123 protein-coding genes and 1 tRNA gene (1 of these 124 only partly in view) are annotated in these 107604 nt (G+C 71.6%); 48 read left to right on the top strand and 76 right to left on the bottom strand.

The window, feature by feature from the left end; all coding sequences use genetic code 11:
• The first annotated feature begins 55 nt into the window (after positions 1-55).
• The gene (locus tag BJ958_RS06460) at positions 56-832 is read left to right on the top strand and encodes a hypothetical protein (protein WP_179726081.1); all 777 of its coding nucleotides are present in this window, start codon (positions 56-58) and stop codon (positions 830-832) included.
• Here the strand turns inward: BJ958_RS06460 and BJ958_RS06465 are convergent.
• On the bottom strand, positions 816-1370 hold the full coding sequence (locus BJ958_RS06465) for a DapH/DapD/GlmU-related protein (protein ID WP_273517426.1): 555 nt from the start codon (positions 1368-1370) through the stop codon (positions 816-818). The two genes, BJ958_RS06460 and BJ958_RS06465, sit on opposite strands and share 17 nt — an antisense overlap.
• A 36-nt stretch (positions 1371-1406) precedes the next feature.
• Positions 1407-1880 carry a hypothetical protein gene (locus BJ958_RS06470; protein WP_179726082.1) on the bottom strand — a complete coding sequence of 158 codons (474 nt, stop codon included), beginning with the start codon at positions 1878-1880 and terminating at the stop codon, positions 1407-1409.
• Positions 1881-1927: 47 nt separating this feature from the next.
• Between BJ958_RS06470 and BJ958_RS06475 the strand changes: the two genes are divergently transcribed.
• Positions 1928-2476, top strand: a complete 549-nt coding sequence (locus BJ958_RS06475; protein ID WP_179726083.1) for an RNA polymerase sigma factor — start codon at positions 1928-1930, stop codon at positions 2474-2476.
• Positions 2476-3231, top strand: coding sequence for a hypothetical protein (locus tag BJ958_RS06480; RefSeq protein ID WP_179726084.1), 756 nt, complete (start codon positions 2476-2478; stop codon positions 3229-3231). The genes BJ958_RS06475 and BJ958_RS06480 overlap by 1 nt, the downstream gene beginning before the upstream one ends.
• A gap of 2 nt (positions 3232-3233) precedes the next feature.
• On the opposite strand, the gene BJ958_RS06485 is transcribed toward BJ958_RS06480, so the two are convergent.
• From BJ958_RS06485 to BJ958_RS06495, 3 genes are read right to left on the bottom strand one after another with little or no spacing between them, the layout of a single operon-like run.
• Positions 3234-3656 (bottom strand): DUF3224 domain-containing protein, encoded by a 423-nt coding sequence (locus tag BJ958_RS06485; RefSeq protein WP_179726085.1) that lies wholly within the window; start codon positions 3654-3656, stop codon positions 3234-3236.
• Between the two features lie 52 nt (positions 3657-3708).
• Complete coding sequence (locus BJ958_RS06490) at positions 3709-4455, bottom strand: SDR family oxidoreductase (RefSeq protein WP_179726086.1); 747 nt, start codon at positions 4453-4455, stop codon at positions 3709-3711.
• A gap of 20 nt (positions 4456-4475) precedes the next feature.
• Complete coding sequence (locus BJ958_RS06495) at positions 4476-4937, bottom strand: VOC family protein (protein ID WP_179726087.1); 462 nt, start codon at positions 4935-4937, stop codon at positions 4476-4478.
• Between the two features lie 135 nt (positions 4938-5072).
• On the opposite strand from BJ958_RS06495, the gene helR reads away from it, so the two are divergent.
• From helR to BJ958_RS06515, 4 genes are read left to right on the top strand one after another with little or no spacing between them, the layout of a single operon-like run.
• The gene (gene helR, locus BJ958_RS06500) at positions 5073-7247 is read left to right on the top strand and encodes an RNA polymerase recycling motor ATPase HelR (protein WP_179726088.1); all 2175 of its coding nucleotides are present in this window, start codon (positions 5073-5075) and stop codon (positions 7245-7247) included.
• Positions 7248-7295: 48 nt separating this feature from the next.
• Entirely contained in the window at positions 7296-8492 is a 1197-nt protein-coding gene (locus tag BJ958_RS06505; protein ID WP_218865627.1) for a hypothetical protein, read from the top strand.
• On the top strand, positions 8489-9280 hold the full coding sequence (locus tag BJ958_RS06510; protein ID WP_179726089.1) for an SDR family oxidoreductase: 792 nt from the start codon (positions 8489-8491) through the stop codon (positions 9278-9280). Before BJ958_RS06505 ends, BJ958_RS06510 begins: the two co-directional genes overlap by 4 nt.
• An 11-nt stretch (positions 9281-9291) precedes the next feature.
• The gene (locus BJ958_RS06515; protein ID WP_179726090.1) at positions 9292-10443 is read left to right on the top strand and encodes a sulfotransferase family protein; all 1152 of its coding nucleotides are present in this window, start codon (positions 9292-9294) and stop codon (positions 10441-10443) included.
• Here BJ958_RS06515 and BJ958_RS06520 read toward each other — a convergent pair.
• The 5 genes from BJ958_RS06520 to BJ958_RS06540 form a co-directional block, all read right to left on the bottom strand.
• Complete coding sequence (locus BJ958_RS06520) at positions 10436-10912, bottom strand: nuclear transport factor 2 family protein (protein ID WP_179726091.1); 477 nt, start codon at positions 10910-10912, stop codon at positions 10436-10438. The genes BJ958_RS06515 and BJ958_RS06520 overlap by 8 nt on opposite strands.
• 82 nt (positions 10913-10994) lie before the next feature.
• Positions 10995-11267, bottom strand: a complete 273-nt coding sequence (locus BJ958_RS06525) for a hypothetical protein (protein WP_179726092.1) — start codon at positions 11265-11267, stop codon at positions 10995-10997.
• Between the two features lie 10 nt (positions 11268-11277).
• Complete coding sequence (locus tag BJ958_RS06530) at positions 11278-11745, bottom strand: pyridoxamine 5'-phosphate oxidase family protein (RefSeq protein ID WP_179726093.1); 468 nt, start codon at positions 11743-11745, stop codon at positions 11278-11280.
• A gap of 12 nt (positions 11746-11757) precedes the next feature.
• Complete coding sequence (locus BJ958_RS06535) at positions 11758-12168, bottom strand: VOC family protein (protein WP_179726094.1); 411 nt, start codon at positions 12166-12168, stop codon at positions 11758-11760.
• Between the two features lie 5 nt (positions 12169-12173).
• On the bottom strand, positions 12174-12671 hold the full coding sequence (locus BJ958_RS06540) for a helix-turn-helix domain-containing protein (RefSeq protein WP_273517444.1): 498 nt from the start codon (positions 12669-12671) through the stop codon (positions 12174-12176).
• A gap of 52 nt (positions 12672-12723) precedes the next feature.
• Here BJ958_RS06540 and BJ958_RS06545 point away from each other — a divergent pair, with 52 nt between their 5' ends.
• The 3 genes from BJ958_RS06545 to BJ958_RS27665 are packed head-to-tail and all read left to right on the top strand — an operon-like array spanning position 12724 to position 15526.
• Entirely contained in the window at positions 12724-13545 is an 822-nt protein-coding gene (locus tag BJ958_RS06545; RefSeq protein WP_179726096.1) for an alpha/beta hydrolase family protein, read from the top strand.
• Entirely contained in the window at positions 13542-13940 is a 399-nt protein-coding gene (locus BJ958_RS27660) for a hypothetical protein (protein WP_246319014.1), read from the top strand. The genes BJ958_RS06545 and BJ958_RS27660 overlap by 4 nt, the downstream gene beginning before the upstream one ends.
• Entirely contained in the window at positions 13937-15526 is a 1590-nt protein-coding gene (locus tag BJ958_RS27665; RefSeq protein ID WP_343052588.1) for an FAD-binding oxidoreductase, read from the top strand. Before BJ958_RS27660 ends, BJ958_RS27665 begins: the two co-directional genes overlap by 4 nt.
• On the opposite strand, the gene BJ958_RS06555 is transcribed toward BJ958_RS27665, so the two are convergent.
• Positions 15504-16364, bottom strand: a complete 861-nt coding sequence (locus BJ958_RS06555) for an SDR family oxidoreductase (protein ID WP_179726098.1) — start codon at positions 16362-16364, stop codon at positions 15504-15506. The genes BJ958_RS27665 and BJ958_RS06555 overlap by 23 nt on opposite strands.
• Positions 16365-16484: 120 nt before the next feature.
• Between BJ958_RS06555 and BJ958_RS06560 the strand changes: the two genes are divergently transcribed.
• Entirely contained in the window at positions 16485-16640 is a 156-nt protein-coding gene (locus tag BJ958_RS06560; protein ID WP_179726099.1) for a hypothetical protein, read from the top strand.
• Here the strand turns inward: BJ958_RS06560 and BJ958_RS06565 are convergent.
• Positions 16625-17425, bottom strand: coding sequence for a maleylpyruvate isomerase family mycothiol-dependent enzyme (locus BJ958_RS06565; protein ID WP_179726100.1), 801 nt, complete (start codon positions 17423-17425; stop codon positions 16625-16627). The two genes, BJ958_RS06560 and BJ958_RS06565, sit on opposite strands and share 16 nt — an antisense overlap.
• Positions 17422-18438 (bottom strand): zinc-dependent alcohol dehydrogenase family protein, encoded by a 1017-nt coding sequence (locus BJ958_RS06570; protein ID WP_179726101.1) that lies wholly within the window; start codon positions 18436-18438, stop codon positions 17422-17424. The genes BJ958_RS06565 and BJ958_RS06570 overlap by 4 nt, the downstream gene beginning before the upstream one ends.
• 64 nt (positions 18439-18502) lie before the next feature.
• Here BJ958_RS06570 and BJ958_RS06575 point away from each other — a divergent pair, with 64 nt between their 5' ends.
• The 4 genes from BJ958_RS06575 (at position 18503) to BJ958_RS06590 (ending at position 22785) form a co-directional block, all read left to right on the top strand.
• Positions 18503-20044 (top strand): helix-turn-helix domain-containing protein, encoded by a 1542-nt coding sequence (locus BJ958_RS06575; RefSeq protein ID WP_179726102.1) that lies wholly within the window; start codon positions 18503-18505, stop codon positions 20042-20044.
• A gap of 116 nt (positions 20045-20160) precedes the next feature.
• Positions 20161-20952 (top strand): glycerophosphodiester phosphodiesterase family protein, encoded by a 792-nt coding sequence (locus tag BJ958_RS06580; protein WP_179726103.1) that lies wholly within the window; start codon positions 20161-20163, stop codon positions 20950-20952.
• Entirely contained in the window at positions 20949-22304 is a 1356-nt protein-coding gene (locus BJ958_RS06585; protein WP_179726104.1) for an MFS transporter, read from the top strand. Before BJ958_RS06580 ends, BJ958_RS06585 begins: the two co-directional genes overlap by 4 nt.
• Before the next feature lie 91 nt (positions 22305-22395).
• Positions 22396-22785 carry an RNA polymerase-binding protein RbpA gene (locus BJ958_RS06590; RefSeq protein WP_179726105.1) on the top strand — a complete coding sequence of 130 codons (390 nt, stop codon included), beginning with the start codon at positions 22396-22398 and terminating at the stop codon, positions 22783-22785.
• Positions 22786-22807: 22 nt separating this feature from the next.
• On the opposite strand, the gene BJ958_RS06595 is transcribed toward BJ958_RS06590, so the two are convergent.
• The 4 genes from BJ958_RS06595 to BJ958_RS06610 all read right to left on the bottom strand — a co-directional run bounded on the left by BJ958_RS06595 (position 22808) and on the right by BJ958_RS06610 (position 26531).
• Positions 22808-23278, bottom strand: coding sequence for an FxsA family protein (locus BJ958_RS06595; protein WP_179726106.1), 471 nt, complete (start codon positions 23276-23278; stop codon positions 22808-22810).
• 13 nt (positions 23279-23291) lie between these two features.
• On the bottom strand, positions 23292-24041 hold the full coding sequence (locus BJ958_RS06600) for a polyprenol monophosphomannose synthase (protein ID WP_246319309.1): 750 nt from the start codon (positions 24039-24041) through the stop codon (positions 23292-23294).
• A gap of 28 nt (positions 24042-24069) precedes the next feature.
• Positions 24070-25653, bottom strand: coding sequence for an apolipoprotein N-acyltransferase (lnt, locus tag BJ958_RS06605; protein WP_179726108.1), 1584 nt, complete (start codon positions 25651-25653; stop codon positions 24070-24072).
• Between the two features lie 404 nt (positions 25654-26057).
• The gene (locus BJ958_RS06610) at positions 26058-26531 is read right to left on the bottom strand and encodes an Lrp/AsnC family transcriptional regulator (RefSeq protein WP_425489751.1); all 474 of its coding nucleotides are present in this window, start codon (positions 26529-26531) and stop codon (positions 26058-26060) included.
• Positions 26532-26550: 19 nt separating this feature from the next.
• On the opposite strand from BJ958_RS06610, the gene BJ958_RS06615 reads away from it, so the two are divergent.
• The 12 genes from BJ958_RS06615 (at position 26551) to BJ958_RS06670 (ending at position 36897) form a co-directional block, all read left to right on the top strand.
• On the top strand, positions 26551-27513 hold the full coding sequence (locus BJ958_RS06615; protein WP_179726109.1) for a 5'-3' exonuclease: 963 nt from the start codon (positions 26551-26553) through the stop codon (positions 27511-27513).
• A 159-nt stretch (positions 27514-27672) separates the two neighbouring features.
• Positions 27673-28920 (top strand): urea ABC transporter substrate-binding protein, encoded by a 1248-nt coding sequence (gene urtA / locus BJ958_RS06620; protein ID WP_246319015.1) that lies wholly within the window; start codon positions 27673-27675, stop codon positions 28918-28920.
• 88 nt (positions 28921-29008) lie between these two features.
• Complete coding sequence (gene urtB, locus BJ958_RS06625) at positions 29009-29893, top strand: urea ABC transporter permease subunit UrtB (protein WP_179726111.1); 885 nt, start codon at positions 29009-29011, stop codon at positions 29891-29893.
• A complete protein-coding gene (urtC, locus tag BJ958_RS06630; RefSeq protein ID WP_179726112.1) occupies positions 29890-31020 on the top strand; it encodes an urea ABC transporter permease subunit UrtC in 1131 nt (376 codons plus the stop codon). Before urtB ends, urtC begins: the two co-directional genes overlap by 4 nt.
• Entirely contained in the window at positions 31017-31769 is a 753-nt protein-coding gene (gene urtD, locus BJ958_RS06635; RefSeq protein ID WP_179726113.1) for an urea ABC transporter ATP-binding protein UrtD, read from the top strand. Before urtC ends, urtD begins: the two co-directional genes overlap by 4 nt.
• A complete protein-coding gene (locus BJ958_RS06640) occupies positions 31762-32442 on the top strand; it encodes an ATP-binding cassette domain-containing protein (RefSeq protein ID WP_179726114.1) in 681 nt (226 codons plus the stop codon). Before urtD ends, BJ958_RS06640 begins: the two co-directional genes overlap by 8 nt.
• A gap of 5 nt (positions 32443-32447) precedes the next feature.
• Positions 32448-32750 carry an urease subunit gamma gene (locus BJ958_RS06645; RefSeq protein WP_179726115.1) on the top strand — a complete coding sequence of 101 codons (303 nt, stop codon included), beginning with the start codon at positions 32448-32450 and terminating at the stop codon, positions 32748-32750.
• A gap of 13 nt (positions 32751-32763) precedes the next feature.
• Positions 32764-33102, top strand: coding sequence for an urease subunit beta (ureB, locus tag BJ958_RS06650; RefSeq protein WP_179726116.1), 339 nt, complete (start codon positions 32764-32766; stop codon positions 33100-33102).
• Positions 33095-34801, top strand: a complete 1707-nt coding sequence (locus tag BJ958_RS06655; RefSeq protein WP_179726117.1) for an urease subunit alpha — start codon at positions 33095-33097, stop codon at positions 34799-34801. Before ureB ends, BJ958_RS06655 begins: the two co-directional genes overlap by 8 nt.
• 9 nt (positions 34802-34810) lie before the next feature.
• Positions 34811-35470 (top strand): urease accessory protein UreF, encoded by a 660-nt coding sequence (locus BJ958_RS06660; RefSeq protein ID WP_179726118.1) that lies wholly within the window; start codon positions 34811-34813, stop codon positions 35468-35470.
• On the top strand, positions 35463-36170 hold the full coding sequence (gene ureG / locus BJ958_RS06665) for an urease accessory protein UreG (protein ID WP_273517468.1): 708 nt from the start codon (positions 35463-35465) through the stop codon (positions 36168-36170). The genes BJ958_RS06660 and ureG overlap by 8 nt, the downstream gene beginning before the upstream one ends.
• Positions 36154-36897, top strand: coding sequence for an urease accessory protein UreD (locus BJ958_RS06670; protein ID WP_179726120.1), 744 nt, complete (start codon positions 36154-36156; stop codon positions 36895-36897). The genes ureG and BJ958_RS06670 overlap by 17 nt, the downstream gene beginning before the upstream one ends.
• On the opposite strand, the gene BJ958_RS06675 is transcribed toward BJ958_RS06670, so the two are convergent.
• Entirely contained in the window at positions 36894-37970 is a 1077-nt protein-coding gene (locus tag BJ958_RS06675; protein ID WP_179726121.1) for an ABC transporter substrate-binding protein, read from the bottom strand. The two genes, BJ958_RS06670 and BJ958_RS06675, sit on opposite strands and share 4 nt — an antisense overlap.
• Before the next feature lie 89 nt (positions 37971-38059).
• Here BJ958_RS06675 and BJ958_RS27675 point away from each other — a divergent pair, with 89 nt between their 5' ends.
• Positions 38060-38419 carry a MarR family transcriptional regulator gene (locus BJ958_RS27675; RefSeq protein ID WP_179726122.1) on the top strand — a complete coding sequence of 120 codons (360 nt, stop codon included), beginning with the start codon at positions 38060-38062 and terminating at the stop codon, positions 38417-38419.
• Positions 38420-38423: 4 nt separating this feature from the next.
• Here BJ958_RS27675 and BJ958_RS06685 read toward each other — a convergent pair whose 3' ends face one another.
• From BJ958_RS06685 to pafA, 8 genes are all read right to left on the bottom strand, one after another.
• Positions 38424-41204 carry a DEAD/DEAH box helicase gene (locus BJ958_RS06685; protein WP_179726123.1) on the bottom strand — a complete coding sequence of 927 codons (2781 nt, stop codon included), beginning with the start codon at positions 41202-41204 and terminating at the stop codon, positions 38424-38426.
• A gap of 67 nt (positions 41205-41271) precedes the next feature.
• The gene (locus BJ958_RS06690; RefSeq protein ID WP_179726124.1) at positions 41272-42141 is read right to left on the bottom strand and encodes a diacylglycerol kinase; all 870 of its coding nucleotides are present in this window, start codon (positions 42139-42141) and stop codon (positions 41272-41274) included.
• A gap of 23 nt (positions 42142-42164) precedes the next feature.
• The gene (tatC, locus tag BJ958_RS06695) at positions 42165-42938 is read right to left on the bottom strand and encodes a twin-arginine translocase subunit TatC (protein ID WP_246319016.1); all 774 of its coding nucleotides are present in this window, start codon (positions 42936-42938) and stop codon (positions 42165-42167) included.
• A 72-nt stretch (positions 42939-43010) separates the two neighbouring features.
• Positions 43011-43256, bottom strand: coding sequence for a twin-arginine translocase TatA/TatE family subunit (tatA, locus tag BJ958_RS28405; protein WP_343052590.1), 246 nt, complete (start codon positions 43254-43256; stop codon positions 43011-43013).
• A gap of 77 nt (positions 43257-43333) precedes the next feature.
• The gene (locus BJ958_RS06705) at positions 43334-44341 is read right to left on the bottom strand and encodes a helix-turn-helix transcriptional regulator (protein WP_179726127.1); all 1008 of its coding nucleotides are present in this window, start codon (positions 44339-44341) and stop codon (positions 43334-43336) included.
• The gene (locus BJ958_RS06710; protein ID WP_179726128.1) at positions 44338-45300 is read right to left on the bottom strand and encodes a helix-turn-helix transcriptional regulator; all 963 of its coding nucleotides are present in this window, start codon (positions 45298-45300) and stop codon (positions 44338-44340) included. The genes BJ958_RS06705 and BJ958_RS06710 overlap by 4 nt, the downstream gene beginning before the upstream one ends.
• Positions 45281-46387 (bottom strand): FKBP-type peptidyl-prolyl cis-trans isomerase, encoded by a 1107-nt coding sequence (locus tag BJ958_RS06715; RefSeq protein WP_246319315.1) that lies wholly within the window; start codon positions 46385-46387, stop codon positions 45281-45283. Before BJ958_RS06715 ends, BJ958_RS06710 begins: the two co-directional genes overlap by 20 nt.
• A gap of 39 nt (positions 46388-46426) precedes the next feature.
• Positions 46427-47788, bottom strand: a complete 1362-nt coding sequence (gene pafA / locus BJ958_RS06720; protein ID WP_179726130.1) for a Pup--protein ligase — start codon at positions 47786-47788, stop codon at positions 46427-46429.
• A gap of 44 nt (positions 47789-47832) precedes the next feature.
• On the opposite strand from pafA, the gene BJ958_RS06725 reads away from it, so the two are divergent.
• Entirely contained in the window at positions 47833-49182 is a 1350-nt protein-coding gene (locus tag BJ958_RS06725; protein ID WP_179726131.1) for an FAD-dependent oxidoreductase, read from the top strand.
• A 45-nt stretch (positions 49183-49227) separates the two neighbouring features.
• On the opposite strand, the gene BJ958_RS06730 is transcribed toward BJ958_RS06725, so the two are convergent.
• From BJ958_RS06730 to dop, 5 genes are all read right to left on the bottom strand, one after another.
• On the bottom strand, positions 49228-50265 hold the full coding sequence (locus BJ958_RS06730) for a hypothetical protein (protein ID WP_179726132.1): 1038 nt from the start codon (positions 50263-50265) through the stop codon (positions 49228-49230).
• A gap of 93 nt (positions 50266-50358) precedes the next feature.
• Positions 50359-51237: a proteasome subunit alpha gene (gene prcA / locus BJ958_RS06735; protein ID WP_179726133.1), complete on the bottom strand. Its 879-nt coding sequence runs from the start codon at positions 51235-51237 to the stop codon at positions 50359-50361.
• Positions 51238-51240: 3 nt separating this feature from the next.
• On the bottom strand, positions 51241-52089 hold the full coding sequence (gene prcB, locus BJ958_RS06740; protein WP_179726134.1) for a proteasome subunit beta: 849 nt from the start codon (positions 52087-52089) through the stop codon (positions 51241-51243).
• A 6-nt stretch (positions 52090-52095) separates the two neighbouring features.
• Positions 52096-52293, bottom strand: coding sequence for a ubiquitin-like protein Pup (locus BJ958_RS06745; protein ID WP_179726135.1), 198 nt, complete (start codon positions 52291-52293; stop codon positions 52096-52098).
• Between the two features lie 17 nt (positions 52294-52310).
• Positions 52311-53819, bottom strand: a complete 1509-nt coding sequence (dop, locus tag BJ958_RS06750) for a depupylase/deamidase Dop (protein WP_179726136.1) — start codon at positions 53817-53819, stop codon at positions 52311-52313.
• Positions 53820-53921: 102 nt separating this feature from the next.
• Here dop and BJ958_RS06755 point away from each other — a divergent pair, with 102 nt between their 5' ends.
• On the top strand, positions 53922-54746 hold the full coding sequence (locus tag BJ958_RS06755) for a DUF1206 domain-containing protein (RefSeq protein WP_179726137.1): 825 nt from the start codon (positions 53922-53924) through the stop codon (positions 54744-54746).
• A 195-nt stretch (positions 54747-54941) separates the two neighbouring features.
• On the opposite strand, the gene arc is transcribed toward BJ958_RS06755, so the two are convergent.
• From arc to BJ958_RS06770, 3 genes are all read right to left on the bottom strand, one after another.
• Positions 54942-56705, bottom strand: coding sequence for a proteasome ATPase (gene arc / locus BJ958_RS06760; protein ID WP_179726138.1), 1764 nt, complete (start codon positions 56703-56705; stop codon positions 54942-54944).
• Between the two features lie 130 nt (positions 56706-56835).
• Positions 56836-57801: a tRNA (adenine-N1)-methyltransferase gene (locus BJ958_RS06765; protein WP_179726139.1), complete on the bottom strand. Its 966-nt coding sequence runs from the start codon at positions 57799-57801 to the stop codon at positions 56836-56838.
• A gap of 17 nt (positions 57802-57818) precedes the next feature.
• Positions 57819-58949 (bottom strand): site-2 protease family protein, encoded by a 1131-nt coding sequence (locus tag BJ958_RS06770; protein WP_273517493.1) that lies wholly within the window; start codon positions 58947-58949, stop codon positions 57819-57821.
• Positions 58950-59024: 75 nt separating this feature from the next.
• Here BJ958_RS06770 and BJ958_RS06775 point away from each other — a divergent pair, with 75 nt between their 5' ends.
• Entirely contained in the window at positions 59025-59939 is a 915-nt protein-coding gene (locus BJ958_RS06775; RefSeq protein ID WP_179726140.1) for a RecB family exonuclease, read from the top strand.
• On the opposite strand, the gene BJ958_RS06780 is transcribed toward BJ958_RS06775, so the two are convergent.
• Positions 59902-60555: an HAD family hydrolase gene (locus BJ958_RS06780; RefSeq protein WP_246319017.1), complete on the bottom strand. Its 654-nt coding sequence runs from the start codon at positions 60553-60555 to the stop codon at positions 59902-59904. The genes BJ958_RS06775 and BJ958_RS06780 overlap by 38 nt on opposite strands.
• Positions 60556-60564: 9 nt before the next feature.
• Positions 60565-62019: an aminotransferase-like domain-containing protein gene (locus BJ958_RS06785; RefSeq protein ID WP_343052591.1), complete on the bottom strand. Its 1455-nt coding sequence runs from the start codon at positions 62017-62019 to the stop codon at positions 60565-60567.
• Between the two features lie 84 nt (positions 62020-62103).
• Between BJ958_RS06785 and BJ958_RS06790 the strand changes: the two genes are divergently transcribed.
• On the top strand, positions 62104-62766 hold the full coding sequence (locus tag BJ958_RS06790) for a LysE family translocator (protein WP_343052592.1): 663 nt from the start codon (positions 62104-62106) through the stop codon (positions 62764-62766).
• Between the two features lie 7 nt (positions 62767-62773).
• On the opposite strand, the gene BJ958_RS06795 is transcribed toward BJ958_RS06790, so the two are convergent.
• A complete protein-coding gene (locus BJ958_RS06795; protein WP_179726142.1) occupies positions 62774-63244 on the bottom strand; it encodes a cupin domain-containing protein in 471 nt (156 codons plus the stop codon).
• Positions 63245-63320: 76 nt separating this feature from the next.
• Between BJ958_RS06795 and BJ958_RS06800 the strand changes: the two genes are divergently transcribed.
• Positions 63321-63947, top strand: a complete 627-nt coding sequence (locus BJ958_RS06800; protein ID WP_179726143.1) for a TetR family transcriptional regulator — start codon at positions 63321-63323, stop codon at positions 63945-63947.
• 27 nt (positions 63948-63974) lie between these two features.
• On the opposite strand, the gene metH is transcribed toward BJ958_RS06800, so the two are convergent.
• On the bottom strand, positions 63975-67757 hold the full coding sequence (gene metH, locus BJ958_RS06805) for a methionine synthase (RefSeq protein WP_179726144.1): 3783 nt from the start codon (positions 67755-67757) through the stop codon (positions 63975-63977).
• Between the two features lie 137 nt (positions 67758-67894).
• On the opposite strand from metH, the gene BJ958_RS06810 reads away from it, so the two are divergent.
• A complete protein-coding gene (locus BJ958_RS06810) occupies positions 67895-68740 on the top strand; it encodes a PAC2 family protein (protein ID WP_218866154.1) in 846 nt (281 codons plus the stop codon).
• 323 nt (positions 68741-69063) lie between these two features.
• Here BJ958_RS06810 and mshC read toward each other — a convergent pair whose 3' ends face one another.
• The 4 genes from mshC to BJ958_RS06830 are packed head-to-tail and all read right to left on the bottom strand — an operon-like array spanning position 69064 to position 72378.
• Positions 69064-70299, bottom strand: a complete 1236-nt coding sequence (gene mshC / locus BJ958_RS06815; RefSeq protein ID WP_179726146.1) for a cysteine--1-D-myo-inosityl 2-amino-2-deoxy-alpha-D-glucopyranoside ligase — start codon at positions 70297-70299, stop codon at positions 69064-69066.
• Between the two features lie 22 nt (positions 70300-70321).
• Positions 70322-71062 (bottom strand): SCO1664 family protein, encoded by a 741-nt coding sequence (locus tag BJ958_RS06820; RefSeq protein ID WP_343052593.1) that lies wholly within the window; start codon positions 71060-71062, stop codon positions 70322-70324.
• Positions 71063-71069: 7 nt separating this feature from the next.
• Positions 71070-71633, bottom strand: a complete 564-nt coding sequence (locus tag BJ958_RS06825; protein ID WP_179726147.1) for a DUF3090 domain-containing protein — start codon at positions 71631-71633, stop codon at positions 71070-71072.
• 31 nt (positions 71634-71664) lie between these two features.
• Positions 71665-72378: a histidine phosphatase family protein gene (locus tag BJ958_RS06830; protein ID WP_179726148.1), complete on the bottom strand. Its 714-nt coding sequence runs from the start codon at positions 72376-72378 to the stop codon at positions 71665-71667.
• Positions 72379-72408: 30 nt separating this feature from the next.
• On the opposite strand from BJ958_RS06830, the gene corA reads away from it, so the two are divergent.
• Positions 72409-73389, top strand: coding sequence for a magnesium/cobalt transporter CorA (gene corA / locus BJ958_RS06835; RefSeq protein WP_179726149.1), 981 nt, complete (start codon positions 72409-72411; stop codon positions 73387-73389).
• Between the two features lie 105 nt (positions 73390-73494).
• Here corA and BJ958_RS06840 read toward each other — a convergent pair whose 3' ends face one another.
• Positions 73495-74337: an undecaprenyl-diphosphate phosphatase gene (locus BJ958_RS06840; protein WP_179726150.1), complete on the bottom strand. Its 843-nt coding sequence runs from the start codon at positions 74335-74337 to the stop codon at positions 73495-73497.
• A gap of 87 nt (positions 74338-74424) precedes the next feature.
• On the opposite strand from BJ958_RS06840, the gene BJ958_RS06845 reads away from it, so the two are divergent.
• Both BJ958_RS06845 and BJ958_RS28410 read left to right on the top strand, forming a co-directional pair.
• Positions 74425-75378: an aldo/keto reductase gene (locus BJ958_RS06845; RefSeq protein ID WP_179726151.1), complete on the top strand. Its 954-nt coding sequence runs from the start codon at positions 74425-74427 to the stop codon at positions 75376-75378.
• A complete protein-coding gene (locus tag BJ958_RS28410; protein ID WP_218866762.1) occupies positions 75375-75608 on the top strand; it encodes a DUF5703 family protein in 234 nt (77 codons plus the stop codon). The genes BJ958_RS06845 and BJ958_RS28410 overlap by 4 nt, the downstream gene beginning before the upstream one ends.
• 11 nt (positions 75609-75619) lie before the next feature.
• On the opposite strand, the gene BJ958_RS06855 is transcribed toward BJ958_RS28410, so the two are convergent.
• The 3 genes from BJ958_RS06855 to BJ958_RS06865 all read right to left on the bottom strand — a co-directional run bounded on the left by BJ958_RS06855 (position 75620) and on the right by BJ958_RS06865 (position 78845).
• Positions 75620-76858 (bottom strand): methyl-accepting chemotaxis protein, encoded by a 1239-nt coding sequence (locus BJ958_RS06855; RefSeq protein WP_179726152.1) that lies wholly within the window; start codon positions 76856-76858, stop codon positions 75620-75622.
• The gene (locus tag BJ958_RS06860) at positions 76855-77409 is read right to left on the bottom strand and encodes a PAS domain-containing protein (protein ID WP_179726153.1); all 555 of its coding nucleotides are present in this window, start codon (positions 77407-77409) and stop codon (positions 76855-76857) included. The genes BJ958_RS06855 and BJ958_RS06860 overlap by 4 nt, the downstream gene beginning before the upstream one ends.
• 92 nt (positions 77410-77501) lie before the next feature.
• Positions 77502-78845, bottom strand: coding sequence for a M20/M25/M40 family metallo-hydrolase (locus BJ958_RS06865; RefSeq protein WP_179726154.1), 1344 nt, complete (start codon positions 78843-78845; stop codon positions 77502-77504).
• A 40-nt stretch (positions 78846-78885) separates the two neighbouring features.
• Between BJ958_RS06865 and BJ958_RS06870 the strand changes: the two genes are divergently transcribed.
• Complete coding sequence (locus BJ958_RS06870; protein ID WP_179726155.1) at positions 78886-79584, top strand: hypothetical protein; 699 nt, start codon at positions 78886-78888, stop codon at positions 79582-79584.
• Between the two features lie 7 nt (positions 79585-79591).
• Here the strand turns inward: BJ958_RS06870 and BJ958_RS06875 are convergent, their stop codons facing one another.
• The 13 genes from BJ958_RS06875 to BJ958_RS06935 all read right to left on the bottom strand — a co-directional run bounded on the left by BJ958_RS06875 (position 79592) and on the right by BJ958_RS06935 (position 86914).
• Positions 79592-80080 (bottom strand): aminoacyl-tRNA deacylase, encoded by a 489-nt coding sequence (locus BJ958_RS06875; RefSeq protein WP_179726156.1) that lies wholly within the window; start codon positions 80078-80080, stop codon positions 79592-79594.
• Positions 80077-80697, bottom strand: a complete 621-nt coding sequence (locus BJ958_RS06880; RefSeq protein ID WP_179726157.1) for a LysE family transporter — start codon at positions 80695-80697, stop codon at positions 80077-80079. Before BJ958_RS06880 ends, BJ958_RS06875 begins: the two co-directional genes overlap by 4 nt.
• A gap of 243 nt (positions 80698-80940) precedes the next feature.
• Complete coding sequence (locus tag BJ958_RS06885) at positions 80941-81270, bottom strand: gas vesicle protein K (protein WP_179726158.1); 330 nt, start codon at positions 81268-81270, stop codon at positions 80941-80943.
• Positions 81267-81473: a gas vesicle protein GvpJ gene (gene gvpJ / locus BJ958_RS06890; protein ID WP_179726159.1), complete on the bottom strand. Its 207-nt coding sequence runs from the start codon at positions 81471-81473 to the stop codon at positions 81267-81269. The genes BJ958_RS06885 and gvpJ (BJ958_RS06890) overlap by 4 nt, the downstream gene beginning before the upstream one ends.
• On the bottom strand, positions 81470-82246 hold the full coding sequence (locus BJ958_RS06895) for a GvpL/GvpF family gas vesicle protein (RefSeq protein WP_179726160.1): 777 nt from the start codon (positions 82244-82246) through the stop codon (positions 81470-81472). Before BJ958_RS06895 ends, gvpJ (BJ958_RS06890) begins: the two co-directional genes overlap by 4 nt.
• The gene (locus tag BJ958_RS06900) at positions 82243-82599 is read right to left on the bottom strand and encodes a gas vesicle protein (protein ID WP_179726161.1); all 357 of its coding nucleotides are present in this window, start codon (positions 82597-82599) and stop codon (positions 82243-82245) included. The genes BJ958_RS06895 and BJ958_RS06900 overlap by 4 nt, the downstream gene beginning before the upstream one ends.
• Positions 82596-82949, bottom strand: a complete 354-nt coding sequence (gvpO, locus tag BJ958_RS28415; RefSeq protein WP_179726162.1) for a gas vesicle protein GvpO — start codon at positions 82947-82949, stop codon at positions 82596-82598. Before gvpO ends, BJ958_RS06900 begins: the two co-directional genes overlap by 4 nt.
• Positions 82942-83187: a gas vesicle protein GvpG gene (locus tag BJ958_RS06910; RefSeq protein ID WP_179726163.1), complete on the bottom strand. Its 246-nt coding sequence runs from the start codon at positions 83185-83187 to the stop codon at positions 82942-82944. Before BJ958_RS06910 ends, gvpO begins: the two co-directional genes overlap by 8 nt.
• Positions 83178-83963 (bottom strand): GvpL/GvpF family gas vesicle protein, encoded by a 786-nt coding sequence (locus BJ958_RS06915; protein ID WP_343052594.1) that lies wholly within the window; start codon positions 83961-83963, stop codon positions 83178-83180. Before BJ958_RS06915 ends, BJ958_RS06910 begins: the two co-directional genes overlap by 10 nt.
• Positions 83960-84376 carry a gas vesicle protein GvpJ gene (gene gvpJ, locus BJ958_RS06920; RefSeq protein WP_179726165.1) on the bottom strand — a complete coding sequence of 139 codons (417 nt, stop codon included), beginning with the start codon at positions 84374-84376 and terminating at the stop codon, positions 83960-83962. The genes BJ958_RS06915 and gvpJ (BJ958_RS06920) overlap by 4 nt, the downstream gene beginning before the upstream one ends.
• A 23-nt stretch (positions 84377-84399) precedes the next feature.
• Positions 84400-85548 (bottom strand): SRPBCC family protein, encoded by a 1149-nt coding sequence (locus BJ958_RS06925; protein WP_179726166.1) that lies wholly within the window; start codon positions 85546-85548, stop codon positions 84400-84402.
• 200 nt (positions 85549-85748) lie between these two features.
• A complete protein-coding gene (locus BJ958_RS06930; RefSeq protein ID WP_179726167.1) occupies positions 85749-86327 on the bottom strand; it encodes a hypothetical protein in 579 nt (192 codons plus the stop codon).
• A 116-nt stretch (positions 86328-86443) separates the two neighbouring features.
• Positions 86444-86914 carry a DUF1269 domain-containing protein gene (locus BJ958_RS06935; RefSeq protein WP_179726168.1) on the bottom strand — a complete coding sequence of 157 codons (471 nt, stop codon included), beginning with the start codon at positions 86912-86914 and terminating at the stop codon, positions 86444-86446.
• Positions 86915-87140: 226 nt separating this feature from the next.
• Between BJ958_RS06935 and BJ958_RS06940 the strand changes: the two genes are divergently transcribed.
• From BJ958_RS06940 to BJ958_RS06950, 3 genes are all read left to right on the top strand, one after another.
• Complete coding sequence (locus BJ958_RS06940) at positions 87141-87371, top strand: hypothetical protein (protein ID WP_179726169.1); 231 nt, start codon at positions 87141-87143, stop codon at positions 87369-87371.
• A 10-nt stretch (positions 87372-87381) separates the two neighbouring features.
• Positions 87382-87714 carry a hypothetical protein gene (locus BJ958_RS06945; RefSeq protein WP_179726170.1) on the top strand — a complete coding sequence of 111 codons (333 nt, stop codon included), beginning with the start codon at positions 87382-87384 and terminating at the stop codon, positions 87712-87714.
• 106 nt (positions 87715-87820) lie between these two features.
• The gene (locus BJ958_RS06950; protein WP_179726171.1) at positions 87821-88102 is read left to right on the top strand and encodes a GlsB/YeaQ/YmgE family stress response membrane protein; all 282 of its coding nucleotides are present in this window, start codon (positions 87821-87823) and stop codon (positions 88100-88102) included.
• 262 nt (positions 88103-88364) lie between these two features.
• Here the strand turns inward: BJ958_RS06950 and BJ958_RS06955 are convergent, their stop codons facing one another.
• The 6 genes from BJ958_RS06955 to BJ958_RS28420 form a co-directional block, all read right to left on the bottom strand.
• Complete coding sequence (locus BJ958_RS06955) at positions 88365-89189, bottom strand: mechanosensitive ion channel family protein (RefSeq protein ID WP_179726172.1); 825 nt, start codon at positions 89187-89189, stop codon at positions 88365-88367.
• A 320-nt stretch (positions 89190-89509) separates the two neighbouring features.
• Complete coding sequence (locus BJ958_RS06960; protein ID WP_246319321.1) at positions 89510-89728, bottom strand: DUF6458 family protein; 219 nt, start codon at positions 89726-89728, stop codon at positions 89510-89512.
• Between the two features lie 265 nt (positions 89729-89993).
• Positions 89994-90079, bottom strand: a tRNA-Leu gene (locus tag BJ958_RS06965).
• 71 nt (positions 90080-90150) lie between these two features.
• The gene (locus BJ958_RS06970) at positions 90151-90780 is read right to left on the bottom strand and encodes a class I SAM-dependent methyltransferase (protein WP_179726174.1); all 630 of its coding nucleotides are present in this window, start codon (positions 90778-90780) and stop codon (positions 90151-90153) included.
• Positions 90781-90783: 3 nt separating this feature from the next.
• The gene (locus BJ958_RS06975) at positions 90784-91032 is read right to left on the bottom strand and encodes a hypothetical protein (protein ID WP_179726175.1); all 249 of its coding nucleotides are present in this window, start codon (positions 91030-91032) and stop codon (positions 90784-90786) included.
• 87 nt (positions 91033-91119) lie between these two features.
• A complete protein-coding gene (locus BJ958_RS28420) occupies positions 91120-92064 on the bottom strand; it encodes a helix-turn-helix domain-containing protein (protein ID WP_218865629.1) in 945 nt (314 codons plus the stop codon).
• Positions 92065-92220: 156 nt separating this feature from the next.
• On the opposite strand from BJ958_RS28420, the gene BJ958_RS06985 reads away from it, so the two are divergent.
• Positions 92221-92496, top strand: a complete 276-nt coding sequence (locus tag BJ958_RS06985) for a Fe-S cluster assembly protein HesB (protein WP_179726177.1) — start codon at positions 92221-92223, stop codon at positions 92494-92496.
• 38 nt (positions 92497-92534) lie between these two features.
• Complete coding sequence (locus BJ958_RS06990; protein WP_179726178.1) at positions 92535-93128, top strand: LysR family transcriptional regulator substrate-binding protein; 594 nt, start codon at positions 92535-92537, stop codon at positions 93126-93128.
• 16 nt (positions 93129-93144) lie between these two features.
• On the opposite strand, the gene BJ958_RS06995 is transcribed toward BJ958_RS06990, so the two are convergent.
• Complete coding sequence (locus BJ958_RS06995; protein WP_273517543.1) at positions 93145-93702, bottom strand: nucleosidase; 558 nt, start codon at positions 93700-93702, stop codon at positions 93145-93147.
• Positions 93703-93745: 43 nt separating this feature from the next.
• Here BJ958_RS06995 and BJ958_RS07000 point away from each other — a divergent pair, with 43 nt between their 5' ends.
• Complete coding sequence (locus BJ958_RS07000) at positions 93746-94759, top strand: galactokinase family protein (protein ID WP_218865630.1); 1014 nt, start codon at positions 93746-93748, stop codon at positions 94757-94759.
• Here the strand turns inward: BJ958_RS07000 and BJ958_RS07005 are convergent.
• The 6 genes from BJ958_RS07005 to BJ958_RS07030 all read right to left on the bottom strand — a co-directional run bounded on the left by BJ958_RS07005 (position 94743) and on the right by BJ958_RS07030 (position 100617).
• A complete protein-coding gene (locus BJ958_RS07005; RefSeq protein ID WP_179726181.1) occupies positions 94743-95279 on the bottom strand; it encodes a carboxymuconolactone decarboxylase family protein in 537 nt (178 codons plus the stop codon). The genes BJ958_RS07000 and BJ958_RS07005 overlap by 17 nt on opposite strands.
• Positions 95276-95833, bottom strand: coding sequence for a hypothetical protein (locus BJ958_RS07010; RefSeq protein WP_179726182.1), 558 nt, complete (start codon positions 95831-95833; stop codon positions 95276-95278). The genes BJ958_RS07005 and BJ958_RS07010 overlap by 4 nt, the downstream gene beginning before the upstream one ends.
• A complete protein-coding gene (locus tag BJ958_RS07015) occupies positions 95826-96335 on the bottom strand; it encodes an RNA polymerase sigma factor (protein WP_179726183.1) in 510 nt (169 codons plus the stop codon). Before BJ958_RS07015 ends, BJ958_RS07010 begins: the two co-directional genes overlap by 8 nt.
• Before the next feature lie 186 nt (positions 96336-96521).
• A complete protein-coding gene (locus tag BJ958_RS07020; RefSeq protein ID WP_179726184.1) occupies positions 96522-97739 on the bottom strand; it encodes an acyl-CoA dehydrogenase family protein in 1218 nt (405 codons plus the stop codon).
• Entirely contained in the window at positions 97739-99109 is a 1371-nt protein-coding gene (locus BJ958_RS07025; RefSeq protein ID WP_179726185.1) for an acyl-CoA dehydrogenase family protein, read from the bottom strand. Before BJ958_RS07025 ends, BJ958_RS07020 begins: the two co-directional genes overlap by 1 nt.
• Positions 99110-99180: 71 nt before the next feature.
• Entirely contained in the window at positions 99181-100617 is a 1437-nt protein-coding gene (locus BJ958_RS07030; protein WP_179726186.1) for a hypothetical protein, read from the bottom strand.
• Positions 100618-100772: 155 nt separating this feature from the next.
• Between BJ958_RS07030 and BJ958_RS07035 the strand changes: the two genes are divergently transcribed.
• Genes BJ958_RS07035 through BJ958_RS07045 form a run of 3 tightly spaced genes read left to right on the top strand, consistent with a single transcriptional unit; the run spans position 100773 to position 103753 of the window.
• Positions 100773-102197, top strand: coding sequence for a hypothetical protein (locus tag BJ958_RS07035; RefSeq protein ID WP_179726187.1), 1425 nt, complete (start codon positions 100773-100775; stop codon positions 102195-102197).
• A 9-nt stretch (positions 102198-102206) separates the two neighbouring features.
• Positions 102207-102812 carry a peptide deformylase gene (def, locus tag BJ958_RS07040; protein WP_179726188.1) on the top strand — a complete coding sequence of 202 codons (606 nt, stop codon included), beginning with the start codon at positions 102207-102209 and terminating at the stop codon, positions 102810-102812.
• Positions 102813-102838: 26 nt separating this feature from the next.
• Complete coding sequence (locus BJ958_RS07045; protein ID WP_179726189.1) at positions 102839-103753, top strand: alpha/beta hydrolase; 915 nt, start codon at positions 102839-102841, stop codon at positions 103751-103753.
• A gap of 3 nt (positions 103754-103756) precedes the next feature.
• On the opposite strand, the gene BJ958_RS07050 is transcribed toward BJ958_RS07045, so the two are convergent.
• From BJ958_RS07050 to cobA, 4 genes are all read right to left on the bottom strand, one after another.
• Positions 103757-104248 (bottom strand): carboxymuconolactone decarboxylase family protein, encoded by a 492-nt coding sequence (locus BJ958_RS07050; RefSeq protein WP_179726190.1) that lies wholly within the window; start codon positions 104246-104248, stop codon positions 103757-103759.
• Entirely contained in the window at positions 104248-105363 is a 1116-nt protein-coding gene (locus BJ958_RS07055) for an NAD(P)H-dependent amine dehydrogenase family protein (protein WP_179726191.1), read from the bottom strand. The genes BJ958_RS07050 and BJ958_RS07055 overlap by 1 nt, the downstream gene beginning before the upstream one ends.
• 66 nt (positions 105364-105429) lie before the next feature.
• Positions 105430-106245, bottom strand: a complete 816-nt coding sequence (locus tag BJ958_RS07060; RefSeq protein ID WP_179726192.1) for a TrmH family RNA methyltransferase — start codon at positions 106243-106245, stop codon at positions 105430-105432.
• Positions 106246-106255: 10 nt separating this feature from the next.
• Positions 106256-107488 (bottom strand): uroporphyrinogen-III C-methyltransferase, encoded by a 1233-nt coding sequence (gene cobA, locus BJ958_RS07065; RefSeq protein ID WP_179726193.1) that lies wholly within the window; start codon positions 107486-107488, stop codon positions 106256-106258.
• 70 nt (positions 107489-107558) lie between these two features.
• On the opposite strand from cobA, the gene BJ958_RS07070 reads away from it, so the two are divergent.
• Positions 107559-107604 carry the start of a YbhB/YbcL family Raf kinase inhibitor-like protein gene (locus BJ958_RS07070; RefSeq protein WP_179726194.1) on the top strand. It continues 482 nt past the right edge of the window, so only the first 46 of its 528 coding nucleotides appear in the window; it begins with the start codon at positions 107559-107561; the stop codon falls past the right edge of the window.

The raw sequence follows: 107604 nt of genomic DNA on the forward strand, positions 1-107604 counted from the left end.
CTACGTGCCTCGCGCGTGGGTTCTCCAGGGGTTCCGGACGAGGCAGACTCGCTGCGTGCTCTGGACCTGGTCGCGCCTGCGGTCGACCGTCGTCGCGCTGGAGCTGCCCGAGGATCAGTTCGTCGTCGGCCTCTCCGGCGCGATGCTCGCCAACGACACGGTCGAGACGACCGCCGAGGTCGAGCTGCTCGCCACGGACGTCCTGTACGACGAGCTGGCACGCGAAGGCTGGCGGCGACGCACGGCGGACGGCGCGCTGTGCTGCCCGGGCGAACCCGGGCTGGTCGTTCGTGGCGGTGAGGTGAGCACCGCCTACCTCGCGCCCGTCGACGCCCTGGTCGCCGAGGCCTGGCGCCAGGACGACATCGCCGTCGTCTCGATGCTGCAGGTCGCGCGGGCCGCCGTCCAGGAGTTCCTGGCACGAGCGGTCGAGTCCGGCGAGCCCCGGCCCGGCAGGTCGACCTGGACGTGGCGTCGGCTCACGGTCGCGCTGGCACGCCTGGAGCTTCCCCGTGACCACCATGTCGTCGGGCTGGCCGGTGCGTTGCTGGCCAACGGGTCGCTGAGCGACGTCGACGACGTCGAGCTGCTGGTGACCGGCGAGCTGTACGACGAGCTCTGCCGGCGCGGGTGGCCCCGCAGCACCGACGGCGTCCTGACATGTCCGACCGAGGACGACCTCGCGGCGCGCACCGACGACGTGAGCGACACCTACCGGGCCGTCGTGGCCGAGCTGGTGGCCGACGCGTGGGTCCGCGACGACGTACCGCTGGTCTCGATGGTCCGGGTGCGCCCCGAGTCCGTGGACGCGCTGCTCAGGCCGGGGCGCTGAGCTCCTTGCGCACGACGACGCTGGTGCCGGTCACGACGCACATCGGCGGTACGTCGGCAGCCACCACGGCACCCGCACCGACCACCGAGCCGCGCCCGATCGTCACGCCCGGCGTGACCGTGGCGCCCGCACCGATCCACACGTCGTCCTCGATCACGATCGGCGCGTGCGTGATGAAGTCGAAGCGCTCACCCGGCTCGATCGGGTGCCCGGCGGTGCTCAGGGTGACCCGCGGGCCGATCAGCACGCGGTCACCGATCGTGATGCCGCCGAGGTCGAGGAAGTAGCAGCCCTGGTTGATGAACACACGCTCACCGAAGGTCGCACCGAGACCGTAGTCGCAGAAGAACGGCGGCAGGATCGACAGCGACCCCGGAAGATCACCGCCGAAGATCCGCGACAGCAGCGAACGGCGCTGGTCGAGGTCGTCGAAGGGCAGCGCGTTCAGCTGAGCGGTCAGGTTCATCACGACCTTCACGCGCTCGGCGAACGCCCGCGACTCTGGGGTACGGGTCGGGATCCGCTGCTCGTGGCGCACATCGTGGATCGTGGCACGACGTCGGGCGCGGCGCCGTCAGGCCAGCAGGACGGGAGCGTGCGTGTCCGCTGCGAACCCGAGCCGCCGCCACAGCGCCGTCGGGACGAGAGCGAGCCCGTCCGGGTCGAGCACGGCAACGCTCCCCCGGGCCGCGATCCGCTTCACGCACTCGCTCAGCAGGTACCGCCCGATGTTGTGGTCGAACCTCGTCTCCTTCACGAAGAACCGTCCGATCACCAGCAGCCGGTCCGGCTCGACGCCGGCCCCCGATGCCGCCGACGACACCCACGCCGCGCCGACGGGCGGCGCGTACACCTGCACGTGCCCGACGACGTTGCGCGTCGGGGCGACGCTGACCGGCGCCTGGTCGAACACCCAGGACACGTCGGCGTCGACCTCCGTCAGCCAGTCGTACGCCGACCGGTCGCCGAGGACGTCCTGCACTGCGCGAACCGACGAGAGCACGTCGACCAGCCGGTCGAGGTCCTGCTCGATGCGCTCGCGGATCATCGAGGCAACACTAGTAACACCAGCAGCGAGCCGGACACTACAAGGACATGAGCACCTCCGAGGACGCCCAGGAAGCAGCGTTCAGCGAGGCGTGGCGCCGTGACGGCCCACGCGTCGCGGCCTACGTACGCCGACACGTCGGGCCGGACGACGTCCAGGACGTGGTCGCCGAGACCTTTGCGCAGGCCTGGCGCCGCTGGGACGTCGTGCCGGAGCCGCCCATCGGCTGGCTGATAGCCACGGCCCGCAAGGTGATCGGCAACAGCCGGCGCTCGGCGCGACGACGTACCGCGCTCCACGACAGGCTCGCGCTGCTCGACCGGGCCGCCCGACCCGGAGCGGATGCCGGGATGGTGGCGACCGAGCGGGTCACGGCCCTCGAAGCGCTCGCCGCCCTGCCCGACGGCCAGCGCGAGGCGCTGCTGCTCGTCGCCTGGGACGGCCTGACTCCCGACGCCGCGGCCGAGGTCCTCGGCATCCGGCCGGGCACCTTCCGGGTGCGTGCCCACCGCGCCCGCGCGGCCCTCGACCGCGAACCGCCGGCGGACCTGCGTGCCGCCTCCCCCAGCCGACCCCTCACCGAAGGTGGACTGTGATGACCACGGACTCCCTCACCTCCCGCATCACCGCGCTCGCCCCCACCCGCCCGCACCTCGACCCGGAGTGGTCCGAGGCGACCCTCGCCCGGATCCTCCGGCAGGAGCACGCGGCCACCGCCGCGGCGCCACGTCGCCGTCGCGCCCGCCGCCGTGCCGCCATCGGGCTCGGCCTCGCCATCTCCGCCGTCGGAACCACGACTGCCGTCGCCCTCGGCGGTCCCACCGAGGTCGTGTCGAGCGTCATCCAGGACTTCGCCCGCCAGCCGAACACCACCGGCAACGGCCTCGGCGAGCTCGACGAGCCCGCACTGGTCGCCCGGTTCGACACCGACCACGGGGTCTTCGCGTTCTGGGTGGCCACGTCGTCGAGCGGCAAGGTCTGCTACGCGATGAGCGACGGCGTCTGGGACGGCACCGGGACGCCGACGAAGAAGGAGCTCGAGTACGGGTGTGGGGGTGTGATCTGGTCCGGCGACGGCGTCCCGCCCCAGGAGCTCACCTCACCGGAACAGCTCGGCGGCTACTTCACCGACAGCGAGCCCCTCGTCTACGGCATCTCGCCGTGGCCCAGCGCCACCCAGGTGCGGGTCGAGGCGCCCGGCGTCGACCGGACGCTGCCGGTCCGGGCGGACTCCCACGGCTACGGCGCCGCACTGCCCGAGGCGGTCGGGGTGCCGCAGGTGACGCTGACCTTCCTCGACGACCGCGGCCAGGTCCTCGGCACCAAGCTCAGCGTCGCGCCCGTCGGCTGACCTCACTCGGGCAGCGTGTAGTCCAGCGCGACCCGGTGGGTGCCGTCCTCGTCGATGCTCAGCGAGCCCTGTCCGCTGATCCCGGCGAGGCCGCCGGTGCCGCTGTCGGGCACGACGGTGAAGTACTCGTCGTACCGGTCGCTGCCGTGCGTCGACGCCGCGTGCACGAACCCGAAGGTGCCGGACCGATCGCCCAGCGTGCCCGCGAAGGACTCGACGGCGACATAGGTCCCGGCGCCGGTCCCGGTGTTCAGCCCGCCGACGAACCACGTGACCGAGCGTCCGGCGAGGTCGCCGGTGAACGTCTTGACCATCGCAGCGACGCCCACAGGTGCGGCTGTCTCGGGCGCCTCGAGACCGCCCACGGCGCTCGGCAGGTCGAGAGGCGTCCAGTCGGAGACGGTGAAGGTGGCGGCAGCTCGCATGGCGCCGAGGTTACGCAGCAGACCGACGCGGCCGCTTGAACAAAGCCGACACTCAGCGTCCGCCGGACACGTCGAGCACCGCACCGGTCGTGTACGACGACGCCTCGTCGAGCAACCAGCAGATGGCGGCCGCGGCCTCGGTGGCCGTGCCGGGGCGCCCCATCGGGATCGATGGCGCCACCCGGTCGAGACGGCCGGGCTCGCCGTTGCGGGCATGGATCTCGGTGTCCATCAGGCCGAGCCGAACGCTGTTGACCCGGATCCCCTGGGCGGCCGTCTCGACCGCCAGGCCGCGGGTGATCGTGTCGACGGCCGCCTTCGACGCGGCGTAGTCGACGTACTCCCCCGGCGATCCGAGCTCGGCTGCCCGCGAGGACACGTTGACGATCGCGCCCCCGGACCCCCTCGGGGGCGCCATCAGCCGCACCGCCTCCCGGGCGCAGAGCAGCACCCCCAGCACGTTGACCTCGAGCACCCGGCGCACACGCTCGGCCGACAGGTCCGCGACCCGCGACGTGGGTGCCACGATGCCCGCGTTGTTGACGAGCGCGCGCAGTGGACCCGCCTCGGCCGGCAGGTTGCCGAACACCCGCTCGACGGCCGCCTCGTCGCTGACGTCGAGCTGGACCGCCCGCGCCCAGGCGCCGTCGCCCGAGCACGCGGCCACCACCGACTCCGCGTCCGAGCGCTCCGACCGGTAGGTGAGCAGCACGCTCCACCCGGACCGCGCGAGCATCTGCGCGGTGGCTGCGCCGATGCCCCGGCTGCCACCGGTCACCACGGCGAGTCGTCGCTCCATGCGGCGACGCTATCGATCGATCAGTCCAGGCAGAACTCGTTTCCCTCGGGGTCGGCCATCACGATGTGCCCACCCGCCATCGGCGGGGCCGGCTCGAACCTCTCGAGGCGCCGGGCGCCCAGCTCCACCAGCCGAGCGCACTCCTCCTCCAGCGCCGCCATCCGCTCGTCCCCCGCCAGCCCGGGCGCGGCCCGGACGTCGAGGTGGACCCGGTTCTTGACCACCTTGTCCTCGGGCACCTGCTGGAAGAACACCCGGGGCCGCGTCCCCTCCGGGTCCTCGATCGCCGAGCGTGCGTTGCGCTCGGACTCCGGGACCCCGATCCGCTCGAGGAAGACGTCCCACGCCGCCAGGGGGTCCTCCCCCGCGGGCAGGGGCACGCCCGGCGGCCCCGGGATGACATAGCCCAGCGCCGCACTCCAGAACGACGAGAGGGCGCGCGGGTCGTGGCAGTCGAACGTGATCTGGAGGTCTCGGCTCATGCTCCGGTTCTACCGGGCTCCGCCGACACAACTCCCTCCGTCATCAACGTATAGCGCACAGGGGGTCTTGCCGCAAGGCCCCCTGGAGCGGGCAGAATCCCGGTCTCCGCCGAGCGGAGACGCCACGAAAACCCCATGGGAGCTGATGATTTGACCCACGCGACGACACGCGCGTTCGACCTGCACGACCACCCCGCGAAGGCCGCACCGGCCCTCATCGCCACCGACGAGGAGCACTTCGCCGCCATCGAGGCCAGCCTCGAGCAGACCGTCGCCGACCTCGAGGAGCGCCTGTCCGACGTACGACGCCAACCCGGCGGCAGCGGCCAGGAGGCGATGGACCGCGACCTCGAGGTGCACCGCCTCGGCGCCAGGCTCCGGATGCTGCGCCGCTACCGGCTCGACCTGTGCCTGGGACGGATGGTCACGACCGGCGGCGAGACCGTGCACGTCGGCCGGTTCGGCCTGACCGACGCCGCGGGCCGTCGCCTGCTGGTGGACTGGCGCTCCCCTGCCGCCGAGCCGTTCTTCGGCGCCACGCACGGCAACCCGATGGGTCTGGCCAGCCGGCGCCGCTACCGCTGGACGAACGGCCGCGTCACCGACTACTGGGACGAGGTCTTCACCGCCGACGCGCTGGCCGCAGCGGGAGCCGCCCTCGACGACCAGTCCGCCTTCGTCGCGAGCCTCGGCAGCAGCCGGTCGGAGCGGATGCGCGACGTGCTCGCCACGATCCAGGCCGACCAGGACGCGATCATCCGCGCCGGCTCCCGCGGCACCCTGGTCGTCGACGGCGGACCGGGCACCGGCAAAACCGTGGTGGCGCTGCACCGCGCCGCCTACCTGCTGTACGCCGACCCGCGGCTCGGCGACCGTCGAGGCGGCGTCCTCTTCGTCGGTCCCCACGAGCCCTACCTCGCCTACGTCGCCGACGTGCTGCCCAGCCTCGGCGAGGAGGGCGTGCGGACCTGCACCGTGCGCAACCTCGTCGGCGAAGGAGCGGCGGCAACCGCGGAGACCGACCCCGAGGTCGCCCGGCTGAAGGCCGACGCGGCCATGGTCGGTGCCGTCGAGCCCGCCGTCCGCCTCTACGAGCAGCCGCCCGCCGAGGGCATGGTCGTCGAGACCGACTGGGCCGACGTGTGGCTCAGCCCGGGCGACTGGGCCGAGGCGTTCGGAGCTCCCGACCCCGGCACGCCCCACAACGAGGCGCGCGACCAGGTGTGGGACGCGTTGCTCGACATCCTCGTCGACAAGCACGAGGCGACCGAGGCGACCGAGGACCAGCTGCGCCGCTCCCTGCGCCGCAACGACGACGTGGTCGACGCCCTCACGAGGGCATGGCCGATGATCGAGGCGACCGACCTGGTCGGCGACCTGTGGGAGGTGCCGGCGTACCTGCGCCACTGCGCGCCCTGGCTCTCGCCCGACGAGGTCCGCGTCCTGCGGCGGCCCGGACCGCAGGTGTGGACGACCGCCGACCTGCCCCTCCTGGACGCCGCCCGTGCCCGGCTCGGCGACCCTGCGGCGGCTCGCGCCCGACGCAGGCAGGAGGCCGCCGCCGCCCGTGAGAAGGAGGAGATGGACCGCGTCGTAGACCACCTGGTCGCCAGCGACGACTCCGACATGATGATCATGTCGATGCTCCGGGGCGCCGACCTGCGCGATGCCCTCACCGGTGACGGCCAGCAGGCGGCCGACCCGGACCGGTACGCCGGCCCCTTCGCCCACGTCGTCGTCGACGAGGCACAGGAGCTGACCGACGCCGAGTGGCAGATGCTGCTGCGCCGCTGCCCGTCGCGCAGCTTCACCGTCGTCGGCGACCGCGCCCAGGCCCGGCACGGCTTCACCGAGTCGTGGACCGAACGGCTCGAGAGGGTCGGCCTGCACGACATCGACCTGGCCTCGCTCACCGTCAACTACCGCACGCCGGCCGAGGTGATGGAGGTCGCGGCGCCCGTGATCCGCGCCGTCCTGCCCGACGCCAACGTGCCGACGTCGGTCCGCAGCACCGGCACCCCTGTCGAGCACGTCCGTCCGGAGGACGTCGCCGAGATCCTCGGGCAGTGGGAGGCAGCCACCGACGAGGGCATCGCCTGCGTCATCGGCGATCCGTCCTTCGAGGCGACGCCGCGGGTCCGCTCGCTGAGTCCCGAGCACGCCAAGGGGCTCGAGTTCGACCTGGTCGTCCTCGTGCGTCCGGATCGCTTCGGCACGGGCGTCGAGGGCGCCGTCGACAGGTACGTCGCGATGACCCGCGCGACCCAGCGCCTGGTGGTGGTCGAGGCCGCGTCCGAGGGGTCCCGATGAGCGAGACCGCACCTCGGCCGGCAACAGCCGCTGCCTAGTTTCCGCCGGGTGACACAAGAGATCGGGATCACAGCCAGTGCCGGCACCGCCCTCCTCGCCGAGGCGATCCAGGAGGCGGAGCGCGTGCTGCTCGCGGCGCCCCACGTGCGCACCGAGCGCGACGTCGCGGAGGGCCTCGACTACCTCGCCGGCCTGGTGCGAGTGGGCCTGGCGAGCGCCTGGGCCAGCGATCCGGCCGACCCGCACTTCGCCCGGCCGTCGACGCAGTGGACGAAGATGGGCCTCGACAACCCCGACACGCTGTACTTCGCCGCGCAGATCGCCGGTGACGCCGAGTACGTCGTCACCGGCAACCGTGGCTCCAGCGCGGACCTCGTCTTCCAGGTGCTCGCCGGCTCCCACGCCGGCAACACCTCACCGGCCAGCCACCTCGCCTTCGACGACCGTGACTTCCCGGTCGCCGACGACGGCAGCTTCGAGATCCGGTTCGGGCCGCGCGAGGACGGCGGGCCGGGCTACTTCACCCTCTCCCCCGACGCCCAGCGGCTCCTGGTCCGCCAGACGTTCAGCGACTGGACCACCGAACGTGCCGGCACCCTGCGGGTGCAGCGGGCCGACCGGATCGGCGTACCCGGCGAGCCGGTCACCCTCGCGACCGTCGAGGGCCGCTACGCCCGTGCCGCGCGCACCCTCCTCGGCTACGCCCGGACCTTCCTGGAGTTCGTCGAGCGGTTCTACCTCGACCAGCCGGTCAACACGATGTACGCCCCGAAGATCACGCCCGGCGGCCTCGCCAGCCAGTACAGCTCCGCCGGGCACTTCGACCTCGCCGACGACCAGGCGCTGATCATCACGGTGCCCGCCTCCGGCATGCCGTACCAGGGGATGCAGCTCGGCACGAAGTGGTACGTCTCCCTCGACTACGTCGACCACCAGACCAGCCTCACCGCCGACCAGGCGCACGTGGACCCCGACGGACGGATCCGGTTCGTCGTCACCCGGCAGGACCCGGGCCTGGCCAACTGGCTGGAGACGACCGGCCTCACCGAGGGCTACCTGCAGATCCGCTGGCAGCGTGTCGACCGGCCGCTGACGGCCGAGGACGGCCCGACCACCGAGGTGGTGCCGTACGCCGAGCTCGCGCAGCGACTGCCCTTCCACGAGCAGCAACGGGTCACCGCGGCCCAGTGGGCGCAGCGGATCGCCGCTCGCCAGGCCGCCGTCGGCGACCGGATGATGGCATGAGCGACCCGGTGACCGGCGTCCTCACCGGCAAGGCCGTCCTCGTCGCCGGCGTCGGTCCCGGTCTCGGCCACGCCCTCGCGGTGCGCAGCGCGCTCGCGGGTGCGGACGTCGTGCTCGCCTCCCGCAGCGCCGGGCGCCTCGAGGCCGTCGCGACCGAGGTCCGCGCCACCGGACGCCGCGCCGTCGTCGTACCGACCGACCTCACCGACCCGGCAGCGGTGCGGTGCCTCGTCGACACCAGCGTCGACGAGCTCGGCCGGCTCGACGCGGTCCTGCACAACGCCTACCTGCCGCCCAGCCGGGAGAACCTGCTCGACTCCGGGCTGGACCGGGTCCGCGAGGAGCTCACCTCGCCGCTGATGGCGCTGGAGATGGTGCGCCGCGCGGCACCTGCGCTCGTCGCCAGCAAGGGCTCGGTGGTCGTCGTCAACTCGATGATCCTGCGCAACCGGCTCCCTCTGTTCGGCGCCTACCGGATGACCAAGGCCAGCCTGCTCGCCCTCGCCCGCGGGCTGTCCATCGAGCTCGGTCCGCAGGGCGTCCGGGTGAACTCGATCGCACCCGGCTACATCATGGGCGAGGCCGTGGAGGCCAGCTTCGCGAAGGCAGCACGAGCGCGCGGCGTCACCCCCGACGTGATCCACGACGAGGTCGCCGCCGAGACCGACCTGCGGCGCCTGCCCCGCCCCGAGGAGATCGCCGACGCCGCGGTCTTCCTCGCCTCCGACCTCGCCCGGGCCATCACCGGGCAGTGCCTCGACGTCACGTCCGGCGCCACCCACCACTGAGAGAGCAGCCGATGAACCTCGCAGACGAGCTCCACGAACGCGCTGCCACCCGCACCGGCCTCACCGACTTCGGCGACCACGACCACGTCGAGGGCCTGCACGCCCTGCTCGACGGGTACGCGAACGAGGCCGGCCTGACCGAGAAGGGGCGCACGAAGGTCGAGGGAGCTCTGGCCAACGCGCTCGCGGGCCGCCTGCGCACCGAGTCCGCCTGGCGCCAGCACCCGGCGCACGCCGAGACCCCCGTGACCCGGCCGATCTTCGTGACCGGTCTCCCCCGGTCCGGTACGACGGCCCTGCACCGCCTGCTGTGCGCCGACCCGCGCCACCAGGGCCTGCAGCTCTGGCTGGCCGCCGCACCGCAGCCGCGCCCCCTGCGCGACCACTGGGCGTCGAACCCGGACTTCCAGGCGATGCAGGCACAGATCGACCGCCGCAACGCAGCCGTGCCCGGACTGAAGGGCATGCACTTCATGGCGCCCGACGTGGTCGAGGAGTGCTGGTGGCTGGAGCACCAGTCGATGCGCTCGCTCGCGTTCCCGAGCGTGGCCCACCTGCCGTCGTACACACGCTGGCTCGGCCAGCAGGACCTCAGCGGCAGCTACCGTCGCCACCGCCGGATCCTCCAGCTGATCGGCATGACCAGCCCCGAGAAGCGCTGGGTCCTCAAGAACCCCGGCCACCTGTTCTCGCTGGACGCGCTGATGGCGGCCTACCCCGACGCGCTCGTGGTGCAGACCCACCGTGACCCGCGCACCGTCGTCGCGTCGGTCAGCAGCCTGACGTCGAAGACCTCCGCGGGGACCTCCAGCGTCTTCCAGGGGGCCACGGTCGGTCGCGACAGCCTCGACCTGTGGGCCACCGCCACCGACCGGTTCCTCGCCGCGCGGGCGACCTACGACCCGGCGCAGTTCGCCGACGTGCGCTACGAGGAGTTCATCGCGGACCCGGTCGGCACCGTCGAGCGCCTCTACGACGCCTTCCGGCTGCCCTTCGACGACGAGGCCCACGCGGCCGTGAGTGCCGCCGACGACGTGAGCCGCCGGGGTGATCGTCGTCCCGACCACGCGTACTCGCTCGAGGAGTTCGGCCTGAGCGCAGGCGAGGTCACGGAACGGTTCGACCGCTACCTGGCCGCCTTCCCGGAGCTCACCGTCAGCTGAGGTCGAGGCCGGTGGCCGGCGTGGCGAGCACCCGGAAGCTCGGCAGGTCCGCGAGCGACACCGACGTCTCGCAGAAGCGCCGGTAGGAGATCTCGCTGATCAGCCAGCCCCGCGCGGGATCGCGGCGGTACCGGTCGGTCGAGAGCGAGGCACCCTCGACGACGTACCCGACGTCGGTGCACACGGTCCGGTCCGACACCGTCCAGGTGCCGGTGGCGTGGTCGCCGTCGACCTCGATGCTCGGGTTGCCGAGCTGGTGCACGGTGATCCGCTCGTCGGTGAGCCGGGCGCGCAGCTCGGCGACCAGCGCATCGGCACCCTCCGTGACCAGGTCGGGGCGGTAGCGCGCGACCATCTCCGGTGCGAGGGTCGCGGCCACGGCGTCCCAGTCGCGCAGGTCGACGCTGCGCATGTAGCGGTGGCGCAGCTCCATGAGCGCCCACCGGTCGGCGGACTGCGGGTCGTGCATGCGGGCTCCTCGGTTCGGTCGGCCGGTGGGGTCGAGGAGCGAGCGTGCCGGGACGGCCGGTTCGGACGAGGACGCCTCCCGGTCAGCGGGACCCGGCCTCCAGCGCCGCCACCAGCTCGTCGAGCAGGGGCTTGGCGTCCTCGGCGATCGAGAGCGCCATGAACGACGACATGGCGACCATGACGTCGTAACGCCCCTCCTTGCCGCGCTTGCCCGGCTTGTGCCTGACCTGCACCTCACGGAAGGTCGACACCGGGTTCCGGGCGGCCTCGTCGAGGCCGTTGTGCCGGAACTTCGCGAGGGTCGCGCCGTCGAAGACCAGCGACTCGCCGTTGAGGCCCTTGAGCTCGATCACGGGCGCGAGCCTAGGGCGCGAGCCACTCCCCTGACCGCAGAATCGTGCGGCCGGTGATCTCGTTCGACTCGCGCCAGGCCTGGATGCGCTCGGCCCGCAGCACGAGGAAGACGTAGCCGGGCAGCCCCCGCGGGTCCCAGTCCGCCTGCCCGGCGTAGGCCTCACCCAGCTCCGGGTCGTCGTCCACGCCGACCGACCGCTCGAGCACCGCGTCGATCATCGCGACGTCGCGCGTCGGGCCGACGCCGAGCCGCGCGACACCGGACGCCAGCAGGTTGCGCGCCGTGATCGACCCGGCCTCGAGCGCCACCACGACCCGCTCCCCCACCCAGGCCAGGGACACCGGGACCAGGTGGGGCACGCCGTCGGCCGAGGCCGTCGCGACCCACACGTCGATCGCGGGGGTCGCCAGCAGGGCGCGGGTGTCGGCCTGCCGCGTCGCGCGGTCGCGGGCCGGGGGCGGGTCGAAGTCGGCCACGGGCGGCTCGGTTCAGCCGGCCTGGTTGATGCGGACGTGGTTGCCGGCCGGGTCGCGGAAGGCGCAGTCGCGCACGCCGTAGGGCTGGTCGATCGGCTCCTGGATGACCTCGGCGCCGGTGGCCTGGATCCGGTCGAAGGTGCCGTCGAGGTCCGGGGTGCTCAGCACGAGCGTGGCGTAGGTGCCCTTCGCCATCATCTCGGCGATGACACGCTTCTCGTCCTCGGTGATGCCGGGATCGGCCGCGGGCGGGCAGAGCACCACGGACGGGGTCGGCTGCCCCTTGGGGGCGACGGTGATCCACCGCATCTCGCCGTAGCCGACGTCGTTGAGGATCTCGAAGCCGAGCACGTCGCGGTAGAAGGCCAGCGACGCCTCGGGGTCGGTCTGCGGGAGGAAGCTGTGCTGAATGCTGATGTCCATGTCGCTCACGCTAGTGGCGCCTCGAAGTGCGGTGCTTCTCGATTCCTGACCGATGCCGGCACGTCCGGACTGGTCTGCGCCCCGCCGCGTCGCACCGGCCGGGTCACCTTCTTGGTCACGCACGACGGCGGCTCGACAGCGCCGTCCTCGGCGGCGGGCGCGTCGTCGCGGTAGGCGCTCGGTGGGACGCCCACCAGCTCGGTGAACCGGGTGCTGAAGGTGCCGAGCGAGGAGAACCCCACCTCGAAGCAGATGTCGGTGACGCTGAGGTCGCCGCGGCGCAGCAGGGCCATCGCCCGCTCGATGCGCCGGGTCATCAGGTAGGAGTACGGCGGCTCGCCGTACGCCTTCTTGAACTCGCGGCTGAGGTGGCCGGCGGACATGTGCACGTCGCGGGCCAGCGCCTCGACGTCGAGCGGACGGGCGTACTCGCGGTCGATCCGGTCGCGCACCCGCCGCAGCAGCGTGAGGGTGCGCAACCGTTCGGGATCGAGGGTGCTCACGCACCCATGATGTACTCCACCGCCGACGGAGGAGGTGAGTAGGGTCGCACGCATGGCCCGCCGGATCGAGCTGTCCACACCCGTCGGCGTCCGCTGGGAGCCGGACGACCCCCTCGGGGTCGGTGCGCTCGTCCTCGCCGGGTCGAGCGGGCGGGTGGACGAGCAGCGGGCCCGGCTGCTGGCCGACCACGGCGTGCTCACCGAGTCGATCCAGTGGTTCGGCGGGCCGGGGCAGCACGACGGACCGTGGGAGATCCCCCTCGAGACCTTCGCCGACCGCGCCGAGGCGCTCGCCGCCGACTGCGACCGCGTGGTGCTGGTCGGCCTCTCCTTCGGTGCCGAGGCCGCGCTCGCGACGGCCTCCCTGACCGACGCGCCGATCGACGGGGTCGCCGCCTTCGCGCCCAGCGACGTGGCGTGGGCCGGGATCACCGACGACGGGCGCCAGACGTCGCACTGGACCCTGGGCGGCGTGCCGGTGCCGTTCGTCCGCTTCGTCCCGTGGGAGCCGCCGACCGAGCCGCCGGCGTACCGCGACCTGTACGCACGCTCGCGCGCCGCGGCGCCCGACGAGGTGGCCGCAGCCTCGCTGCCGGTCGAGCGGATCCCGGAGGTGCTGCTCGTCGCCGGCGAGGACGACCAGGTGTGGCCGGCCCGGGAGCAGGCCGAGGAGATCGTCCTGCGCCGTGCCCGGCACGGGTGCGGCACTGCCCTCGTCGCCGATCCCGAGGCGGGTCATCGCGCCGTGCTGCCGGGCGAGGAGGTCACGACCGGAGGTGTGCAGATGCGCCGCGGCGGCACCGACGATGCGGACCGCAGGCTCGGCTCTGCCGCGTGGCCGGCCCTGCTCGACCTCGTCGGAGCGCGCCGATGACCGCCCAGCCGCCGCCACCGCCGCCCGGGTACCTCCGGATCAACCTCCAGGGCAACCGGATGATCACCATGATCACGCCGAGCGTGCAGGTCAACGGCTACCCCGTGCCTGCCCACTTCGGCCCGAACCTCGTCCCGATGCCGCCGGGCGTGCACACCGTCTCGGCGCACGCCCAGTGGATGTGGCGCTACGGGCAGGCGAGCCAGCAGGTCCAGCTCGCGCCGGGCCAGACCGTCGACGTCTACTACGCAGCGCCCGTGCTGACCTTCATGGGCGGCGCGATGGGCTTCACGAGGCAGAAGGTCCCCGGCCTGGTGCCGTTCGTCGCGCTCATGGCCCTGCTGCTCGCGGTCGTCATCGGCCTCCCGCTGTTCGCGATCCTGGCCACCTCGTGACCCCACGCACCGACCGGTCCTGGTGGGGCTGGGGCAGCGACGCGGCGCAGCTCACCGCCACCGAGACCACCGAGCTGGTGGACCGGGTCGCGCTGCTGCTGCCCGGTCACGACCTCACCGACCACGAGCCGCCCGACCCGCACGCGCTCGCAGTACCCCCGCCGCGGGTCGCCCCGCCGAGCGCCCTCGCGGACCTCTGCTCCAGCGACGTGGTCGACCGCCTCTCCCACGCCCGCGGCAAGGCGTTTCGTGACGTGGTCCGCAACCTGCACGGCGACGTCAGCCACATCCCGGACCTGGTCGTCCGGCCCCGCACCGAGGAGGACGTCGTCGCCGTGCTCGACTGGTGCACCTCCAGCGACCTCCCGGTCGTCCCGTACGGCGGTGGCAGCTCGGTCGTCGGCGGTGTCGAACCCCGCTTCGACGGCCCCGCGGTCACCCTCGACCTCACGGCGCTCGACCGGGTCCTCGAGGTCGACCCGGTCAGCCGCGGCGCCCGGATCCAGGCGGGCGCCTACGGCCCGGCACTCGAGGACCAGCTGCGCCCGCACGACCTGACGCTGCGCCACTTCCCGCAGTCCTTCGAGTTCTCCACCCTCGGCGGCTGGCTCGCCACCCGCGCCGGCGGCCACTTCGCCACCCTCGCCACCCACATCGACGACCTCACCGAGTCGATCCGCGTCGTCTCCCCCGCCGGCACCGGCGAGTCGCGCCGCCTTCCGGGCTCGGGCGCGGGCCCGTCCCCCGACCGCATGTTCCTCGGGTCGGAGGGGACGCTCGGCGTGATCACCGAGGCCTGGATGCGGCTGCAGCAGCGACCCCGGTGGCAGCGCACCGCCACCGTCGCGTTCGGCTCGTACGACGCCGCCGTGTCCGCGACCCGCGCCGTGGCCCAGTCCGGCCTCCACCCCGCGAACTGCCGGCTCCTCGATCCGGCCGAGGCGCTGATCAACGCCGGCACCGCAGTCGACGGCGGCCTGCTCATCCTCGCGTTCGAGTCCGCCGACCACCCCGTGGACGCCTGGCTGGAGCGCGCGCTGGAGCTGGTCGCCGACCACGGGGGCACCGTGCTCGCCACCCGCGACCGGGCGGCCCCCGTCCAGGGCGAGGACGCCTCGCGGTCCTGGCGCTCGGCGTTCATCCGGATGCCCTACCAGCGCGATGCGCTCGCCCGGCGCTCGATGGTCGTCGAGACCTTCGAGACCGCCTGCACCTGGGACGCGTTCCCCTCGTTCCACGCCGCGGTCACCGACGCCGCACGGCGCGCGATCGCCGAGGTGTGCGGCGGCCAGGGCATCGTGACCTGCCGGTTCACGCACGTCTACCCGGACGGCCCGGCGCCCTACTACGGGATCTACGCCGGCGGCCGGTGGGGCAGCACGCTGGCCCAGTGGGACGAGGTCAAGGTCGCCGTCTCCACGGCCATCGCGGACAACGGCGGCACCATCACCCACCACCACGCTGTCGGACGTGACCACCGTCCCTGGTACGACGCCCAGCGCCCCGACCCCTTCGCCGCCGCACTCCGCGCCGCGAAGTCGGCGCTGGACCCGGCCGGCATCCTCAACCCCGGAGTGCTGGTCTGACCCACTCCTCGCTGCGCTCCCACAGCTCGGCAGCGAGCTCGTCGGTGACGACCTTCGAGGGCGCCTTCTCGCGCTCGGCGTCGTAGTAGCGCCCCGTGACGCCGTCGACGGCGGGCGACGTCGCGCAGTACAGCGACGTCCGGGCCCCCTGCTCGGGCGACTTCATGAACAGCTTCATCAGGTGCCGCACCCCGAACGGCACCTCCCGCCACACGTCCGAGGCGACGGCACCGGGGTGCAGCGAGTACGTCGTCACGCCGGTCCCCTCCAGCCGGCGGCCGAGCTCGCGGGCGTGCAGCACGTTGGCCAGCTTGGACACGCAGTACTCGTCGAACGCCGTGCGGGTCACCGACGGCCTGCGCACCGCGTCCCAGTCGATGCCCGGCGCCCGGTAGTGACCCGTGCTGGCGACGTTCACGATCCGCCCCGGCCCGGTCTCGACGATCCGGTCCCGCAGCAGCTCGGTGAGCAGGAACGGCCCGACGTGGTTGGTGCCGAAGGCGAGCTCGAACCCGCTCGCGGTCATCCCGCGCCGGCCGGCCAGGCCGGCGTTGTTGACCAGGACGTCGAGGCGCTCCCCGGAGGCGAGGAAGGCCTGCGCCGCTGCGCGCACCGACCCCAGGTCACCGAGGTCGAGCGGGAGGAAGTCGAGGTCGTCGTTGCCGGTGGCGGCAGCGATCTCGCTGATCGCCGCTCGGGTCCGCTCCTCGGAGCGGCCCGCGACCACCACCCGCGCCCCGCGGCCGGCGAGGCCGCGGAGGGTCTCCTTGCCGATGCCGGTGTTGGCTCCGGTCACGAGGAAGGTCTTGCCGGTCAGGTCAGGCACGAGGTCACCCATGCCGCGATCCTCGTGGCCGACCGGCCAGGATGTCGTCCTCCCGGGGTCGCATTCGGGTGGCACGCCGTGTGACCTGCATCACCCTTGGGTTGTGACGTGCGTCATGCGAGGGTGGGCGCCATGAGTCTCCTCGCCATCGTCGTCGTGCTGGCGCTCGTGCTGCTCCTCGTCCTCGCCGTCGGCGCACTGTTCGGCGTCGTGCTGTTCGCCGGCCGGTCCGGCCGCAGGGCCCAGGCCGCCCAGGTGCAGGACCCGCGAGGTCAGTCGATCGCCTGACCCAGCACCGCGCCGACGTGGGCGCGGACGTCGGCGTCGCCGGTGATCGACACCCGGTCGTCGCCGACGCGGTGCCACAGCCACGCGTCGAGGTCGGCAGCGGTGCCGGTGACCACCATGTCGGCGGGTACGCCGGGGTCGGGCACCACGTGCTGGTCGGGCTCGCCGCTGCGCTCGACGCCCTCGGGCGTGGTGCCGGAGAAGGTGCCCAGCTGCACCCACACGGACGTCGCCGTGTCGGTGGCCCGGAACTCGACGTGCTGCGGGCGCGGGTCGAAGCGACCCCACGGCGGCAGGCCGCCGTACATCACGGCGAGGGCCTCGTCGACGCCGTCGGCGGCCAGCGCGGCCGGCAGCTCGGTGACCCGGCCGGCGGCGAGCTCGGCGTCGAGCCGGTGGATCAGGGCCTCGTGGGCCTGGCGCCGGTAGGTGAACCCGACGTGCTGGTCGCCGGGCACCGACCAGGACCAGGCCGGGTCCGTCGGGTCGGCCGCCTCGAGCGCCGCCACGAACGCCCCGTGGGTCGCGTCGAACGCGGCCAGCACCTCGGCGTACGTCGCCGGCCGCTCGGGCTCGGTGTAGGTCTCCGGCGGCGCGGGCCGGTGGCTGATGACGTGCTCCCAGAAGTGCTGCACCTCGGTGAGGTGCCAGGCCAGGTCGGCGGCGTCCCAGTCCGGACAGGAGGGCACCCGTGCGTCCGGCGGGCAGGTCGCGAGCACCTCGGCGAAGCGGCCCGACTCGGCGCGGATGTGCTCGAGGTAGGTCGCGGGGTCGAGTCGGGTCACGGCTGGAGCAGCACCTTGATCGCCCGGCGCTCGTCCATCGCCCGGTAGCCGTCGGGTGACTCCTCGAGCGGGAGGGTCAGGTCGAAGACCTGGCCGGGGTCGATCCGGCGGTCGAGGACCATCGGCAGCAGCTCGGGGAGGTAGCGGCGCACGGGGGCCATGCCGCCGCGGACGCCGACGTTCTTGTCGAAGAGCCGGCGGGCGGACAGCTCGACGCCGTGCGGTGCCCCGACGAAGCCGACGCCGCCGCCGGGTCGGGTGACCTCGATGGCGGTCGTCATCGCGTCGTTGGTGCCGACGCACTCGAGGGTGGCGTCGACCCCGACGCCGTCGGTCAGGTCCCGGACCTCGGCCACGGCGTCGTCGCCGCGGGCCGAGACGACGTGGGTGGCTCCGAAGGACCGGGCCACGGCCTGCCGCGGCTCGTGGCGCGACATCGCGATGATCCGCTCGGCGCCCATCACGGAGGCGGCGAGGACGCCGGACAGCCCGACCGCTCCGTCGCCGACCACGACGACGGTGTCGCCGGGCTTCACCCCGGCCGACACGGCAGCGTGCCACCCGGTCGGCATCACGTCGGAGAGCGCGAGGACCGAGGGCACCAGGTCCGCGTCGGGGACGCCGCCGGTGCTCACCAGGCTGCCGTCGGCCTGGTTGACCAGGGCGTACTCCGCCTGCCCGCTGGCGGTGAAGCCGAGGTTGGTGCACACCGACTGGGCGCCGTTGAGGCAGTGCGGGCAGGTGTTGTCGCAGTGGCAGAACGGGACGACGACGAAGTCGCCGACCCGCACGTCGCGGACCTCGCTGCCGATCTCCTCCACGACACCGATGCACTCGTGCCCGATCGTGGCGCCGGGCCGGATCGGGTTCTCGCCCCGGTAGGGCCACAGGTCGGAGCCGCAGATGCAGCCGGCGGTCACCCGCACGATGGCGTCGGTGGGCCGGCGCAGGGTGGGGTCGGGAACCTCGTCGACCCGGATGTCCCGGGCGCCGTGGATGGTCGTGGCACGCATGTGAGGATCCTTTCAGATCGCCGTGGCGTCTTGCGTTATCTCATATGTGAGTTACCGTCGTGGCATGACGTTCGAGGCGCCGCACGAGGACTACAAGGGCCGGATCGGCAACCTGATCCGCGACGCCCGCAAGCACCGCGGCCTGACCCAGGCGCAGCTCGCGGAGCGGCTGGGCACCAGCCAGAGCGCGATCAACCGGATCGAGAAGGGACACCAGAACCTGTCCCTGGAGATGCTGGCCCGGATCGGCACCGCCCTCGACTCCGAGATCGTCGCGCTCGGCGCCGGCCCGACCCACCTCCGGGTCAAGGGGCCGACCACCCTGTCGGGCAGCATCGACGTCAAGACGTCCAAGAACGCCGGCGTCGCGCTGCTGTGTGCCTCCCTGCTCAACCGCGGCCGGACCACGCTGCGCAAGGTCGCCCGGATCGAGGAGGTCAACCGCCTGCTCGAGGTGCTCGACAGCATCGGGGTGCAGACCCGGTGGATCAATGCGGACAACGACCTCGAGATCATCCCGCCCAAGGACCTCGACCTGACCCGGATCGACGAGGAGGCGGCTCGCCGTACCCGCTCGGTGATCATGTTCCTGGGCCCGCTGCTGCACCGCGCCGACACCTTCGAGCTGCCCTACGCCGGCGGCTGCAACCTCGGCACCCGCACCGTCGAGCCGCACATGTCGGCGCTGCGTCCCTTCGGTCTCGAGGTGAAGGCCACCGACGGCTGGTACCACGCGCAGCTCAACCGGGCGATCGTCCCGGGCCGCCCGATCGTGCTGACCGAGCGCGGCGACACGGTCACCGAGAACGCGCTGATGGCGGCCGCCCTGCACCCCGGCACCACCGTGATCCGCAACGCCTCGTCCAACTACATGGTCCAGGACCTCTGCTTCTACCTGCAGGCGCTCGGCGTCGAGGTCGAGGGCATCGGTACGACGACCCTCACCGTCACCGGCCGCGAGTCGATCGACGTCGACGTCGACTACTCCCCCAGCGAGGACCCGATCGAGGCGATGTCGCTGCTCGCCGCGGCCATCGTGACCCGCTCCGAGATCACCGTGCAGCGCGCGCCGATCGAGTTCCTCGAGATCGAGCTGGCGGTGCTCGAGGGGATGGGCTTCCGCTACGACCTGTCCGAGGAGTACCTCGCCGCCAACGGCCGGACCCGGCTGGTCGACATCACCACGCACCCCTCCGACCTGGTGGCGCCCGGCGACAAGATCCACCCGATGCCGTTCCCGGGCCTCAACATCGACAACCTGCCCTTCTTCGCGGTGATCGCGGCCGTCGCCGAGGGCACGACCTACCTCCACGACTGGGTCTACGACAACCGCGCGATCTACCTGACCGAGCTCAACAAGCTCGGCGGCCGGGTCGCGCTGCTCGACCCGCACCGGGTCCAGATCGACGGTCCGACGTCGTGGACCGGCACCGAGCTGGTCTGCCCGCCGGCGCTGCGCCCCGCGGTCGTCGTCCTGCTCGCCATGCTGGCCAGCAAGGGCACCTCGGTGCTGCGCAGCACGTACGTCATCCACCGCGGCTACGAGGACCTCGCCGAGCGGCTCAGCTCGCTCGGCGCGGACATCGAGACCTTCCGCGACATCTGAGCTGCCCGCTGCCGAGCTCGCGAGGCAGCCGATCCTGCAGCCAGATCGAGTAGCGCCGCGACCGAGCCTGCGAGGTCGCGACGCGCGTATCGAGATCGACCAGCGAGGCCCACGACATGACCTACCTCCCTCCCGGCAAGGTGCTGGCCTTCGCCCACCGCGGCGGCGCCTACCACCCCGAGATCGAGGGCCTCGAGAACACCCTCGCCGCGTTCCAGCACGCCGCGGCGCTCGGCTACGACTACCTCGAGACCGACGTGCACCTGACCGCCGACGGGGTGCTGCTCGCGTTCCACGACGAGGTCCTGGACCGGGTGACCGACCAGCAGGGCGCGGTGCGCGACCTCACCCTGGCGCAGGTACGCCGGGCACGGATCGGCGGGCACGAGCAGGTGCCGACCCTGGTCGAGCTGCTCGACGCCTTCCCCGCGGCCCGGTTCAACATCGACCTGAAGTCCGACGGCGCGGTCGACGCGCTCGCCGAGCTGGTCCGCGAGCGCGACCTGTGGGACCGGCTCCTGGTCGCGTCCTTCTCGCGCAGGCGGATCCGCCGGTTCCGGGCGCTGACCGAGGGCCGGGTCCCGACGGCCGCGGACCCGTGGCAGATCGTGGTCTTCCGCCTCTCCCCCAGCACCCGGCTCGCCCGGCTGCTCGCAGGTGAGGGCTTCGCCGCCTTCCAGGTCCCCCACCGGCAGCGCGGGCTCACCGTCACGAGCCCCGGCTTCGTCCGGCGGGCGCACGCCGCGGGCCACCAGGTGCACGTGTGGACCATCGACGACCCGGCCGAGATGACCGCGCTGCTCGACCGCGGTGTCGACGGGATCTTCACGGACCGCACCGATCTGCTCAAGGATGTCCTCCAGGGACGCGGCCAGTGGTGGTCCGCGCAGGGAGGGACATCAGCATGAACGCATCGGCGCCCATCGCCGACCTGGGACCGCTCAACCGTGCGCGGGAGCAGCGGGCCTGGTACTTCACCGACTGGGCTGCCTCGGCGTTCCAGACCACGGTCGCGGGTGTGCTGTTCGCCCCCTACCTGATCTCCGTCGCGGAGAACGCCGTCGGTGAGCACGGCCGGATCCACCTGCTCGGCCTGTCGATCGCGCCGGGCTCGCTGCCGTCCTACGTCATCACGCTCTCGACGGTGCTCAGCGTCTTCTTCTACCCGGTGATCGGCGCCTACGCCGACCGGATCGCGCGCAAGCCCGACCTCCTCGTCGCCTTCTCGTGGATCGGCGCGGCCGCGGCCGGCGGGCTGTTCTTCATGAGCGGCGAGAACTGGCTCTACGGCAGCATCGCGTTCATCGTGGCCAACCTCGCCGGGGGTGCCGCGATCGTGGTCAGCGACTCGATCCTGCCGGTGATCTCGACCGAGGACGAGCGCGACCGGGTGTCGTCGAACGGCTGGGCCTACGGGTACGCCGGCGGCGGGCTGCTGCTCGCCGTCAACTTCTTGATGGTCAGCCTCCACGACTCGATCGGCCTCGACAAGGAGATGGCCGTCCGGCTCTCCCTGCTGTCCGCCGCGGTGTGGTGGGCGGCGTTCATGGTCATCCCCTGGCGCGGCATCCGCAGGCACGAGCCGGTCGCCGTGGAGGCCGTCGAGGGCGGCGTGCTGACCCGGTCCTTCGGCCAGCTGTGGGCCACCTTGAAGGACCTGCGCAACTACCCCGTCGCGCTCACCTTCCTGGCGGCGTACCTGTTCTTCAACGACGGCATCCAGACCGTCATCAACTCCGCCTCGACCTTCGGCACCAAGGAGCTCGGGTTCGGCGACGGCTTCGTGCTCGGCACCTACCTGCTGGTCCAGCTGGTCGGCATCGGCGGCGCCATCCTCTTCGCGCGCGTCGCCGGGCGCCACGGCGCCAAGAAGGTCATCCTGGCCGGTCTGGTCGGCTGGATGGCGATCGTGACGGTCGCGCTCGTCGTGCCCGAGAAGAAGATGGTGGCGTTCCTGCTGCTCGGCGTCGCGATCGGCATCGTGCTGGGCGGCACCCAGGCCCTGGCCCGGTCCTACTTCTCCCTGTTCATCCCGCGCGGCAAGGAGGCGGAGTACTTCAGCCTCTACCACGCGATGGATCGCGGCACGTCCTGGTTCGGGACGCTGACCTTCGGCCTCGTCTACCAGTTCGCGGACTCCTACCGGCCCGCGATCTTCGCGCTGATCGCGTTCTTCGTCCTCGGTGCACTGCTGCTGCTCCGTGTCGACACCGAGCGCGGCATCCGCGAGGCGGGCAACGCCCGGCCCGCGGTGATCTAGACCGGGGTCCCGACTCCCGCCGTTCCGGATTGGAACCTTTTCGCGCTGGGTAGCGTTGAGGGGGTAGACGAAACATGGGAGGTGGAGTCTGATGGCTGAGCGCACACTGCGCGGTGCCCGACTGGGAGGCCAGTCCTTCGAGGACGAGCGGGGTATCGAGTTCGCAGCCCGGCAGCAGGTCGGCTACAAGTGTCCGCAGGGACACGAGTTCGAGATCACGATGTCCATCGAGGCCGAGGTCCCCGCGATCTGGGAGTGCCCGCGGTGCGGCCTGGAGGCCGAGTCGACCGCCGGCATCGAGCGCGAGGTGAAGGCCGAGAAGCCCCAGCGCACGCACTGGGACATGCTGCTCGAGCGCCGCTCCGAGAAGGAGCTCGAGGAGATCCTCACCGAGCGCCTGGAGCTTCTGCGCGGCGGCGAGATCGGTCCCGCCCACCTGCACCGCGCCAACGCCCGCAAGAAGAAGCCGGCGAAGGCCTGATCAACGACCGCTCACCGAGCGGTCACTGCTCGTCGACGACCTCGCCCCGGACCACTGTCGGTCCGGGGCGAGTGGCGTCTCCGGGTCCGTAGGCCGCCGTCGTGCGCCGCACGACCTGACGGCCGGCGTACGACACCAGCAGACCGCGGAAGAGCGGGCGGGTGACGGGCAGGATCAGCAGGATGCCGAGGACGTCGGTCACGAAGCCGGGGCTGAGCATGAAGGCACCGCCGAGCACCACGAGCGCGCCGTCGGCGAGCTCCCTGTGTGGCAGTCGTCCGGTCTCGACCCGCTCGCGCAGCGCCTGCCAGGCCTTGCGTCCCTCGCGCTTGATCAGCCAGGCGCCGAGGATGCTGTCGAGGACGAGGAGCAGGATCGTCCACCAGGGTCCGATCACCTGGCCGACCTTGATGAGCACGACGATCTCGAGGATCGGCATCACCACGAAGGCGAGGAACAGCAGCACCGCTGCCCGCCGGCTCCTCCTGCTCATCCCTGACCACCTCTCATCGCGTCTGCTGCAGCTCCCGGGGCGAGGTGACCTGCGCGTGGCCCTTCACGGCGTGCCAGCGCTGCCGCAGGCCCCACCAGGTGATCCGCTTGAGCGACTCCAGGGCGACCTGGCCGCTCATCTTCGACTCGCCGCGGACCCGCTCGACGAACTCGATCGGGACCTCGCGCACCGTCAGCCCCGCCTGCAGGGTCCGGGTGACCAGGTCGGTCTGGAAGACGTAGCCGGTCGAGCGGACCTCGTCGAGGCGGATCCGCTCCAGGGTGGAGCGACGGAACAGCCGGTAGCCGGCGGTCGCGTCACGGACCCCGATCCCGAGGAGCACCCGCACGTAGAGGTTGCCGCCGCGCGAGAGCAGCTCACGCTGCCAGGGCCAGTTGACGACCGAGCCGCCGGGCACCCAGCGCGAGCCGATCACGAGGTCCGCGTCGCGCAGGCCCACGAGCAGTCGCTGGAGCTGCTCGGGCTGGTGCGAGCCGTCGGCGTCCATCTCGCCGATGACGTCGTAGCCCGCCTCGAGGGCCCAGGCGAAGCCGGCGAGGTACGCCGCTCCGAGACCGGCCTTCTCCGTGCGGTGCAGGACGTGGACCTGCGGGTCGGCCCGGGCGATGCCGTCGGCGATCGCACCGGTGCCGTCGGGCGAGCCGTCGTCGACGACGAGCACGTCGACCTGCGGCTGGGCGATGCGGACGCGCTCGACGATCCAGGCGATGTTGCTGGCCTCGTTGTAGGTCGGGATGACCATCACCGTGCGGCCCAGCGTGGAGTGCTGCTCAGACAACAGGTGCCTCACTCGGGGTCGGGGAGAGCGCAGGCGGCTCCTCCTCCGGAGCCTGCTGCGCGGGGTCATCGAACTCTCGCCGTCGACGGTACGCCACGGCACCTGACACGAGAGCGCCGAGCGTCATCAGGGTGAACATCCGGGTCGGCCAGGCGCCCAGCCGCATCGCCGGCGTCAGGGCGGTGCTCAGCCCGACCTTCTCCACGAGCACGGACGTCGTCCGCGGCTGCGCCGAGGCGACCACGCTGCCGTCCGGTGCGATCACGCCGCTCTGGCCGTTCGTCGAGGCCACCGCCAGCCAGCGACCCGCCTCGATGGCACGCAGCCGGGTGATCGCGAACTGCTGCTCGATCTGGTGGGTGAAGATGAAGCTGGCGTTGCTGGTCTGCACGGTCAGCAGCTCGGCCCCGTCACGCACCTGCGGCGGCATCACGTCGTCGTAGGCGACGTCGAAGCAGATCGCATCGCCCACCCGGACCCCGGCGATCCGCAGCGGCTGGGTGCGGGTGCCGCTCTTCATGTCGCGCGAGATGAGGGCGAGCTGGCCGAACTTCGGGTTCCAGATGTCGCGGAAGGGGATGTACTCGCCGTACGGCACCGGGTGGTGCTTCGTGTAGCGGTCCCCCGGTCCGGTCTGCGGGTCCCACACGATGCCCTGGTTGAGCACGTACCTGCGTCCACCGTCGACGATCCCGCCGACGACGACCGGGACCTGGGCCGCGTCGACCGCCTCCTGGATCCCGGCGTTGACCCGACCCGGCTCGAACGGGTCGACGGCGGTCGAGTTCTCCGGCCAGAGCACGAAGTCGGGCTGTGCCACCCGGCCGGCAGCGGCATCGGCGGCGAGCTCCACCGTGGCGTCGACGTGGTTGCGGGTGACCTGCTCGTGGTCCCACAAGATGTCGTTGCCCGGACCGGGCACGTCACCCTGGACGACGGCCACGGTGGTCGAGCCGGTCTCCGGGACGTCGTACGGCAGCACGGCGGGAGTCACCAGGACCGCGAGCACGCCGACGGCGACCGCAGCCCAGACCCGACGCTGCTCCCGGGCCAGGGCCGCCTCCGCGAACCGGGCGAGGCAGAAGCCGGACAGGGCGAGCAGGAAGGACAGCCCGGTCATGCCGACGTACGCGACGGCGGGGGCGGCGGGCGTGTCGATCGCCGCGAACGCGAGCCGGCCCCAGGGCATCCCGCTGAACGGCCAGCCGCTGCGCACCGTCTCCATCGTGGTCCAGGCGGCGGCCAGCCACAGCGGCCAGGCGGGCAGCCGGCGCACGAGCGGGACCGCGAGGCCGAGCAGGCCGTAGAACAGCGCCTCGACGGTGGACAGGGCGAGCCACGCGTCGGCGCCGATCGAGTCCTTCATCCAGGAGATGTGGCTGAAGTAGAAGACGACGCCGAAGACGAGGCCGACCAGACCGGATCGACGCACCGTGAGGTCGCGCGTGGCGAGCGCGTAGCAGGCGACACCGAGCGGCAGCAGCCAGGGCAGTGCGACCGGCTCGTAGGACGCGGTGAGCAGCACGCCACCCACGACGGCGAGGCCGAGAGCCGGGACGAGGGGGCGCTGCACCACGGCGAGAGCCTAGACGAGCGGCGGGCGCACGCTTGCAGGGTGTCGGAAGGACCCGAGCCACCTTCGGACCATCCCGGCTCCCGACTGGCTGCCGACGCACGCGACGTTGTCTAGGGGGACCCGGGCCCTTCCGGCTCGCTCTCGAGGTTGCGAACCGACCTCCGCGAACCGTCCCCGTGCGGAGCTGGTGCTACTCCGCCGACATACGGCCACTCGGACGTCGGTCCGCCGGCCACGACCTGCACGAGCGAACGCCTCCGTACTCTGGTGATCTGCGCCACTCCTGTCAACCGTCCCCTGACCTGCGGTGATACGCGTTCTCGCAGGTCAGCGGGGCCTCTGCGAATCGCAAGATCTCGCAAAAATCTGCCGCTTCCGCGGCGTGTCGTCCGGCGACACGCCGGTCAGTGGCCGACGGGACGGTTCTCGTAGTAGGTCGAGAGCACGATCGTGGTCCGGGTCGAGACGTTCGCCGCAGCACGGATCCGGCCGAGCAGCAGCTCGAGCTCGACCGGGCTCGTCGTACGGACCTTGAGGAGGTAGGACTCCTCCCCCGCGACCGACCAGCAGGACTCGATCTCGGGGATGTCGACCAGTCGCTCGGGACAGTCGTCGGGCTGCGAGGGGTCGATCGGGCGGATCGCGATGAAGGACGTCAGCGGCACGCCGATCTCGGCGTAGTTGACCGTCGCGCCGTACCCGAGGATCAGGCCGCGCTGCTCGAGGCGCTTGACCCGCTGGTGCACCGCGGAGGTGGAGAGGCCGGTGGCCCGACCGAGATCGGTGTAGGACATCCGGCCGTCCTTGGCCAGGAGCTCCAGGATCTGTCGGTCGGTCGCCTCGACCGCTGGATTGCTGCTCTGACTCACGGTGGTCACCCTAATAGGCTGGGCGGTGATGACTGAGCGCCTTCTACTCCTCGATACGGCCAGCCTGTACTTCCGGGCCTACTTCGGCTCCCCGGAGATCCTCGCCCCGGACGGCACCAACGTGAACGCGGTGCGCGGCCTGCTGGGCTACATCTCCCAGCTGGTCGACCAGTACCGGCCCACGCACCTCGTGTGCTGCTGGGACGACGACTGGCGTCCGCAGTGGCGCGTCGACCTGATCCCGACCTACAAGGCGCACCGGGTCGTCGAGGAGGTCACCGGTGCTGCGGTCGCCGGGCCAGGCGGGGTGGGAAGCGGCCGACGCTACGTCGAGGAGGTCCCCGACCCGCTCGAGATCCAGGTCCCGGTGATCCGCGAGGTGCTCGACGCGTTCGGCATCGCCGTCGTCGGCGCGCCCGGCTACGAGGCTGACGACGTGATCGGCACCCTGGCCACCGGCGCCGGCATGCCGGTCGACGTGGTCACCGGCGACCGCGACCTGTTCCAGCTCGTCGACGACGCCGCGTCCGTCCGGGTGCTGTACGTCGGCAAGGGCGTCGGACGTCACGAGCGGGTCGACGAGGCCTGGGTGCTCAGCAAGTACGGCGTGCGCGCGGACCAGTACGCCGACTTCGCCACCCTGCGCGGCGACGCCTCGGACGGTCTGCCCGGCGTCAAGGGCGTCGGGGAGAAGACCGCGGCCTCGATGCTGCAGAAGTACGACGACCTCGCCGGCATCCTGGCTGCCGTGGACGACCCGGCGAGCGACCTCGGGCCGGGGCCGCGCGCCAAGATCCGCGATGCTGGCGCCTACCTGGCCGTCGCTCCACGGGTGGTCGCCGTGGCCCGCGACCTCGACCTGTCCCGCGACCACCACGCGTTGCCGGCCTCACCGGCCGCCCCCGACGAGCTCGCGGCGCTCGTGGAGCGCTGGTCGCTCGCCTCGCCGGTCGAGCGCCTGACGGGGGTGCTGGCGGCTACAGCCGTGTAACGCGGAGTGCGGATCGCGAAACACCGATTTCATTCCATCTGGTAGCAACCGGAAATCAGCCCTCCCTAGGTTCATCGCCACCGGGGCACGGCGTCGTGCCCCCTGGCCCAGCACCCGCCTCCCGAGTCGGCGGGTGCGATGACCGAGAGGGTTGTCCCCTTGTTCCACTCCCGTTCCCGCCTCACCACCGGCACCGTCCTCGCCCTCACCGCCGCACTCAGCCTGAGCGCCTGCGGTGGCTCCAAGGCCGGCGACGAAGGCGCCTCCTCCACGAGCTGCGTCGACTCCTCCGGCGACACCATCAAGCTCGGTTTCCTCAACTCCACCTCCGGCGCGATGGCGATCAGCGAGCAGACCGTCCGCGACTCGCTGTCCCTCGCGGCGGAGCAGATCAACGCCTCCGGCGGCATCCTCGGCAAGAAGATCGAGCCGGTCGTCGAGGACGGAGCCAGCGACCCGGCGGTCTTCGCCGAGAAGATCGAGAAGCTGCTGACCGGGGACTGCGTCGCCGCCGTCTTCGGCGGCTGGACCTCGGCCTCGCGCAAGGCGATGCTGCCGGTCGTCGAGGCCGACCACGGACTGCTCTTCTACCCGGTGCAGTACGAGGGCCTGGAGGCCTCGAAGAACATCTACTACACGGGCGCGACGACCAACCAGCAGATCATCCCGGCCATGGACTTCCTCAAGTCCAAGGGCGTCAAGACACTCTTCCTCGCCGGGTCGGACTACGTCTTCCCGCGCACGGCGAACAAGATCATCAAGCAGTACGCCGCCGAGCTGGGCATCAAGATCGTCGGTGAGGAGTACGTCCCGCTGGACGACGACGACTGGACCACCCAGGTGGCCAAGATCGTCGCCGCCAAGCCCGACTTCGTGTTCAACACGATCAACGGCTCGTCCAACGTCGGCTTCATCAAGGCCTACTACGAGCAGGGCCTGACCGCGAAGACGACGCCGATCATCTCGGTGTCCATCGCGGAGGAGGAGGCGCCCGCGATGGGCAAGGACGTCACCGGCCAGTACGCCGCGTGGAACTACTTCGAGTCCGTCGAGAGCCCCACGAACGACGCGTTCATCAAGGCCTTCCAGGACAAGTACGGCAAGGACCGGCCGACCTCGGACCCGATGGAGGCGGCATACACCTCGCTGTACCTCTACAAGAACCTGGTCGAGAAGGCCGACTCGTTCGACGTCGACAAGATCAACGCCGCGGCCGACGGTGTCAGCTTCGACGCACCCGAGGGCACGGTCACCATCGACGGCGAGAACCACCACATCGCCAAGACCGCACTGATCGGACAGATCAACGCCGACAACCAGTTCGACGTCGTGTGGTCCTCGGAGAAGCCGATCGAGCCGGACCCGTTCCTCAAGGGCTACGCGTGGTGGGACCCGAGCGCGAAGTGACCTGACGGTCCTCGCCCCCGCTACCCCCGCTCCCCGGGGTGCCGTGCCGGCAGGCGCGGCACCCCGGGCCACTCGTCAGGAGTCCTCCGTGGACGCGTTCACCACCCCCCTGCTCGCCGGTACGGCGACCGGCGCCCTCCTGCTCATCGCCGCGCTCGGCCTGGCCCTCACCTTCGGGCAGATGGGCGTCATCAACATGGCCCACGGTGAGTTCCTCATGGCCGGCGCCTACACGACCTACCTCACCCAGCAGGTCGTGACCGACACCGACCTCTCGATCCTGCTCGCCCTGCCCGTCGCGTTCCTGGTCGCCGGCAGCCTCGGCCTGCTGCTCGAGGTCGCGATCATCCAGTGGATGTACCGGCGACCGCTCGACACCCTCCTCGTGACGGTCGGCGTGAGCCTGCTCCTCCAGCAGCTCGCCAAGGACCTCTTCGGGGCGCAGGGCGACCCGGTCCACACGCCGGGCTGGCTCGACGGCAACGTCGACGTCCTCGGCTACCACTGGCCCTACCGCCAGATGTTCACGATCGTGCTGGCCGTGGCGGCACTGGCTGCCCTCGGCGCCCTGCTGAAGTACACGTCGTACGGGCGGCGGATCCGGGCGACGGTGCAGAACCGCGACCTCGCCGAGACGATGGGGGTCTCCACCCGCACCGTCGACCGGGTCACGTTCTTCGTGGGCTCGGGGCTCGCGGGCATCGGCGGTGTCGCGGTCTCGCTCATCTCGGGCACCAACCCGAACCTCGGGACGACGTACATCATCTCCGCGTTCCTCGTGGTCGTCGCCGGCGGTCTGGGCCAGCTGAAGGGCACCGTGATCGCCGCCTTCACCGTCGGGGTCGTGACGGCCTACTTCACCGACTGGTTCAGCTCGAGCATGGCGCAGGTGCTGACGTTCGCCCTGGTCGTCGTGTTCCTCCAGCTCCGGCCGCAGGGGCTGTTCACCGTTCGCACCAGGGGGCTCGCATGAAGCAGCTGCAGACCTGGGGTCGCACCTGGGGGCCACTGCTGGGCATCGCGCTGATCGCGATCGCGCTGCTCGTCGTGGCGCCCGCCGTGCTGAGCCCGTTCCGCCTCAACAACCTCGGCAAGTACGTGTGCTGGGCGATCGCCGGGGTCGGCATCGGCCTCGCCTGGGGCCGTGGCGGGATGCTGGTCATGGGCCAGGGCGTCTTCTTCGGCCTCGGCGGCTACGCGATGGCCATGCACCTCAAGCTCGAGGCCGCGATGGCCACCGGCGGCCCGGACGCGGTGCCCGACTTCATGGTGCTCTACGGCGACGGCACCATGCCCGGCTGGTGGGAGCCGTTCCGGAGCGGCGCCTTCACCCTGACCGCCATCGTCGTGCTGCCGGCGCTCGTGGCGACCGTCCTCGGGTGGGCGATCTTCAAGCGCCGGGTCAGAGGGGCCTACTTCGCGATCCTCACCCAGGCCCTCGCGGTCGCGTTCGCCACACTGCTGGTCGCCACCATCAAGCAGACCGGCGGGTTCAACGGTCTCAACCAGTTCACCCAGTTCTTCGGCTACAACCTCTACGACCCGGCGAACAAGCGGATGATCTACTCGATCGCCGCGACGGTCCTGGTGGTCTGCCTCGTCGTGGTGTGGCAGCTGTACCGCAGCCGGTTCGGCGAGCTGCTCGTCGCGACCCGCGACGCCGAGGAGCGCGTCCGCTTCCTCGGCCACGACCCGGCCAACATCAAGCTGGTCGCCTTCGTGCTGGCAGCGGTGATGGCCAGCATCGGCGGTGCGCTGTTCGCGCCGATCACCGGCATCATCTCCCCGTCCGACGTCGACGCAACCGCATCGATCTTCCTGATCGCGGGCGTCGCCCTCGGTGGACGCGCGCTGCTGCTCGGGCCGGCACTCGGCGCGCTCGCCGTCGGGTTCGGGCGGACCGCGCTGTCCGAGTCCTTCCCCGACCAGTGGACCTACTTCCTGGGGCTGCTCTTCATCGTGGTGATCCTCTTCTTCCCGGCCGGGCTGGGCAGCGTCGGGTCCCAGGTGCGCAGTCGACTGCGAGCGTTGCCGTCGCCGCCCCGGCGCACCCGCACCACGCCGGCTGCACCCGCGGACGAGCTGGAGGTGGTCCGGTGAACGACGACTACCTCGAGGTCCGCGGAGTGTGCGTCGACTTCGACGGGTTCCGCGCGATCGACGACGTCGACCTGACCCTGCTCCAGGGCCGGCTGCACTTCCTGATCGGGCCGAACGGCGCGGGCAAGACCACGCTGGTCGACGCGGTGACCGGACTGGTGCCCGCGAGTGGCCTGATCCGCTACCGCAACCAGGACCTGCTGCGCACCAAGCCGCACCGGATCGTGCGCTCCGGCATCGGACGCACCTTCCAGACGGCCACCGTGTTCGAGGGCCTCTCCGTCCTGCAGAACCTCGACATCGCCGGCGGCATCCACCGCCGGGCCTGGCGGATGGGCCTGGCTCGCCGGGGAACGCCGTCGTACGTCGAGGAGGCGCTCGAGACGATCGGGCTCACCGACCTGCGGGAGCGGCCCGCAGGAGTGCTGGCCCACGGGCAGAAGCAGTGGCTGGAGATCGGCATGCTGCTCGTGCAGGACGCCCGCGTGATGCTGCTCGACGAGCCCGTTGCCGGGATGAGCGCCGAGGAGCGCGAGCAGACGGGCGACCTGCTCCGGCGGATCGGCAGCGAGCGGACCATCGTGGTCATCGAGCACGACATGGAGTTCGTGCGCAGCTATGCGGACGTCGTGACCGTGATGCACGCCGGCAAGGTCCTCGCCGAGGGCACCGTCGCCGAGATCCAGGCCGACCCGAGGGTCCAGGAGGTCTACCTGGGCCGTACTGCCGAGGAGGCGGACCATGCTTGAGCTGCGCGACGTGACGGCCGGCTACGGCCGGACCCGGGTCCTGGAGGGCGTCTCGCTCCACGTGCCCGAGGGCGGCGCCGTGGCCGTGATGGGGCACAACGGGGCCGGCAAGACCACCCTGCTGCGCGTCGCCGTCGGCCTGCTGCCGGTGATGCGGGGCCAGGTCCTCCTCGACGGCGAGGACGTCACCCGGCTGCGCCCCAACAAGCGGGTCGCCCGCGGCCTCGGCTACGTGCCGCAGGGCCAGCTGTCGTTCCCCCACATGACCACCCTGGAGAACCTCCAGCTGGTCTCCACGCAACTCTCCGCCATCGACGGGGTGCTCGACACCTTCCCGGCACTGCGTGACCTGCTCGGGCGCCGCGCCGGCCTGCTGTCCGGCGGCCAGCGCCAGCAGCTGGCCATCGCCCGGACGCTGCTGACGAACCCACGGATGCTGATCCTCGACGAGCCCACGGAGGGCATCCAGCCCAACGTCGTCGCGGAGATCGAGGGCGTCATCGCGGCGCTCACGGCTCGCGGCGACCTGTCCGTCCTGCTGGTCGAGCAGCACGTCGGCTTCGCGCTGCGCAGCACCGACGCCTACTACGTGCTGGAGTCCGGCCGCGTCACCTCGAGCGGCGCGGGGGGCCCCGGAGCCCTGGACGCGGTCCGTACGGCGATGGCGGTCTGAGCGCCATGCACCTGACACCCTCCGACACGGAGAAGCTGCTGCTGAGCGTGGCCGGCATGATCGCCCGGGACCGGCTGGCCCGCGGGGTCCGGCTCAACTATCCGGAGGCCGTCGCGCTGCTCTCCTGCTGGGTCATCGAGGAGGCGCGCGCCGGCGGCACCGTCGTCGACCTGATGGAGCGCGGCCGGGGCGTGCTGGCTCGCGAGCAGGTGATGGCCGGCGTCCCCGAGATGCTGGTCGACGTCCAGGTCGAGGCCACGTTCGACGACGGGCGCAAGCTCGTCACCCTCCACCACCCGATCGCGTGAGGAGCCAGGACCCATGGGCATCGTGAGCGACGGTCCGGGCGCGACCCGGACCGCTCCCGGAACGGTCGTGCTGAACGGGGACCGGTCCCCCGACGAGCGCGGCGTGATCGTGGTGACGAACACCGGCGACCGGCCCGTGCAGATCGGGTCGCACATCCACCTCCCCGACGCCAACGCGGCGCTCGACCTCGACCGCGCCGCCGCGCACGGCTTCCGGCTGGACATCCCCTCCGGGACGTCGCGCCGCTTCGAGCCCGGCGCGTCGCAGGAGGTCGGGATCGTCGCCCTGCGCGGTGCTCGCGTCGTGCCGGGCATCCAGGTCCGCACGGACGGAGGCGCGCTCGATGGTTGAGATCAGCCGCGCGGCGTACGCCGCCCTCTACGGCCCCACCGTCGGCGACCAGGTCCGCCTGGGCGACACGGACCTGTGGATCGAGGTCGAGCAGGACTGGGTGATCGGCGGCGAGGAGGCCGTCTTCGGCGGCGGCAAGTCGATCCGCGAGTCCATGGCACAGTCGACCCGCACCTGCGCGCAAGGCGCGCTCGACACCGTCATCACCAACGCGGTCGTGCTGGACCACTGGGGCGTGGTCCGCGCCGACGTCGGGATCCGCGCCGGCCGGATCGTCGCGCTCGGCCGGTCGGGCAACCCCGACATCGCGGACGGCGTCCACCCGGACCTGGTCATCGGCCCGGGCACGGACGTGATCGCCGGCGAGGGCAAGATCCTCACCGCCGGCGCGATCGACGTGCACGTCCACCTGCTCTCGCGCTCGCAGCTGGTCGAGGCCCTCGCCACCGGCATCACGACGATCGCCGGTGGCGGCACCGGACCCTCGGAGGGCTCGAAGGCGACCACGGTCACGCCGGGCGCCTGGCACCTCACCACCGTCCACCGGGCGCTCGACCCGGTGCCGCTCAACGTGCTCCTGTTCGGCAAGGGCAACACGGTCAGCGCGGGCGGCCTGGCCGAGCAGGCGCTCGCAGGCGCCGCGGGATACAAGGTCCACGAGGACTGGGGTTCGACCCCCGCGGCGATCGACGCCTCGCTCCGCGCAGCCGACGAGTTCGGGCTGCAGGTCGCCCTCCACTCCGACAGCCTCAACGAGGCGGGCTACGTCGAGTCCACCATCGGCGCGATCGCCGGTCGCGGCATCCACGCCTTCCACGCGGAGGGCGCGGGCGGCGGCCACGCGCCCGACATCCTCACGGTCGCCTCGCTCCCGCACGTCGTCCCCGGCTCGACCAACCCGACCCTGCCGCACACGGTCAACACCGTCGCCGAGCACCTGGACATGCTCATGGTCTGCCACCACCTCAACCCGCAGGTGCCCGAGGACCTCGCCTTCGCCGAGTCCCGGATCCGGGCCACGACCATCGCCGCCGAGGACCTGCTCCACGACATCGGCGCGCTGTCGATCACGTCCTCGGACGCGCAGGCGATGGGGCGCATCGGCGAGGTGATCTGCCGGACCTGGCAGGTCGCGCACGTGATGAAGGCCAGGTACGGCGCCCACGGCGACCTCGCCGAGGGGCCGGCCGACAACGCACGGGCACGACGCTACGTCGCCAAGTACACGATCAACCCCGCGGTCGCGCACGGCATCGACCACGAGGTCGGCTCGGTCGAGGTCGGCAAGCTCGCCGACCTGGTGCTGTGGGATCCGCGGTTCTTCGGGATCCGTCCGCAAGTGGTGCTGAAGTCCGGAGCGCTCGTGTGGGGAGCGCTCGGGGACCCCAACGCGTCGATCCCGACACCGCAGCCGGTGCTGATGCGTCCGACCCTGGTGGACGACGGCAGTGCGCACGCCGTCACCTTCGTGTCCCCGGCAGCCCTCGCCGACGGCCTCGCTGATCGGCTCGGCCTGCGCCGCCGGCTGGCGGCCGTGCGACCGACCCGCGCGGTGAGCAAGGCCGACATGGTCAACAACACGGCGCTGCCACGCATCGAGATCGATCCCGAGACGTTCCAGATCGACGTCGACGGCGAGCGGGTCGTCCCGGCACCGGCGACCGAGCTGCCACTGGCACGGCTCTACTCGATGTTCTGAGGCACCGCCATGACCCATCCCGAGCTGGTCCTCCTGCTGCTCGCCGACGCGCGCCTGCCCGTCGGCGGGCACACGCAGTCCGGCACCCTCGAAGGCGCCCTGGCACACGGGCTGAGCGCCGCCGACGTCCCCGGCTACCTCCGCACCCGCCTGCTGAGCAGCACCCGGGTCGAGGCGGGCACCGCCGTCGTGGCCCGTGCCACCGTCGAGCGGCACGGCTCCCTCGACCAGGTGGAGCGGGCATGGGCCGCCCGCACCGTGTCGCCGGCGCTGCGCGAGGCGTCCCGGGTGCAGGGTCACGCGTTGCTGCGACTGGTGCGCCGGACCTGGCCGGACCTGGCGCGCCCGCTGGACGACCTCCCGCGTCCGAGCCGCTCGACGGTCCTCGGTGCCCTCTGCGCCGGCCTCGGCCTGGGCGCGGCCTCGGTCGCCCGCCTGGTCGCCTACGACGACGTGCAGACGGTCTGCGCCGCCGCGCTCAAGCTGATGCCCCTCGACCCGGTCACGGTGGCCGGGTGGGCCGCCGAGTCGCTCACCGGCATCGCCGACCTGGAGGCCGCGGTGTCGTGGGCGGAGCTGCCCACCGACATCCCGGCCTGCTCGGCCCCCCAGATCGAGGCGTGGGCACAGGCCCATGCCGCCAGCACCAGGAGGTTGTTCCGTGCCTGACCACACCCATCCCCACCCAGCGTCGCCGCCTGCGCGACCCCTGCGCCTCGGCGTGTGTGGTCCGGTCGGCACCGGCAAGAGCTCCCTGATCGCGCTGCTGTGCCGGGAGCTGTCCGAGCGCCTGGAGCTCGCGGTCGTCACCAACGACATCTACACCGACGAGGACGCCCGCTTCCTGCGCTCCGCCGGCGTGCTGGCCCCGGAGCGGATCCGCGCGGTCGAGACCGGCGCCTGCCCGCACACCGCGATCCGGGACGACATCAGCGCGAACCTCACGACCGTCGAGGAGCTCGAGGACGCCTTCCCGGGCCTGGACCTGGTGCTGCTCGAGTCCGGCGGCGACAACCTCACCGCGACCTTCTCCCCCGCCCTCGTCGACGCCCAGGTGTTCGTCCTCGACGTCGCCGGCGGCGGCGACGTCGCACGCAAGGGCGGTCCCGGCATCGAGCGCGCCGACCTGCTGATCGTGAACAAGACCGACCTGGCGCCGCACGTCGGCGTGGACGTGCCCCGGATGCTGGCCGACGCCACCGCGGCCCGCGGCGAACGGCCCGTCATCGGGCTCTCCCGCACCGACCGGTCCAGCATCGACGCACTCGTGGCGTGGGTCGAGGAGGTCCGCCGCAGCCAGACAGCAGGGAACCTGGTGCCGGTCGACCCCGGCCCGATGGCGCGGCACGTGCATGCTCACGAGCACTGAGCGCACCGCCCGGACCCGGATCCGCGTGTCCCCCGCGGACACCGGCCGGTGCCTGGTGCGCAGCACGGTCACCCTCTCCGACCCGACCGCGTCCTCGCTGCGGCCGGTGCTCGTCGACCACGACCTCACCGGCGCGCGGATCTCGCTCGTGCCCGAGGGCGCCCTGCTGCTGGCCGGGGACAGGGTGGAGGTCGACATCGCGGTGGACGCGGGTGCCCGGCTCGACGTGGTGGAGCCGGGGGGCACCGTCGCGTTCGACATGCGCGGTGGCCGGGCCCGCTGGGACGTGCGGATCACCCTGGGCCGAGGTGCCGTGCTGACCTGGGCCGGCGAGCCGTTCGTCGTCGCCGCCGGCGCCGCGGTCCAGCGGTCGACGCAGGCCCGGATCCGCGACGGGGCGGTGCTCGCGCTGCGGGAGTCGCTCGTCCTGGGCCGCCACGGCGAGGAGCCGGGCCGGGTCCACCAGACCACGGAGGTGCTCTCCGCGAGCGGCCCGGTCCTGGTCGAGGACCTCACCATCGACGCACTCACCGCTCGCGCGCTCCTGGGTGGCCACCGGGTGATGTCGTCGGTGCTCCTGGTCGGTGCGCCGCCGCCCGAGCACGCCGAGCACCGCTACGACCTCGAGGGTGGGGCCGTGCTGTGGCGCCGGCTCGGGGTCCAGGCCCACGAGGCGGACCTGGGACCTGTGTGGCAGGCCGCCCGACGCGCTGCCGGTGGCGTCTAGTGCACGCGCGCGATCTGCTGCTCGACGCGGAAGCCGAGGCCGTCGGCGACCGCGACGTACACGTCCTGGTCCAGCAGGTTCCCGTCGAGCCGCATCAGGCCGCGCGGGCTGGAGTAGAAGTGGCCGTCGGGCAGCGCCGCGGCCGCCGCCACGCTCAGGGAGCCGCAGACCTCCCCGACCCGGGCGAGGAAGGTGATCGCCTCGTAGCAGGACTCCCCGACCGCGTTGAGCGCGGGCGCCCACCGGCCCCAGCGGGCGTAGTAGTCGCGCGCCAGTGCCGAGCTCTCGGCGGTGCCCATGCCGTCGAAGTACGCCGCCGCGGCGTACATCCCCTCGCTGGCAGCCAGTCCACCGGCGAGCAGGGTGTTCTCCTCGACCGCGGGGCTCAGCCGCGGGAGCGTCGCCGTCAGGCCGGAGCGGGCGAACTGCCGGTTGAAGTGCACGGCGTCCTGGCCCATCAGGAGCATGATCACGCCGTCGACCGGCTGGCGCGTGAGGCCGTCGATCACCGTCGCGAAGTCGGTGGTGCCGAGCGGCACGTAGGTCTCGCTCACGACCTCGGACGGGGTGTCCTCGAGTGCCAGGCGGGCCGTCGTGCCGGTCACCCGTGGGAACACGTAGTCGTTCCCGAGGATCGCCCAGCGGCCCACACCGAGCTCCTCGCGCATCCAGTGCGCCGCCGGCAGCAGCTGGTTGATCGGCCGCTCCCCGATCAGGAACACTCCGGGCGTCGGGTCGCCGCCCTCGTGCATGGCGCCGAACGCGTACACGACACGACCGCCGACCCGTCGGGTGATCGCCTGCCGCACCGCCGACGTGTGCCAGCCCGCGACCGCCTCCACCCGTCCGCCGTCGACCAGGCGACCGACCTCCGCGGCCACGACCTCGGGCTCCCGGCCCCCGTCGACCACCACCAGCTCGACCTGACGGCCGGTGATCCCGGCGCCGGCGTTCAGCTGCTCGACCGCGAGCTCGCCGCACGCCAGGCAGGAGGGGCCGTAGATGCCCGTCGGTCCCTGGAGCGGTACGACGAAGGCCACGCTCAGCCGGTCGTCATGGCGCAGGAGGGGCACGGATGAATAGGTTAGAAGCGGAATGGCCGGGTGCCCCCGGTGTTCACACGCGTTCACACGAACGTCACAAACCGGGCAAGGAGGCCGCGGTGAGCCAGCAGCGGCAGGGCAGCCTGGCCGTGCGGGTGCGGCAGGTCGAGGCCGGCCTGCGCCGGGTGCTCCAGCCCATCCTCGACGAGCAGGGCCTGGCGATGGACCACTGGCGGATCATCGCGGTGATCGGCGACGAGCCCGGGCTCACCATGAGCGAGATCGCGACGGCTGCGGTCGTCCCGGCTGCCAGCCTGACCCGGCACGTCGACCGGCTGGTCGCCCAGGGCATCGTCGTGCGCCGGATCGACCCCGACGACCGCCGCCGCGCCGTGGCCGCCCTGTCACCTCACGGTGCGGCGTACGCCGACCGGTTGCGTGCCGCTGAGCGCTCCGTCGCGCCCGGCGCGCTCGGCTGACCGGTCAGCCCGTCGCGACGATCCCGCGCCGCAGCAGCTTGACCAGCTGCCGGGCCGTGTCGCGGACCGGCGTGCCGGCTGCGGCGTCGGCGATCTGGCCCGCGAAGTCGATGAGCTGCTTCATCTGGCGCACGAAGTCGCCGGCGGTCTGGTCGTTGCGGGTGATGATCTCGTCGAGCTCCTGGCCCTCGGCCCAGCGCCAGGCGGTCCACGCGAAGCCGGCGTCGGGCTTGCGGAGGAAGTCGAGACGGTGCTCGCGCTCGAGCCGCTCCAGCTCGCCCCACAGGCGGGTCATCGCCTCGATGGTGACCGCGATGGCACCGCCCGGGGTGTTCGGCGGGCCGTCCTCGGGGCGGCGGGCCTCGTAGACGAGTGCGGAGAGCACCGCGCCGAGCTGGGAGGGCGTCAGGTCGTCCCACAGGCCCGTGCGCAGCGACTCGGCGGCGACGAGGTCGAGCTCGGAGTAGATCCGCATCAGGCCGCGGCCGCGCTCGGTGACCTCGTCGTCGTGGAGGTAGTCGAGGGCCTCGAGCACCTCGCAGACGCGGTCGAAGGTGCGCGCCACGGTGTTGGTACGACGCTCGATCCGCGCGGAGAGCAGGTCGGTGTCCTTCTGCAGCTTCGCGTAGCGCTCCGCCCACCGGGCATGGTCCTCGCGGTCGGCACAGCCGTGGCAGGGGTGCTCGCGGACCTGGGCGCGCAACGCCTGGATCTGCCGGGCGACGTCCTCGTCGAGCGGGCCGCGCTCGGCGCGCGGACGGGTGAGTGACAGCGGGAGCGTCCGCACCGCCTCGCGCACCTGCTGGGCGATGTCCTTGCGCTGGTGGGGGTTGCGGGCGTCGACCCGCTTGGGCAGCTTGATCCGGGCGACCGGCTCGACCGGCGTCGGGAAGTCCATCATCGCCAGCCGCCGGCCCTGCCGCTCGGCGGTGATGACGAGCGGGCGGTGGCCGTGCTCGGACAGGCCGGGGTCGACGACGACGGCGGGACCGGCGAACTTCCCGACCGGTACGACGATCACGTCGCCGGGCTTGAGCTTCTCGAGCGAGGCGAGGGCGTCGTCGCGCCGGTCCTGCCGACGTACCTTGCTCGACTCCTTCTCCAGCTCGGAGATCCGGCGGCGCAGGCCGGCGTACTCCATGAAGTCGCCGAGGTGGCACTGCGCCGCGTCGGCGTACCCGGCCAGCGCGTCCTCCGCCTTGCGCAGCTGACGGGCCAGCCCGACCACGGCACGGTCGGCCTGGAACTGGGCGAAGGACTGCTCCAGCAGCTCCCGCGCCTGGTGACGGCCGTAGGAGTGCACCAGGTTGACCGCCATGTTGTACGACGGCCGGAAGCTCGAGCGCAGCGGGTAGGTGCGGGTGGAGGCGAGACCGGCGAGCTCGCGCGGGTTCATCCCGGGCTGCCAGAGCACGACCGCGTGCCCCTCGACGTCGAGGCCGCGGCGACCGGCCCGGCCGGTGAGCTGGGTGTACTCCCCCGGCGTGATGTCGGCGTGCGTCTCGCCGTTCCACTTGCTCAGCTTCTCCAGCACCACGGTGCGGGCCGGCATGTTGATGCCGAGCGCGAGGGTCTCGGTCGCGAACACGATCTTGACCAGACCGCGCAGGTAGAGCTCCTCGACGCACTCCTTGAACGCCGGCAGCATCCCGGCGTGGTGCGCGGCGATGCCACGGGACGCGGCGTCGAGGAAGTCGTGGTAGCCGAGCACGTGGAGGTCGGCCGACGGGAGCCCGCCGAGGGTGCTCTCGACGTACGCGATGACCTCGTCACGCTCCTCGGGCGAGGTGAGCCGGAGGTTGGCGTCGAGGCACTGCTGCACGGCGGCGTCGCAGCCGGCGCGGCTGAAGATGAAGTCGATCGCCGGGAGCAGGTTGTCGCGACGCAGCCGCTCGACGACGTCGAGGCGGCCGGGGATCCAGATGCGGCGCCCGTTGCCGACGTTGCGGCTGCCGGGCCCGCCCTGCCGGGACCCGCGTGGCTGGCGGTGGCCCTTGAGCCGGCTGGAGGCCCAGTCGTCGCGGGCCAGCTTCATCAGCTCGTCGTTGACCGGGGCGCCCTCGCGGACGAAGCCGGCGGCCGCGTCGACGTCGGTCGACGCGAACAGGTCGAGCAGCCGGCGCCCGACCATCACGTGCTGGAACAGCGGCACCGGGCGGCGCTCGGCGACGATCGTGCGGGTCGCACCGCGCACGGTCTCGAGCCACTCTCCGAACTCCTCGGCGTTGGAGACCGTCGCCGACAGCGAGATCACCGACACCGACTCGGGCAGGTGGATGATGACCTCCTCCCACACGGCGCCGCGGGAGCGGTCGGCGAGGTAGTGCACCTCGTCCATGACGACGAACCCGAGCCCGACGAGGGTCCGGGAGCGTGCGTAGAGCATGTTGCGCAGCACCTCGGTCGTCATCACCACCACGGGCGCCTCGCCGTTGATGGTGGTGTCGCCGGTCAGCAGGCCGACCTTCTCGGCGCCGTAGCGCTCGACCAGGTCGTGGTACTTCTGGTTGGACAGCGCCTTGATCGGGGTCGTGTAGAAGCACTTGCGGTCGGTCTCGAGCGCGAGGTGGACCGCGAACTCCCCCACCACCGTCTTGCCGGCTCCGGTGGGCGCCGCGACGAGCACGCCGTCGCCGTCCTCGACCGCCTTGCAGCCCTCGACCTGGAAGTCGTCGAGGTCGAACGGGAAGCCGGCGGCGAAGTCGCGGAAGACGGGGTGGCCCTTGTCCTTGCGGTACGACGCGTAGCGCTGCGCCGGGCTGAGGTGGTCGTCGTGCTCGCTCATCGGGGTCCCCGCGAGGTTGTGGGCTGGAGGAGCGAAGCGGGGGAAGCACAGAACCTCGTGGGGTGATTCATGCGATCACCTGCAGGGCTCCCGGGACGGACTCGACAGTCAGGGGCAGCGGACCGAAGCGCTCGCCGTCGGCGTACCCGACGATGCCGGAGCAGGCGACGGTCACCCGGCGCACCCGGTGGCGCTCGTACTGCGGATGGGTCACGTGACTCCCGTCGAACAGCTTCGGATAGGTCCGCACCAGCTCGCGGCGGGTCAGCGGCTTGATCAGCACGACGTCGAGCAGCCCGTCGTCGAGCAGGGCACCCTCGGTGATCCGCAGGCCGCCGCCGAAGGAGGGGCCGTTGCCGACCGCCACCAGCGTCGCCTCGACCTGGCGCTCGACGCCGTCGAGCTCGAGGACGTAGCGCAGCGGCCGGAGCACCGGGAGCTCGGCGAGGGTGGCGAGGTTGTAGCGCATCTGCCCGCGGGGCCAGCGCATCCGGTTGGCGCGCTCGTTGACGACCGCGTCGAAGCCGGCAGCCAGGACACAGCCGAAGTACCGGTCAGCGATCCTGGCCAGGTCGACGGTGCGCGGGGCCCCGTGGAGGATGCGTACGGCGGCCGCGGCACCGTCGCCGCGCGGCAGGTCGAAGTAGCGGGCGAAGTCGTTGCCGGTGCCGGCGGGCAGGATGCCGAGCGGCACGCCGGTGCCGGCGACCGCCTGGATGCCGATGTTGACCATCCCGTCGCCGCCGCACACGACGAGCACGTCGGGCTCCTCGGCCGCGGCCACGCGGGCCAGGTCGAGGGCTTCGTCGGCGTCGCGGCCGGTGAGGGCCGTCGTACGCCATCCGGCGCCGTGGAACCGGGGCAGCGCCTCGTCCCGCATCCGCGCACCCCGCCCCTTGCCCGAGGTCGGGTTGGTCAGGACGATCGCGCGGGGCACGGGTGAAGGCTAGCGCCGCGGTGTCAGAGCTCGAGCGGGCTGGCCTCGTCGGGCGAGAGCCCGGCATTGATGGCCCGGCCCGCGCGACGCCGGTCGTTGAGCCGCGCGATGACCTCGGAGAGGAGGAACAGCACGATCATCGGCACCGCCATGAACGTCATCGTGAACGGATCCGTCGACGGGGTGGCGGCCGCGGCGAAGATGAAGGTCCCGATGACGATCCACGGCCGCGCGGCCCCGAGCGCCTTGCCCTTGACCACGCCGGCCATGTTGAGGAGCACCACGAACACCGGGATCTCGAAGGCGACGCCGAAGACCAGCAGGGTGCGGGTGAAGAAGCTGAGGTACTCGTTGAACTCGACGAGGTTGGTGAGGTCGGCCTGGGTGAACCCGATCAGGATCTCCAGGCCCTTCGGCAGCGTGACGTAGCCGAGCGCGATGCCACCGAGGAAGAGCGGGCCGGCGATCACCGCGAACAGGATCGTCCAGCGCTTCTCGTTGGAGTGCAGGCCAGGGAGGACGAACGCCCAGATCTGGTAGAGCCAGACCGGGCTGGTGCCGACGACGGCAGCGATGCCGCACAGCTTCAGGTAGAGGATGAAGCCGCCGGCGACGCCACTGGTCGTCGCCATCGTGCGTTCGGCACCCAGCGCCTCGCGGGCCTTCTGGTAGGGGTCGTTGATGACCGCGAAGATCGGGTCGAAGAAGAAGAGCGCGACGATGAACCCGACGAGCAGCACGAACGCGGCCTTGAGGATCCGCGCGCGCAGCTCGCGCAGGTGGTCGGACAGCGCCATCCGCCCGTCGTCACCGACGGGATGGACGGGCTTCCCGATGAAGAGCTTGAGAAGTCCCGTGAACGCCAAGGGTCAGGCGTTGTTCTCGCGGCGCTCGTCGACGATCTCGCCCTCGGCGATGTCGTCGGCGGCGTTCAGCTCACCGGTCGAGGTCGTGGGCTTCTTCTCGTCGTCCTCGTCGTCGCGGAGCCCCTTGGTCTCGGCCTTGAAGATCCGCAGTGCCTGGCCCGTGCCGCGGGCGAGGTCGGGAAGCTTGGCGGCGCCGAAGACCAGCACCACGATCGCCAGGATGACGAGCCACTCGGCGCCCTGGGGCATTCCGATCAGGGGAAACATCGGCGGGGACCAACTCTCGATCGTCGGGTTGTGCTGACGTGGATCATCCTACGCCGCTCTCACCGGTACAGACTGAGGGTCTCCTGTGCGCGAGCGGTGAAAGTGTCGGTGAATTCCGAGGGGTGGACCACCGTCGCGTGCGGCGCCAGCCGCAGCAGCAGCCTCGTCAACCACCTGCGGTCCACCACCACCAGGTCGACCTCGGCCGAGCCGTCGTCGTTGGCACGCACGTCGCGCATCGGGTAGTAGTCGGTCGCCCACCGCGCCGGGGGCTCCAGGCGGAGGGTCACGATGGTCGCGTCCGGGGCGGCGTCGTCGGTGAACAGCCCGTCACTGAGGTCCCGCGGCGCGCGGGCCGGGACGGTACGCGACGTCGGGAGGAGCTCGGCCTTGGTGATCCGGTCCAGCCGGAACAGCCGCTCGCCCTCCGCACGGTGGCAGTGGGCGTCGAGGTAGGAGAACACGCCGTGGGTGACCACGCCGTAGGGATCGACGACCCGCTCGGACTCCTCGTCGCGCGAGGGCACGAAGTAGAGCAGCCGCAGCTGCCGGCCGGTGGCCACGGCCTGGTCGACGAGCGCCGTCAGCTGGGCGGCGACCACCTGCTGGGCATCGCGCGGCGAGGGCGTGATCTCGACGTGCGGTGCGCCGGCGGCGGCCTCGAGCTTGGCGAGCACGCGGTCGACGAGCTCGGGATTGGCGCCGGCGGCCGCGGTGTCGCGGAGCATCCGGAGGGCGACGATCATCGCCGAGGCCTCCGTCGCGCTCAGCCGCAGCGGCCGGGCGAGGTAGTCGGCGTTCTCGACCCGGATCACGCCCTCCGTGACCGGGCTGCCCTCCTCGGTGACGATGGCGTCCAGGTCGACGTCGATCAGGTCGTCCGGCAGCCCGCCCGGCAGTCCGCACATGAACAGGACCTTGAGGTCCTGCACGACCTGCTTGGGCGTCGTACCCAACAGCTGGGCGGCCTCCTCCAGCCGGACGCCGTCGCGATGGTGCAGGAACGGGACCAGGGTCAGCAGCCGGGCCACCTGGTCCCGTGCGCCCGGTGCGGGGGTGCGGCTCATCCGGCCACCTGCTCGAGGCGGGCGACGACCTGCTCCCGGATCGCGGCCGGCTCGACGAGGACGACGTCGGGACCGTGCGACAACACCTCGTCGGCCAGGCCCTGGGTGGGGCGGACCAGCACCAGCCGGTCCCAACCGGTCCGGTCGTCGGGTCCCTCGACGCCGACCTCGATCCGCTCCGCGGAGCGACGCAGGCCGTGGCCGGCTCCGTCGCGGACCAGCAGCACGGCGGTCGTGCTCGGCGTCGGCGGCGCCATCCGGCGGGCGATCTCGCGCACGTCGGTCTCCGGCGGGACGTCGTAGGCGCGCGGCGGGCCCACCAGCTCGACCTCGCCCTGCACCCGGGAGAGCCGGAAGACCCGCTCGGCGGCGCGGTCGGCGTCGTACCCGACGAGGTACCAACGCCCCGAGTACCGCACGACTCCCCACGGCTGGACCCGGCGCCGCATCGGGGCGTCCGCGTCCGGGCGCTGGTAGTCGAACTCGATCGCGTTGCGCTCGCACACCGCGACCCAGCACTTCTCGAACGCCGGCTCCTCGGCGGTCAGCAGTGGTCGGGCGATCTCCAGGGCGTCCAGGTCGACGTCGATCCCGGCTGCGGTGAGCTTGCGCACGGCGTCGGTGGTCGCCTGCGCCATCGTCGCGTGCTGCCACACCCGCGAGGCGATGCCGACGACGGCGGCCTCCTCGGGCGTCAGCTCGACGTCGGGCAGCGCGAACGCCTCCGGCGGGACGCGGTAGCCGACCTCGTCCTCGAAGAGCGGGTCGATCGTCGCGACCTCGACGGGCACGCCGAGGCTGCGCAGCTCCTCCTTGTCACGCTCGAACATCTTCTCGAAGGCGTCCGGGCGTGAGTCCGGGTACAGCAGCTCGCGGATCCGCTCCTTGGCGATCGGCCTGCGCTGCACCAGGAGCATGATCAGCAGGTTGAGGAGACGCTCACTCTTCGGTGCTGGCATCCGTGCTCGGCTCGGCGCTGGGGTCGGTGGCGCCGTCGGTCGGAGCCGCGCCGTCGGTCGGCGTGGCCTCGGGGGCCGGCTCCGGCTTCGGCGGGGTGTCGGCGGCGTCGAGGATGTCGACGACGAAGTAGAGCGTCGAGTTGGCGGGGATGTCCTCGCCCTGGGCCTTGTCGCCGTAGCCGAGCTTCGGCGGGATCTGGATCAGCACGCGGCTGCCGACGGGCAGGCCGACGAGGGCCTGCGACCAGCCCTTGACGACGCTGGCGTCCTTGCCGCCGACGACGGCCTCGAGGCCCGTGCCCTTGGAGTAGTTCTCGTCGAAGGGCTTGTCGGCCCCCGGGATCTGGCCGAGGTAGTGGGCCAGGATGGTCTGGCCCTTGGTGACGACCGGGCCGGAGCCCTTGGTCAGCGTGGCGACCTCGAGGTCACCGGACGGCTTCGGCGTGCCCTTGAAGTCGAGGCCGGTCGGCGCGCCGTCGGTCTCGACGATCTTCGGCGCCCACGCCGGTGCAGCCTCCTCGGTGCCCTCCGGGCCGGCGATGCCGGCGATGTCTGCGACGAAGAGGAGCCCGTCCTCGTTGCCGATGTCGAGGCCCGCCAGCAGGCTGGCGGCCTGGCTGCCGAGGTAGCCGCCGAAGGCGACGTCGCTGCCCACGGTGACCGCGATGCGGCTGCCGACCTTCTGGCCCGCCTTGATCTCGTCGGCGAAGCCGAGGGACAGCAGGTCGGTCAGGGACTGCGGCTCCTTGTCGGTGCCGACCGTGACCAGTGTGCTCAGCGACGTCGCGTCGTAGCTGTCGAACGGGACCTTGTGCGTCCAGCCGTCGGCGAGGGTGAACTCCACGCGCACCACGTCGCCCTTCTTCAGCGTCGCGCCGTCGCCCTCGGTGATGACCTTCGCCGCCGGCTTCTTCGCGGTCATCACGGACTTCCAGTCCAGCTTCGGCGCCTCGCCGACCGGGCCGCTGATCGTGACGGCGTCGAGGCCCTTGACCTCGTCGGAGTCCGATCCGCCGCACGCGGCGAGCGCGAGGCTCGCCGGCAGCAGGGTCGACAGGAGGAGCACGGAGGGACGTCGCAGGCGCATCAGCACGCGCAAACCCTACCGAGTGCCCGAAGGCTTGTGTCACATGCCGTCGATCAGGCGTTGCACGCGCTCGTCGTACGCCCGGAACGGGTCCTTGCACAGCACGGTGCGCTGCGCCTGGTCGTTCAGCTTGAGGTGCACCCAGTCGACGGTGAAGTCACGGCGCCGCTCCTGCGCGCGCCGGATGAACTCGCCACGCAGCCGCGCGCGGGTGTTCTGCGGCGGGACGGACTTGGCCTCGAAGATCTTCAGGTCGCTGCTCACCCGGGCGACCGAGCCGCGCTTCTCCAGCAGGTAGTAGAGGCCGCGGCCGCGGTGGATGTCGTGGTAGGCGAGGTCGAGCTGTGCGACCCGGGGGTGGCTGAGCGGGATGCCGTGCTTGGCGCGGTAGCGGTCGATCAGCTTCCACTTGATGACCCAGTCGATCTCGCGGTCGACCAGGCTGAGGTCGTCGGACTCGACGGCCTTGAGCCCGCGCTCCCACAGGTCGAGGGACCGCTCGATGATCGGCGTGGAGATGCCGCGGCGGTCGACGAAGTCGCGGGCCTTGGAGAGGTACTCGCCCTGGATGTCGAGGGCGCTCGCCTCCCGGCCGTTGGCGAGGCGGACCTTGCGGCGGCCGGTGACGTCGTGGGAGATCTCGCGGATCGCCCGGATCGGGTTCTCCATCGTGAGGTCGCGCATCACCACGCCCTCCTCGATCATCCGCAGCACCAGGTCGCACGAGGCCACCTTGAGCATCGTCGTCGTCTCGCTCATGTTCGAGTCTCCGACGATGACGTGGAGGCGGCGGTACTTCTCGGCGTCGGCGTGCGGCTCGTCGCGGGTGTTGATGATCGGGCGGCTGCGCGTCGTCGCGCTGCTCACGCCCTCCCAGATGTGCTCGGCGCGCTGGCTCACCGAGTAGCTCGTGCCGCGTGGCGTCTGGGTCACCTTCCCGGCGCCCACGATGATCTGGCGGGTCACCAGGAACGGGATCAGCACGTCGGCCAGCCGGGAGAACTCCCCGGCCCGGGAGACGAGGTAGTTCTCGTGGCAGCCGTAGGAGTTGCCGGCCGAGTCGGTGTTGTTCTTGAACAGGTAGATCTCGCCCGCGATCCCCTCGTCGTGCAGCCGCTGCTCGGCGTCCAGCAGCAGGCCCTCGAGGACCCGCTCCCCCGCCTTGTCGTGGGTGACCAGCTCGGTGACGTCGTCGCACTCGGGCGTGGCGTACTCCGGGTGGCTGCCGACGTCGAGGTAGAGCCGCGCACCGTTGCGCAGGAAGACGTTGCTGCTGCGGCCCCAGCTGACGACCTTGCGGAACAGGTAGCGCGCGACCTCGTCGGGGCTCAGCCGCCGCTGTCCGCGAAACGTGCACGTGACGCCGTACTCGTTCTCGATCCCGAAGATCCGACGGTCCATGTACGCACATTACTGCTGTGGTGGGCAGCGGGTACCGCACTCGCATGGACGCGCCAGAAGAGTTCTCGGAGTCGTACGACGCAGTGGTGCTCGGGGGCGGTGCAGCCGGCCTCCTCACCGCCCTCCTGCTGGCCCGCGGAGGCTGCTCGGTGGCGGTCCTGGAGGCCCGGCAGGTGGGCGACGGCACCACCGGGCACAGCACCGGCAAGGTGAGCCTCCTGCAGGGCACGAAGCTGCAGCGGGCCCTGCGCACCAACCCGCTCCCGGTGGTCCGGCGCTATGTCGAAGCCGGCGCGGAGGGCCAGGCCTGGCTGCGCCGGTACTGCGAGGGGCACGGACTGCCGGTCGCGGGCCGCGTTGCGACGACCTACGCGACGACGGACAGGGGCGAGGACCGGGTCAGGGCCGAGCTGGACGCTGCGACACGGGCGGGGCTCGCCGTCCGCACGACCACGGACACCGAGCTGCCGTTCCCGGTGCGCGGTGCCGTCGAGCTCGACGACCAGTTCCAGGTCGATCCCTCCCGCCTGCTGAGCCTGCTGGTCGCCGACGTCGAGGCCGAGGGCGGTGAGGTGCACGAGCGGGTGCGGGCCGTGGAGGTGCACCGCTCCGGCGACGGGGTCCGGGTACGGACCGACGGCGGGCGGTACCTGCGGGCCGGTGTCGCCGTGGTCGCCACCAACCAACCCGTGCTGCTGCGGGGACTCTTCTTCGCCCGGATGCAGGCGTCCCGGTCCTACGCCGCGACCTTCGAGAGCCCGTGGGCACCGGACGGGATGCACCTGTCGGCCGACGACGACGTGCGCTCGCTCAGGTCGACGGAGTCCGGCGGGGAGCGGCTGCTGATGGTCGGCGGCGCCGGTCACGTCACCGGACGTGGCTCGGCGTCGGCGCACCGGGACCGGCTGCTGGACTGGGCGCGGGCGAGCTTCCCGGAAGCGAGGCTGCGCACCGTGTGGTCCGCACAGGACCAGTCGCCCGTCGACGGCCTGCCGTACGCCGGCCCCGCCGTCCCCGGTGACCACCGGGTCCAGGTGGTGACCGGGTTCGACAAGTGGGGCCTCAGCACGGCTCCGGCGGCCGCGCTGCTGCTCGCCGCCGACCTCCTGGGCGGTACCCGCCCCGACTGGGCCGACGCCCTGCGCACCTGGGCCCCGCGCCAGGTGCGGGCCGCGCCCCGCGCGGCGCTCACGAACGCCGAGGTGGGCTGGCAGATGGCCTGCGGCCACGCCGGGCGCCTCCTCGCCGGTGACCGGCCTCCCGTGTGCACCCACCTCGGCGGCGTACTGGCGTGGAACGACGCCGAGGACTCCTGGGACTGCCCGCTCCACGGGTCCCGCTTCGCCCCCGACGGGACGGTCCTCGAGGGGCCGGCTGTTCGTCCGCTGCGGTGAGAATTGCTGCGGTTTGGTCCCAAACCGCAGCAATTCCGGCCGATCTCATGCGGTTCCTGCCCAATCGATGGGCGTCGTCGAGCGGTACCAGCGATTCATCACCCGCGCTCGGCCGGTCTCCGAGTACAGGGAGTCCGTGACCAGAGCCCGCCACGCCCGGAGCCGCCGAGGTCTGTGCGGCCGGCCGAGGACACGGTCCAGCTCGTGCATCAGCAAAGCCGAGTGGTTCACGAGGTCGTCGAGCGTGAATCCGCGCCGCACGTAGGGGGTGTTGGCCAAGGCACGCTCCCGGCGGAGGTCACGGCGATGGACGTTCTTGTCCCGATGGACCTCGCCGTCGTACTCGTGGATGTCGAGGCGCCCGCTGACCAACAGGTCAGCACGGCACACGAAGGTGCCCTGGTCGTCGAAGATGTCCACCTGCGGCTGGGTGGGGATCTCCATCACCATGTGGAACCAGTGCAGCAGGGTCTCACCCGCCGATTCCGAGCGGGGGTTCCGGTCTCTCCAGACGCGGCGGAGCCGGCGTACCCCTGGTCTGGTCGACGCCAGCACCTCCTGGAGGTCGGCATCAGTGACGTGGCCCAGCCGAACGGCCGAGTCCACCATGATCGCGAGGTCCAGGTCGGAGAGGTCGCGGGCACTGCGCAGCAGGATCTCCACGGGAGCGTCGACGGGCAGCCCATGCACCGTCAGCACCGTCGACCCGTGCGTCAGGCGCGAGCAGATCAGACCCGGGCGCCGTGGCCGGTTGTCCCCACGTACGGCAGCGAAGTACGGGACCTGCTCCGGGAGCGCCGGCAGGTCCCACCCGAGGACACGGGCCCCCGTCACGTGGGTGAAGACCGCATCGTGCGGCAGCACGAGCCGCAGCGCGCTGAGGTCCCTCAGGAAGTTCTCCCACGGGCTCAGCCCCACTGCTTCCGGCCGGAAGAGACCGTGGGCGACACGTTGGTTGCCCGCGGTCCTCACCTCGCCACGTACGGCGCCGTCCGGCCCGATCTTCATGTCCACAGCGTCGACGGACTGGCAGACAGGTTCAACCGGTCCTGTGCGGCCTGTGGAAAGCCACGCCGGCAGCACCAGTACTCACCCCACGGATTGGGCACAGACCGCACGTTCCGGACCCGAATTCATGCGGTTTGGGACCAAACCGCATGAATGAGACCGGCCGACTCAGAGCGGCGGGGCGACCGGGGGCTCGCCGGAGGGCGGCTCGCCGTTCGTGGGGTTCTCCAGCGGCGCGACGTCACCGGAGACCTGGTCGGTCGGGTCGGCGGGGTCGTCGGTGGCCGGGTCGGAGGAACCGCTCCCGGGAGCGCCGTCCTCGGGGAGCGGGGCTGCGTGCTCGGGAGTGCCCCGCGGGCCGAGGAGCTCGGCGACCCGGGCCGGACGCAGCCGCGAGAACTTCCGCGGCTGGGTGCGGGTCCGGTCGAGGACGGCGACCTCGAGGTCCTCGACGGGGATGACCCGGTCGCCGTCGCCGGTGTGACCGAGCGCGGCGACCGCGACGGTCAGGGCCTCGCCCAGTGACGCGCCGGCGGCGTAGTGCGACGAGAGGTAGGACGACACGGTCTCGCTGTCGCCGCCCATCACCGCGAAGCCGTGCTCGTCGGCGACCCGGCCCTCGTAGGTGAGGCGGTAGATCTGGTCGTCGGCGGCGGTGGCGCCGACCTCGGCGACGAAGATCTCCACCTCGTACGGCTTCTCGCCGCCGGAGGAGAAGATCGTGCCGAGGGTCTGCGCATAGGCGTTGGCCAGGCCCCGGCCGGTGACGTCGCGGCGGTCGTAGGCGTAGCCGCGCATGTCGGCGAGCCGGACACCTGCGATGCGGAGGTTCTCGAACTCGTTGTAGCGACCGACCGCGGCGAACGCGAGCCGGTCGTAGAGCTCGGAGACCTTGTGCAGGGCCTGCGAGGGGTTCTCGGTCACGAGGAGTACGCCGTCGGCGTACTGCACCGCTGCGAGGGACCGGCCGCGGGCGATGCCCTTGCGGGCGAAGTCGGCCCGGTCCTTCATCAGCTGCTCGGGCGAGACGTAGAAGGGGGTGCTCATGTGTCAGGCCTCCTCGCCTGCGCCGGGCAGGGGTGCGAGCGGTCCGTCGGGTCGGTCCATCCGGGCGCCCACGACCTGGTCGGCGAGCGCGCCGATCGCGGCCTCGTCGAGCTGGACGGCGCCGTCGGCGGTCACCACCCACACGATCGGGAAGATCCGGCGGGTCAGGTCGGGGCCTCCGGTCGCGGAGTCGTCGTCGGCGGCGTCGTAGAGCGCCTGGAGGCAGACCCGGACGGCGTCGTCGGACGACAGGCCCTCGTGCCACAGCTTCTTCAGGGCGCCGCGCGCGAACAACGAGCCCGAGCCGACGGTGAAGAAGGAGGCCTCCTCGTGTCGGCCGCCGGTGACGTCGTAGCCGAAGATCCGGCCGGTGCCGCTGTCGAGGTCGAAGCCCGCGAACATCGGGACGACGGCCAGCCCCTGCATCGCCATGCCGAGGTTGGCGCGGATGAGTGCGGAGAGCCGGTTGGCCTTGCCGTCGAGGGAGAGGATCGAGCCCTCGATCTTCTCGTAGTGCTCGAGCTCGACCTGGAAGAGGCGGACCATCTCGACCGCGAGCCCGGCGGTGCCGGCGATGCCGACCACGGAGTACTCGTCGGCCGGGAACACCTTCTGGATGTCGCGCTGGGCGATCACGTTGCCCATCGTGGCGCGCCGGTCGCCGGCCATCACCAGGCCGCCCGGGAAGGTGACGGCGACGATCGTGGTGCCGTGGGGCGCGATCTCGGCGGCGCTGCCGGCCGGCAGCGACCGGCGCGCCGGCAGCAGGTCAGGGGCGTTCTCGGCCAGGAAGTCGCTGAACGAGGAGGTGCCAGGGCGCAGGAAAGCACCCGGGATGCGTGCGTCGCTCATCGGGGGCTACTCGCCGCCCTTCTGGATGAACGACTTCACGAAGTCCTCGGCGTTCGTCTCGAGCACGTCGTCGATCTCGTCGAGGATCGCGTCGACGTCGTCGTCGAGGGCCTCCTTGCGCTCGGCCACGTCGGACTCGGGAGCGACCTCGGTCGTCTCCTCCGCCTCGTCGGACTTGCGCGGCTGCTTCTGCTCCTGGGCCATGACGCCAGCCTAGCCAGTCAGCGGCTGAGTGCGCGGACCAACTCGTCAGCCGTCGCACACCGATCGATCAGCTCGCCGACGTGAGCCTTGCTGCCGCGCAGCGGGTCGATCGTCGGGACCCGCTGGAGCGACTCGCGCCCGGGCAGGTCGAAGATCACCGAGTCCCACGACGCGGCGGCGATGTCAGGGGCGTACTTCTCGAGGCAGCGGCCGCGGAAGTACGCGCGGGTCTGCTCGGGCGGGTTGGTCATCGCCTGCTCGACCTCGTCGTCGGTGAGCAGCCGCTGGATCCGGCCTGCACCGACCAGGCGGTGGTAGAGACCCTTCTCGGGGCGGATGTCGGAGTACTGGTAGTCGATCAGCTGCAGCTTCGCGTCGTCCCAGGCCAGACCGTCGCGGGAGCGGTACTGCTCGATCAGCTTCAGCTTCGCCACCCAGTCGAGCTGGTCGGCCAGCGACATCGGGTCGGACTCGAGGCGGCCCAGCACGTCCTCCCACCGGGTGAGCACGTCGACCGTCTGCGGGTCCGCGTCGGCACCGTAGCGGTCCTCCACGTACTTCTTCGCCAGGTCCAGGAACTCCAGCTGGAGCTGGATGCCCGTCAACCGGCGCCCGTCGGCCATGGTCACCGTCTGTCGCAGCGACGGGTCGTGGGACACCGCGCGCAGTGAGGCGACCGGCATGTCGACGACGAGGTCGCGGCCGATGAACTTGTCCTCGATCATCGCCAGGACCAGCGACGTGGTGCCGACCTTGAGATACGTCGCGATCTCGGACAGGTTCGCGTCACCGATGATGACGTGCAGCCGGCGGTAGCGCTCGGGGTCGGCGTGCGGCTCGTCGCGGGTGTTGATGATCGGTCGCTTGAGCGTGGTCTCGAGACCGACCTCGACCTCGAAGAAGTCGGCACGCTGGCTGATCTGGAAGCCGTGCTCGCGACCGTCCTGGCCCTTCCCGACCCTGCCGGCGCCGCAGAACACCTGCCGGCTGACGAAGAAGGGCGTCAGGTGCCGCACGATGTCGGCGAACGGGGTCGAGCGGCGCATGAGGTAGTTCTCGTGCGCGCCGTACGACGCACCCTTGTTGTCCGTGTTGTTCTTGTAGAGCACGATCTGCGGGTTGCCGGGCAGCTGCTGGGCGCGGCGTGCCGCGTCGAGCATGACCTGCTCCCCCGCCTTGTCCCAGCGGACGACGTCGAGCGGGGTGACCACCTCGGGCGTGGAGTACTCCGGGTGTGCGTGGTCGACGTAGAGCCGGGCACCGTTGGTGAGGATGACGTTCGCGAGGCCCAGGTCCTCGTCGGTGAGCTGGGTGGGATCCGCGATCTGGCGCGACATGTCGAAGCCGCGGGCATCGCGCAGTGGTGACTCCTCCTCGAAGTCCCACCGGGCGCGGCGCGCTCGCACGGTCGCCGACGCGTAGGCGTTGACGACCTGGGACGAGGCCACCATCGGATTCGCGGTCGGCTGGCCCTGGACCGAGATGCCGTACTCCACCTCGGTGCCCATCACGCGGCGCACGCTCATGCCTCCAGCCTACGGCGTCACACCGACCGGGCGGCGGGATGCCGTTGCGCCGTTCGGGTAGCGCACAGGCACGAGGTGTCAGGGGGTGACCCGATGGCGGGCGTGGAGCAGCGCACGGAGCAGGCGGCGCGGGAGGCGAGCGACCACCCGGCGATGACCGGCGTGGCGCGGGCCGGGATGGCGGCGTACGGCGTGGTCTACGTGATCGTCGCCTGGCTGGCGGCGCAGCTGGTCCTGGGCAGTCCCGACGGCTCGGCGTCCGGGCAGGGTGCGCTGGAGCAGGTGCGCGACCGGCCGATGGGCGCGGTGGTGCTGTGGCTGGTCGCGGTGGGGCTGTGCGGCCTGGCGCTCTGGGAGGCCTGCCAGGCGGTCGGTGGCCACCGCGACGAGGAGGGCGCACGCCGATGGGTCGGCCGCGCGGTGTCCGCAGGGCGCGGCGTGGTGTTCGCTGTGCTCGCGGTGCTGGCGATCCGGACGGCCAGCGGCTCCGGCAGCTCCGGCGGCTCCGGCAGCGGCTCGGACGGAGTGACCGGACGGCTGATGGCGTTGCCGGTCGGACCGGCGATCGTGGTGCTCGTCGGTCTCGGCATCGCGGCGGTGGGCGTGTTCAGCATCGTCCATGCGGTCTCGGACCGGTGGCGACGCGGCCTGGAGCCGGAGGCGAGGGCAGGGGCGCTGGGCCGGGTGGTGACCGTGCTGGCCAGGGTCGGATTCGGCGCTCGCGGCCTGGCGTTCCTGGTGCTGGCCGGGATGTTCGTGTGGAGCGCGCTCACCCACGACCCGGCGAAGTCGGGCGGCCTGGACCAGGCGATCGTGCGGTTCCGGGACGAGCCGTTCGGTCCGGCCCTGATGCTCGTGGTCGCGGCGGGGCTCGGGTGCTACGGGGTGTTCCACCTGCTGCGCGCGGCGTTCCTGCGCGGGGACTGAGCCGGTGCTGACGCGACGTGCCGGGCCCCTCAGGGCCCGGCACGTCGAGGAGTCAGCGGCTCTTCGCGACCTTGACGGCGGCGGTGACGCCGAGCGCGACGAGGGCGACGATGATCAGCTTCTTCATGGATGGCTCCTGGGGGATGCGGTGCGGACGGGACGTGGCCCACCCTAGGTGAGCCGGCCAAGACGGACCTACAGGTACTGACCGGTGTCGTTGACGGTGTCGATGGAACGGCCCGGCTCGGTGCCCTGCTTGCCGGTGATGAGGGTGCGGATGAAGACGATCCGCTCGCCCTTCTTGCCCGAGATCCGCGCCCAGTCGTCGGGGTTGGTCGTGTTGGGCAGGTCCTCGTTCTCCTTGAACTCGTCGACGCACGCCTGGAGGAGGTGGGAGACCCGCAGCCCCTTCTGGTCGTGCTCGAGGAAGTCCTTGATCGCCATCTTCTTCGCCCGGTCGACGATGTTCTGGATCATCGCACCGGAGTTGAAGTCCTTGAAGTAGAGGACTTCCTTGTCGCCGTTGGCGTAGGTGACCTCGAGGAAGCGGTTCTCCTCGGTCTCGGAGTACATCCGCTCGACCGTCGCGCGGATCATGCCGCCGACCGTGGCCTTGCGGTCGCCGTGGAACTCGGCGAGGTCGTCGGCGTGCAGCGGCAGGCTCTGGGTGAGGTACTTGCTGAAGATGTCGCGCGCCGACTCGGCGTCGGGCCGCTCGATCTTGATCTTCACGTCGAGACGCCCCGGGCGCAGGATCGCCGGGTCGATCATGTCCTCACGGTTCGAGGCGCCGATGACCAGGACGTTCTCCAGCAGCTCGACCCCGTCGATCTCGCTGAGCAGCTGGGGCACGATCGTGTTCTCGACGTCGGAGGAGACGCCGGAGCCGCGGGTGCGGAACAGCGAGTCCATCTCGTCGAAGAACACGATGACCGGCGTACCGGTGCTCGCCTTCTCCCGCGCCCGCTGGAACACGAGCCGGATGTGGCGCTCCGTCTCACCGACGTACTTGTTGAGCAGCTCGGGGCCCTTGATGTTGAGGAAGTACGACTTCCCCTCCTGGCCGGTCTTCGCGGCGACCTTCTTGGCCAGCGAGTTGGCGACGGCCTTCGCGATCAAGGTCTTGCCGCAGCCGGGAGGGCCGTAGAGCAGGATGCCCTTGGGTGGCTTGAGCTCGTGCTCGGCGAACAGCTCGGGGTACAGGTACGGCAGCTCGACGGCGTCCTGGATCGCCTCGATCTGGTTGCCGAGCCCACCGATCGTGTCGTAGGTGATGTCGGGGACCTCCTCGAGGACGAGCTCCTCGACCTCCGACTTCGGGACCTTCTCGTAGACGTACCCGGCACGGGAGTCGAGCAGCAGCGAGTCACCGGCCCGCAGCGTCTCGGTGAGCAGCGGGTCCGCGAGGCGGACGACGCGCTCCTCGTCGGCGTTGGCGATCACCAGGACCCGCTGGCCGTCGGCGAGCACCTCCTTGAGCATGACCACCTCGCCGACCGTCTCGTAGTCGAACGCGGCGACCACGTTGAGGGACTCGTTGAGCATGACCTCCTGGCCACGCCGCAGGGTCTCGAGGTCGACGTTCGGGCTCGCGGTCACCCGCAGCTTGCGACCACCGGTGAACACGTCGACGGTGTCGTCCTCGTTGCGCTGGAGGAAGGTGCCGAAGCCGGCCGGGGGCTGGGCCAGCCGGTCGACCTCCTCCTTGAGCTTGAGGATCTGGTCGCGTGCGTCGCGCAGCGTCCCGGCGAGACGCTCGTTCTGGGCGGTGACCGCAGCCAGGGAACGCTGGGCCTCGGCGAGCCGGGCCTCGAGCGAACGGGCAGCTCCGGTCGGGGTGTCGACGAGGCGACGGCGCAGGTCGCCGACCTCCTCCTCGAGGTAGCGCACCTGGTCCTCGAGCTCCTCGCGGCTCGGGGAACGGTGTCCGCCTGTCGTGCCTTCTCCCATGCTCGTCATGGCACACCTCCTTGATCCGACATTACTCGGGCGGGTGTTACAAGGAAGTGATTAACGGCCTTTGGGCAGAAACACCATGTTTCGAGGCGGAAATGTTGCGGTTTGGGACCAAACCGCAACCTCCGCGCCGTCAGTCGTCGGCCGGGGTCTCGGGTACGCCGGGCGGCCGGGGGCCGGTGTAGTCGGGACCGTAGGCACCGGGAGCCGGGCGGCGCTTCTTCAGCGGCGCACGCTCACCGGGAGCCATCCGGCGGGCGGTGACGAGGAAGGCGGTGTGGCCGATCATCTTGTGACCGGGACGCACGGCCAGGCCCTCGACGTGCCAGTCGCGGACCAGCGACTCCCACGGCGCGGGCTCGGTGAACCCGCCGTGGACTCGCACCGCCTCGACGAACTTCGACAGCTGGGTGGTCGTGGCGACGTACGCGCACACGATGCCGCCGGGCAGCAGCGCGTCGGCCGCGGCGTCGAGGCAGTCCCAGGGGGCGAGCATGTCGAGGATGATCCGGTCGCACCGCTCCCCGGACGCGGGCAGCGCCTCGGCGAGGTCGCCGAGGGTCAGGTTCCACGCGGGGTGGTCGCCGCCGAAGAACTGGGTCACGTTGCGGCGCGCGACGTCGGCGAACTCCTTGCGGCGCTCGAAGGACGAGACGCGGCCGTAGGGGCCGACGGCGCGCAGGAGCGAGCAGGTCAGCGCACCGGAGCCGACGCCGGCCTCGACGACGTGGGCGCCGGGGAAGATGTCGGCCATCGCCACGATCTGGGCGGAGTCCTTGGGGTAGACGACCGCGGCACCGCGCGGCATCGAGACGACGAACTCGGAGAGCAGCGGTCGGAAGACGAGGTACTCGCCGCCGACCGAGGAGGTGACCGCGAAACCCTCCTCGCGGCCGATCAGGTCGTCGTGCTCGAGGTGGCCCTTGTTGGAGAAGAACCGCTTGCCGGGAACGAGCTCGAAGTTGTGCTTGCGGCCCTTGCCGTCGACCAGCCGGACCCACTCGCCGGCACGCAGGGGGCCGCGGTGGACGCCGGACCAGGCTTCGGGGGCTACGTCGCCGGCAACGTCGCCGGCGGGACTGTGGGGCGCATCGGTCACCGGCGCAATCTACCGGCTCACCTGCGGACGGCGCGGATCAGGTCGGCCGCAGCGAGCACGCCGTACACCCGGCCGTCGTCGTCGAGCAGCACGTACTCCGACGCGGGCGTCGAGCGGACCTTGTCGAGCAGCGCGGCGCCGGTGATCCGCACGGGCAGCGCCAGCCCGGGCTCGAGGGTGCGCGCGACGGTGGAGACGGCGATCCACGGCGCCCGGTCGGCGGGTACGGCGCGCGCGGCGGTCTCGTCCACGACACCGACCGGGCGTCCGTCGGCCGTCGTGGTCACGATGCTGCCCGCGCCGGCCTCGCGGGCCTGGCGCATGGCCTCGGCCAGGGGCAGGTCGTCGGGGACGGTCAGCGCGCGCCGGGCGAGCTCGCTGGCGACCACGTCGTCGAACTGGCGGGTGATCCCGGCCACCGCGAGCGCCTGGCTGGCACCGGTCCACAGGAAGAGCGCCACGATCATCAGGACCAGCGGGTTCACGACGTCGCCGTAGCGGGAGGACCACAGGGCCCAGATGCCGACGAGGACGGCGGTGCCGCGACCGGTCCAGGCGGCCACGGCGGTGCCGGTGTGCACCCGACCGGTGATCGCCCACACGCCCGCCTTGAGGACCCGGCCGCCGTCCAGCGGCAGCCCGGGGACCAGGTTCAGCACGCCGATCATCAAGTTGGCCCCGGCCAGGCCCTCGATCACCAGGCGCAGCAGGCCGTCGGGGGTGACGAACCACGCCGCCAGCGCGGCCGCACCGACGGCGATCGAGGTGATCGGGCCGACCACGGCGATCCAGAACTCCTGGCGCGGCCGGCGCGCCTCCCCCTCGATGGACGTGGCGCCGCCGAGGAAGTGCAGCGTGATGGAGTGCACCGTGAACCCGAACCGGCGGGCCACCACGGCGTGCGACGCCTCGTGGAGCAGCACGGCGAGGTAGAGCGCGATCGCGAAGGCGATGCCGACGACGTAGGTCCACGCGCCGAGGCCCGGCTGCACCTGCTCGACGCGCGGGCTCATCACCACGGCGATCAGTCCTGCGATCAGGAACCAGGAGCTGGAGACGAGCACGTCGCTCCCGGCGATCCGGCCGATCCGGAACATGCCCCGGGGCAGGGGCGCACGCCCCTGGGCGGATCGCTGTCTTCCGGACACACCACGAGGCTATCCGGGACTCGGCTGCCGGACGTCCTCGGCGTGGTGTCGGAGGGCTGCCCTACTGTCGATCGCATGACCAGCACACCAGCAGCCGCCGGCATCGAGCCGGCCGATCCGTCGGAGCGGGGCGGCACCCGGGTCGACGGCGTCGAGGTGCTGGGTGCGCTCTCACCCTCGCGGGTCGGCGACTTCCTCAACTGCCCGCTGCTCTACCGCTTCCGCAGCATCGACCGGCTCCCCGAGCCGGCCTCCCCCGCCGCCGTGCGCGGCACCGTGGTCCACCGGGTCCTCGAGCAGCTCTTCGACCTTCCCGCGACCGAGCGCACGCCCGAGCAGGCCGACCGGATGCTCGCGCCGGCCTGGGAGGAGCTGCAGGAGATCGAGCCCGCGGTGACGTCGATGTTCCCCGAGGACGGCCCGGAGATCGCCGCATGGCTGGCCTCCTGCCAGGAGGTCCTGGCCCGCTACTTCGACCTGGAGGACCCCACCCGGCTGGAGCCCGCCGAGCGGGAGCTGTACGTCGAGACGCTCACCGAGGCCAAGCTGCTGCTGCGGGGGGTGATCGACCGGGTCGACATCGCTGCCGACGGGGCGATCCGCGTGGTGGACTACAAGACGGGCCTGTCCCCCCGCGAGATGTTCGAGGGCAAGGCCCTCTTCCAGCTCAAGTTCTACGCACTCGTGCTGTGGCGGATGCGCGGAGTCGTGCCGAAGATGCTGCAGCTCGTCTACCTCGGCAACAGCGAGGTGCTGCGCTACGAGCCCGACGAGCGCGACCTGCTCGCCACCGAGCGCAAGGTGCTGGCGGTGTGGGACGCGATCCGGGCCGCGACCGAGCGCCGGGAGTTCGAGGCGCGCAAGGGGGCGGGCTGCACGTGGTGCGCCCACCAGGCGCTGTGCCCGGCCTACGGCGGCACCCCGCCGCCGTACCCCATCTCGCGGGAGACCGTCAGGGCCGACGAAGCGAGCCCAGCTCCTGCGGAGTGACCCCCTCGAGGGTCTCGCGGAACACCCGGCCCGGACCCGGCGGGACCGGCACGTGGTTCGGTACGACGAGCACGGTGCACCCCGCTGCCGCGGCCGACGTGGCGCCGGTCGGCGAGTCCTCGACCGCGACGCAGTCGGCCGGGTCGACACCCAGCGCAGCGGCGGCGGTCAGGTAGGCCTCGGGGTGGGGCTTGCCGTTGTCGACCATGTCACCGGTGACGATCACCCGGAAGGTCTCGGGCGGCAGGTGCTCGAGGATCGGGGCGACGAAGCGCTGGTAGGACATGGTGACCAGGCCGCACGGCACCCCGGCGCCGTGCAGGGCCAGCAGCAGCTCGCGGGCGCCCGCGCACCACGGGACGGCATGGCGGACCTGGTCGACGACGCCGTCGAGGAGCATCTCGACGACCTCCTCGGCCGACTGGGTCAGGCCGAGCTTGGACCTGATGTACTCCCCCGACACGAGCAGGTCGTTGCCGACGAGCTGCATCGCGTCCTCGTGGGTCCAGGTGCCACCGTGCTCGGCGGCGATGGCCTCCTCGGTCGCCATCCAGTAGGGCTCGGTGTCGACGAGGGTTCCGTCCATGTCCCACAGGACCGCCGCGGGCAGGTTCATGGCACCAGCCTAGGAGCCGGAGCGCCGGGCGAGCTCATCCGCGGCGGCGGCGAGGCGGCGCACGGCCTCGGTCATCACGGCCGGCTCGAAGGTGAACGGGAGCCGCAGGTGGTCGTCCCAGGCTCCGGTGGGGTCCGTCTCGCGGCCCGGTGTGACCTCCACGCCGTGGCGCAGGGCGACCCGCGCGAACCCGGAGGCGTCGTAGCCGGGCAGCCGGATCCACAGCGCCGTGCCGCCGGCGGGGTCCTGCCAGCTCCAGTCGGGCAGGTGGGTGCGGAGCAGGCCGCTCGCGTGCTCGAGATGCTCGAGCGCGACAGCGGTCCGGTCCGCGCCCAGCGTCGCGAGCTCGGGGACCAGCCGGGCCGCGACCGCCTGGTCGATGAGCGGGGTGCCCATGTCGGCGTTGGCCTTGAGGTGGCCGAGCTGCTCGATCTCGTCGGCGCCCGCGCGGATCCAGCCGATCCGCAGCCCCGCCCACAGCGCCTTGGACAGCGAGCCGAGGGTGAGCACCCGCGCCCCGGCGGTGGCGAACGCGGCTAGCGGAGGCGGCACCGGTCCGGCGTGGGTGAGGGTCGTCGAGTACGCGAGGTCCTCGACGACGGGTACGTCGTGCTCGCCGGCCACGCGGGCGACGTCCCGGCGGCGTACGGCCGACATCAGGGCGCCGGTCGGGTTGTGGAAGGTCGGCATCACGAACAGCGCCGCCACCTGCTCGGTCGCGAGCACCTCACCCAGCCGGTCGGCCCGCAGCCCGTCGTCGTCCATGGGTACGCCGACCAGCCGGGCACCGAGCGCGCTGAACGTGTCGAAGCAGCCCGGCCAGCTCGGTGACTCGACCGCGACCGTGGACCCACGCTCCAGTAGCAGCTGCGTGACGAGGGCGATCGCCTGGTGGGTGCCTGTCGTCACCAGGACCTGGTCCGGGCTCGTGGGGAGGCCGCAGGAGGTGTGGTGGTCGGCGATGGCCGCGCGCAGCGACGGCAGTCCGCGCGGCGCGTAGCCGACCTCCTCGAGCAGCGTGGGGAGGTCGTCCTCGACCACAGCGGCGAGGGCGGACGCGATCCGTGGGTCGCCGGGCTCCAGGGCGTACCGCATCGAGATCAGCCCCTCGGCTGCGGTGTCGAACCGTCGGACGGCGGCCGTGGACAGCCCGCGCTGCAGCCGCCGCGTCACCGCGGCGGGCTCGCGGTCGGCAGGAGCTGCGATCCGGGTACCACTCCCCTGCCGGCTCTCGACCAGGCCACGACCGCGCAGCTCGTCGTACGCCGCCACCACGGTCGCGCGGCTGACGTGCAGCGCGCGGGCCAGGTCGCGCTCGGAGGGCAGGCGGTCGCCCGCGACGAGCAGGCCGGCGCCCGCGGCCGATGCGAGGGCCGTCGCGAGGCGGCGGTAGAGCGCGCCGGGACCTGCAAGGTCGTCGCCGAGAAGGCGCGCGAGCTCGTCGGGGTCGCGAAAACGATCCACTTGCGCCTCCATTGGCCCGGGTCCGGCAGGGCGGTCGGCGCCCACGCTAGGCGAGATCCCCGACCGAACGAACGGAGCATCCCCGTGAGCACCGCCCTCGACCCCGCCCAGCTGCTCGCCTTCGCCGCGGCGTCCGTCGTCCTGGTCGGCATGCCGGGCCCGAACACCATCTACATCACCACGCGCAGCCTCGCCCACGGAACCCGGGCCGGGGTGGTCTCGGTGCTCGGCGTCGAGACCGGGACTGCGGTGTACGCCGCCGCCACCGCGCTCGGCCTGTCCGCACTGATCGCGGCCAGTCCGACCGCGTTCACGGCCATCCGCTACCTCGGCGCGGCGTACCTCGTGCACCTCGCGTTCCGCGAGCTCACCCGTCACCGCGCCAGCGGCCGCGTCACCGACCGGGAGGCACCTGCCCGGCTGGGCCGGGTGTACCGCGACGGGCTGCTGATGAACCTGCTCAACCCGAAGGTCGCGCTGTTCTTCCTGGCCTTCCTGCCCCAGTTCATGACCAGCGGGGCGACAGGCGCCGCGGCCCGGGCCGAGGTGCTCGCCCTCGGGCTCGTGACGGTGCTGGTGGCACTGGCCGTCGACCTGACGTACGCCGTCGTCGCGGGTGCGCTGGGCCAGCGTCTCCGGCGCAGGCCTCGCCGCTCTCCCCGGCACCCCGGCCTCCGACGGTTGCCGGTCGCGGGGGTGTACCTCGCGATCGCGGCGGCCGCGGTGACCGGCGGAGCCACCGCCTGACCCCCACTCATTCAGGCGGCGGCCCCAGGATCTCCTGGCCGCCGGCGATCCCGGCGGCGACCAGCGCCTGCATCGTGACGTCCCAACCGTCGGGCCGGGGCTCGGTGACCGGCCGGCCGGCGCCACGGAAGAAGCTCTCCATCCCGCTCGGCGTGCAGATGGTGAGCAGGTCCACCTCCTCGGAGGTGAACCGGTAGGCGTGCGGGACGTCGCGGGGCAGGAACACCGCGCCGCCCGCACCGACCTCGTGCCTCTCGTCGCCGACCCAGAAGATGCCGTGCCCCGAGAGGAGGATGAACATCTCGTCCTCCTTGCGGTGCAGGTGCAGTGGCGACGCCGAGCCGGCGGTGAGCGTGCTGCGAACGACCGTGACCTGGTTGCCGGTGTGCGAGCCGTCGAGGAGGACCTGCAGCTCGGTGCCGCCGATCCACTCGATCCGGTCGTGGTCGGCGGCCTGGGCGATGTAGGCGAGGATCATCGGGATCTCCCGTCGTGCGGCGACGCCAGTTGACTTACCGGACGTCTAACGAATACACGCACGGTAGGATCTCGTCGTGGCCGAGGTCAAGAGGCGTTACCACTCCCCCCTGCGCACCGGGCAGGCCGAGGCGTCGCGGGCCGCCGTGCTGGCAGCCGCCCGCGAGCTCTTCGTCGAGCAGGGGTACGGCGGCACGACCATCGACCAGGTCGCCGCCCGGGCCGGCGTCAGCAAGCCGACGGTCTTCACGGCCGTCGGCAACAAGGCCACCCTGCTCAAGGTCGTCCGGGACGTGGCGATGGCCGGCGACGACGACCCCCGCAGCGTGACCGATCGTGAGGACGTCGCGAGCATCGCCCGGGCGGGTGACCTCGACCGCGCGATCGTGCTCACGGCCCGGCACGTCCTGGCGGTGAACGAACGCTACGACGACGTGCACGAGGTGATCCGCGGCGCGGCGGGAGCCGACCCGGCGGTCGCGGAGCTGTGGGAGACCAACGAGAAGGAGCGGCACGTGGGTGCCGGACACCTCCTCGCCCGCCTGCAGGCGAGCCCGACCGTCCCCGTGCGGGAGGCACAGGACCGGCTGTGGCTGCTCATGGCGACCGACCACTACCACCGCCTGGTCGTGGCCCGGGGGTGGTCGCGCTCGGCGTACGAGCGATGGCTCACCGACGGGATCCGGGCGCTGTTCGCTTCCTGACGCCCGGTTCCCGTCGGAGACGGTCGATCAGTCCTCCGGGTCGTACCCGAGGTTCGGGGAGAGCCACTTCTCCGCCTCGGCGACGGTCCAGCCCTTGCGCTCGGCGTAGTCGGCGATCTGGTCGCGGCCCAGCCGTCCGACGACGAAGTACTGCGCCTCGGGGTGGCTGTAGTAGATGCCCGAGACCGACGCGCCGGGCCACATCGCCATCGACTCGGTGAGCTCGATGCCGGTGGTGGCCTGGACGTCGAGGAGCTCCCAGATCGTGCGCTTCTCGGTGTGGTCCGGGCAGGCCGGGTAGCCGGGAGCGGGCCGGATGCCGGTGTACTTCTCGGCGATCAGGTCCTCGTTGCTCAGCTGCTCCTCCGGCACGTGTGCCCAGAACTCGGTGCGCACCCGCTGGTGCAGCCGCTCCGCGAACGCCTCGGCGAGGCGGTCGGCGAGCGCCTCGAGGAGGATCGCGGAGTAGTCGTCGAGGTCCTCCTTGAACGCCGCGATCCGCTCGGTCGTGCCGAGGCCGGCCGTGACGGCGAACGCGCCCACCCAGTCGCCCCCGCCGGCCAGGTCGCTCCCGATCGGGGCGACGTAATCGGCGAGCGAGCGGTTCGGGACGCCCTCGCGGTGCTGGCCCTGCTGGCGCAGCTGGTGCAGCGTCGCGCGTACGGCGGCCCGCGACTCGTCCTCGTAGACCACGACGTCCTCGCCGGTGCTCGCGGCCGGGAACAGCCCGTAGACGCCGTTGGCCGTCAGCCACTTCTCGTCGACCAGCCGGTCGAGCATGGCCTGCGCGTCGTCGTACAGCTTGCGCGCGGCCTCGCCCTGCGTGGGGCTGTTGAGGATGTCGGGGAACTTGCCCTTCATCTCCCAGGCGTTGAAGAACGGCTGCCAGTCGATGTAGTCGCGCAGCTCGGTGAGGTCGTAGTCGGCGAGCACGTGCACGCCGGGCGACCTCGGCTGCGGCGGCGCGTAGCCGTCCCAGGCGATCGGCGACTTGTTGTCCTGCGCGTCGGCGAACGACAGCTGCGGCCGCTCGGACTTCTGAGCGTGGCGGGCACGCAGCGAGTCGTAGTCGGCCTGGATCGTCTCGAGCAGCGCGGGACGCTGCTTGTCGTCGAGCAGCGCGGCAGCGGTCGGGACGGAGCGCGAGGCGTCCTTGACCCAGACCACCGGGCCGTCGTACTTCCGGTCGATCTTCACCGCCGTGTGGGCGCGCGAGGTGGTCGCACCACCGATGAGCAGCGGGATCTCGAGCCCGAGGCGCTGCATCTCGGTCGCGAAGCCGACCATCTCGTCGAGGCTCGGCGTGATCAGGCCCGACAGGCCGATGATGTCGGCGCCGACCTCCTTGGCCGTGTCGAGGATCTTCTGCGCGGGCACCATCACGCCGAGGTCGATGACCTCGTAGTTGTTGCACGACAGCACGACGCCGACGATGTTCTTGCCGATGTCGTGGACGTCGCCCTTGACGGTGGCGAGCACGATCGTGCCGTTGGTGTCCTTGCTGTTGGCCAGCTCGGGGTTGTTGGCCTTCTCCTCCTCGATGAAGGGGATCAGGTAGGCCACGGCCTTCTTCATCACGCGGGCCGACTTCACGACCTGCGGGAGGAACATCTTGCCGGCGCCGAACAGGTCTCCGACGACGTTCATGCCGTCCATCAGCGGGCCCTCGATCACCTCGATCGGGCGACCGCCGCGGTCGGCGATCTCCTGGCGCAGCTCCTCGGTGTCAGCCTCGACGAAGCCGTCGATGCCCTTGACCAAGGCATGCGTGATCCGCTCGCCGACGGGCAGCGAACGCCACTCCTCGGCAGCTGCCTCGACCTTCTCGCCGGTGCCGCGGTGGGCCTCGGCCAGCTCCAGCAGCCGCTCGGTGGCGGCCAGCGAGTCGTCGGTGCGGTTGAGGACGACGTCCTCGATCGCGTCGCGCAGCTCGGGGTCGATCTCGCTGTAGGGCACCAGGGCCCCGGCGTTGACGATGCCCATGTCGAGCCCCGCCTCGATGGCGTGGAACAGGAACACCGCGTGGATCGCCTCGCGGACCGGGTTGTTGCCCCGGAAGCTGAACGAGACGTTCGAGATGCCGCCGGACACCTTGGCGCCGGGCAGGTTCTGCTTGATCCAGCGGGTCGCCTCGATGAAGTCGAGACCGTAGGTCGCGTGCTCCTCGATGCCCGTCGCCACGGCGAACACGTTGGGGTCGAAAATGATGTCCTCGGCCGGGAACCCGACCTGGTCCACGAGGATCCGGTAGGCGCGCTCGCAGATCGCCTTGCGGCGCTCGAGGTTGTCGGCCTGACCGTCCTCGTCGAAGGCCATCACGACCGCGGCCGCGCCGTACTTCTTGCACAGGTTGGCCTGCTCGATGAACTTCTTCTCGCCCTCCTTCATGGAGATCGAGTTGACGATCGGCTTGCCCTGGACGCAGCGCAGGCCGGCCTCGATGACCTCCCACTTGGAGGAGTCGATCATCAGTGGGACACGACTGATGTCGGGCTCGCTGGCGATCAGCTTGACGAAGCGGTCCATGGCCGCGACGCCGTCGATCATGCCCTCGTCCATGTTGACGTCGATGACCTGTGCGCCGGCCTCGACCTGCTGCGCGGCGACCGACAGGGCGGTGTCGTAGTCGCCGTCCTTGATCAGGTTGCGGAAGCGCGCCGAGCCGGTGATGTTGGTCCGCTCGCCGACGTTCACGAACAGGCTCTCGTCGGTGATCGTGAACGGCTCCAGGCCGGACAGCCGCATCGCCGGCTCGACGCTCACCGGCTGGCGGACCTCGCGGCCCTCCATCTGGCGGGCGATCTCGGCGATGTGGTCGGGCGTGGTGCCGCAGCAGCCACCGACGATGTTGAGGAAGCCGGCCTCGGCGAACTCGATCAGGACGGCGGCGGTGTCGGCCGGCGCCTCGTCGTACTCACCGAAGGCGTTGGGCAGGCCGGCGTTGGGGTACGCCGAGACGAAGGAGTCGGCGAGCCGCGACAGCTCGGCGATGTAGGGACGCATCTCCTTGGCGCCGAGCGCACAGTTCAGGCCGACGGCCAGCGGCTGGGCGTGCCGGACCGAGTCCCAGAACGCCTCGGTGACCTGACCGGACAGGGTGCGGCCGGACGCGTCGGTGATGGTGCCGGAGATGACGACCGGCCAGCGGCGGCCGGTCTCCTCGAAGAGCGTCTCGACGGCGAAGATCGCGGCCTTCGCGTTGAGGGTGTCGAAGATCGTCTCGATGAACAGCAGGTCGGCGCCGCCGTCGACCAGGCCACGGGCGGCCTCGAGGTAGGCGTCGACGAGCTGCTCGTAGGAGACGTTGCGCGCGCCCGGGTCGTTGACGTCGGGGCTGATGGACGCGGTGCGGGTCGTGGGCCCGAGCGCGCCGGCGACGTACCGCTTGCGGCCGGTGGCCTGCGCCACCTCGTCGGCGATCCCCCGGGCCAGGCGGGCCGACTCGAGGTTGAGCTCGTAGGACAGGGACTCCATGCCGTAGTCGGCCAGCGAGACGGCGTTGGAGTTGAACGTGTTGGTCTCGATGATGTCGGCACCGGCGTCGAGGTACTCGCGGTGGATGCCGCCGATGATGTCCGGCTGCGTGATCGAGAGCAGGTCGTTGTTGCCGATCAGGTCGCTCGGCCACTCCTCGCGGTCGGCGAAGCGCTCACCGCGGTAGCCGGCCTCGTCGGGGCGGTCGCGCTGGATCGCCGTCCCCATCGCACCGTCGAGGATGACGATGCGCTCGCGGAGCAGCGTGGTGAGCTCGTCGGTCGCGTCGGGCCGCCACTGGGGGGTCGTGGCGTCGTGACCCGCGGTCTCGGACATGTCCCATCCTTCCTGTCGGAAGGCGTCCTTGGTTCATCGGCCGAGCGTGGCGGATGGTCCAGGGGGGACGATCCGTTGCAACGCCTCTCGGCTGGTGCCGATGTTACCCATGTTCTCGTGACTAGGCTGGTGGAGTGATGGAGATCGAGACGGTCCCCGAGCTGGTCCGGCCCGTGGTGATCGCTGCCTTCGAGGGCTGGAACGACGCCGCCGAGTCCGCGACCGCGGTCGTGGACCACCTGATGCGTGCCTGGGACGCCAAGGTCGTGGCCGCGATCGACCCGGAGGAGTACTACGACTTCCAGGTCAACCGGCCCACTGTCGGCATCGACGAGAACGGCTTCCGGAAGCTGACCTGGCCCAGCACCCACATCGCCGTCGCCTCGCCCCCGGACCTGGACCGCGACGTGATCCTGGTCCGCGGGATCGAGCCCAACATGCGCTGGCGCCAGTTCACCGCCGAGATCCTGGCCGCCATCGACGACCTCGGCTGCGAGCTGTTCGTGACGCTCGGCGCCCTGCTCTCCGACAGCCCGCACACGCGCCCGATCCCCGTCTCCGGATCGACCACCGAGGCCGACCTGATGGACCGGCTGGTGCTCGAGCAGTCCACCTACGAGGGCCCGACCGGGATCGTCGGCGTGCTCCAGGACGCCTGCGCGCGGGTCGACATCCCCGCGGTGTCGTACTGGGCCGCGGTCCCGCACTACGTCGCCCAGCCGCCCTGCCCGAAGGCGACCCTGGCGCTGCTCGTCCGGCTCGAGGACCTGCTCGAGATCCCGATGCCGCTCGGCGACCTGCCCGACGAGGCGCGGGCCTGGGAGCGCGGCGTCGACGAGCTGGCCGAGGAGGACGAGGACATCGCCGACTACGTCCGCTCGCTCGAGGAGTCGCGCGACACCGCCGACCTGCCCGAGGCGTCCGGTGAGGCGATCGCACGGGAGTTCGAGCGGTACCTCAAGCGGCGGGGCGAGGAGTCCTAGTCGGGTCTCGAGGCGGCCGAGTGGTTGCGGTTTGGTCCCAAACCGCAACGATTCCGGCCCGGCACGTGCAGTCTCTGCCCAATCGGTGACTGGTCAGACCAGTCACCCTGGTGGGCGAGGCCGCGGCTGTCACACGATCTGTACCGGCGCCTGGGGCTCCCAGAACGCGTGATTGTGCTGCGGTTTGGTCCCAAACCGCAGCAATTCGGGCCCGACACGTGCGGTCTGTGCCCAATCGACGACTGGTCGGACCAGCGACGTCACGCTCTCCGCAGCGGCGGCCCGAACATGCCGAGCCACAAGGTCACCAGGTACGACGACCGCTACAGCGCGAGTCCGAGCGCGGCGTCCAGCACCGGCAGCAGGGTCACGGCCGCCTCCGGGTCGCTGGTGTCGGCGAGCCCGTCCGTGCCGAGCGTGGCGGCGACCCAGGCGTCGACGGCAGCGGTCGCGCGGGGGGCGTCGAGGTCGTCGGCGAGGGCGGCGAGGACCTCCTCGACCACGGGTGCGGCGGGCGCGCCGGCACCGAGGGCAAGGGCGCGGCGCCAGGCGGCGACGTCGTCCACGGCCTGCCACAGGTGGGCGTCGGTCCACTCCCAGTCGGTGCGGTAGTGGTGGCGCAGCAGAGCGAGCCGGATCGCCATCGGGTCGATGTCGCTGTTGCGCAGCGCCGAGACGAAGACCAGGTTGCCGAGCGACTTCGACATCTTCTCACCGTCGTAGGCCACCATGCCGGCGTGGCTGTAGACCTTCGCGAAGGGCTCACCGGTCGCCACCTGGACGTGCCCGGCACACATCTCGTGGTGCGGGAACACCAGGTCGCTGCCACCGGCCTGGACCTCGAAGGCGCCGCCGAGGTGCTCGAGCGCGATCGCCGCGCACTCGATGTGCCAGCCCGGCCGGCCGCGCCCGAACGGGCTGTCCCACGACGGCTCGCCCTCACGCTCGCCGCGCCACACGACACAGTCGAGCGGGTCCTTCTTGCCGTCGCGGTCGGGGTCGCCGCCGCGCTCGGCGAAGAAGCGGAGCATGGTGTCGCGGTCGTAGTTCGACTCGCTGCCGAAGGCGGGGTCGGCGGCGACCGAGAAGTAGAGGTCCTGGTCGACCCGGTAGATCGAGCCGGCTGCCTCGAGGCGCTCGATCAGCTCGATCACCAGCGGGATCGACTCGACGGCGCCGACGTACTCGACCGGAGGCAGGACGCGCAGCGCCTCCATGTCCTTGCGGAACAGCTCGGTCTCGCGCTCGGCGAGCTCGACCCAGTCGACGCCGACCTTGTCGGCGCGCTCGAGGAGCGGGTCGTCGACGTCGGTGACGTTCTGGACGTAGCGCACGTCGTGGCCGGCCGTGCGCCACGCGCGGTTGAGCAGGTCGAAGGCGACGTAGGTGTTGGCGTGGCCGATGTGGGTGGCGTCGTAGGGGGTGATGCCACACACGTAGAGGCGCGCGGTGCCGTCAGGGCGACTCTCGACCTTGCCGCCGGTGGCGGTGTCGTGGAGGACGACCTGGGGACCGGTGACCGGGAGCACCGGGAGACCCGGGGCGTTCCATGCGCGCATGCCTTGATGTTAGGGGTTGCCTCTAGAACGGCGGCCACGGGATCGCCGGCCAGCTCCCGGAGGGCCCGGGCAGGACGCCGGCGGCCAGCAGGCGTTCGGTACGACGCTCCAGCGCACGGATCTCGTGCTCGGCGAGGTGGGTGGTCAGTCGCTCCCCCAGCTCGCCCCGCACGGCGGCCAGCACCGCGGTGACGACCTCGGTCTCCTCGGCGGTCAGCGGGAGCCCGGCCCAGCCCCACAGCACGGTGCGGAGCTTGGCCTCGTGGTGGAACGCGACGCCGTGGTCGACGCCGTACCGGTGCCCGCCGGGCATGGCGAGCACGTGGCCACCCTTCCGGTCGGCGTTGTTGACCAGCACGTCGTAGACCGCGAGCCGGCGCAGCGCGAGCGAGTCCTCGTGGACCAGGACGACCGGTCGGTCCCGGTCGTCGAGCCCCTCGACCACCTCGAGCCACCCCTGCGGCGAGGCACCCGACCGGACCAGGGTGACGGCCTCGTCGTCGGGGTCGACCTCCTGCCACTCCTGGACCATGCCCGGGCCGTGCGGGCCCTCGCCCCACCAGGTGCGCGGCACCAGGTCCCAGCCGGTCGCCACGGAGACCTCGTACGCCGCGATCTCGCGGTCGGCGAGGGTGCCGTCGGGGAAGTCCCACAACGGCCGCTCCCCCGCGACCGGCTTGTAGACGACCTCGCGGCCGTCGAGCTCGGCGAGGAAGGTGGCGTTGGAGGCCGGCATGATCCGGCCGCGGATCTCCAGGCTCACCAGCAGGTCACTGCTCGGTGGGCTCGCGCCGCTTGAACCCGTTGGCGCGCACGCACAGGTGCCCGTCGGGGTCGATCGGCTGGCCGCAGAACGGGCAGGTCGGGCGGCCGGCCCCCACGACGTGCTCGGCGCGTCGTACGAACGCCCGGGCCTGGCCCGGCTCGAGGCGCACGAGGAGCAGCTCGGCCGGGTCCTCGCCGTCGGACAGCTCGACCGGCTCCTCGCCGACCGGGAACACCTCGACGACCACCCGCTCGTCCTCAGGATCCCACGACAGGGTCATGGTGCCGGCGCGGAACTCCTCCTCGATCGGCAGCTCGAGCGGTTGGTCGTCGGCGAGCCCGAACGGCGCCATCGCAGGTACGACGCCCTGGGCCCGCCCGTCGGCGATCACCTCGTCGAGGAGCTCGTCGATGCGCTCCGCGAGCGCGATGACCTGCTGCTTCTCCAGGGCGACCGAGACCAGCCGCGAACCCGCGCGGGCCTGCAGGAAGAACGTGCGGCTGCCGGGCTCGCCGACGGTGCCGGCGACGAAGCGCTCGGGCGGGTCGAATCCGTGGACGATCGGCATGTGGCGAGCCTAGTGGTCCCCGGTAGCCGGGTCAGCCGGGGCCCGCGCCGCCACCGACGACCGCGCCGCGCGTGCGCGCACGGCGCTTGCCGGGCTTCGGCGCGAGCCAGGACAGGTCCCCGTCGTGCGTGTTGCTGGCGAGGACGTAGGGCCGGTCGGCGGCGTACCGGATGACCGACACCGACGCCGGGTCGACGCTGATGCGCTGGAACAGGTCGAGGTGCATGCCGAGGGCGTCGGCCAGCAGCGACTTGATGATGTCGCCGTGGCTGACGGCCACCCACACCGCGTCCGGACCGTGCTCCACGGTGACGGCAGCGTCGAGGCGTCGTACGGCGGCCACGGCGCGGTGCTGCATCGCGACCATCGACTCCCCCCCGGGGAACACCGCCGCGGACGGCTGACGCTGGACGGTCGTCCACAGCGGCTCGCGCAGCAGCTCCTTGATCGGCCTGCCCTGCCACTCGCCGTAGTCGCACTCGGCGAGCGCCTTCTCGGTGACCGCCCTCGTCGTGGCGTGCCCGCCCGCACGCTGCGCGTCGGCGATCGCCTTCGCCGTCTGCTTGCAGCGCTCCTGCGGGCTGGTCACCAGCGCGGCGAGCGGCACCGTCCCGATCCGGGCACCGGCCCGGGCCGCCTGCTCGGTGCCGAGCTCGTCGAGCCGGACGCCGGGCGTACGGCCGGCCAGGACGCCGGACGCGTTCGCGGTGGTCCGGCCGTGCCGGACCAGCAGCAGTGTCGCCATGTCGGGGAGCCTAGCCACTAGCGTGGGAGGGTGATCGTCGACAGCGCTGTGTACCGGCACGGGGTCCGCCTCCCGGTGGACTGCCACCTCCACGACTACGCCGCGCTGCGGGCCGCGGCGAGCGCCGAGCACGACTTCGTCTGGGTCGGGCTCTACGAGCCGAGCCACATCGAGCTCGGGGAGATCGCCAAGGCCTTCGACCTGCACCCGCTGGCCGTCGAGGACGCGGTCGTCGCGCACCAGCGACCGAAGCTCGAGCGCTACGAGAACAACCTCTTCCTCGTCCTCAAGACGCTCTGGTACGTCGACGAGGACGACGCCGTCGAGACCGGCGAGATCAACGTGTTCATCGGCGACGACTTCGTGATCACCGTCCGGCACGGCCGCGGGTCGGCGCTCAGTGACGCCCGGCACGACCTCGAGAAGAAGCAGACCGTGCTCGACCACGGTCCGTCGGCGGTGATCTACGCCGTGTGCGACGCGGTCGTCGACGGCTACACCGCGGTCGTCGCCGAGTTGCAGACCGACGTCGACGAGGTCGAGGCCTCGGTCTTCTCCGACAAGCGCACCCAGGACGGCGACCGGATCTACGTGCTCAAGCGCGAGCTGTCCGAGGTACGCCGGGCGGTGCTCCCCCTGCGCGAGCCGATGCGCCGCTTCGCCACCGGCACCGTCGACCTGGTCGAGGCCGAGGCAGCGCCGTTCTTCCGCGACGTCAGCGACCACCTCGCGCAGGCCGCCGAGGAGATCGACACCCTCGACTCGCTGCTGTCGTCGGCCTTCGACGCCCACGTGTCCCGCATCGCCATGCAGCAGAACGACGACATGCGCAAGATCTCCGCAGGCGCCGCACTGGTCGTCGTACCGACCCTGATCGCCGGCGTCTACGGCATGAACTTCAGGCACATGCCCGAGCTGGACTGGACCTTCGGCTACCCGTTCGCCCTGCTGCTGATGGCCTCGACCATGGCCGGGCTGTGGATCTTCTTCAAGAAGGCTGGCTGGTTCTGAGCCCGATCTGAGGCCGGGTTTGTTGCGGTTTGGTCCCAAACCGCAACAAGTACAGCGCCCGGTCTGCGGTCTCTGCCCAATCGCGAACTGGTCAGACCACTCGCATCAGGCGGTCAGCGCGCCCGTTCCGAGCAGCACCAGCACCGCCGCTCCGAGCAGGACGCGGTAGATCACGAACGGCGTGTAGGACTTGGTGCTGACCCAGCGCAGGAGCCACGCGATGGCGGCGTACCCGACCACGAAGGAGATCACCGTGGCCACCGCGGTCGGCCCCCAGCCGTAGTCGGCCTCGCCGGCGTGGGCGACCCCGACGTTGCCGATCTCCTTGAGCTCGAAGACACCGGCGCCGACGACGGCGGGGATGGCGAGCAGGAAGGCGAAGCGGGTGGCGGCCTCGCGCTCGTAGCCGAGGAACCGGCCCATCGAGAGGGTGGCGCCGGAGCGGGAGACGCCGGGGACGAGGGCAAGTGCCTGCGCGCCGCCCATCAGGGCGGCGTCGCGCAGCGACATCTGCTTGATGACCTTCTCGTTGCGGCCGATCCGGTCGGCCAGGCCGAGCACGAGGCCGAGGACGATCAGGGTGCAGCCGATGATCCACAGGTTGCGGAAGTCGCGCTCGATGACGTCCTTGAGGAGGACGCCCAAGATCACGATCGGCAGGGAGCCGACGATGATGTACCAGCCCATCCGGGCGTCGAGGGCGCCGCGGTACTCCGGCTTGAACAACGACAGCAGCCAGGCCCGGGCGATGCGCCAGATGTCCTTGCGGAAGTAGACGAGCACGGCCAGCTCGGTGCCGATCTGGATGACGGCGGTGAACGCCGCGCCGGGGTCGCCCCAGCCGAACAGGTCGGGGAAGATCCGCAGGTGGGCGCTGCTGGAGATCGGGAGGAACTCGGTGAGTCCCTGGAGCACGCCGAGGAACACTGCCTGCAGGTAGTCCGCCACGACGGGTCATCCTAGGCAGTCCTTGGTGAGGTCCATCATCGGCGTGCCCGGCGCGTCGCGGTGGGCTCGCCGGATACGTTGTGCCCCATGCAGCAGCGGTACGTCGGCGCCAGCGGCCTCCAGGTGTCGCGCCTCGCCCTCGGCACGATGACGTGGGGCAAGGACACCGACGAGCACGAGGCGCGCGACCAGCTGGCCGCGTTCGTCGAGGCGGGCGGTACGACGATCGACACCGCCGCCGGCTACACCGACGGTCGCTCGGAGGCCCTGCTGGGGTCGCTGCTGGGCGACGTCGTGCGCCGCGACGAGGTGGTGCTGGCCACGAAGGCCGGCATCTGGCGTCGGGGCAAGGAGCGGGTCACCGACACCTCGCGCGGCGCGATGCTGCGCGGCCTCGACACGTCCCTCAAGCGGCTCGGCACCGACCACGTCGACCTGTGGCAGGTCCACATCTGGAGCGACGAGGTGCCGCTCGAGGAGACGCTGGGCGCACTGGACCTCGCGGTGTCGAGCGGGCGGGCGACGTACGTCGGCATCTCGAACTTCAACGGCTGGCAGACCGCCCGGGCGGTGACCCTGCAGGAGGCCGTGGCGGGGCGGGCGCGGATCGCGTCGACGCAGATGGAGTACTCCCTGGTCAACCGGCGCGTGGAGCGCGAGGTGCTGCCCGCCGTCGAGGCGCTCGGCCTGGGCCTGTTCCCGTGGTCGCCGCTGGGTCGCGGCGTGCTGACCGGCAAGTACCGCACCGGGACGCCGTCCGACTCGCGCGCCGCGTCGCCCGTCTTCGCGGGCTTCGTCGATGCCTACCTCGACGACCACAGCCGCGGCATCGTCGAGGCAGTGGCCCGCGCGGCCGACGGCCTCGGCTGGACCCCGCTCGAGGTCGCCCTGGTGTGGGTGCGCGACTCCCCCGGCGTCACCGCGCCGATCGTCGGCGCCCGGACCGCCGCCCAGCTCGCCGGAGCCCTCGGCTCGGAGGCGAAGACGCTGCCGCCCGAGATCCGGGCCGCCCTCGACGACGTCTCCGGAGGTGCTGCATGAACGTCTCCCTGATCCGTCCCGGCGTGATGCGCGGCCTGGGCCGCGGCGTGGAGTGGGAGTTCGAGCGGATCACCTTCGACCGGGAGTTCTCCCGCAACATGGTCGCGAAGCTGCTCGTCGAGCGTGCCGAGCACGGCGGCTGGGAGCTCGACCGCGTGCAGATCGGCCCGGACGGCCGGCGCCGCGTGGTGCTGCGGCGCAAGATCATCCGGGCCGTCCGCACGGCCTGACCCCCGGCGGGTCAGCGGATCTGCTGCAGGAAGCCCGCCACGTGGGTGCGCAGGTCCGCCGAGAGTCGCGACAGCTCGAGCGAGGCCCCGGTCATCTCGCTCGCCCCCGTGCTGGTGGCGATGGTCGCCTCCTCGATCGCGGTCACGTCCTCGTTGACCCCGGAGACGGCACCGGCGGCCTCGGAGGTGGTCCGGCTGAGCTCGGCGGCCGCGTGCCGCTGCTCACCGACCGCACCGGCGATCGTGGCGACGTTGTCCCCCATCCCGCGCACGGCGGCCCCGATCGTCTCGATCGCGGTCACCGCGGCGTCGGCCGCTGCCTGGATCGCGTGCACCTGCTGCTCGATCAGGCTGGTCGCGTCGGCGGTCTCGGACGCGAGCGTCTTCACCTCGGAGGCGACCACCGCGAAGCCCTTCCCGTACTCGCCGGCACGGGCCGCCTCGATGGTCGCGTTGAGGGCGAGCAGCCGGGTCTGGCTGGCGACCTGGCTGATCACGCCGACCACGTCACCGATCTCCTGCGACGCCGTCGACAGGCTCTGCACGGTCGTCATGACCTGCTCGGTCTCCTCGACGGCCCGCACGCCGGCGACGTTGGACTGGCTGGCCTGCTCCTCGATCGCGCGCACGGTGCTCACGAGCTGCTCGACGGCGGCCGCCGCGACCGTGACGGCGTCGGCGGCGGTGTGGGAGTTCTCCGAGACCTGGGCCGCGCGGACCGCCGTACCCTCGGCGTTGGCAGCCAGCGTGCGCGAGGACGCCTCCATCTCCGCCGCGGCCGCAGCGACCTGGTCGGAGAGCCCGAGCACGGCCTCCTCGAAGCCGTCGGCGAGCTCGAGGCGCTGGCGCTCCTGGTCGGCGAGCCGCTCGTCGGCCTCGACCATCGCCCCGATCGCGGTGTTGATGGTGACGGCGCCGGCCCGGAACGAGCCGAGCATGCCGCGGACCAGGAACCGGCGGTAGAACCTGCCCTCCGCGGCGAACTCCAACGATGCCGACGACTCTCGGACGTAGGCGTCGGTGCGGTCGAGCAGGTCGTTGACCGCGGCCCGGGCTGCCCTCAGGTCGGGGTCGTCGCCGAGGGCGGGCACCCGTGGCTCGAGGTCGCCGGCGGCGGCCGAACGGCAGACCGCGGTCACCTCCACCAGGGCGGCGCGGCAGCGCTCGAGCTCGTCGCGGAGCGCGTCGACCTCCGTCGTAGCGGCGGTCCCGGTGGTCCCGGGGGTCTCGGGGGCGAGGACGGCGCTCATGCGGCCGCCCCCGTCACGGTCGCGTTGTTGAGGGACCAGACGTACTCGTCGTACGACGCGCCCGCCTCGGCGAGCTCCTGCTCGAGGAGCCGGCAGCCGGCCTCGACCGCCTCGCGGGCGTTGGCGTGACGCCGTTCCTCGGTCGCCAGGCGCTGGTAGAGCGCGGTCACGGCGGCGAGCGCGGTGGCGTCCGCCGTACGCCGGTTCGAGTGGTAGCCGACGATGGAGCCGGTCGCGTCGAAGGTCGGGGTCACGTGGGCGAGCACCCAGTAGTGGCTGCCGTCAGCACTGAGGTTCACCACGTAGGCAAAGATCTCCTGCCCGGCTGCGATCCGGTCCCACAGCAGCCAGAACACGCTGCGCGGCATGTCCGGGTGCCGGATGACGTTGTGCGGCTTGCCGATCAGCTCGGCCTCCGGGTACCCGCTGATCTCGACGAACAGGTCGTTGACGTAGGTCAGCCGCCCCTGCCGGTCGGTCTTGGACACGATGATCTGGTCCGGGTGGAAGGTCTTCTCCACGCCGGTCGGCGCGATCGCGGTGCGTGCCACGGTGCCACTCCCCTCTCCCGTCCGCTGCGGACGGCTCACGGAGAGGATCGGCCGGGCGCGGGCCCGGTTGAGGGCGCGGCGGGGTCCTTGCCTCAGGCCTGGTCGAGGAAGCGGTCCATCACCCGCGCGCCGAACTCCAGCGCGTCGACCGGCACCCGCTCGTCGACACCGTGGAACAGCGCGGTGAAGTCCAGGTCGTCGGGCAGCCGCAGCGGCGCGAACCCGAAGGAGCGCATGCCGAGCTTGGTGAAGTGCTTGGCGTCGGTGCCGCCACTCATCAGGTACGGCGCCACCAGCGCCTCGGGGTCCTCCGCCAGCAGGCTGCGGGTCATCGCGTCGACCAGGGCGCCGTCGTACGGCGTCTCCCAGGGCGCCTGCCGCGAGACGAAGTCGATGTCGACGCCCTCGCCGGTCAGCTCGGCCAGGGTCGCGAAGAACTCGTCCTCGAAGCCCGGCAGGAAGCGGCCGTCGACGTGGGCGGTGGCGTCGGTCGGGATGACGTTGACCTTGTAGCCGGCCTCCAGCATGGTCGGGTTGGTCGAGTTGCGCAGCACCGCACCGAGCATCCGGGCGGCGCCGCCGAACTCCTCGACCAGCGCAGGTGCGTTCTCGGGCGTCGCCTCGACGCCGGCGAGCTCGCCGACGGTGGCGAGCAGGGTCTGCATGGTCGGCGTGAGCCGGACCGGCCAGTCGTGGGCGCCGATCCGGGCGACCGCGGAGGCCAGGCGGGTGACCGCGTTGTCGTCGTTCATCATCGAACCGTGGCCGGCACGCCCCCGGGCGCTCAGGCGCATCCAGGCCATGCCCTTCTCGGCCGCCTCGATCAGATAGAGCCGGCGGCCGCGGACCGTCGCGCTGAACCCGCCGACCTCGCCGACCGCCTCGGTGCAGCCCTCGAACCACTCCGCGTGGTTCTCGACGAGCAGCTGGGCGCCCTCGTGGCCCCCGGCCTCCTCGTCGGCGGTGAAGCAGAGGACGACCTCGCGCTCGGGCGCACGTCCGGCGCGCTGCCGGGCCCGGACGACCGAGAGCAGCATCGCGTCGAAGTCCTTCATGTCCACGGCGCCGCGACCCCAGACGTAGCCGTCCTGGACCTCGCCGCTGAACGGGTGGACGGTCCAGTCCTCCGCCGCCGCGGGTACGACGTCCAGGTGGCCGTGCAGCAGCAGCGCACCGCGCTCGGCCGTGGCCGAGGAGCCCGAGCCTCCCCACCGGGCCACGACGTTCGCGCGGCCGGGCTTCGTCTCGATCACCTCTGCGGCGATACCGACCTCGTCGAGCAGGGCCGCGACGTGCTCGGCCGCCTTCCGCTCGCCGGTGCTCTCCCCGCCTCCGTAGTTGGAGGTGTCGATCCGGATCAGGTCACGGCACAGGTCGACGACCTCGGCAGCGACGTCGTGGTCGGGCACCGGCGTGGGGGTCGTCGATTCGGCCATGCGGTCATCGTTGCACGCCCCTCACCACTAGCGTTCTGCCGTGGCCCCTCGCAAGTGGAAGCAGTACCGCCCCGACGACACCCCGGACCCCGACGGGGCACCGTCGCAACCGCCCACCCACAAGCCGTACGCGCCGCCGAGGAAGCCGAAGCCGGTGCGCAGCCTCGAGGAGCGAACGGTCCGTCGTACCGGTGCCGGCGGGGCACCGGTGAAGCTCATCGTCGGCGGCGTGGCGGCCGCCGCCGTCGGCGCGACGCTGATCTTCTCCCTGTCGGGCGGCGGCGACCCGCCCGGTGCGGACCGGCCGCAGACCGACAAGGGGTTCGACGCGCTGGTCGCCGCGTTGAAGGAGGAGCGCGGGTCGACACTGGTGCGTCGTGCGGTGATCTACCCGGAGTACGCGAGCGTGTCCACTCCGTACAAGGTGGACGACCCGGCCGACGAGCGCGAGCTCAACTACTACTGGGACGGCGACCTCAACGAGCCGAGCAAGACCACGAGCGACGACGAGGCGTTCGACCTCGCCACCGTCGACAGTGCGGTCCTCGACGGCCTGTGCCCGCAGGTGAAGAAGCTCGTCGAGGACCCGACCAACTGCTACCTCGTCATCGAGAAGCCGGACCCCGACGACGAGACACCGTCGTGGATCTGGGCGTACGCGAGCAACGAGTTCAACCAGACGGCGTACGTCGAGTACGGCCTCGACGGCACCCAGGTGGAGGTGCACCCGGCGAGCTGATCGCCGATCAGCCGTCGGTCGTGACGTCCGCGACCGTGGCTCCCAGCGCCGCGACGAGCGCGGCGCCGTCGACGGTCAGTGCGACGCCGTACCCACCTCCGCCGATCGACACCGGGCCGCTCACCCGGGTGTCCGCGATCACCGGCAGGGCGGTGAGCGCGCCGAGCGGCGTGATCGTGCCACGGACGTAACCGGTGACCTCCCGGGCAGCCTCGGCCGAGGGCATCGAGAGTCGGTTGACGCCGAGCAGGGCGCGCAGCAGCGGCCAGGAGATCTCGCGGTCGCCGGGCACCAGCACGAACCGGTGGTCGCCCTCCGCGACCCGCACGACCATCGTCTTCACGACCTGCCGCGGCTCGATCCCGCGGACCGCGGCCGCCTCCTCCAGCGACCGCACCGGTCCGTGCCGGGTGACCTCGAATGCGAGACCGAGCGCCTCGGCGGCCGCGATCGCCCGAGCAGACTGGTCGGTCTCGTCGGTGGCCGGCTCGCTCATGCCTCGACCGCCAGCGCGGTCGCGAACCCGAGCATCACGACGCCGGTGGCGCCGTCCACGCTGCGCCGGAACGAGGACCGGCGCAGCGCGGTCGCTGCCTTGCCCGCGATCCACACGACCGTCAGCAGCACGAGCGCGCCGATCACGACGAGCGTGAGTGCGTAGGCCAGCAGTGCCGGGACACCCTGGTCGGTGCCGACGAACTGCGGCAGCACGGCGAGGTTGAACGCGAGCACCTTCGGGTTGGTGATGTTGCAGACGAAGCCCTGCCGGAACGCCGTGCGCGCCCGCACCACGCCCGGCCCCTCGCCCACCGACCACACGCTGCCGTCGCGCCGCAGCGCGTCGCGCAGTGCGGTGACGCCGAGCCAGACGAGGTACGCGACACCGGCCCAGCGGACCGCGAGGAAGACCGGCTCGGCGTGGGCCAGCACGGCCCCGAGACCGGTCGCGGCGAGCACGCCCTGGAGAGCACCCGCGGCGGTGATGCCCGACGCGGTCGCCAGCCCGCGGGCGCGCCCGCCCACGACGGTTGCTCGCAGCGTCAGGAACGTGTCGGGGCCGGGTGCGGTGGCCAGCAGGGCCGCGAACAGCACGAAGGACAGGTACGCACTCACGCAGCGATGCTAAGCCCGTGCCTCCCGCGGTCAGGCTCCCGGTTCTGGCGGTCGCCGGCGGCTGACTGGCTGGAGTCGGCACCTGGTTGGTCCTCCCCTCTCCGGGGACGTCTCGCAAGCGGTCGTCACGTGGGGCCCCGGGCTCCGGTCGACGCTCAGGCGACCTTGGCTCGTCAGACGGTGTGGCGGACCGAACGCGTCGGGTCGCTCGCTCCCGCAGCGTTGAACACGGTGAGCGCGCGCTCAGTCGGGCTCTGGAAGCAGCGTCCCGAGCGGCCCGAGGTCGATGTTGAGGTCCTCGGCACACAGTCCGTACCGGTCCTTGAGGTCTTCCATCGCACGCTCGAGCTGCATCAACCCGAGGCCCAGGCCCTCGACCTCGGCGTCGGTCAGGTCTCCTTCGTCGAGCCGCCGCAGTGCTTGCTTCTCCATCAGCTGACGGATCAGCTCGACGATGGTGAGAACGAGCTTCAGCAGGTCGCGTTCGACCGACTCGGCGTCCGTCTCCAGCCGTTGGGGGACGACGGCCCGGTGTCGACCGGATCCCGGAGGTGGCGGGCCCGACTCGGTCATCCAGCGACTGCCCGTCGACGCTCGGCCATCTCGGCCCGGATGGAAGTGACGAGCAGCTGCAGCCGGATCTCGACGAGGTCGACGCCTGCGAGCGAGACGACGACGTCGCCCGCCACGACGACTCCGGCGCCCAGGAGTCGGTCGAGCAGGTCGACGAGTGCGACAGGAGCGAGGTCGCGAGTCGGTTGTGTGCTGGTGGTCATCGGGTCTCCAGCATGGCGAAGGAGTACGGCGGCCAAGGTCCCCGACTGTCGACGAGCACCCGGTCATCGCAGGCTCCCAACCGGTCCACGAGTGCCGCGAAAGCCTCGTGCTCCGGCTCGGGTACGAGGTAGGCAGCGTTGAGCACCATCGTTCCTCGATGGCCGGAGAGGCGGGGGTCCTGCACCGGAAGGATGCGGCTCGCCCTCGCGAGGAGCGCCAGCGCTTCGTGGATCCGACCGGCCGCCTCCGCGAGAGACGTGTCCTGCGTCTGGCGCTGCTGCGCGAGGCTCCTCTTGCGACGCAGATAGTCAGCTCCGCTGATCGGACCGTCCGACGCCGGTCCATCGGCCCTCGGTCGCGAGGCAGCGCTGAGGACCTTGACACTCCACTCCCCGCAGCCCTCGACCCTGTCGAGAACGTCCGCGAGGTCGACGTACCACTCCCTCAACCTGGACCGGACCCCCGCGTCGTCGAAGTAGACCGTCGCCAGTCGCATCGGCGCGGTCGGTGCGGCGAGAGCCACCTCGCGCACGACCTCGTCATGGATCCGCACCGTCTTCTCGAGCCAGTCGAGGTCCTCGAGGTTGCGTCGCAACGACTCCTCGCCGAAGTCGTCCATCGCCACGGTCGAGACCACCGCCACGAGGTCCTGCTGCCTGACCGCCTCGAGGCGGTGGCCCCCCAGGCCCGGTATGCCCTCCAGCGCAGCGGGATCGAGATTCCGGCACACCGCATACAGGTAGCGCCCGGATGACTGCTCCTCGTCGGTCATGACCGACCCTCCCCTCCCCCGTCGCCTCGGCCCTCCAGCTCGGCGACGCGGGCGCGCAACTGGCGGTTCTCCTCCTCCATCCCCCGTTCGCCGACCGTGAGCATCGGGTCGTGACGCCACCAGTCGATGCCCATCTCCTCAGCCTTGTCGACAGACACCACGAGCAGTCGAAGCTTGATCGTGAGCAGCTCGATCTCGAGCAGGTTGACCCGGATGTCACCGGCGATGATGATCCCCTTGTCGAGGACCCGTTCGAGGATGTCGGCAAGCGACGCCGGCTCAGGACCCTGCCGGCTCATCGACGTCACGTCCTGCACCCGAGCCGCGGACCGGCCGCTGACGGTCTCGCTCATGACCGACCCTCCCCGGCTGAACCCCTCATGTACCTGTCGAGGCGGCGGTACGACACCACCTCGGCCGACCGGTCCACGTCCACCTCGTAGAGGGCCAGGACGTCGGTCGTGTTCGGGATGCGACGCATTTCGAGCACCTCGACCTGGACGGTCCAGCCGGCCTTGTCCTGCTTGAGCCCCACGACGCCCTCGACCTCACGTCCGGTCAGCTCCACCAGTTGCTGCACGGCGTGTGCCGCTGCCTGCGCCCCGGACTGACGTGCGGACCGCGGTGGAGGCGCCTTCCTCGCAGGCGCCTTCTTGGTGGCCGCCTTCGCGGGCCGTTCGTGCGAGCTCCCCGGGTCAGCCATCGTCGTGTCTCGCCTGCCCTGTCATCAGCCGGTCGATGAGGTCTTCTTCCCACTGCGTCGCGGTCGTCTCGTCGATGTGCCCCTGCTGCCGGAGGCGTTCGACCTCGTCGAGCTCCTGCCGGATCAGGGTCGGGTCGTAGTACCGGTCCTGGGCATGTCGCAGGATGTGGTCCGCAACGGCGAGCGTTCCCCGCAGCGGTGCGAGCGGGAAGGCAAGGATGCCGGTGATCAGGCCCATGCCAGGTCTCCTGCGAAGTCGTAGGCAGCCATCGGCCCGACCAGTCGGAGGCGAAGGTCCTCATGGTTCTGCGCGGCCAAGGTCTCCAGCCTGTCGAGCAGGGCAGTCGTCCGGGCGTCCTCGACCAGCATCGCCACGTCGAGAACCTGCATCCCCGAGGACTCGCTCCTCAGGCGAAGGCTTGACACCAGCGGAGCCAGGTCGTCGAGCAGCGCCTGTGCGTCTGCTGCGGCGCGCACCTCCACGGCACCGGCGACGAGCTCTCCCAACCTCATCCGGTCGGCGTACGAGGCGGCTTCGGGCAGGTCCTTGGTGCGCTGTCTCAGGGCGGCGACCTCGGGCTGGGTCATGACGAGGTCCCGAAGGACGCTCTCCTCCACGTAGCTTGCTCGAAGGTTGAACTGCCGCCGCCCTGCCAGGTGTCGAAGGGTTGCCGCGAGCTGGTCGTGCAGCTCGGCGAGCAGCTCGACGAGTGCATCGCGTCCCGGGAGCACGGTGCCGAAGCGAACCGGGACGACCGGCCCACGGGCCGCCAGTGCGTCGAGAACAGCGTGATGGTCGAGCAGCTCCGTACGGCCGGGACGTCCGCGCACAGCAGGCGCCGGCCTCACGGCGGCCGCGACCTCGTCTCTCGCCACGAACCTCACTGTCGGATCGTCGAGGCCATGGGCGTGCGAGGGAGTCGGAGCCGGCACGACGCCGAACAGCGCGAGTGCGGCACCATCCTCGGTGCGCTCCGGCTCCCGAGGACGCTGGGCCCGACCGCCGGGCATCATTCCGACTCGGAGCGCCGCCGGCTGGGAGCCTTCTTGGCCGGCCGGTGCTCCTTCTCGTCGTCATCGTCACCGTGCCCTCGCGTGAGAGCACGTTTGACGCCTTCCACCGCCCCCTGGGCCTTGCCCGCCGCGCCGCTGTGCTGGAGGTCGTGGACCATCTCTCCGAGGTCCTTGCCACCCTTCTCGTAGAGATCGAGACGGTTGGTCGCCTCCGCAAATCGTAGGTAGGTGTCGACACTGGCGATCACGATCCTGGCGTCGATGGTCAGCAGCTCGATCCCCACGAGCGAGACCCGGACGTACGCGTCGATCACGATTCCCTTGTCGAGAATCGCGTCGATCACGTCGGCAAGGCCGCTGGGGGCCGGTCGCTCGAGATAGCCCCCGGAGCGCTGGTGCGTCTGGACGGTCATGAACTGCCTCCTGTAGGTCGTGTTCAGCTGGCTCGACGACGACGCGAACGGGACGGCGGAGGCTCGCTCTCGGCGTCCTCCTCGACCTGGTCGGAGTCTTCTTCGTCGCCGGCCTCATCGGACTCGGACTCGTCCGTGGGCTCTTCGTCGGTCTCGTCCTCGTCCACGGGCTCCTCGTCGGACTCGTCCTCGTAGGCGTCCTCGTCCACGGGCTCCTCGTCCGACTCGTCCTCGTCCACGGGCTCCTCGTCCGACTCGTCCTCGTCCTCGTAGGCGTCCTCCGACTCGTCCTCCGACTCGTCCTCGTACTGGTCCTCGGCCTCACCCTCGTCGCCCTCGGCCTCGTACTCGTCCCCGTCGTAGTCGTCCTCGGGCTCCTGATCGGCCTCGTACTCGTCCTCCGCGTCGTCCTCCGCGTCGTCATCCGCGTCGTCATCCGCGTCGTCATCCGCGTCGTCGACCTCGTCCTCGTCCTCGGTGTCGCCGGCTCCTTCGTCGGTGATGTCCGAGTCCTCGGACTTCTCCTCCGTGTCGTCCTGCTGGTCGGAGTCCGTCGAGGTGTCCTCCTCGGCGGCCAAGGCGTCCTCGTGGGTCTGGACGACCTCGCCGTCCTCGATCGTGCCGCGCCAGCCCTCGACTCCTTCGGGGTCCAGGACCGCCTGGGTCATCACGTGGCGCCGGTAGTTCTTCAGCTCAGCACGCACCCGTCGTCCCTGTGCGCGCCAGAGGTTGCCGGTCCGTTCGAAGAGCCCCTTGGGGTAGTACTCGAGGACGACCAGGATCCGGGTCAGGCTGGGACCGAGCTCGTGGAACGTGACCGCTCCGTCGACGTGCCCCTTGTCCCCACTGGATCGCCAGACGATCCGTTCGTCGGGCACCTGCTCGAGGATCGTCGCTTCCCAGGTTCGGTGCGACCACACGATCTTCGCCCGCCAGGTCAGCTTGTTGTCCTCGTTCGACTGGACCTCCTCGACCTTCTTCATGAAGGTCGGGAAACCACCGAACTCGGTCCACTGGTCGTAGGCCGTCCGTAGGGGCACGCCCACGTCGATGTCCTCGATGATGTTCGTGGCCTTCGTCGCCTTCGGCGACCCCGTGGTGGACCTCGACCTTCCCAGGAGGGGAACCTTGTCCGTCACGGCCGCCGCAGCGCCCTTCAGCTTGTCCCCCATCGAGGGACCGGAATCGGAATCCGAACCATCCGGCGACTCCTCGCGCTGCGACGGGTTGCCACTCACGACGTCCTCGAGCCGATCAGTCAGTCCCGAGACGCGGCGACCGACTGATTCAGCGGCCTTCTCCGCGAGCATCTGCGCCAGGCCGCCGGATGCGGACTTGAGCCTGGTTCGACCGTCGTTCTCCGACATCGCTCTCACCTCCCCGCGCCGGCAGGCGACTTCTTCGCCGTCGAGCGCTGAGCAGAGGTCTTCTTCGCCGACGCCCGCTTCGCGGGTGCCTTCTTCGCCGGCGCCTTCTTCGCGGGTGCCTTCGACGCTGCGCTCTTCCTCGCCGGCGCCTTGTCCGGACTCCGCTCAGCGGCGCCTCTGCGCGGTGCAGACCCGTCGTCCTGGCCGGCGTCGTCCTGAGCCTGCTCCTCCTGCGCCTCCTCTGTGGCGCTGTCCTCGTCCGGAACGTGCTCGTCCTCCTCTGCTCTGCTGTCGGATCCCTTCGACTGCAGGGATTGTGTGAACGACTCGACCCGAGACGCTGCAGCGACCAGTGCGGCCTCACGAGCGACGTCGACGAGACGTCCGGTGAGCTGGCCCTGGAGCTGCTTGAGCTGCGGGTTGTTCTCGACGAGCTTCGCCCCTTGCGTCAGCAACTGGCGATTGGTTGCGACCTTCTTGCCGGCCAGCATCCCGGCGAGCGTCATCGCAAGGCGCAGCTTCTTGGTCCGGCCGAGCATGTAGCCGCCGGCGACGGCCAGGGCGATCTTGGAATTGGCAGACATTTCTCGCAGGCCACGATGCGCTCCCCCCGGGGCGCAAGTCGCGGCCACCTCCCTCTCGGGAGCGATGTACCCGGCGTCTCGAGCACCAGACAACGAAAGCGTGACTGGCGTCACATCTACCCAATCTGGGGGATGAGTGCGTTCCTCAACACGTCGACAGCCGAGGGGATGAGGTCCGCATGCACCATCACGACGCCACGCCGGGAACGGCCGTGCTCGACGATCGGCCTCACGACGTCGAGGTTGACATCGCTGGCCAGCACCAGGAGGGCGGAGGTGCCAGGACCCAGCGCCCGATGCGCGTCGACGAGGAGCTGGTGCTCGATGCCCGTACCGTCCAGCCGGGACGCCAGGGCCGCGACTCGCCGTGCGCCGTCTGGGCCGGGATGCGCCAGCACCGACACCAACGCGCACAGGACCGAGCTACCTGGCTGCGGTGACCGCCGGCGAAGGTGCCCGACGTGTGGACGATGGCTGCCACGCACCCAGCTGACGACGACCGCCTCCGTCACGACAACCGCGCCGCGCCGCACGAGGTCCTTGAACCGAACCTCCCCAGCAGCGGCGCCCAACGGCGAGTCGTACACCCAGATCGTGAGGGACGGCGCCGACCTCCAGCTGTCGGCTGTCGGCGCACCCCTCGTCGCTGCTCGCATCGCGCGCCTCCTTCCGGGCGAACGCCCCAGCAGTACCCCGCTGCACGGAGAGCACGGTTCGTCCTCTCACAAATCCTGCTCCGCGAATCGGGATCCGCCACGAGGCGTCGGGTACCGCCAGTGACTTGGAGGGAGAGCCCACGAGGGGGGAGCTGGGATGGAACAGAAGAACGTCGACACGCGTGCGCGCATCGTCGACCTGCTGATCGACAAGGTGGCCGAGGACCCCTTCCCGTCGATACCCATGATGGCCTTGCTCGAGGAGCTGCTCGAGCCTGACGAGGTTCCGGCGTACGCAGCGGTCCTCATGCAGAAGATCAGCGAAACCACCTACCCGAGCGTCTCGATGCTTGCGCGCCTCGCATCGCTCGCCGGGGCCGACGAGTGAGGCGGTCGCCATGCGCGTGCTGCGATGGACCGCCGCGGCTGTGTTGTGGATCGTGGGCGGATTGCTCGGTCTTGTCGGCGCACTTCTCTGCGTCACGGTGATCCTGCTGCCGCTCGGCCTCCCGGTGTTGGCCTTGACTCGACGTGTCCTGGGACTCGCCGGCCGTCTGGTCGTGCCGCGCGAAGTGCGACACCCCTTGGACGAGCTCACGGACCGGGGCAAGGACGCCGGGAAGAACGCGAGGAAGAACGCGAAGAAGAACGCGGCCAAGGCCAAGGAGAACATCAAGGACCACACGAAGGACGGCGCCCACCGTCTGCGCAAGCGCCTGCACGTGTCCTGAATCGTGCTGCCGCCAGCGCCCCGTCCGGGGCGCCGGAGATGTCGGGCCGACCGGTCCCCGGAGATGTTGGGCCGACCGGTCCCGGGAGATGGAGGAGGAACAAACCATGGAGATCATCGGAGTCATCGTCGCCGGCATCATCATCGGCCTGCTGGGCAAGCTGGTCGCACCGGGCGACAAGGACAACATCCCGATCTGGCTGACGATCCTGTGCGGCATCGGCGGCGTGATCGTCGGATGGTTCGTCTACACCGCATTCGGGGGCAACGGCAGCGACGGCGTCGACTGGGTGCGATGGATCGTCGCGATCGTCTGCTCCGCCGTTCTCGTCGTCATCGCGTCCACCGTGACCGGGCGCAACAGGAAGTCCGGATTCCTGCACCACTGAGGTCCCAGCCGAGGAGTTCGGCACTGCGGGTGCGGTCGCCCCGGCGACCGCACCCGCTCTGCGCGTGCCGCGCGCGACGCGGCGGAACACCCATGGGCAAGGTGACACGTGCCTGGGTCACCCCGCCTTGTCCTGGCCAGCTCCGATCGGTCCTGGCCGCCGTTGCTCTGCGACCGCGGAGCGCCGACACCGCAGCCGACGCACCGCACAGCCGGACCCGACGATCGCGCGAGGCTCGTTGCGTGGATGTGCAGCGGTCAGGTCACAGCGGGTCGCCGCGACCCTCACGAGCACGGGACCCGGCCAGCGGATCGTCGGCGGCCACGTCGAACTGCTGGGTGGCTACACCGCTCGGGTCCACGGAAGGACGTGCGTACGTGCCTGCGGTACCTGTTGACCCTGCGGCACGCCGGCCGGCCCGCGCGCGTACCGCCTCCTCGCGGCCCTTCGCGTAGGCGTCCTCGAGGACGCGCTGTGCGACCGGACGGCCACCCAGACCGAAGGCCAGGGCAAGCCCCAGGGCAAGCGCGCCCATCGTTGCGGCGAAGGCGATCCGCACTATCTCAGGAGCGATCTGCAGCTGCTCCAGGATCATGAACATCGCGATGACCATGACGACTGCAGGCAGCACGGTCGCGACGATCTTCCCGGTCGGCGTGTCGCCCATCATCCGCGAGACGCCCGTAGCGACGCCGCTCGACAACAGAGCAGCGATGACGAAGATGGCGATCGCGACCAGCACGTTCGGCAGGTAGGCCAGAACCTCGTTCATGAAGATCGTCAGCTCGCGGATCTCCAGGGCGGTCACGGCTGCTACCGCGAAGAAGACCAGCACGAACCAGAACACGACCAGCGACACCGCGCGTGACACACCGACTCCAGGCAGCGCACGGGACAGGTAGGCGTGCGCGCTCGAGCGCTCCACGTGGCCGTCGATCCCCGTCATCTCAAGGCCCTTCCGCACGGCGACCTGGATCAGCTTGGCGACGATGAGTCCGATGATCAGCAACACCAGGAACGCGATCAGGTTGGGCAGGAAGCCGATGAATCTGTCCAATGCGTTTTGCAGGCTGTCGTCGATGTTCATTTCTCTCCCCCAGTTGTTGTGGAATCCCCACGACTTCCCTGAGCAGTACCTCGCACGCCGGGCCACACACGTTCGAGAAGCGCGCGCCGGTCGAGGGCTCGTCTCGCGACCGCGCTGACGGCGCACCGGGACGGCCCCATCAGCAAGGATCTCGGTGGATCGCTACTGGAACATCACGGCTGGGCACGCGCTGCACACGTACTCCAGCACCATGCCGCCCGGCTCGTTCTCGACGCTGGCCAGGTGCCATTCGTGCTCGTGAACGACCGGTGGCTGTGCGATGAGTGGAACGCTGGACACGGCAGGCCGGACAGGAGCGGCTAGTAGCGGGGGTCGTCGCGGTGGTGGACGACGGTGTCACGAGCCTCACGGCGCCACGGCGGGGCGTAGAGCAGCGACAGCACGATGGCCAGCGCCCCGGCGACGATCAGGATCGTTCCGAGAGCGCCGTCGTCGACGAAGCTCAGGTCGACGGTGATCACGTCCAAGACGAGAATCAGGCCAAGGACCAACAAGACGATTCCCAATCCGATGTACATGCCGTAACGCTGCCCGCAGCGGGCCGAGCCATACGGTCGCACGCGCACGGACGTCACCAGGCTGCGTTGCTCCCCAGCGCGGACGGGGCCGGACCGGGCGCCGTTGAGGCACCGCACTCCCTGCGCCTCGCGCCCGTCGCGAGCCTGTTGGCGCGTGGCCTCGAACCTGACGATCCGGTCTCCGGCGCTCCCATGGTCCCCCGGGCTTCCCGGCACGACCCGAAATGAAGGAAACCCCAGGGATGATCCCTGGGGTTTCCACCTGTGTCCGAGGGGGGACTTGAACCCCCACGCCCTAATACGGGCACTAGCACCTCAAGCTAGCGCGTCTGCCAATTCCGCCACCCGGACGAGTGCGGTGAAACCGTAGCAAACACGGGCCGTCGACGTGGAATCGGCACCCCCTTTTTCCCCATCACGCGTCACTGGGGTCGCAGGAGCCGCACCACGAGGCCTCGGCCGGGCTCCGCGCGGCTGGACGCGACGCTCAGCGTGCCGGGGAGCTCGGCAGCCAGTGCCTCGGCCTCGGCGTAGGAACCGAGCTGCAGCAGTGCTGCTCCCTCGGGGTGCAGATGGCGGTCGATGAGGCGGACGCACTCGCGGGCGCGGTCCAGGCCGTCGGTGCCGCCGTCGATGGCCAGCACCGGGTCGGCGGGGAAGCAGCCGACGAGGTCGGTACGCACCCAGGGCGGGTCGGCGACGACCAGGGCGAACACCTCGTCGGACCTGAACTCCGACAGCGACACGTTCCGCACGTCGACGAGCTCGGCCCGGCCCGCCGCCGCCGCGTTGTCGACGGCGTAGGCGCAGGCAACGGGATCCACGTCGACGCAGACCAGGCGGCGGTCCGTGCCGTGCACGGCGAGCAGACCGAGGTGGCCCACGCCGCTGCACAGCTCGAGGACGGGGCCGGGAGGTACGACGGCCAGAAGGTCGTTGGCCCACAGCGCCTGCGTCTGGGTCCACTCCCGCGGCGCGAGCACGCGGTCGTCGTACCTGATGGTCAGGGAGCCGAACGGGACGGTCCGGCTGTCCGGGGGACGGCGGGTCATCGCTCAGCCGATCGTCTGGCCGTCGCGGCACTCCCGGCAGGTCCACCACTGCACGAGGATCGCGCCGTCGGGCCCGATGGTGACCGGACCACGGACGTGGTCCGTCCTCCTGCCGCAGCCCAGGCACTCCAGCTGCCGGACCTCGTCGGGTCCGTCGGCGAGCGGGCCGCGTCGACCGATGCGGGCGGCGACCACGCGGGGGTCCGGCGCCTCCGCAGCTCCCCCGCAGCCGCCTGAAGGGTAGTGCTGCATGTCTCCACGCTAGGCAGCGCGGGGTCGCACCGATATCCGTTGCGCGCCAACCTCCGTGGCCGTTGGACGAACGCCGGCGCGATGCGGTCAGCCGCGGCGGCGCGTGGCGCCGGGCGTCTCGTCGTACGCCCGCCGGTAGGCCTGCCCGAAGCGTCCCTGGTGCGTGAATCCCCAGCGCAGCGCGATGTCCGTGACGCTCGCGCCATCACCTGCTCCGGCCGCGGCGAGGTCCCGGCGGGCGCCGGCGAGACGGAGGTCGCGCAGGTAGGTCATCGGCGTGGTGTCGAGGTGGCGCCGGAAGGCGAGCTGCAGCGACCTCACGCTGACGCTCGCCGCCGCCGCGACCTCCGCAGGTGACAGATCGAGGTCGGCGTTCGCGTCCATGAAGGCGATCGCCCGGCGGACGGCCGCCGGGTGGGCGTCGCGGCTGTCCGCCGCACTCGGCCCGGCCGCCGAGGTGTTGGGGAACGCCTCGAGCACCTGGGCGGCCAGGTAGCGCACCGCGGTCCCGAGCACCAAGGGGCTGGCCACGGCGTCCGGGTCGGACAGGACGGCCTGGTCGAGGTGGTCGATCGCGGCCCGGACGCGCCGGGCTGCCGCGGCATCGACCGGCCGGTGCCCGGTCAGCTCGACCGTGTCGTGGCCCGGCGCCGGTGACGCGACGCGCGCCAGGACGGTCGGGTCGAGGAGGGTGATCGTGTACGTCGCCCGGTTGATGGTGCCGGTGTAGGCACGGTCCGGCGGCGAGAAGGAGAAGAGCTCCCCGACACCGAAGCTCTCGGCCGTCGTCCCGTCGGGGGCGTGGTCGTCGATGGTGCCGGAATCGATGTCACACAGGCAGATCATCTGGAGGGGCTCGACGTCGTAGGCCATCTCGAACCCGAGCTCGAGGCGGTCGACGCTGACTCCCGGGGCGACCGCTCGGACGATCCGCGTCGGCGAGCTCGCGGTCGTGCTCCCGATCCGCATCGGTGCGTAGTTCGCGCTCAGGAACTCCTCGGTCTCCTCGAGACCGTCACTTTGGAACAACACGTCGACACACCCCCTCCGAGAGACCTCTCGACTGTAGTACCCGGCGCCGACGTCCATGACCGGTGCGCGGCGCCGACACGCCCGGCGCCCTTGAACGAGGTCCGCGCACCTGCAACGGTGGGAAAGGTCTCTGACCTCGAACCGAGAAGGCAAGCCATGCTCACCCTCACCGAGAACGCCTGCACGATCGTCAAGCAGATGACCGACGCCCCCGACGTCCCGGACTCAGCGGGACTGCGCATCACCCAGGCCGAGGCCGGCTTCGCCGTGACCGCGGCCGACCAGGCCGAACCCGGCGACCAGGTCGTCGAGCAGGACGGCGCGACCGTCTACCTCGACGAGGACTCCGCCACCAAGCTCGACGCGATGGTCCTCGACGCGGGCATCGACGACGCCGGGACCCTGCAGTTCGGACTGCTCGCCCAGGCCTAGATGCAGGTCTGCGGGGCTCGCTCTGGGATCGTGGGCGCATGCAGGACCTGCGGATCGCCTTCGTTCCCGGAGTGACCCCTGACAAGTGGGCGCGGGCCTGGCGGGAGCGCAACCCGCGGATCCGCCTCCACCTCCTCCCCGTCGAGGAGGAGCAGCAACGCGCCGTCATCGATGCCGGCGAGGCGGACATGGCGCTGGTGCGGCTGCCGGTGGACCTCGACCGGCCCGCGCCACTGCACTGCGTGCGCCTGTACGACGAGGTGCCGGTCGTCGTGGCCGCGCGCGAGCACTTCGTGGCAGCGGCGGACCCCGAGACGCCGATCCCGCTCGCCGACCTCGCCGACGAGCAACTGGTCCGTCCGCACCCGTCGGGCTGGACCCCGGCCGTCGAGCAGCTGCCGTTCCCCGAGATGAGCGTCAAGGACGCGATCGAGGTCGCCGCGTCCGGCAGCGGGATCGTGATCGTCCCGATGTCCGTGGCCCGGCTGCACCACCGCAAGGACGTCGTGCAGCGTCCGGTCGAGCTCGACCCGACCACCGTCGCGCTCGTCTGGCTGCGCGAGGCCGACAGCCCTGTCCACCAGGACTTCGTCGGGGTCGTGCGCGGGCGCCGCGCCAGCAGCAGCCGCTAGCCCGCGCGGCGGTGGCTCACCGCAGGTGGGTCGCCACCCAGTCTCCGAGGACCCGGGCACTGCGGTCGACCAGGGAGGCCCACTCCCGCGCGCCCTCGTCGGCGTTGTCGGAGACGTGCTTGACCAGCCGGACCGGTACGCCGAGCTCCTGGGCGACGTACGCGACGGCGTAGCCCTCCATGTCGACCAGCTGCGCCTGCTCGGCCAGCCGAGAGCGGACGAGCGGGTCGGTGACGAAGACGTCGCCGGTCGCGAGCACCGTCTCCCCCGGTCCGACGACGAGCCGCTCGCGCGGGTCGTAGCCGAGCGCCCGGATCGCGTCGGCGTTGATGTCGTGGTTGAGCACGGTGCCGATCTCGTACAGCCCCGACTCGGCGGACAGGCCGTCGTGCAGGCCACCGGCGGTGCCGAGGTTGACGACCTCGAGGTCGCCGAGGTCGCTGCGGACGGCGAGGTGCCGGGTCAACGCGGTGGCCGCTGCGGTCTTGCCCATGCCGGTGACCAGGATGTCGAAGCCGGGCGGGACGTGGGCGACCTCGGCGCGGGTCGCGGCGACGATGAGCGGGCGGGGCACGGCGGTCACCCTAGTCGGGTGCTCGACCCGGCAGGATGACGCCGTGGTCACTGTCGTCGCGCGCGCCCCCGGCCGGGTCAACCTCATCGGTGAGCACACCGACTACAACGCCGGGCTCTGCCTGCCGTTCGCGATCCGGCTCGGGACCGAGGCCGCCGTCGGCGTTCGCCCCGACGGGCGGCTGCGGGTGACCAGCACGGAAGCAGACCCTGCCGACACCACCTGGCAGGAGTACGTCGTCGGCGTGGTCGCCGAGCTGCGCCGGCTCGGCTGGGAGGTACCCGGCCTCGACATCGCGCTGACCTCGACGGTGCCGCTCGGCGGTGGCCTGTCCAGCTCGGCCGCGCTGGAGTGCGCTGTCGCTGCCGCGGTCGCCGGCCTCCTGGAGGTCCCGCTCGACGGCGGCACCCGACGCTCCCTCGCCGAGGCGTGCCGCCGGGCCGAGACCGACCACGTCGGCGCGCCGACCGGCGGGATGGACCAGCTCGCCAGCATGCTCGGCGCCGAGGGCCACGTCCTGCTGATCGACTTCAGCGACCCCGACGGCCCCAGGACGACGCCCGTCCCTCTCCCGGTCGGCGAGGACGGCCTGGCGCTGCTGGTCACCGACACCAGGGTCCGGCACGCACTCGCCGACGGCGACGGCGGCTACGCCCAGCGCCGGCACGAGTGCGCCGCCGGTGACCCGCGTCGGCTGCGTCACGTCGCCACGGAGAACGACCGGGTGCACGCCGCCGTCGCGGCCATCGGCGAGCGCGACTGGGCCGAGCTGGGCGTGCTGATGACCGCCTCCCACGCATCGCTGCGTGAGGACTACGAGGTGTCCGTCCCGCAGCTCGACCTGGCCGTCGACACCGCCCTGTCCACCGGGGCGATGGGCTCGCGGATGACCGGCGGCGGCTTCGGCGGCTGCACGATCACGCTCGTCGCGGCCGACCGGGTGCACGTCGTACGGGAGGCGGTGGACGCCGCCTACGCCGAGCGGGGCTGGGCGAGGCCCGCCCACCACCTCGTCGAGCCCGGACCGGGCGCCGAGGTGCTCAGCCCTGTGCGATGAGGCAGAAGGCACCGTCGGAGAAGCCGGCCGGCCGGATGCCGAGGGCCTGGTTGAGGCGGGCACGCTGGTTCTCCCACGCGACCTCGGCGGCGAGCTCGGTGAGCTGGGCACCGGTGAACCGCGCCTCGAGCCGCGAGCGGAGCTCGTCGGGCACCACGGCCGGGGACGCACTGATCGCGGCCGCGAACGCCACCACCAGCTGCTCGTCGGCGTCCAGCGCGGGGTTGCCGTCCGGCTCGAGCAGGGCGACGAGCTTCTCCTCCGGCACCCCCTCGGTCCGCGCGAGCGCGGCACCGATGTCGAGGCAGAACTCGCAGCTGACGACCATCGCAGCCTTGGCCGTGGCGAGCGTCTTGAGGTGGGCCGGCATCCGGCCCATCAGCAGCAGCGACGTCTCATAGGTGCCCTGTGCGACCAGCAGCTGTGGCCGTCGTACCAGTCGGGCCGCGAGGTCGCCCCGATTGCGCTTGGCCGAGGCGAGCACGCGCAGGTGGACCCAGATCCGCTGGAGGATGCTCATGGCCCTCCTTCGCGCGAGCGGCGCCGGGTGTCACGCCACTGCCACCACCAGACGCCGAGCAGGGTCACTCCGAGCGCTCCCTCGACCGTGTGCAGTGCGGCGCCCGCGGCGAACTGACCGAGCTCCCCCACCCCGTGCAGCCCCAGGCTGAGGGCGAGCGGCGTGCAGGTCAGCACGGAGAGCCCGCCCCACGCCCGGCGTACCGCGGCTGCGGCCGCGCACACGGCGGCGGCGAGGAGGGCCAAGGACATCTCGAACATCGCATGCGGGGCGTACGGCTCCCCGATCCCGTCGGAGATCCACCGACCGGCCACCAGGTTGCCGGTCGCCTGGAACAGGAACGCGCCCGCCAGCGCCAACGCCACCACGGTCATCAGGCGGCCCGGGCGGCCCGGACGGCACGGGAGGCCTGCGCGATCCGGGCGATCGCCGTGGCGCTGAACGCTGGCGTCGATCCGCGCGAGCAGGCCGGGCGGGGGCGTCGACCTGGCCGCGTCGGTCAGCCAGAGCACCGCGTCCACGGTCGGGTCGAGCCCGTCGGCCTCGTCAGGCATCGTCCATCACCTCCCGGAGCCGGCCGATCGCCCGGTGCACCAGCATCCGCGCCCCACTCGGCGTCACGCCGAGCAGCGCTGCGATCTCGGTCGAGCTGAGGTCGCTGCCGAACCGGAGCGCGACCGCCTCCCGTTCCCGGGCGGTCAGGTGGCCGAGCCGGCGCCGGAGGTCGTCGGCGCCGAGCCGGCGCAACGCGTCCCCCTCCGGGTCGTCCTCGGCCGTGCCACCGGCGAAGGCAGGTGCCGCAGGATCGGTCGGCAGCTCCCGGCCGTTGCGGCGCCACCAGTCGGCGACGGTGTGCCGCGCGATGCCCATCAGCCACGCGCCGACGCCGCCCCGGGCGCCGTCGTACCCGTCCCAGGAGCGCATCGCACGTTCGAAGACCTGGCTCGTGACGTCCTCCGCATCGGCGTCGGCGGGCACGCGCAGACGCACGTAGCGCCACACGGGCGTCACGTGCTCGGCGTACACCTCGGCGAACCCGCCGGTTCCTGGTTGCATCCCGACCCTCTTCGCGCGGGGACGTCCCGCCGTCACACGCGCGGGACGTGCGGTTTGGTCCCAAACCGCAACAATTCCGGCCGCTGACCTGCAGTCTGTGCCCAATCGGGACCCGTTTCACCGACGTACGCCGCGGGCCCGCCCCCGCCGACGGCGAGGACGGGCCCGACAGCGAACGAGGTCAGGTCACTTGAGCTCGGCGCTCGAGAGGCCGAGGACCCGGCGGGCCACGATCAGCTGCTGGATCTGCTGGGTGCCCTCGAAGATGTCGAGGATCTTGGAGTCGCGGGCCCACTTCTCGAGCAGCTCCTCCTCGCTGTAGCCGATCGAGGCGCACAGCTCGACGCACGACAAGGTGACGTCGGAGCCGACCCGGCCGGCCTTCGCCTTGGCCATCGAGGCCTCGAGCGAGTTCGGCTTGCGGTTGTCGGCCATCCACGCCGCCTGGAGGGTGAGCAGGCGCCCGGCCTCCCAGTCGGACTCCAGCTGCAGGAACTTGGCCGCGGCCGCGCTCTGCAGGATGGCGGGCTTGTCGTAGTCGACCTCGATCCCCGCCTCCTTGAGCAGGTCGCGGGTCAGGTCGAGCGAGGCGCGGGCGCAGCCCACGGCCATCGCGGCGACCAGCGGCCGGGTGTTGTCGAAGGTCGCCATCGCACCGGCGAAGCCCTGCTCGACGTTGATCTCCGGCGAGCCGAGGAGGTTCTCCTTCGGGACCCGCGCGTCGGTGAAGGTGATCACGGCGGTGTCGGAGGCCCGGATGCCGAGCTTCTCCTCGAGCCGCTCGACCTTCACGCCCGGCGTGCCCTTCTCGACCACGAAGGACTTGATCGCCGCCCGGCCGAGCGACTTGTCGAGCGTCGCCCACACCACGATGCAGTCGGAGCGCTCGCCGGAGGTGACGAAGATCTTCTCGCCGTTGATGACGTACTCGTCGCCGTCGAGGACCGCGGTGGTCGAGATGGCGGCCGAGTCGGAGCCGAACGACGGCTCGGTGATAGCCATCGACGCCCAGCGGCCCTTGAAGCGCTCGAGCTGCTCGTCGTTGGCGACCGAGGCGATCGCCGAGTTGCCGAGGCCCTGGCGGGGCATCGAGAGCAGCAGGCCGGTGTCGCCCCAGCACATCTCGGCGACCGAGGTCACCGAGGCCAGGTTCGCGCCGTTCTTGACGCTCTTCTTGTCGGAGTCGTCGCTGTCACGGCGTACGCCGGTCGCGCCGGCGCCCTCGCTCGCGCCGGACTCGGAGAGCCCGTCGATCATCGCCGCGAGCATGTCGAGCTCCTTGGGGTACTCGTGCTCGGCGATGTCGTACTTGCGGGAGATCGGTCGCAGCATGTTCATCGCGACCTGGTGGGCCTGGTCGACCAGGGCCCGGTGCTTCTTCGGGACTTCCAGGTTGATCGCCATCAGACGAGCACCGTTCCTTCCATGATGCCGATGGCACGCAGGTCGCGGTACCACCGCTCGACCGGGTGCTCCTTGACGAACCCGTGGCCACCGAGCAGCTGGACGCCGTCGAGGCCGATCTGCATGCCCTTGTCGGTGCACGCCTTGCGGGCCAGGGCGACCTCGCGGGAGAAGTCCTTGCCGGCGGCGGCACGCGAGGCGGCCCGGTAGGTCAGCAGCCGCATGCCCTGCAGCTCGATCGCGATGTTGGCGACCATGAACGCCACCGACTGGCGGTTGGCGATCGGCTCGCCGAAGGCCTCGCGTCCCTTGACGTACGGCGTCACGTAGTCGAGCACGGCCTGACCGGTGCCGACGGCGAGCGCACACCAGGCCAGGCGGGAGAGGCGCACGCACTCGGTGTAGGTCGAGCCGTCGGTCTCGCCGAGCACGGCGTCGGCGGGCACCTTGACGTCCTCGAGGACCAGCTTGGTCATCGACGCGGCGCGCACGCCCATCGCCGGGTCGCCCTCGACGGCGAGGCCCTCGGTGGAGGACTCGACGAGGAACAGGACCGGCTTGCCGTCGAGCCGGGCACCGACCACGAACAGCTCGGCGCTGTCGCCGCGGGCGACCAGGCTCTTGGTGCCGTTGAGGACGTAGCCGTCACCGGACCTCGTGGCGGTGGTCGACGGGTTGAGCACGTCGAAGAGCACGGTGGGCTCGTTGAGCGCCAGCGCGGCTGCGGGGACGGTGCCGTCCTCGGCGCTGAACGCGGGCAGGTAGGTCTTCTGCTGGGCGTCGGTGCCCCACAGGCCGATCGCGGTGGCGACCGAGCCCGGCGCGAGGGTGGCGACCGCGAGGCCCATGTCGCCCTTGGCGAGGGCCTCGGCGACGAGGGTGCCGGCCATGGCCGAGCGCTCCTCGGAGACGCCGCCGAGCGCCTCGGGCAGGCCGAGGATGGGCAGGCCGATCTCGAGGCTGCCCTTGAGCACGTCGTCGGGCGCGGCACAGGCCTTGTCGGCCTCGGCCGCGGCGGGGCGGACGACCTCGTCGGCGAACTCGCTGACGACGTCGACGAGCATCTGCTCGTCCTCACCGGGGGTGAGGTCGAAGACGCCGCTCGCGGCAGCGTGGGTCGGCCGGGCACCGGGCTGACCGCCCTTGCCGGCCTTCGCGAACGTGCGGCTCGCGTTGGTCATGGTCTTGAACCCGGTCCGGGTGACGGAGAAGACCGCCTGCTCGGCCGGCTTGCGGAGGCGGACCTTGTCGAGGAGGTCGGTCTGGGCGAGCCGGTTGAGCCCGGCGACGAGGTAGCCGATCGGGTCACGGCTCTCGCTGCTCGGGACCCCGTGCTTGCCGCCCGGCTTGAGGTTGCTGATCAGGGACATGACACTAAATGTAACTGCGAGTTACACATTGCGCTACAGATGACCCGAAAACGTCCGGTGTGATCTGGGCGTCAGTCGAACCGGACTGGGATCGTGGTGCGCGGCAGGGTCAGCAGCACGCTCCCCGTCCCGCCGTCGCTGGTCCGCGTGGTCACCCGGCGCGTCCCCGCGATCACCAGCGTCCCCGACCGGAAGGAGGCCGGTACGACGAACGCCGGGTCGGGCGTCGGGGTGTCGGGCGAGAGGTCGCGCCGCGGGTACGCCGTACCGTCGGCGGCCTCGAGGTGGAGGTCGGCGAGCTCGAAGCCGCGCGGGCTCGGGTCGTCCGGCGTGGTGTAGCTGAGGCCGACGGTGAGGTATGCGCGCCGGGGGTTCGCCAGCCCCGTCGGTCCGTTGAAGAAGAACAGCCGGGCATCGGCGACGTGGACCGCCCGGACGGCCTCCGGCCCGAGCGGGGCGTCCGCGGTCGGGCGCAGCACCAGGTCGGCGTCGATCGCGACCTTCAGCTGCGAACGGACCAGGACCGCGATGTTGCGCCCGGTCGCGGTGCCGTCGACCAGGGAGACCCGCTGGTCGTAGCCGTCGGCGTCCATCCGCAGCTCGACCGTCGCGCCGTCGGGCACCGCGACGACGTACGTCGGCCCGCCCGCCGGCACGGGTACCGACGTACCGGCGACGACGACCTCGAGACCGGCCGCGGACCACGGCGCGCACGGCCGCTCCTGGCACGGCCCGTCGGCGAGCGTGAACGTGCGCAGCCGACTGCCCGGCGCCGCGAGCAGGATGCGGGAGCCGTCGTCGACCTGCTCGGGCGCACCCAGGTCGCCGACCTCGACGCCGGCGGTGCGGCCGGCCAGGGTGGCGGCGGTGACGCCGTCGGCGGTCGGGCTCCCGGTGCCGACGACCATCCCGGCGGGCACGAAGCGCACGTCTGCCGGTCCGGCCCGGCCCGCCGGGTCGGACCGGTCCGTGCCGCCGCCGCGGGACACCAGCACCGCGACCACGGTGAGGGCCGCGACGACCAGCACGGCGACGACCATGAAGATCGCGACCTTCACCCCGGTCCGGGCCCCGGTCGGTACGGCCTCCGGGGACGGGGGCGCCAACGCCAGCGGGAGCAAGGGCCCGGCCAGGACGGTGCGCTCGTCCGGGAGCACCGTGCGGGGAAGCGAGCCGACCACCTCGTCCTCGTCCACCTTGCCGAGCGCGAACAGCAGCGCGGCCAACGCCCAGCGGGCACTCATCACGTCGGCTCCCCCGCGCAGCCGGGCCAGCCGGAACGCCTGGGCGTCGAGGGTGTGCCCCGGCCGGGCGCCCTCGGCCAGCTGGGCGAGCACCCGCGCGAACGTGCCGAGCCGGATGGCGTCGGTGAGCAGGTTGACCTGGCCGTCGCTCGCCCGGTGGTCCGGCGCGTGGTCGTCGAAGGCTGCCCGGAAGTCCGCCGGGTCGTCGAGCACCGCCGGCCCCAGCCGGGCCACCAGAGCGGCCAGCTCGTGGTGGGTCTCCACCCGAGCACCATGGCACCGGCGCGCGCCGTACGAGCGCTCCCACCCGATCTATACCGAGTTCGGGGGACGGCAGCGCCACGGAGGCGACCGTACGTTCGGGGCACGGGACGATCACCGGTCGCGGACACCTGGGGGCGACGATGCGAAGGATCCTCGTGACGGCTGCGGCGGCACTGGCAGTGCTCGGCACCATGCCGGCACCGCCGGCGACCGCGGCCGACCAGACCGTGGTGGTCAACGGCTATGCGTTCCCCTCGGGGCTGCGGTACGTCGCCGGCGCCTGCTCGGGGAACGGCAAGGCGACGCCCTACGCCGCCTATCGACAGGGCAGCATCCTCGGCGACCACGCCATCGGGCTCGCGTTCGGCGGGCAGACGGGTGGCATGGGCGGCGTCGCGGCGTGGGTGCCGGACCCGGGCAACCTGCAGGACGCCTCGCTCGCGACCTACCATCCCGGTCCCCTGCCCGGCGGCTCCGGCGTCGACGGGCACATCGTGATCCAGCTCGACGTGTTCGGCGACGGGTTCCAGTCCGCATGGCTCGAGGGCCGCTACGACGTCTCGAACCTGTCCGGCTGGCACCCGGGTGACGACGTCGCCGACATCGCGACGGACTGGTACTGGTCCGACGACGCGACCCGGGAGTACACCGGATGGACCCTCCCCGAGGTGGCCGACGACTGGGGGCCCGGGTCCGGCGGTGCGTGGCTGAACTTCGAGTTCGGCTGCCGCGGCCGGGACTTCTACTTCGACGACCTCCGCCTGGCGACCGCGGCGGGGGCGACGACCTACGACTTCGAGGGCGTGCCGACCCAGGCCTTCATCTCGGCGGCCCCGACCCACCACAGCAGCGACCTCGAGCGCGGGATCACCCGGCTCGACCTCGTCAACGGCCAGGACCACTACCTGCTGGCCGACGCGAAGACGTCCGGCGACGGCGTCTGGTCGCCCGGCTACGTCCCCGGCACGGCGACGCTGTGGGCCCGTCCGTGGGGCGCTCCCGGCTTCTCCCCCGTGGCGAGCGCGGGCTTCGGGTCCGACACCTACGCACAATTCCACGTCCGGCCGGACCGGCAGACCGAGTACCAGGTCCGCACCGGTGGCGACGACACCTTCGAGGCCAGCACGTCGGCGACCCTGCTGGTCACCGTCGCGCGCCAGGTCAACGCGCGTGCACCCGCCACCCAGGTCCGGCAGGGCCAGCCGATCCGGGTCAAGGGACGGATCGCGCCCGGCGACGCAGGCGTCCGGGTGATGCTCCAGCGCAAGGTGGGCAAGCACTGGCGCACCGTCGACCGCGCGAGGACCAGGACCCACGGCAGGTTCGCACTCCGGGTGACCGCGCGCAGCACCGGCCTCTGGACGGTCCGGGTCGCCGTGGCCGCCGCGAAGGGCAACGGCGCCAGCGCGACGCCGGGCACCCGGATCCGGGTGCTGCCGCGCCCGAAGCCGCAGCCGCAGCCGGCCCCGGCCCCTGTCTACGTCCCGGTGCCCGTCACGCACGTCCCGACCGACGAGCCGAAGGGGACCGTTCCGCCGTCGGCGCACCACCGGCTCAGGGCCTCGCAGCCCCTCTCCTAGCATGGGCGCATGCCCGAGGACCTCGACGACACCACTCCGGAGGCCCCGCTGGCGCCGTACGGACCGCTTCCCCGCAACGGGCGGGTCCGTCCGATGACGAGGTGGGGCACACCGGTGATGCACCGGCCGCAGGCGAAGGTCGAGGTGTACGACGAGGCGCTCACCGCGCTGGCCGCCGACATGGTCGCGAGCATGTACGCCGCCGACGGCGTCGGGCTGGCCGCCTGCCAGATCGGCGAGGACGTCGCGATGTTCGTCTTCGACTGCCCCGACGCCGAGGGCCGGCGCGTGGTCGGAGTCGTCTGCAACCCGGTCCTGGTCGAGCCCGAGGGCGTCTCCCGGCGCCTGGACGACAGCCCCGAGGGCTGCCTGTCGTACCCCGGCGCCTTCGTGGACTGCGCCCGGCCCGACTACGCGGTGGTCGAGGGCACGGGTCTCGACGGCCGGCCGGTGCGCTTCGAGGGCGACGGACTGCTGGCCAAGTGCCTCCAGCACGAGACGGACCACACGCTCGGCACCGTCTTCGGTGACCGCATCTCCGCGAAGGCGATGAAGAAGCTGCGCAAGCAGCACGACGCCGCGGCCGAGGACTACCCGCCGGAGTGGCCCACCTGAGCAGTGGGGTGGGCTAGCGTCGGGCCATGCCCGTCGACCCGTCCCTGGCCGGCCTCCTGGAGGCCATCGCCGCCGGCACGCCCCTGTCCGACCTGTCCCCCGCCGACGCCCGCGTGGTGTTCCGGGCGATGACCGTGGACACCCGCCCGCCCGGGAGCCTGGACCCGGTCGCGTCGGTGGAGGACGACAAGGTGGCCGGTGCCGCCGGTCCGCTGGCCGCGCGGGTCTACCGGCCCGAGGGCGACGGACCGTTCCCGACCGTCGTGCTGCTGCACGGCGGCGGCTGGGTGATCGGCGACCTCGACACCCACGAGCCGATGGCCCGCGCGATCTGCGCCGGCACCGACTCGGTCGTGGTCGCGGTGGACTACCGGCTGGGCCCCGAGGCGCGCTTCCCCGCGGCCGCCGAGGACGCCATCGCCGCGGTCCTCGACGTGCAGTCGCGGCTGGCGTCGTACGGCGGCAGCGAGGTGCTCGCGGTCGCCGGCGACTCCGCGGGTGGCAACCTGTCCGCCGTCGTCACCCAGCACGTGCCCGGCCTGGCCGCGCAGCTGCTGGTGTACCCGGCCACCGACATCCTGGGCGACTTCGCGTCGCGCACCGAGAACGCCCACGGCTACTTCCTCGACGAGCCGACCATGGCCTGGTTCATCGGCTGCTACGCCGACGCCGGGACCGACTTCCTCGACCCGCGGATCTCACCGCTGCGCGGCGACCTCGCGGGCCTGCCGCCCGCCGTGGTGGTCACCGCCGAGTTCGACCCGCTGCGCGACGAGGGCGTGGCGTACGCCGACGCACTGGCCGCGGCCGGCGTGCCGGTCCGGCACACGACGTACCCCGGGCTGATCCACGGCTTCTTCGACATGGGCCCGTGGTCGCCGGCGTGCCAGGAGGCGGTCGACGACACCATCGCGCAGTTCGCCGACCTGCTGCGCCGCTGACCGTCAGGCCTGGGCCGCGTGGCTCGGCAGGACGCAGGCTGCGTCGAGGCCGAGCACCCGGTTGAGGCGACCGAACGCGAGCCACGAGCCCAGGCACATCGACAGCTCCACGATCTCGCGGTCGGTGTAGTGGGTGCGCATCCGCTGCCAGAACCCGTCGTCGATCCCGTGGTGGTCGAGGGCGTAGCGCTCCGCGTACTCCGCGGCGAGCCGGGCCCGATCGTCCAGGTCGCGCGTGGTGCGCCAGTCCTGGACCGCCTGGTCGAAGGTGTCCTCGACCTTCTGCCCGTCGCGCTCGGTGCGCCAGTCCTGGCAGAACAGGCAGCCGTTGACCTGGGCGATCCGCAGCCGGGCGGCCTCGAACTCGCGCAGCCCGAGCGTGCTGTGCTCGTAGACGCTCATCGCGAGCGTCGAGGCGGCGGGGCCGATGCCGGGCACCAGCTCGCCCCACACGTAGGTGATCGGGTCCTTGCCGTCGGGGATCTCGAGGAACATCACGCCTCCTCGGCGACGGTGCGCAGGTACGTCGACGGCACCAGCGGGACGTCGAGACCGTCGTACAGGCCCGGGTTGGCGGTGCGCAGCCACGTGATGGCGTTGACGAGCCGGTTCGCGGCGGTCGCGTTGCCGCCGGCGGCGCGGTTGCCGCCCTCGTCGGTGGCCTCGACGTTGATCTCGATGCGCGGGCGGCCCTCGATGATGACCCGGTGGGCGCCGTCACCGCCGTCGGGAGGCATCGGCCAGTCCGTCGCACAGGCGGCGCTGATCCGGGTGACGTGCTCGATGACGATCCTCGGCTCACCGCCGACGATGCCCTGCACCTCGAAGCGCAGGCCGCCCTGGGTGCCGGCCTCGAAGCCGCCGAGCGCGGTCGTCACGGACGCCTCGAGCGCCCGGCGCTCCACGGTCTCGCGCAGCTCGTCGACCTCGACGCCCAGCGCCCGGGCGATCAGCCGGACCTGCCCGCCCCACACCATCGACGGGATGCCCTCGGCCACCATCGGGGGCTCGTAGTCCATCGGCTGCCCCATGCCGACGATGTAGCGGACCGAGTCCTCGGCGTCGTACGTCGAGTAGTCGAAGATCTCCTGGCAGCGGACCTGCTCGATCTCCGAGGCCAGTCCGCTGACCAGCGCGGGCAGCAGGTCGTTGCCCCAGCCCGGGTCGATGCCGCTGACGAAGAGCGCGCTGCCGCCGTCGGCGCAGGCCTTGGCGAGCGGGTCCCGCATCTCGGCCGGCGCACTGCGGTGGTCGTAGAGCGCGTAGACGGACGGCGTCACGACCACGGCTCCCCCGGCGAGCGCACGGGTGATGTCGACGACCGCGTCGTCGGGGCGCAGCTCGCCGCTGGCCGCGTACGCGACGGCGCCTGCGCCGTCGAGCGTGCCCAGCGCCGAGTCGACGTCGTCCGTCGCCGCCACCCCGATGCTGCGCCCGAGGCCGGCGATGTCGCCCGCGTCGCGGCCGACCTTCGCCGGGTCGTTGACGATCACCGCGGACAGGGTCAGCCCCGGGTGCGCCGCGACCGCCCGGATCGACGCGCGACCCATGTTGCCGGTGCCCCAGACGACGACCGGGACTGCTCGGTAGAACGTGTTCTCATCCGCCATGGACGGGACACTAGGACGCTCGGCGGGCGATGGGTAGTGCGACAGCGTGTCTTTTTTGAGAAACCCTCACCGACGAGCGGTCACGTAGCACGCGACGGCCGTGGCCGCCGCGACGTTGAGGGAGTCGACGCCGTGCTCGATGGTGCGGGCCATGGGGATGATCGCCCGACGGTCGGCCGCCTGCTCCCAGCGTGCGGACAGCCCATGACCCTCCGAGCCGAGGACCAGCGCGACCTTGCCCTGGCCGCTCACCGCGTCCTCGATCGGCACCGCGTCCGGTGCGAGCGTCAGCGCGACGGTGGTGAAGCCGCGCCCGGAGAGGTCGGGCAGCGCGTCGTACCAGTCCGGGAGGCGGGTCCAGGGCAGCGCGAAGACGGCACCCATCGCGACCTTGATCGCGCGCCGGTAGAGCGGGTCGGCGCAGCGCGGCGCGAGCAGCACGGCGTCGAAGCCGAGCGCGGCGCCGCTGCGCACGATGGCGCCGACGTTGGTGTGGTCGACGAGGTCCTCGAGGACCAGCACGGTGCGTGCTCCGGCGAGCACGTCGTCGAGCGACGGGAGCGGCCGGCGCTCGAGCGAGGCGAGCGCGCCACGGTGGACGTGGAAGCCGGTGACCTGCTCGGCAAGGTCCTCGGACAGGACGTAGCAGGGGGCGTCGGAGCGGTCGAGGACGTCGGCGAGGCCGTCGAGCCAGCGCGGCGCCATGAGGAAGGACCGCGGGTGGTAGCCGGCCTCGACCGCCCGGCGCACGACCTTCTCCCCCTCGGCGAGGAAGAGCCCGTGCTCGGCCTCGAGGTGCTTGCGGAGCTCGACGTCGCGCAGGTCGCGGTAGTCGCCCAGCCGCGGGTCGGCGGGGTCGGTGATCTCAACGAGCTCGGCCACGGCGGCGGGCTCAGAAGGCGTCGGGGTGGGCCACCGCGACGACGTCGCCGATCACGATGATCGCCGGCGGCTTGACGTCCTCCTCGGCGAGCCGCTCGGCCAGGGTGCCGAGCGTGGCCAGGACGGTGCGCTGGGTCGGCATGGTGCCGTCGCAGATCACCGCCACCGGCGTGCCGTCGGGACGCCCGCCCGCGACGAGCGCCTTCGCGATGTGCGGGGCGTTCTCGACGCCCATCATCACGACCACGGTCCCCTGCATCTGCGCGAGCGCGTCGTAGTTGACCAGCGACTCGGGATGACCGGGCGGCAGGTGCCCGGAGACGACGGTGAACTCGTGGGTGACGCCGCGGTGGGTGACCGGGATGCCGGCGATGCCCGGGACCGAGACCGGCGAGGTCAGGCCCGGGATCACGGTGACCGGTACGCCTGCCGCACGGCACGCGATGATCTCCTCGAACCCGCGCCCGAAGACGAAGTTGTCGCCACCCTTGAAGCGGACGACCCGCTTCCCGTCGAGTGCCCGCTCGACGATGATCCGGTTGATCTCCTCCTGCTGCGCCGAGCGGCCGCGGGGCAGCTTGGCCACGTCGACGAGCTCGACGTCGCTGGGCAGGTCGCCGAGCAGCTCGCGCGGGGCCAGGCGGTCGGCGACGACGACGTCGGCCGCCATCAGCGCCTTGCGCCCGGCGATCGAGATCAGCTCGGGGTCGCCGGGGCCGCCGCCGACCAGGGTGACGCCGGGGGTGCGCTCGGGCGTGCCGTCGCGGTGGTGCGGCGCAGCGATGGTGCCGTCACGCAGGCCGGCGACGATCTCGTCGCGCACCGACGCCGAGCGGCGCGGGTCGCGGTTGCCGACGACCGCCACGGTGATGCCGGCCTCGCGACCCACGGCCGGCGTCCACGCCGTACCGAGGGTCGCGTCGTCGGAGCGGACGCAGAACACCCGCTGGGCCTCGCACAGCGCCGAGACGTGGTCGTTGACGGCCCGGTCGTCGGTGACGGCGATGACGTACCAGGCGCCGTCCACGTCGGAGTCCACGAACGCGCGCTCGTGCCAGGTGATCTCGCCGGAGCCGACCAGGCCCTCGATCGCCGGGGTGACGTGCGGCGACACGACGTGGACGTCGGCGCCGACGGCGATCAGCTGCGGCACCCGGCGCTGGGCCACGTGCCCGCCACCGACGACGAGCACACGGCGCCCGGCGAGGCGCAGACCGGAGGGGTACGGCGGGAAGTCGCTCACGACACCATTCTCCCGGCATGCACCGTGGCGTCACTGACACGGGACCAGTCCCCGGACTAACTTCGGTGACATGAGTCTCGATCGCCCGGTCACGCCGGACCCGTACCCCCTGCTCC

This window comes from Nocardioides kongjuensis (assembly GCF_013409625.1).
GTDB lineage: Bacteria > Actinomycetota > Actinomycetes > Propionibacteriales > Nocardioidaceae > Nocardioides > Nocardioides kongjuensis.

What these genes read in the sequence shown, in the direction of transcription:
- BJ958_RS27660 (WP_246319014.1), top strand. Translation starts at nt 13,542, where the DNA reads ATGACCGCCCAGCCGCCGCCACCGCCGCCCGGGTACCTCCGGATCAAC.
- BJ958_RS06570 (WP_179726101.1), bottom strand. Translation starts at nt 18,438, where the DNA reads ATGCGTGCCACGACCATCCACGGCGCCCGGGACATCCGGGTCGACGAG.
- BJ958_RS07045 (WP_179726189.1), top strand. Translation starts at nt 102,839, where the DNA reads ATGCCCGTCGACCCGTCCCTGGCCGGCCTCCTGGAGGCCATCGCCGCC.
- tatA (WP_343052590.1), bottom strand. Translation starts at nt 43,256, where the DNA reads ATGCCCCAGGGCGCCGAGTGGCTCGTCATCCTGGCGATCGTGGTGCTG.
- BJ958_RS06485 (WP_179726085.1), bottom strand. Translation starts at nt 3,656, where the DNA reads ATGCGAGCTGCCGCCACCTTCACCGTCTCCGACTGGACGCCTCTCGAC.
- BJ958_RS06615 (WP_179726109.1), top strand. Translation starts at nt 26,551, where the DNA reads ATGACTGAGCGCCTTCTACTCCTCGATACGGCCAGCCTGTACTTCCGG.
- BJ958_RS07055 (WP_179726191.1), bottom strand. Translation starts at nt 105,363, where the DNA reads ATGGCGGATGAGAACACGTTCTACCGAGCAGTCCCGGTCGTCGTCTGG.
- gvpJ (WP_179726159.1), bottom strand. Translation starts at nt 81,473, where the DNA reads ATGACCACCAGCACACAACCGACTCGCGACCTCGCTCCTGTCGCACTC.
- mshC (WP_179726146.1), bottom strand. Translation starts at nt 70,299, where the DNA reads ATGCGCGCATGGAACGCCCCGGGTCTCCCGGTGCTCCCGGTCACCGGT.
- BJ958_RS06490 (WP_179726086.1), bottom strand. Translation starts at nt 4,455, where the DNA reads ATGGAGCGACGACTCGCCGTGGTGACCGGTGGCAGCCGGGGCATCGGC.
- BJ958_RS06655 (WP_179726117.1), top strand. Translation starts at nt 33,095, where the DNA reads ATGGTTGAGATCAGCCGCGCGGCGTACGCCGCCCTCTACGGCCCCACC.
- BJ958_RS06950 (WP_179726171.1), top strand. Translation starts at nt 87,821, where the DNA reads ATGGAGATCATCGGAGTCATCGTCGCCGGCATCATCATCGGCCTGCTG.
- BJ958_RS07025 (WP_179726185.1), bottom strand. Translation starts at nt 99,109, where the DNA reads ATGTCCCTGATCAGCAACCTCAAGCCGGGCGGCAAGCACGGGGTCCCG.
- BJ958_RS06660 (WP_179726118.1), top strand. Translation starts at nt 34,811, where the DNA reads ATGACCCATCCCGAGCTGGTCCTCCTGCTGCTCGCCGACGCGCGCCTG.
- gvpO (WP_179726162.1), bottom strand. Translation starts at nt 82,949, where the DNA reads ATGGCTGACCCGGGGAGCTCGCACGAACGGCCCGCGAAGGCGGCCACC.
- BJ958_RS06830 (WP_179726148.1), bottom strand. Translation starts at nt 72,378, where the DNA reads ATGGCGACACTGCTGCTGGTCCGGCACGGCCGGACCACCGCGAACGCG.
- BJ958_RS06900 (WP_179726161.1), bottom strand. Translation starts at nt 82,599, where the DNA reads ATGAGCGAGACCGTCAGCGGCCGGTCCGCGGCTCGGGTGCAGGACGTG.
- ureB (WP_179726116.1), top strand. Translation starts at nt 32,764, where the DNA reads ATGGGCATCGTGAGCGACGGTCCGGGCGCGACCCGGACCGCTCCCGGA.
- BJ958_RS06915 (WP_343052594.1), bottom strand. Translation starts at nt 83,963, where the DNA reads ATGATGCCCGGCGGTCGGGCCCAGCGTCCTCGGGAGCCGGAGCGCACC.
- BJ958_RS06710 (WP_179726128.1), bottom strand. Translation starts at nt 45,300, where the DNA reads ATGCCAGCACCGAAGAGTGAGCGTCTCCTCAACCTGCTGATCATGCTC.
- arc (WP_179726138.1), bottom strand. Translation starts at nt 56,705, where the DNA reads ATGACGAGCATGGGAGAAGGCACGACAGGCGGACACCGTTCCCCGAGC.
- BJ958_RS06585 (WP_179726104.1), top strand. Translation starts at nt 20,949, where the DNA reads ATGAACGCATCGGCGCCCATCGCCGACCTGGGACCGCTCAACCGTGCG.
- BJ958_RS06580 (WP_179726103.1), top strand. Translation starts at nt 20,161, where the DNA reads ATGACCTACCTCCCTCCCGGCAAGGTGCTGGCCTTCGCCCACCGCGGC.
- BJ958_RS28410 (WP_218866762.1), top strand. Translation starts at nt 75,375, where the DNA reads ATGAACGTCTCCCTGATCCGTCCCGGCGTGATGCGCGGCCTGGGCCGC.
- BJ958_RS06795 (WP_179726142.1), bottom strand. Translation starts at nt 63,244, where the DNA reads ATGATCCTCGCCTACATCGCCCAGGCCGCCGACCACGACCGGATCGAG.
- BJ958_RS06945 (WP_179726170.1), top strand. Translation starts at nt 87,382, where the DNA reads ATGCGCGTGCTGCGATGGACCGCCGCGGCTGTGTTGTGGATCGTGGGC.
- def (WP_179726188.1), top strand. Translation starts at nt 102,207, where the DNA reads ATGCCCGAGGACCTCGACGACACCACTCCGGAGGCCCCGCTGGCGCCG.
- metH (WP_179726144.1), bottom strand. Translation starts at nt 67,757, where the DNA reads ATGTCCGAGACCGCGGGTCACGACGCCACGACCCCCCAGTGGCGGCCC.
- BJ958_RS06975 (WP_179726175.1), bottom strand. Translation starts at nt 91,032, where the DNA reads ATGCAGCACTACCCTTCAGGCGGCTGCGGGGGAGCTGCGGAGGCGCCG.
- BJ958_RS06575 (WP_179726102.1), top strand. Translation starts at nt 18,503, where the DNA reads ATGACGTTCGAGGCGCCGCACGAGGACTACAAGGGCCGGATCGGCAAC.
- BJ958_RS06705 (WP_179726127.1), bottom strand. Translation starts at nt 44,341, where the DNA reads ATGAGCCGCACCCCCGCACCGGGCGCACGGGACCAGGTGGCCCGGCTG.
- BJ958_RS06725 (WP_179726131.1), top strand. Translation starts at nt 47,833, where the DNA reads ATGGACGCGCCAGAAGAGTTCTCGGAGTCGTACGACGCAGTGGTGCTC.
- BJ958_RS06640 (WP_179726114.1), top strand. Translation starts at nt 31,762, where the DNA reads ATGCTTGAGCTGCGCGACGTGACGGCCGGCTACGGCCGGACCCGGGTC.
- BJ958_RS06555 (WP_179726098.1), bottom strand. Translation starts at nt 16,364, where the DNA reads ATGGGTGACCTCGTGCCTGACCTGACCGGCAAGACCTTCCTCGTGACC.
- BJ958_RS06545 (WP_179726096.1), top strand. Translation starts at nt 12,724, where the DNA reads ATGGCCCGCCGGATCGAGCTGTCCACACCCGTCGGCGTCCGCTGGGAG.
- pafA (WP_179726130.1), bottom strand. Translation starts at nt 47,788, where the DNA reads ATGGACCGTCGGATCTTCGGGATCGAGAACGAGTACGGCGTCACGTGC.
- BJ958_RS06855 (WP_179726152.1), bottom strand. Translation starts at nt 76,858, where the DNA reads ATGAGCGCCGTCCTCGCCCCCGAGACCCCCGGGACCACCGGGACCGCC.
- BJ958_RS06925 (WP_179726166.1), bottom strand. Translation starts at nt 85,548, where the DNA reads ATGGGGGACAAGCTGAAGGGCGCTGCGGCGGCCGTGACGGACAAGGTT.
- BJ958_RS06670 (WP_179726120.1), top strand. Translation starts at nt 36,154, where the DNA reads ATGCTCACGAGCACTGAGCGCACCGCCCGGACCCGGATCCGCGTGTCC.
- urtC (WP_179726112.1), top strand. Translation starts at nt 29,890, where the DNA reads ATGAAGCAGCTGCAGACCTGGGGTCGCACCTGGGGGCCACTGCTGGGC.
- BJ958_RS06535 (WP_179726094.1), bottom strand. Translation starts at nt 12,168, where the DNA reads ATGGACATCAGCATTCAGCACAGCTTCCTCCCGCAGACCGACCCCGAG.
- BJ958_RS06845 (WP_179726151.1), top strand. Translation starts at nt 74,425, where the DNA reads ATGCAGCAGCGGTACGTCGGCGCCAGCGGCCTCCAGGTGTCGCGCCTC.
- BJ958_RS06930 (WP_179726167.1), bottom strand. Translation starts at nt 86,327, where the DNA reads ATGTCTGCCAATTCCAAGATCGCCCTGGCCGTCGCCGGCGGCTACATG.
- BJ958_RS06715 (WP_246319315.1), bottom strand. Translation starts at nt 46,387, where the DNA reads ATGCGCCTGCGACGTCCCTCCGTGCTCCTCCTGTCGACCCTGCTGCCG.
- prcA (WP_179726133.1), bottom strand. Translation starts at nt 51,237, where the DNA reads ATGAGCACCCCCTTCTACGTCTCGCCCGAGCAGCTGATGAAGGACCGG.
- BJ958_RS07010 (WP_179726182.1), bottom strand. Translation starts at nt 95,833, where the DNA reads ATGCCTGACGAGGCCGACGGGCTCGACCCGACCGTGGACGCGGTGCTC.
- BJ958_RS06745 (WP_179726135.1), bottom strand. Translation starts at nt 52,293, where the DNA reads ATGGCCCAGGAGCAGAAGCAGCCGCGCAAGTCCGACGAGGCGGAGGAG.
- BJ958_RS06645 (WP_179726115.1), top strand. Translation starts at nt 32,448, where the DNA reads ATGCACCTGACACCCTCCGACACGGAGAAGCTGCTGCTGAGCGTGGCC.
- BJ958_RS06780 (WP_246319017.1), bottom strand. Translation starts at nt 60,555, where the DNA reads ATGAACCTGCCCGCGGCGGTCCTGTGGGACATGGACGGAACCCTCGTC.
- BJ958_RS06990 (WP_179726178.1), top strand. Translation starts at nt 92,535, where the DNA reads ATGCAGGACCTGCGGATCGCCTTCGTTCCCGGAGTGACCCCTGACAAG.
- helR (WP_179726088.1), top strand. Translation starts at nt 5,073, where the DNA reads ATGGGAGCTGATGATTTGACCCACGCGACGACACGCGCGTTCGACCTG.
- BJ958_RS06875 (WP_179726156.1), bottom strand. Translation starts at nt 80,080, where the DNA reads ATGAGCGAGCCGGCCACCGACGAGACCGACCAGTCTGCTCGGGCGATC.
- BJ958_RS06480 (WP_179726084.1), top strand. Translation starts at nt 2,476, where the DNA reads ATGACCACGGACTCCCTCACCTCCCGCATCACCGCGCTCGCCCCCACC.
- gvpJ (WP_179726165.1), bottom strand. Translation starts at nt 84,376, where the DNA reads ATGACCGTCCAGACGCACCAGCGCTCCGGGGGCTATCTCGAGCGACCG.
- BJ958_RS06960 (WP_246319321.1), bottom strand. Translation starts at nt 89,728, where the DNA reads ATGTACATCGGATTGGGAATCGTCTTGTTGGTCCTTGGCCTGATTCTC.
- BJ958_RS06775 (WP_179726140.1), top strand. Translation starts at nt 59,025, where the DNA reads ATGACCAGCACACCAGCAGCCGCCGGCATCGAGCCGGCCGATCCGTCG.
- BJ958_RS06940 (WP_179726169.1), top strand. Translation starts at nt 87,141, where the DNA reads ATGGAACAGAAGAACGTCGACACGCGTGCGCGCATCGTCGACCTGCTG.
- tatC (WP_246319016.1), bottom strand. Translation starts at nt 42,938, where the DNA reads ATGGCGCTGTCCGACCACCTGCGCGAGCTGCGCGCGCGGATCCTCAAG.
- BJ958_RS06910 (WP_179726163.1), bottom strand. Translation starts at nt 83,187, where the DNA reads ATGGGCCTGATCACCGGCATCCTTGCCTTCCCGCTCGCACCGCTGCGG.
- BJ958_RS06885 (WP_179726158.1), bottom strand. Translation starts at nt 81,270, where the DNA reads ATGACCGAGTCGGGCCCGCCACCTCCGGGATCCGGTCGACACCGGGCC.
- BJ958_RS06865 (WP_179726154.1), bottom strand. Translation starts at nt 78,845, where the DNA reads ATGGCCGAATCGACGACCCCCACGCCGGTGCCCGACCACGACGTCGCT.
- BJ958_RS06600 (WP_246319309.1), bottom strand. Translation starts at nt 24,041, where the DNA reads ATGGTCATCCCGACCTACAACGAGGCCAGCAACATCGCCTGGATCGTC.
- BJ958_RS06955 (WP_179726172.1), bottom strand. Translation starts at nt 89,189, where the DNA reads ATGAACATCGACGACAGCCTGCAAAACGCATTGGACAGATTCATCGGC.
- BJ958_RS07005 (WP_179726181.1), bottom strand. Translation starts at nt 95,279, where the DNA reads ATGAGCATCCTCCAGCGGATCTGGGTCCACCTGCGCGTGCTCGCCTCG.
- prcB (WP_179726134.1), bottom strand. Translation starts at nt 52,089, where the DNA reads ATGAGCGACGCACGCATCCCGGGTGCTTTCCTGCGCCCTGGCACCTCC.
- BJ958_RS06520 (WP_179726091.1), bottom strand. Translation starts at nt 10,912, where the DNA reads ATGCACGACCCGCAGTCCGCCGACCGGTGGGCGCTCATGGAGCTGCGC.
- BJ958_RS06495 (WP_179726087.1), bottom strand. Translation starts at nt 4,937, where the DNA reads ATGAGCCGAGACCTCCAGATCACGTTCGACTGCCACGACCCGCGCGCC.
- BJ958_RS06810 (WP_218866154.1), top strand. Translation starts at nt 67,895, where the DNA reads ATGGAGATCGAGACGGTCCCCGAGCTGGTCCGGCCCGTGGTGATCGCT.
- BJ958_RS07050 (WP_179726190.1), bottom strand. Translation starts at nt 104,248, where the DNA reads ATGTTCCTCGAGATCCCCGACGGCAAGGACCCGATCACCTACGTGTGG.
- BJ958_RS06510 (WP_179726089.1), top strand. Translation starts at nt 8,489, where the DNA reads ATGAGCGACCCGGTGACCGGCGTCCTCACCGGCAAGGCCGTCCTCGTC.
- BJ958_RS06590 (WP_179726105.1), top strand. Translation starts at nt 22,396, where the DNA reads ATGGCTGAGCGCACACTGCGCGGTGCCCGACTGGGAGGCCAGTCCTTC.
- BJ958_RS06475 (WP_179726083.1), top strand. Translation starts at nt 1,928, where the DNA reads ATGAGCACCTCCGAGGACGCCCAGGAAGCAGCGTTCAGCGAGGCGTGG.
- BJ958_RS07020 (WP_179726184.1), bottom strand. Translation starts at nt 97,739, where the DNA reads ATGGCGATCAACCTGGAAGTCCCGAAGAAGCACCGGGCCCTGGTCGAC.
- BJ958_RS06515 (WP_179726090.1), top strand. Translation starts at nt 9,292, where the DNA reads ATGAACCTCGCAGACGAGCTCCACGAACGCGCTGCCACCCGCACCGGC.
- BJ958_RS06970 (WP_179726174.1), bottom strand. Translation starts at nt 90,780, where the DNA reads ATGACCCGCCGTCCCCCGGACAGCCGGACCGTCCCGTTCGGCTCCCTG.
- BJ958_RS06470 (WP_179726082.1), bottom strand. Translation starts at nt 1,880, where the DNA reads ATGATCCGCGAGCGCATCGAGCAGGACCTCGACCGGCTGGTCGACGTG.
- BJ958_RS06985 (WP_179726177.1), top strand. Translation starts at nt 92,221, where the DNA reads ATGCTCACCCTCACCGAGAACGCCTGCACGATCGTCAAGCAGATGACC.
- BJ958_RS07015 (WP_179726183.1), bottom strand. Translation starts at nt 96,335, where the DNA reads ATGCAACCAGGAACCGGCGGGTTCGCCGAGGTGTACGCCGAGCACGTG.
- BJ958_RS06895 (WP_179726160.1), bottom strand. Translation starts at nt 82,246, where the DNA reads ATGACCGACGAGGAGCAGTCATCCGGGCGCTACCTGTATGCGGTGTGC.
- BJ958_RS06560 (WP_179726099.1), top strand. Translation starts at nt 16,485, where the DNA reads ATGAGTCTCCTCGCCATCGTCGTCGTGCTGGCGCTCGTGCTGCTCCTC.
- BJ958_RS06685 (WP_179726123.1), bottom strand. Translation starts at nt 41,204, where the DNA reads ATGAGCGAGCACGACGACCACCTCAGCCCGGCGCAGCGCTACGCGTCG.
- dop (WP_179726136.1), bottom strand. Translation starts at nt 53,819, where the DNA reads ATGAGCGTGCGCCGCGTGATGGGCACCGAGGTGGAGTACGGCATCTCG.
- BJ958_RS06825 (WP_179726147.1), bottom strand. Translation starts at nt 71,633, where the DNA reads ATGCCGATCGTCCACGGATTCGACCCGCCCGAGCGCTTCGTCGCCGGC.
- BJ958_RS06595 (WP_179726106.1), bottom strand. Translation starts at nt 23,278, where the DNA reads ATGAGCAGGAGGAGCCGGCGGGCAGCGGTGCTGCTGTTCCTCGCCTTC.